Annotated in this window: 99 protein-coding genes and 1 tRNA gene (1 of these 100 running past the window's edge); 40 read left to right on the top strand and 60 right to left on the bottom strand. The window is 71.4% G+C overall.

Annotated elements, in window-relative coordinates:
• The 5 genes from ACWCXC_RS16845 to ACWCXC_RS16825 form a co-directional block, all read left to right on the top strand.
• On the top strand, positions 1 to 825 hold the 3' portion of the coding sequence (locus ACWCXC_RS16845) for a TIGR02678 family protein (RefSeq protein WP_450889461.1). 504 nt of this gene lie to the left of the window's left edge; only the last 825 of its 1,329 coding nucleotides appear in the window; the start codon falls outside the window, past its left edge; the stop codon is at positions 823 to 825.
• A complete protein-coding gene (locus ACWCXC_RS16840) occupies positions 822 to 5,084 on the top strand; it encodes a TIGR02680 family protein (RefSeq protein WP_450889459.1) in 4,263 nt (1,420 codons plus the stop codon). The genes ACWCXC_RS16845 and ACWCXC_RS16840 overlap by 4 nt, the downstream gene beginning before the upstream one ends.
• On the top strand, positions 5,081 to 6,349 hold the full coding sequence (locus ACWCXC_RS16835) for a TIGR02679 family protein (protein ID WP_450889457.1): 1,269 nt from the start codon (positions 5,081 to 5,083) through the stop codon (positions 6,347 to 6,349). The genes ACWCXC_RS16840 and ACWCXC_RS16835 overlap by 4 nt, the downstream gene beginning before the upstream one ends.
• Before the next feature lie 938 nt (positions 6,350 to 7,287).
• Positions 7,288 to 7,923, top strand: coding sequence for a YeeE/YedE family protein (locus tag ACWCXC_RS16830; RefSeq protein WP_450889455.1), 636 nt, complete (start codon positions 7,288 to 7,290; stop codon positions 7,921 to 7,923).
• Positions 7,923 to 8,339 (top strand): YeeE/YedE thiosulfate transporter family protein, encoded by a 417-nt coding sequence (locus ACWCXC_RS16825; RefSeq protein ID WP_450684039.1) that lies wholly within the window; start codon positions 7,923 to 7,925, stop codon positions 8,337 to 8,339. The genes ACWCXC_RS16830 and ACWCXC_RS16825 overlap by 1 nt, the downstream gene beginning before the upstream one ends.
• A 192-nt stretch (positions 8,340 to 8,531) precedes the next feature.
• Here the strand turns inward: ACWCXC_RS16825 and ACWCXC_RS16820 are convergent, their stop codons facing one another.
• Positions 8,532 to 9,419, bottom strand: coding sequence for a serine protein kinase RIO (locus tag ACWCXC_RS16820; RefSeq protein ID WP_450889453.1), 888 nt, complete (start codon positions 9,417 to 9,419; stop codon positions 8,532 to 8,534).
• 396 nt (positions 9,420 to 9,815) lie between these two features.
• Here ACWCXC_RS16820 and ACWCXC_RS16815 point away from each other — a divergent pair, with 396 nt between their 5' ends.
• Positions 9,816 to 10,649, top strand: coding sequence for a PIG-L family deacetylase (locus tag ACWCXC_RS16815; protein WP_450685533.1), 834 nt, complete (start codon positions 9,816 to 9,818; stop codon positions 10,647 to 10,649).
• A 194-nt stretch (positions 10,650 to 10,843) separates the two neighbouring features.
• Here the strand turns inward: ACWCXC_RS16815 and ACWCXC_RS16810 are convergent, their stop codons facing one another.
• The 6 genes from ACWCXC_RS16810 to ACWCXC_RS16785 all read right to left on the bottom strand — a co-directional run bounded on the left by ACWCXC_RS16810 (position 10,844) and on the right by ACWCXC_RS16785 (position 17,533).
• Positions 10,844 to 12,166 carry an MFS transporter gene (locus ACWCXC_RS16810; protein WP_450889451.1) on the bottom strand — a complete coding sequence of 441 codons (1,323 nt, stop codon included), beginning with the start codon at positions 12,164 to 12,166 and terminating at the stop codon, positions 10,844 to 10,846.
• Between the two features lie 84 nt (positions 12,167 to 12,250).
• Positions 12,251 to 12,781 (bottom strand): carboxymuconolactone decarboxylase family protein, encoded by a 531-nt coding sequence (locus ACWCXC_RS16805; RefSeq protein WP_450685535.1) that lies wholly within the window; start codon positions 12,779 to 12,781, stop codon positions 12,251 to 12,253.
• 126 nt (positions 12,782 to 12,907) lie between these two features.
• Positions 12,908 to 13,903, bottom strand: coding sequence for a hypothetical protein (locus tag ACWCXC_RS16800; protein ID WP_450889448.1), 996 nt, complete (start codon positions 13,901 to 13,903; stop codon positions 12,908 to 12,910).
• A 149-nt stretch (positions 13,904 to 14,052) separates the two neighbouring features.
• Positions 14,053 to 16,278, bottom strand: a complete 2,226-nt coding sequence (locus tag ACWCXC_RS16795) for an ABC transporter permease (RefSeq protein WP_450889622.1) — start codon at positions 16,276 to 16,278, stop codon at positions 14,053 to 14,055.
• An 83-nt stretch (positions 16,279 to 16,361) separates the two neighbouring features.
• Positions 16,362 to 17,036 carry an ABC transporter ATP-binding protein gene (locus tag ACWCXC_RS16790; protein ID WP_450685537.1) on the bottom strand — a complete coding sequence of 225 codons (675 nt, stop codon included), beginning with the start codon at positions 17,034 to 17,036 and terminating at the stop codon, positions 16,362 to 16,364.
• A gap of 86 nt (positions 17,037 to 17,122) precedes the next feature.
• Entirely contained in the window at positions 17,123 to 17,533 is a 411-nt protein-coding gene (locus tag ACWCXC_RS16785) for a hypothetical protein (RefSeq protein ID WP_450889446.1), read from the bottom strand.
• A gap of 334 nt (positions 17,534 to 17,867) precedes the next feature.
• Here ACWCXC_RS16785 and ACWCXC_RS16780 point away from each other — a divergent pair, with 334 nt between their 5' ends.
• Positions 17,868 to 18,899 (top strand): ROK family protein, encoded by a 1,032-nt coding sequence (locus tag ACWCXC_RS16780; RefSeq protein ID WP_450889444.1) that lies wholly within the window; start codon positions 17,868 to 17,870, stop codon positions 18,897 to 18,899.
• Positions 18,887 to 20,080 carry a mannose-6-phosphate isomerase, class I gene (gene manA / locus ACWCXC_RS16775; protein ID WP_450889442.1) on the top strand — a complete coding sequence of 398 codons (1,194 nt, stop codon included), beginning with the start codon at positions 18,887 to 18,889 and terminating at the stop codon, positions 20,078 to 20,080. The genes ACWCXC_RS16780 and manA overlap by 13 nt, the downstream gene beginning before the upstream one ends.
• A gap of 173 nt (positions 20,081 to 20,253) precedes the next feature.
• On the opposite strand, the gene ACWCXC_RS16770 is transcribed toward manA, so the two are convergent.
• Positions 20,254 to 21,285 (bottom strand): LacI family DNA-binding transcriptional regulator, encoded by a 1,032-nt coding sequence (locus tag ACWCXC_RS16770; protein ID WP_450685541.1) that lies wholly within the window; start codon positions 21,283 to 21,285, stop codon positions 20,254 to 20,256.
• Entirely contained in the window at positions 21,282 to 23,693 is a 2,412-nt protein-coding gene (locus ACWCXC_RS16765) for a glycoside hydrolase family 2 protein (RefSeq protein WP_450889440.1), read from the bottom strand. The genes ACWCXC_RS16770 and ACWCXC_RS16765 overlap by 4 nt, the downstream gene beginning before the upstream one ends.
• A gap of 282 nt (positions 23,694 to 23,975) precedes the next feature.
• On the opposite strand from ACWCXC_RS16765, the gene ACWCXC_RS16760 reads away from it, so the two are divergent.
• The 8 genes from ACWCXC_RS16760 (at position 23,976) to ACWCXC_RS16725 (ending at position 31,925) form a co-directional block, all read left to right on the top strand.
• Positions 23,976 to 25,295 carry an ABC transporter substrate-binding protein gene (locus tag ACWCXC_RS16760; RefSeq protein WP_450685543.1) on the top strand — a complete coding sequence of 440 codons (1,320 nt, stop codon included), beginning with the start codon at positions 23,976 to 23,978 and terminating at the stop codon, positions 25,293 to 25,295.
• A 92-nt stretch (positions 25,296 to 25,387) separates the two neighbouring features.
• Positions 25,388 to 26,353 (top strand): carbohydrate ABC transporter permease, encoded by a 966-nt coding sequence (locus ACWCXC_RS16755; RefSeq protein WP_450685544.1) that lies wholly within the window; start codon positions 25,388 to 25,390, stop codon positions 26,351 to 26,353.
• Positions 26,350 to 27,243 (top strand): carbohydrate ABC transporter permease, encoded by an 894-nt coding sequence (locus ACWCXC_RS16750; protein WP_450685545.1) that lies wholly within the window; start codon positions 26,350 to 26,352, stop codon positions 27,241 to 27,243. The genes ACWCXC_RS16755 and ACWCXC_RS16750 overlap by 4 nt, the downstream gene beginning before the upstream one ends.
• Positions 27,244 to 27,416: 173 nt before the next feature.
• The gene (locus tag ACWCXC_RS16745) at positions 27,417 to 27,935 is read left to right on the top strand and encodes a hypothetical protein (protein WP_450685546.1); all 519 of its coding nucleotides are present in this window, start codon (positions 27,417 to 27,419) and stop codon (positions 27,933 to 27,935) included.
• A gap of 95 nt (positions 27,936 to 28,030) precedes the next feature.
• The gene (locus ACWCXC_RS16740) at positions 28,031 to 28,876 is read left to right on the top strand and encodes a DUF4097 family beta strand repeat-containing protein (protein WP_450889437.1); all 846 of its coding nucleotides are present in this window, start codon (positions 28,031 to 28,033) and stop codon (positions 28,874 to 28,876) included.
• Positions 28,877 to 28,973: 97 nt separating this feature from the next.
• Positions 28,974 to 30,002, top strand: a complete 1,029-nt coding sequence (locus ACWCXC_RS16735; protein WP_450889435.1) for an ATP-binding cassette domain-containing protein — start codon at positions 28,974 to 28,976, stop codon at positions 30,000 to 30,002.
• Positions 29,999 to 30,790 carry an ABC transporter permease gene (locus ACWCXC_RS16730; protein ID WP_450889433.1) on the top strand — a complete coding sequence of 264 codons (792 nt, stop codon included), beginning with the start codon at positions 29,999 to 30,001 and terminating at the stop codon, positions 30,788 to 30,790. Before ACWCXC_RS16735 ends, ACWCXC_RS16730 begins: the two co-directional genes overlap by 4 nt.
• A 328-nt stretch (positions 30,791 to 31,118) precedes the next feature.
• Positions 31,119 to 31,925: an SGNH/GDSL hydrolase family protein gene (locus tag ACWCXC_RS16725; RefSeq protein ID WP_450889431.1), complete on the top strand. Its 807-nt coding sequence runs from the start codon at positions 31,119 to 31,121 to the stop codon at positions 31,923 to 31,925.
• Between the two features lie 58 nt (positions 31,926 to 31,983).
• Here the strand turns inward: ACWCXC_RS16725 and ACWCXC_RS16720 are convergent, their stop codons facing one another.
• Together ACWCXC_RS16720 and ACWCXC_RS16715 are read right to left on the bottom strand one after the other, a co-directional pair.
• Complete coding sequence (locus tag ACWCXC_RS16720) at positions 31,984 to 32,373, bottom strand: nuclear transport factor 2 family protein (protein ID WP_450683091.1); 390 nt, start codon at positions 32,371 to 32,373, stop codon at positions 31,984 to 31,986.
• 149 nt (positions 32,374 to 32,522) lie between these two features.
• Complete coding sequence (locus ACWCXC_RS16715; protein WP_450889429.1) at positions 32,523 to 33,365, bottom strand: class I SAM-dependent methyltransferase; 843 nt, start codon at positions 33,363 to 33,365, stop codon at positions 32,523 to 32,525.
• 62 nt (positions 33,366 to 33,427) lie between these two features.
• Here ACWCXC_RS16715 and ACWCXC_RS16710 point away from each other — a divergent pair, with 62 nt between their 5' ends.
• Positions 33,428 to 35,272, top strand: coding sequence for a S9 family peptidase (locus ACWCXC_RS16710; protein WP_450889427.1), 1,845 nt, complete (start codon positions 33,428 to 33,430; stop codon positions 35,270 to 35,272).
• 157 nt (positions 35,273 to 35,429) lie between these two features.
• Positions 35,430 to 36,314: an SURF1 family protein gene (locus tag ACWCXC_RS16705; RefSeq protein ID WP_450889425.1), complete on the top strand. Its 885-nt coding sequence runs from the start codon at positions 35,430 to 35,432 to the stop codon at positions 36,312 to 36,314.
• Between the two features lie 324 nt (positions 36,315 to 36,638).
• On the opposite strand, the gene ACWCXC_RS16700 is transcribed toward ACWCXC_RS16705, so the two are convergent.
• The 7 genes from ACWCXC_RS16700 to ACWCXC_RS16670 form a co-directional block, all read right to left on the bottom strand.
• The gene (locus ACWCXC_RS16700; RefSeq protein WP_450889423.1) at positions 36,639 to 37,766 is read right to left on the bottom strand and encodes a hypothetical protein; all 1,128 of its coding nucleotides are present in this window, start codon (positions 37,764 to 37,766) and stop codon (positions 36,639 to 36,641) included.
• Between the two features lie 95 nt (positions 37,767 to 37,861).
• A complete protein-coding gene (locus tag ACWCXC_RS16695; RefSeq protein WP_450683096.1) occupies positions 37,862 to 38,437 on the bottom strand; it encodes a SigE family RNA polymerase sigma factor in 576 nt (191 codons plus the stop codon).
• 358 nt (positions 38,438 to 38,795) lie between these two features.
• Positions 38,796 to 39,860, bottom strand: coding sequence for an aspartate-semialdehyde dehydrogenase (locus ACWCXC_RS16690; protein WP_450683086.1), 1,065 nt, complete (start codon positions 39,858 to 39,860; stop codon positions 38,796 to 38,798).
• Complete coding sequence (locus tag ACWCXC_RS16685) at positions 39,857 to 41,128, bottom strand: aspartate kinase (RefSeq protein ID WP_450683085.1); 1,272 nt, start codon at positions 41,126 to 41,128, stop codon at positions 39,857 to 39,859. Before ACWCXC_RS16685 ends, ACWCXC_RS16690 begins: the two co-directional genes overlap by 4 nt.
• Before the next feature lie 203 nt (positions 41,129 to 41,331).
• Positions 41,332 to 41,991, bottom strand: coding sequence for a DUF5063 domain-containing protein (locus ACWCXC_RS16680; protein WP_450683084.1), 660 nt, complete (start codon positions 41,989 to 41,991; stop codon positions 41,332 to 41,334).
• Positions 41,992 to 42,095: 104 nt separating this feature from the next.
• Positions 42,096 to 42,695, bottom strand: coding sequence for a recombination mediator RecR (gene recR, locus ACWCXC_RS16675; protein ID WP_450683083.1), 600 nt, complete (start codon positions 42,693 to 42,695; stop codon positions 42,096 to 42,098).
• 78 nt (positions 42,696 to 42,773) lie between these two features.
• On the bottom strand, positions 42,774 to 43,109 hold the full coding sequence (locus ACWCXC_RS16670) for a YbaB/EbfC family nucleoid-associated protein (RefSeq protein ID WP_148022075.1): 336 nt from the start codon (positions 43,107 to 43,109) through the stop codon (positions 42,774 to 42,776).
• Positions 43,110 to 43,489: 380 nt separating this feature from the next.
• On the opposite strand from ACWCXC_RS16670, the gene ACWCXC_RS16665 reads away from it, so the two are divergent.
• The gene (locus ACWCXC_RS16665) at positions 43,490 to 44,293 is read left to right on the top strand and encodes an SLATT domain-containing protein (protein WP_450683082.1); all 804 of its coding nucleotides are present in this window, start codon (positions 43,490 to 43,492) and stop codon (positions 44,291 to 44,293) included.
• 88 nt (positions 44,294 to 44,381) lie between these two features.
• Here ACWCXC_RS16665 and ACWCXC_RS16660 read toward each other — a convergent pair whose 3' ends face one another.
• From ACWCXC_RS16660 to ACWCXC_RS16650, 3 genes are all read right to left on the bottom strand, one after another.
• Positions 44,382 to 45,032 (bottom strand): hypothetical protein, encoded by a 651-nt coding sequence (locus ACWCXC_RS16660; protein ID WP_450683081.1) that lies wholly within the window; start codon positions 45,030 to 45,032, stop codon positions 44,382 to 44,384.
• Positions 45,033 to 45,141: 109 nt separating this feature from the next.
• The gene (locus ACWCXC_RS16655) at positions 45,142 to 45,876 is read right to left on the bottom strand and encodes a GntR family transcriptional regulator (RefSeq protein ID WP_450889418.1); all 735 of its coding nucleotides are present in this window, start codon (positions 45,874 to 45,876) and stop codon (positions 45,142 to 45,144) included.
• Positions 45,877 to 45,978: 102 nt separating this feature from the next.
• Positions 45,979 to 47,340: an aminotransferase class III-fold pyridoxal phosphate-dependent enzyme gene (locus tag ACWCXC_RS16650; protein ID WP_450683079.1), complete on the bottom strand. Its 1,362-nt coding sequence runs from the start codon at positions 47,338 to 47,340 to the stop codon at positions 45,979 to 45,981.
• Between the two features lie 226 nt (positions 47,341 to 47,566).
• Between ACWCXC_RS16650 and ACWCXC_RS16645 the strand changes: the two genes are divergently transcribed.
• From ACWCXC_RS16645 to ACWCXC_RS16635, 3 genes are all read left to right on the top strand, one after another.
• Complete coding sequence (locus tag ACWCXC_RS16645) at positions 47,567 to 48,160, top strand: type 1 glutamine amidotransferase family protein (protein ID WP_450683078.1); 594 nt, start codon at positions 47,567 to 47,569, stop codon at positions 48,158 to 48,160.
• Positions 48,157 to 48,645, top strand: a complete 489-nt coding sequence (locus tag ACWCXC_RS16640; protein WP_450683077.1) for a MarR family winged helix-turn-helix transcriptional regulator — start codon at positions 48,157 to 48,159, stop codon at positions 48,643 to 48,645. Before ACWCXC_RS16645 ends, ACWCXC_RS16640 begins: the two co-directional genes overlap by 4 nt.
• A gap of 146 nt (positions 48,646 to 48,791) precedes the next feature.
• Positions 48,792 to 50,822 carry a protein kinase domain-containing protein gene (locus tag ACWCXC_RS16635; protein ID WP_450889415.1) on the top strand — a complete coding sequence of 677 codons (2,031 nt, stop codon included), beginning with the start codon at positions 48,792 to 48,794 and terminating at the stop codon, positions 50,820 to 50,822.
• A gap of 56 nt (positions 50,823 to 50,878) precedes the next feature.
• Here the strand turns inward: ACWCXC_RS16635 and dnaN are convergent, their stop codons facing one another.
• Positions 50,879 to 52,006, bottom strand: coding sequence for a DNA polymerase III subunit beta (dnaN, locus tag ACWCXC_RS16630; protein ID WP_450889413.1), 1,128 nt, complete (start codon positions 52,004 to 52,006; stop codon positions 50,879 to 50,881).
• Between the two features lie 446 nt (positions 52,007 to 52,452).
• Here dnaN and ACWCXC_RS16625 point away from each other — a divergent pair, with 446 nt between their 5' ends.
• A complete protein-coding gene (locus ACWCXC_RS16625; protein WP_450889620.1) occupies positions 52,453 to 53,919 on the top strand; it encodes a helix-turn-helix domain-containing protein in 1,467 nt (488 codons plus the stop codon).
• A 180-nt stretch (positions 53,920 to 54,099) separates the two neighbouring features.
• On the opposite strand, the gene ACWCXC_RS16620 is transcribed toward ACWCXC_RS16625, so the two are convergent.
• Both ACWCXC_RS16620 and ACWCXC_RS16615 read right to left on the bottom strand, forming a co-directional pair.
• On the bottom strand, positions 54,100 to 54,996 hold the full coding sequence (locus tag ACWCXC_RS16620; protein WP_450683073.1) for a glycoside hydrolase family 19 protein: 897 nt from the start codon (positions 54,994 to 54,996) through the stop codon (positions 54,100 to 54,102).
• A gap of 308 nt (positions 54,997 to 55,304) precedes the next feature.
• Positions 55,305 to 56,165: a glycoside hydrolase family 19 protein gene (locus ACWCXC_RS16615; RefSeq protein WP_450889618.1), complete on the bottom strand. Its 861-nt coding sequence runs from the start codon at positions 56,163 to 56,165 to the stop codon at positions 55,305 to 55,307.
• Between the two features lie 273 nt (positions 56,166 to 56,438).
• Here ACWCXC_RS16615 and ACWCXC_RS16610 point away from each other — a divergent pair, with 273 nt between their 5' ends.
• Positions 56,439 to 58,052, top strand: coding sequence for a substrate-binding domain-containing protein (locus tag ACWCXC_RS16610; RefSeq protein WP_450889411.1), 1,614 nt, complete (start codon positions 56,439 to 56,441; stop codon positions 58,050 to 58,052).
• On the opposite strand, the gene ACWCXC_RS16605 is transcribed toward ACWCXC_RS16610, so the two are convergent.
• Positions 58,036 to 59,319 carry an adenylosuccinate synthase gene (locus ACWCXC_RS16605; RefSeq protein WP_450889409.1) on the bottom strand — a complete coding sequence of 428 codons (1,284 nt, stop codon included), beginning with the start codon at positions 59,317 to 59,319 and terminating at the stop codon, positions 58,036 to 58,038. The two genes, ACWCXC_RS16610 and ACWCXC_RS16605, sit on opposite strands and share 17 nt — an antisense overlap.
• A gap of 186 nt (positions 59,320 to 59,505) precedes the next feature.
• Between ACWCXC_RS16605 and ACWCXC_RS16600 the strand changes: the two genes are divergently transcribed.
• Entirely contained in the window at positions 59,506 to 60,360 is an 855-nt protein-coding gene (locus ACWCXC_RS16600; protein ID WP_450683070.1) for a diacylglycerol kinase, read from the top strand.
• An 86-nt stretch (positions 60,361 to 60,446) separates the two neighbouring features.
• Here ACWCXC_RS16600 and ACWCXC_RS16595 read toward each other — a convergent pair whose 3' ends face one another.
• The gene (locus ACWCXC_RS16595) at positions 60,447 to 61,022 is read right to left on the bottom strand and encodes a GbsR/MarR family transcriptional regulator (protein ID WP_450683069.1); all 576 of its coding nucleotides are present in this window, start codon (positions 61,020 to 61,022) and stop codon (positions 60,447 to 60,449) included.
• A gap of 113 nt (positions 61,023 to 61,135) precedes the next feature.
• On the opposite strand from ACWCXC_RS16595, the gene ACWCXC_RS16590 reads away from it, so the two are divergent.
• Positions 61,136 to 62,050, top strand: a complete 915-nt coding sequence (locus tag ACWCXC_RS16590) for an ABC transporter ATP-binding protein (protein WP_450889406.1) — start codon at positions 61,136 to 61,138, stop codon at positions 62,048 to 62,050.
• Complete coding sequence (locus ACWCXC_RS16585) at positions 62,047 to 63,675, top strand: ABC transporter permease (protein ID WP_450889404.1); 1,629 nt, start codon at positions 62,047 to 62,049, stop codon at positions 63,673 to 63,675. Before ACWCXC_RS16590 ends, ACWCXC_RS16585 begins: the two co-directional genes overlap by 4 nt.
• Before the next feature lie 124 nt (positions 63,676 to 63,799).
• Here the strand turns inward: ACWCXC_RS16585 and ACWCXC_RS16580 are convergent, their stop codons facing one another.
• The 15 genes from ACWCXC_RS16580 to ACWCXC_RS16510 all read right to left on the bottom strand — a co-directional run bounded on the left by ACWCXC_RS16580 (position 63,800) and on the right by ACWCXC_RS16510 (position 80,113).
• A complete protein-coding gene (locus ACWCXC_RS16580; protein ID WP_450683066.1) occupies positions 63,800 to 65,035 on the bottom strand; it encodes a cytochrome P450 in 1,236 nt (411 codons plus the stop codon).
• 56 nt (positions 65,036 to 65,091) lie between these two features.
• Complete coding sequence (locus ACWCXC_RS16575; RefSeq protein WP_450683065.1) at positions 65,092 to 65,772, bottom strand: response regulator; 681 nt, start codon at positions 65,770 to 65,772, stop codon at positions 65,092 to 65,094.
• A complete protein-coding gene (locus ACWCXC_RS16570; protein WP_450683064.1) occupies positions 65,769 to 67,094 on the bottom strand; it encodes a sensor histidine kinase in 1,326 nt (441 codons plus the stop codon). The genes ACWCXC_RS16575 and ACWCXC_RS16570 overlap by 4 nt, the downstream gene beginning before the upstream one ends.
• A gap of 107 nt (positions 67,095 to 67,201) precedes the next feature.
• A complete protein-coding gene (locus ACWCXC_RS16565; RefSeq protein ID WP_450683063.1) occupies positions 67,202 to 68,077 on the bottom strand; it encodes an alpha/beta hydrolase family protein in 876 nt (291 codons plus the stop codon).
• Positions 68,078 to 68,237: 160 nt separating this feature from the next.
• Positions 68,238 to 69,434, bottom strand: coding sequence for a kynureninase (kynU, locus tag ACWCXC_RS16560; protein ID WP_450889401.1), 1,197 nt, complete (start codon positions 69,432 to 69,434; stop codon positions 68,238 to 68,240).
• Complete coding sequence (locus ACWCXC_RS16555; protein ID WP_450683061.1) at positions 69,427 to 70,275, bottom strand: tryptophan 2,3-dioxygenase family protein; 849 nt, start codon at positions 70,273 to 70,275, stop codon at positions 69,427 to 69,429. The genes kynU and ACWCXC_RS16555 overlap by 8 nt, the downstream gene beginning before the upstream one ends.
• A 164-nt stretch (positions 70,276 to 70,439) precedes the next feature.
• Positions 70,440 to 70,853, bottom strand: a complete 414-nt coding sequence (locus ACWCXC_RS16550; protein WP_450889399.1) for a DUF3151 domain-containing protein — start codon at positions 70,851 to 70,853, stop codon at positions 70,440 to 70,442.
• Between the two features lie 157 nt (positions 70,854 to 71,010).
• Positions 71,011 to 72,537 carry an MFS transporter gene (locus tag ACWCXC_RS16545; RefSeq protein ID WP_450683060.1) on the bottom strand — a complete coding sequence of 509 codons (1,527 nt, stop codon included), beginning with the start codon at positions 72,535 to 72,537 and terminating at the stop codon, positions 71,011 to 71,013.
• Positions 72,538 to 72,767: 230 nt separating this feature from the next.
• A complete protein-coding gene (locus tag ACWCXC_RS16540) occupies positions 72,768 to 73,934 on the bottom strand; it encodes a MalY/PatB family protein (protein WP_450889396.1) in 1,167 nt (388 codons plus the stop codon).
• Positions 73,935 to 74,042: 108 nt separating this feature from the next.
• Positions 74,043 to 75,065 (bottom strand): class II fructose-bisphosphate aldolase, encoded by a 1,023-nt coding sequence (fbaA, locus tag ACWCXC_RS16535; protein WP_450683058.1) that lies wholly within the window; start codon positions 75,063 to 75,065, stop codon positions 74,043 to 74,045.
• A gap of 201 nt (positions 75,066 to 75,266) precedes the next feature.
• A complete protein-coding gene (pyrE, locus tag ACWCXC_RS16530; RefSeq protein ID WP_450683057.1) occupies positions 75,267 to 75,806 on the bottom strand; it encodes an orotate phosphoribosyltransferase in 540 nt (179 codons plus the stop codon).
• Positions 75,807 to 75,866: 60 nt separating this feature from the next.
• Entirely contained in the window at positions 75,867 to 76,664 is a 798-nt protein-coding gene (locus ACWCXC_RS16525; RefSeq protein WP_450683056.1) for an aldose epimerase family protein, read from the bottom strand.
• An 82-nt stretch (positions 76,665 to 76,746) separates the two neighbouring features.
• The gene (locus tag ACWCXC_RS16520; protein ID WP_450889393.1) at positions 76,747 to 77,817 is read right to left on the bottom strand and encodes an SRPBCC domain-containing protein; all 1,071 of its coding nucleotides are present in this window, start codon (positions 77,815 to 77,817) and stop codon (positions 76,747 to 76,749) included.
• Positions 77,818 to 77,905: 88 nt separating this feature from the next.
• Positions 77,906 to 79,504 carry a polyamine aminopropyltransferase gene (locus ACWCXC_RS16515; RefSeq protein ID WP_450889391.1) on the bottom strand — a complete coding sequence of 533 codons (1,599 nt, stop codon included), beginning with the start codon at positions 79,502 to 79,504 and terminating at the stop codon, positions 77,906 to 77,908.
• A gap of 84 nt (positions 79,505 to 79,588) precedes the next feature.
• Positions 79,589 to 80,113, bottom strand: a complete 525-nt coding sequence (locus ACWCXC_RS16510; protein ID WP_450683053.1) for a DUF2617 family protein — start codon at positions 80,111 to 80,113, stop codon at positions 79,589 to 79,591.
• Between the two features lie 829 nt (positions 80,114 to 80,942).
• Here ACWCXC_RS16510 and ACWCXC_RS16505 point away from each other — a divergent pair.
• Complete coding sequence (locus ACWCXC_RS16505) at positions 80,943 to 82,154, top strand: pyridoxal phosphate-dependent aminotransferase (protein WP_450889389.1); 1,212 nt, start codon at positions 80,943 to 80,945, stop codon at positions 82,152 to 82,154.
• A gap of 67 nt (positions 82,155 to 82,221) precedes the next feature.
• On the opposite strand, the gene ACWCXC_RS16500 is transcribed toward ACWCXC_RS16505, so the two are convergent.
• The 3 genes from ACWCXC_RS16500 to clpB form a co-directional block, all read right to left on the bottom strand.
• Entirely contained in the window at positions 82,222 to 82,788 is a 567-nt protein-coding gene (locus tag ACWCXC_RS16500) for a YbjN domain-containing protein (RefSeq protein WP_450889387.1), read from the bottom strand.
• Positions 82,789 to 82,913: 125 nt separating this feature from the next.
• Positions 82,914 to 84,179, bottom strand: coding sequence for an MFS transporter (locus ACWCXC_RS16495; protein WP_450683050.1), 1,266 nt, complete (start codon positions 84,177 to 84,179; stop codon positions 82,914 to 82,916).
• Between the two features lie 310 nt (positions 84,180 to 84,489).
• A complete protein-coding gene (gene clpB / locus ACWCXC_RS16490; RefSeq protein ID WP_450683049.1) occupies positions 84,490 to 87,084 on the bottom strand; it encodes an ATP-dependent chaperone ClpB in 2,595 nt (864 codons plus the stop codon).
• A 193-nt stretch (positions 87,085 to 87,277) separates the two neighbouring features.
• Between clpB and ACWCXC_RS16485 the strand changes: the two genes are divergently transcribed.
• A complete protein-coding gene (locus ACWCXC_RS16485) occupies positions 87,278 to 87,682 on the top strand; it encodes a pyridoxamine 5'-phosphate oxidase family protein (protein ID WP_450683048.1) in 405 nt (134 codons plus the stop codon).
• Positions 87,683 to 87,821: 139 nt separating this feature from the next.
• Here the strand turns inward: ACWCXC_RS16485 and ACWCXC_RS16480 are convergent, their stop codons facing one another.
• Both ACWCXC_RS16480 and ACWCXC_RS16475 read right to left on the bottom strand, forming a co-directional pair.
• On the bottom strand, positions 87,822 to 88,142 hold the full coding sequence (locus tag ACWCXC_RS16480) for a (2Fe-2S)-binding protein (RefSeq protein WP_383630748.1): 321 nt from the start codon (positions 88,140 to 88,142) through the stop codon (positions 87,822 to 87,824).
• Between the two features lies 1 nt (position 88,143).
• Positions 88,144 to 88,368 (bottom strand): hypothetical protein, encoded by a 225-nt coding sequence (locus ACWCXC_RS16475; protein ID WP_450683047.1) that lies wholly within the window; start codon positions 88,366 to 88,368, stop codon positions 88,144 to 88,146.
• A gap of 140 nt (positions 88,369 to 88,508) precedes the next feature.
• Here ACWCXC_RS16475 and ACWCXC_RS16470 point away from each other — a divergent pair, with 140 nt between their 5' ends.
• On the top strand, positions 88,509 to 89,492 hold the full coding sequence (locus tag ACWCXC_RS16470; protein WP_450683046.1) for a helix-turn-helix transcriptional regulator: 984 nt from the start codon (positions 88,509 to 88,511) through the stop codon (positions 89,490 to 89,492).
• A gap of 135 nt (positions 89,493 to 89,627) precedes the next feature.
• Here ACWCXC_RS16470 and ACWCXC_RS16465 read toward each other — a convergent pair whose 3' ends face one another.
• The 4 genes from ACWCXC_RS16465 to dnaK all read right to left on the bottom strand — a co-directional run bounded on the left by ACWCXC_RS16465 (position 89,628) and on the right by dnaK (position 93,872).
• Positions 89,628 to 90,074, bottom strand: coding sequence for a heat shock protein transcriptional repressor HspR (locus ACWCXC_RS16465; protein WP_383630757.1), 447 nt, complete (start codon positions 90,072 to 90,074; stop codon positions 89,628 to 89,630).
• Position 90,075: 1 nt separating this feature from the next.
• Positions 90,076 to 91,260, bottom strand: a complete 1,185-nt coding sequence (gene dnaJ / locus ACWCXC_RS16460) for a molecular chaperone DnaJ (RefSeq protein WP_450683045.1) — start codon at positions 91,258 to 91,260, stop codon at positions 90,076 to 90,078.
• Positions 91,261 to 91,383: 123 nt separating this feature from the next.
• The gene (gene grpE / locus ACWCXC_RS16455) at positions 91,384 to 92,025 is read right to left on the bottom strand and encodes a nucleotide exchange factor GrpE (protein WP_450683044.1); all 642 of its coding nucleotides are present in this window, start codon (positions 92,023 to 92,025) and stop codon (positions 91,384 to 91,386) included.
• Positions 92,022 to 93,872: a molecular chaperone DnaK gene (gene dnaK / locus ACWCXC_RS16450; RefSeq protein ID WP_450683043.1), complete on the bottom strand. Its 1,851-nt coding sequence runs from the start codon at positions 93,870 to 93,872 to the stop codon at positions 92,022 to 92,024. The genes grpE and dnaK overlap by 4 nt, the downstream gene beginning before the upstream one ends.
• A 340-nt stretch (positions 93,873 to 94,212) precedes the next feature.
• On the opposite strand from dnaK, the gene ACWCXC_RS16445 reads away from it, so the two are divergent.
• From ACWCXC_RS16445 to ACWCXC_RS16430, 4 genes are all read left to right on the top strand, one after another.
• Positions 94,213 to 94,812: a sugar transferase gene (locus ACWCXC_RS16445; protein WP_450889381.1), complete on the top strand. Its 600-nt coding sequence runs from the start codon at positions 94,213 to 94,215 to the stop codon at positions 94,810 to 94,812.
• Between the two features lie 93 nt (positions 94,813 to 94,905).
• Positions 94,906 to 97,173: a (Fe-S)-binding protein gene (locus ACWCXC_RS16440; RefSeq protein ID WP_450889379.1), complete on the top strand. Its 2,268-nt coding sequence runs from the start codon at positions 94,906 to 94,908 to the stop codon at positions 97,171 to 97,173.
• A gap of 328 nt (positions 97,174 to 97,501) precedes the next feature.
• Entirely contained in the window at positions 97,502 to 98,572 is a 1,071-nt protein-coding gene (locus ACWCXC_RS16435; protein ID WP_450889616.1) for an FG-GAP repeat domain-containing protein, read from the top strand.
• A gap of 140 nt (positions 98,573 to 98,712) precedes the next feature.
• Entirely contained in the window at positions 98,713 to 99,642 is a 930-nt protein-coding gene (locus ACWCXC_RS16430) for a Yip1 family protein (protein WP_450889377.1), read from the top strand.
• An 83-nt stretch (positions 99,643 to 99,725) separates the two neighbouring features.
• Here the strand turns inward: ACWCXC_RS16430 and ACWCXC_RS16425 are convergent, their stop codons facing one another.
• The gene (locus ACWCXC_RS16425) at positions 99,726 to 100,226 is read right to left on the bottom strand and encodes a phosphoribosyltransferase (protein ID WP_450683039.1); all 501 of its coding nucleotides are present in this window, start codon (positions 100,224 to 100,226) and stop codon (positions 99,726 to 99,728) included.
• Positions 100,227 to 100,232: 6 nt separating this feature from the next.
• Positions 100,233 to 100,808 (bottom strand): dCTP deaminase, encoded by a 576-nt coding sequence (dcd, locus tag ACWCXC_RS16420; protein WP_383630780.1) that lies wholly within the window; start codon positions 100,806 to 100,808, stop codon positions 100,233 to 100,235.
• A gap of 498 nt (positions 100,809 to 101,306) precedes the next feature.
• Between dcd and ACWCXC_RS16415 the strand changes: the two genes are divergently transcribed.
• Positions 101,307 to 101,380 (top strand) — tRNA-Gly (locus ACWCXC_RS16415).
• Between the two features lie 217 nt (positions 101,381 to 101,597).
• Here the strand turns inward: ACWCXC_RS16415 and ACWCXC_RS16410 are convergent.
• The 3 genes from ACWCXC_RS16410 to ACWCXC_RS16400 form a co-directional block, all read right to left on the bottom strand.
• Positions 101,598 to 102,806: a tyrosine-type recombinase/integrase gene (locus ACWCXC_RS16410; RefSeq protein WP_450889372.1), complete on the bottom strand. Its 1,209-nt coding sequence runs from the start codon at positions 102,804 to 102,806 to the stop codon at positions 101,598 to 101,600.
• Positions 102,806 to 103,018 carry an excisionase family DNA-binding protein gene (locus ACWCXC_RS16405; protein ID WP_450889370.1) on the bottom strand — a complete coding sequence of 71 codons (213 nt, stop codon included), beginning with the start codon at positions 103,016 to 103,018 and terminating at the stop codon, positions 102,806 to 102,808. Before ACWCXC_RS16405 ends, ACWCXC_RS16410 begins: the two co-directional genes overlap by 1 nt.
• Before the next feature lie 1,832 nt (positions 103,019 to 104,850).
• Positions 104,851 to 105,222 (bottom strand): hypothetical protein, encoded by a 372-nt coding sequence (locus tag ACWCXC_RS16400; RefSeq protein WP_450889368.1) that lies wholly within the window; start codon positions 105,220 to 105,222, stop codon positions 104,851 to 104,853.
• Between the two features lie 250 nt (positions 105,223 to 105,472).
• Here ACWCXC_RS16400 and ACWCXC_RS16395 point away from each other — a divergent pair, with 250 nt between their 5' ends.
• The 5 genes from ACWCXC_RS16395 (at position 105,473) to ACWCXC_RS16375 (ending at position 109,760) form a co-directional block, all read left to right on the top strand.
• Complete coding sequence (locus ACWCXC_RS16395; RefSeq protein ID WP_450889366.1) at positions 105,473 to 105,757, top strand: hypothetical protein; 285 nt, start codon at positions 105,473 to 105,475, stop codon at positions 105,755 to 105,757.
• Positions 105,745 to 105,969: a plasmid mobilization relaxosome protein MobC gene (mobC, locus tag ACWCXC_RS16390; RefSeq protein ID WP_450889364.1), complete on the top strand. Its 225-nt coding sequence runs from the start codon at positions 105,745 to 105,747 to the stop codon at positions 105,967 to 105,969. The genes ACWCXC_RS16395 and mobC overlap by 13 nt, the downstream gene beginning before the upstream one ends.
• Entirely contained in the window at positions 105,970 to 107,691 is a 1,722-nt protein-coding gene (locus ACWCXC_RS16385) for a relaxase/mobilization nuclease domain-containing protein (RefSeq protein WP_450889362.1), read from the top strand.
• Between the two features lie 118 nt (positions 107,692 to 107,809).
• A complete protein-coding gene (locus tag ACWCXC_RS16380) occupies positions 107,810 to 108,604 on the top strand; it encodes a hypothetical protein (protein ID WP_450889360.1) in 795 nt (264 codons plus the stop codon).
• Complete coding sequence (locus tag ACWCXC_RS16375) at positions 108,591 to 109,760, top strand: helix-turn-helix domain-containing protein (RefSeq protein WP_079159556.1); 1,170 nt, start codon at positions 108,591 to 108,593, stop codon at positions 109,758 to 109,760. Before ACWCXC_RS16380 ends, ACWCXC_RS16375 begins: the two co-directional genes overlap by 14 nt.
• A 163-nt stretch (positions 109,761 to 109,923) precedes the next feature.
• Here ACWCXC_RS16375 and ACWCXC_RS16370 read toward each other — a convergent pair whose 3' ends face one another.
• The 5 genes from ACWCXC_RS16370 to ACWCXC_RS16350 are packed head-to-tail and all read right to left on the bottom strand — an operon-like array spanning position 109,924 to position 112,943.
• On the bottom strand, positions 109,924 to 110,361 hold the full coding sequence (locus ACWCXC_RS16370) for an NUDIX hydrolase (protein WP_069171779.1): 438 nt from the start codon (positions 110,359 to 110,361) through the stop codon (positions 109,924 to 109,926).
• Positions 110,362 to 110,391: 30 nt separating this feature from the next.
• Positions 110,392 to 111,183 (bottom strand): SDR family NAD(P)-dependent oxidoreductase, encoded by a 792-nt coding sequence (locus tag ACWCXC_RS16365; protein ID WP_450889357.1) that lies wholly within the window; start codon positions 111,181 to 111,183, stop codon positions 110,392 to 110,394.
• On the bottom strand, positions 111,164 to 112,084 hold the full coding sequence (locus ACWCXC_RS16360; RefSeq protein WP_450889355.1) for a hypothetical protein: 921 nt from the start codon (positions 112,082 to 112,084) through the stop codon (positions 111,164 to 111,166). Before ACWCXC_RS16360 ends, ACWCXC_RS16365 begins: the two co-directional genes overlap by 20 nt.
• Positions 112,060 to 112,257 (bottom strand): hypothetical protein, encoded by a 198-nt coding sequence (locus tag ACWCXC_RS16355; protein WP_450889353.1) that lies wholly within the window; start codon positions 112,255 to 112,257, stop codon positions 112,060 to 112,062. Before ACWCXC_RS16355 ends, ACWCXC_RS16360 begins: the two co-directional genes overlap by 25 nt.
• 20 nt (positions 112,258 to 112,277) lie before the next feature.
• A complete protein-coding gene (locus tag ACWCXC_RS16350) occupies positions 112,278 to 112,943 on the bottom strand; it encodes a nucleotidyltransferase domain-containing protein (RefSeq protein WP_450889351.1) in 666 nt (221 codons plus the stop codon).
• Positions 112,944 to 113,045: the final 102 nt, after the last annotated feature.

The raw sequence follows: 113,045 nt of genomic DNA, 5'->3' as shown, positions 1-113,045 counted from the left end.
CAGGAGGCCGGCGGGGAGGCGCTGATCACGGTCGACCGGGAGCTCGCCCGTGTCATCGTGGCCGGTCCGCTCGCCCAGTCGCGGAACGGTGCCGACCTGGTCCGGCGCGCGGCGGACCCGGGGTTCGGAGGACCGCGCACCTACGTGCGACGGATGCTCGTCGAGACCCCTGTCCTCCACCTCGATGAACTGACCGACGCCGAACGCGACTGGCTCCGCACCCGCCAGCGCCGGGAGGCTCAGGCGTTCCTCGAACTCCTGGGCCTGGAGACGGAAATCCGGGCCGAGGGAGTGGCCCTGGTCGATCCCGAAGAGGAACTGACCGATCTCCACCTGCCGGGCACGGGGACCGTCGCCCAGGCGGCGTTGCTCCTGGTGGAAAGACTGGTGGAGCGGCTCCGTCCGGCTGAACCCGGGCATCCCGCGACCGGGGGTGTCCTCGTCGTCGGGGTCGCCGTTCCGAACGGTGTGGTGGATGAGCTGCTGGGCGAACTGGTCGCCGAGTACGGGCAGCGCAGCAACTGGCAGCGCGGCTACCTCGACGACCCCGGCGCCCTGCGTGAAGCCGTGCTGGACCTGCTGTCCCGCATGCGCCTGATCGCCCCGGCCGGCCCGCTGCGATCCGAGGGAGCGGGGCTGCCGGAGGAGTACGCCGACGAGCTGCCGGAGGGGCGCCAGGTCACCGATGTCCGGGCGGCCCGGCCCGGTGGCGGCGAGGGCTGGGTCCTGCTCGCCGCAGCGGCCCGTTACGCCACCCAGGTCTCCGTGCCGACGACGGGCGGGCGGAACCCATCCACCGAGGCTCAGCAGGAGTTGCCGCTATGACCGCCGATGCTCGTGGTCTCGTTCCCCTTCCGCGTTCAGGTCACACACAGGCGGCGCGTACGCGTTTCCGTCTGCACCGGGCAGGTATCCAGAATGTCTGGCAGTACGACGAGCAGGAGTTCGCCTTCGGCGACGGGCGACTGCTGCTGCGCGGCAAGAACGGGGCGGGCAAGTCCAAGGCCCTGGAGATGCTGCTCCCGTATCTCCTGGACGGCGATTCCCGGGCGCTCGATGCCACCGGCACCGGGCGGACGACGCTCGCCTGGCTGATGCTGGACGGCTTCGAGCAGACCAACCGCCTCGGCTATCTGTGGGTGGAGTTCCGCGGGACGGACGAGGCCGGCGACCACCGGTGTCTGACACTCGGCGCCGCGATCCGTGCTTCGAAGTCGGCGCAGAAGGCGGTGCCGACGTTCTTCGTCACTCCGCTGCGTGTCGGCGAGGACCTGCACCTCGTCGAGGCGGGCAGACCTCTTCCCGTCGACCGGCTCAAGGAGATCGTCGGCTCCGGCAATACGACGGACCGAGCGGTCGAACACCGAGCCCGCGTGGCCCGGGACCTTTTCGGGATCACGGACGCGACGCGCTACCGCAACCTCACCCAGCTCCTGCACCGGCTGCGGCGGCCCACGGTCGGGGACCGCATCGAGCACGGCGGTCTGGCCGTCCTGCTGAGTGAGACCCTGCCCGGACTCGACGAGGATGTGGTCGAGAAGGTGGCACGCAACCTCCACGACCTGGACACCGTGCGGGCCGAACTGGGGCGCCTGGAACGTACCGACACGGCCTTGCGCACCTTCCTCGCCGACTACCGTCGCTACCTCGCCGGCGTCCTGCGCTCCGCAGCCCGGGACGTGGGCCGGGAGCTGGACACTCTCGCCGAGCGCCGCCGGAACGCCGGGGACGCCGCGCAGCACACGAGCGTGCTGAAGGAGCGCGAGAAGGAATCGGAGGAGGGGCTGAGGAGACTCCGCGAGGAGGAGGAGTCCGCCCGGACGGAACTCGCCGCTCTGCACGACAGCCACGCCTACCGCAGCCTGCGCGAGCTGTCGGAGCGCCGCAGCACCGTGGAAGCCCTGCGCACCGCGGCCACGACTGCCTTCGCCGCGGTGCGCGGGGCGCACGAGGCGGAGGAGAGCGCGGCCGAACGGCTGGACGAGGGTGTCGAGGAGCTGGGAACCCGGCTCACCGAACTGGCCACGGAGCACCGGGAACTCCTGGTCCAGGCGGAGCGGGCGGCGCTTCCCGCCGCGCATCTCGGCGAGGTGGCCGCTCTGCCGCACACCGTCCGTTCCTCGTCGACACGGACGGAGCTGACCAGCCCGGACGGGGAACCGCAGACCGTACGGCACCGACCGGTGGTGCGGGTGGACCTTGCGACGACAGAGGCCGGGCTGCGGTCCTGGCAGGAGCAGCTGGCGGCCGCCGAGGCCGTCGTACGGAATCGGCAGCGGACGGTCCAGGACGTGGCCCGTCACTTCGCGCGGGCCGAGGAGGCGCGAGCCAGTGCGGAACGAGCCGACCAGGAGCGGGAACGGCTGGAGGGCGAAGCGGAAGAGTCCGCCGACCGCCTCGAAGCCAGCAGTCAAAAGGTCGCCGACGAGAGCCGGGCATACGCCGCCGAGGTGGCCGTATGGGTCCGTGAGACGCGGACCGCAGCCGGGCCCGAGTGCCCACCGCTGGATGCCGTCCTCGCGGAAACGGCGTGCGCGGAGGACTCCGACGCATCGTTCTCCTCCCGCACCCTCCCGGCCGGCGTCGACACCCACGCTCAGCAGGCAGCGCACCTGGCTCTTGAGCCGTACGCGGACGTTCTCACCCGGCATCGCGACACCCTGGCGGTCCGCGTCGGCCGGCTCGGTGAGGAGAGGGACCGCCTGACGGAAGAGCGGCGGGCGTGGGAGCGCCGCACGGACCCGGAGCCTCCGGCCCCGTACCACCGAAGCACGGTGCGAGATCCGGCCACCGGGGCACCGTTCTACCGGTTGGTGGACTTCGCCGAGCACCTGACCGCCGCTCACCGGGCACGTCTGGAGGCGGCACTGGAGGCGAGTGGCATTCTCGACGCGTGGGTCAGCAGGGGCGGCGCCCTTCTCGACCCGCTCTCCGGGGACGCCCTTCTCGACGTGGTTCCGGCCCACGGCCCGCTTCCCGTGGCGCAGACGCTCGCCTCGGCCTTGCGCCCAGTTGCGCAGCCGGAGAGCGGCATCACGGCCGAGCAGGTGGAAAACCTGCTGTCGGCCATCGTGCTCGCACCGGTGCCGAGGACGGCGGACGGCGGGACGGCGACCGCGAGTACGGTCCACTTCGACGGTAGCTGGCGGCTGGGAGCCCTCCGAGGGCGGCACGGGAAGAGCGCCGCGCAGTACGTGGGCGCAGCGGTGCGGGCCGAGACGCGGCGCCGGGCACTGGCCGACGTGGAAGACCGGCTCGGCCGGACGACACGGCAGCTGGCCGAAGTCCGTAGCGAGCTCGCCACAGCCGATTCCCGGCGACGGGCCCTCGCTCAGGCGGAACGCGGCTTCCCTCGGGCACGACGGCTCTCCGACGCCTGGAACACCCATGCTTCGGAGGAGAGGGCGGCGCGGGCGCTGTCCGCCAAGGCGGGCGAGGCGGCACGGGAGGCGGAAGAGGCCCGCGCCCTGGCCGTTTCGACGCGCTCCGAGGCAGACGCCACGGCGACCGCCCATGACCTGCCCACCGACACCGTCGCGCTGGACCGCGTACACACCGCCCTGGCCTCGCTGCTCACCGGCGCCGGCCACCTGCGCAGGGCGGTCAACGGTACGGTCGCCCGGCTCGGCGGAAGCCTGGCGGACGACCGGCGGTACGCGAAGGCCCGCGAAAAGCGGAGGGAGGCGGAAGAGGGCTACCGGCTCCACCACCGGCACCTGCTCACAGCTCAGCAGGATCTGCGGGCCAGGGAGGCAGCCGTCGGTTCGTCCGAGGAGAAGATCCTCGCCGACGAACAGGCGGCCAAGGACCGCATCGCCCATGCCATGCAGGCCATGCCGTCGCGGGAGCACGGCCACAACGAGCTGCGCGACCAGCGTGTGCGGGCGGAGGAGAACGAGGAGCGCCTGCGCAGGGAACTGGCGGGCCAGGAAACAGCGGTGATCGAGACCGGCCGCGCACTGCGCGGAGCCCTCAACCGCCCGGAAGTCGTCATCGGAGCGGGTCTGGATCGTACGTCTCTCCCCCATCAGGTACAGGACGACCCGGGCTCCAACGCGCGCGACCGCCTGCGCGCACTGCGAGCACTGGCGGAAGCGGTGGATCGGAATCTCGGCCGTCACCGGGAAGAGGTCTCCGACAGCCTTCTCCTCAAACGGCACACAGCCCTGCGTGATCAACTGGCGGGCGGTTACGATGCTCAGCTCGACGAACACGACGGCATCAAGGTGTGCCGCCTGCTCGACGACCACGGTTCGCACGACGTCGCGGTCGTGGGTGAGCGGATCGCCGTGGAGGCCGCCGAGGCGCGAGGACGGCTCACCGAACGCGAGAGCGACGTGTTCCAGCGCTTTCTGACCGGCGAACTCGGAGACCATCTCTCCACTCAGGTGATCACGGCGGCCCATCTGGTCGCCGAACTCAACGCCACGCTGAAGACCGTACGGACCTCGCACGGTCTCGGCGTGGAGCTCCTCTGGAAACTCAACGATGACGCCGAGGCCGACGTGCGGGTGGCCGTCGAACTGCTGCGCAGCCCGTCGAGCCTCCGGACGCGCGAACAGACCGAGCAACTCCGCGACGTCCTGCAACGCCGCATCGAGGACGCCCGCCGCGCCGACCCGTCCGCCGGATACACCGCCCACCTACGCACCGCGCTGGACTACCGCTCCTGGTTCACCTTCCACACCTTCGTCGTCGAGGACGCCGCCCCCGGGCGCAGAAGGAAGCTGACCGGCCGCACCGGTCTGAGCCAGGGAGAGCAGCGCGTGCTCTCCTACCTCGTGCTGTTCGCCGCCGCTGCCGCCCACTTCACCAGCCTCGCCGACTCGGCCCCGCACGCCCCCCGGCTGATCCTCCTGGACGACGCCTTCGCCAAGGTCGACGAACCCACTCATGGGCGGCTGGGCCGCATCCTGGTCGATCTGGACCTCGACTTCGTCCTCACGAGCGAACGCCTGATGGGCAATTGGCCCGAGGTGCCCTCCCTGCACATCTACGAGTGCCTGCGCGACCCTCACGTACGCGGAGTGGCCACGTTGCACTACACGTGGAACGGCCGCCACCGGCGGCTGGCGTCGGTATGAGCGTCCTTCCGCCCGCCACGCGCGACTGGCTGGCGGGTCCCGGACTCGTCCGGCTCTGGAGCGCGACACGTAAACGCCTGGAGAGCAACGGGGTGCGGCCCACCGGCTCCCTCCGGCTGGCGGTGGTGAGTTCCCGGGAGCGGAACGATCTGTCGCTCCTGCTGGGCAAGGCCGTCACCGGTACAGCGGTGACGGTGACACTCGACGTGCTCGACGAACGCCTGCGGACCTCGGCCGCGGGGCTCGGGCTCAGGCAGGTTCTGGAGGAGCTCGGCCCTCCACTCGTCAACCGGCGGGCGGCCCGGGAGGAGAGCGCGGCAGAGCGTCAGCGTGTCTGGGCCGCGCTCGCCTCGTCCCTCGACGCGTCGCCACTGGCCGGGTTGGGGTGGGTGGAGCAGTGGTCGGACGGGTTGCGCCGCACAGGCGTCCCGAAGGGTGTGGCACCGGAAACGGCCGTACGCACGCTTCAGCAGGCCGTCCAGGTGCTCGGCATGCTGCTCGACTCACACCGTAGGGACACACGGGGCCGCGGTGAGCTGGCCGCGTCGGTGACCGGCTCCGCCCATGGGCTGGACGACGGCACCTGGCTCGCCCGCCTCGTCCAGCGCGGCATCGCCCTGGCCCACGACATGGATCCTCCCGGTGACGCGGCCGGCCGACGGGCACTGTGGCGGCTGGTCGCGGTCACCCCCGACGAGGTCTCCAGCACGGTGCTGACGTACGGCCTCCGGCCTCTCGGCGAGGACTGGCGCGCGAGGGCACTGCGGGAACGGACCGATCACCATGCGGAGACCCACCTGACGTCCCGCGACCTGCGTGACGTACGACTTCACCTGCCGGCCGGCTCCGTCGTCCATATCTGTGAGAACCCACGCGTGGTGGAGGCCGCAGCGGACGCGGGCTGTTCGCGCGCCCTGGTCTGCACCTCCGGCAGCGCCGCGACGGTGGTCCTCGACCTGCTCGACGCCCTCGTCTCCAGCGGCTGCCGCTTCGCCTACCACGGCGACTTCGACTGGCCGGGCATCGCTCTGGCGAACCGGATCATGCGCCGTTACGAAGCCCGGCCGTGGCGCATGAACGCCGAGGATTACGAGCGCCTGGCCATGCGCAGCCAGGCCGAGGGAATCCCGCCGCTGCCGCTGGTGGGCGACCCCGTCAGCGCCGAGTGGGACATGGACCTCGCCCCGGCCATGGCCGCTCTCGGGCTGGCGCTCCATGAGGAGGCGACGCTTGACCTGTTGGTGAACGATCTGGGGACCTCGTAGCGGGACGCCGTTTCCGGAGCGGTTGCCCAGCGCTTGGCGCGGTGTACTGCGGGTCACTCATGCCAACGGTTTGATCACGGATCCATTCGGGATTCCCTGACGGGCGCCGTCCGAATTCACAGGGCCGCCACAGGAGCATCGCTCCAGCGCCACCTCCGCCGGTGTGTGGGCGCCCTTTATGGGGGCCGTGTCACGGATATTCGTACTATTCCGCGGCCGAGGGGGAGCGTGGGGCAGGGCGTCGCGCGGAGTTGCCCGGGATGCCGGATCAGTGGTTGCATCACGCCCGGTCGAGGCGGGAAAGCCCCTGCTCCGCACCGCGACAGGCCATGGCCGCGCCTGTGACCTCGACCATGCGAACGTGGCAGGGCAAGAGACCGAGAACGGCAACCGTCCCCAGCGGAAGGCGGTGTGCGCCGGTCAGAAGGGAGCAACGTGAGTTGCTCGCACGCCGCAGGATGCCCCCTTTTCCCTTATCTCAGGGAGAGTCTGCAAGGGTGGCGCGATTATTACTGCGACAGCGCGGATCAATGGCACGGCTGTGCGCGTTACCGGATGTCGCTCACGGGCGAACGTGTGCCGATCAGTCTGCTGCCCAATGGAGCCCAGGCGCGCCATCTGGAGAGCACGGAAGCGGATGAGGGAGCGGGCGCCGGTGTCGCCGCCGTAGCGCGGCAGCCGTATCCGAGGAGCCCGCAGGGGCAGCAGCCGGCACAGCAGACGCCTCAGGCACAGCCGGAGCCGTACGGGGGTCGGCAGTACGGAGGTCAGCCGTACCGGGACCCGTACGGGGGCCAGCCGTACGGGGACCCGTCAGACGCGGGTCAGTCGTACGGGGCCGCCGCGGAGTCGCGTCGCGGGGCGCCGCAGTCCCGCCGGGCCTCCCGGCCGAAGCGGGGCTGGTGGGCCCGGCTCACCGCGTGGATGGGAAGGCCCGCATGAGTGGCTACTGGCCCTGGTGGGCGGGAGCCGTCGGGCTCGCGCTGGTGACGGTCGCGTACACGCTCACCACGGACCGTTCGTTCGGAGTGTCGTCCGCGTGGGACCGGGTGCTGCACTGGCGCAGGGAGCGCCGACTGGAGCGGCTGGACGAGGAGTTCGCCGACGAGCAGGCGCTCACCGCGGCGCTCGCGGCGGCGACGGCCGAGCACTTCGGCGCCGGTCCGGCGGGCGCGCCCGGGGCAGTGCCGCCTCCGCCCGTGGCGGGGCCTACGGGGCGTCAGGACTCCGCCGCGCCGAACCGGACCCCCGCGCCGCTGTTCGCCCAGGCCGCCCTGCTGGTGTCGATCTTCGTCGGCGGTCTGATCGCCGCGCTGACCACGGGCCGGTTCCATGCGCGGCTCGACATGGGCCCCGGCTTCCGGGACGTGGTGACCGGGAATCCGTTCGTCATGACCGTCGTCCTCTTCGTCGGAGGCGTGCTGGTCGGCTTCGGTACGCGGCTGGCCGGCGGGTGCAGTTCGGGCCACGGGCTCAACGGCTGCGGCCGTCTTCAGCCGGTCAGCCTGGTCGCGACCGCCGTGTTCTTCGGAACCGCCGTCGCCGTCTCGTTCCTGCTGTGGAAGGTGATCTGATGCGCACGAGGGGCACGGTTCTGCTGGCCAGCGTCATCACCGGTCTGGCGTTCGGCTACACCGTCTTCAGGATCGGCTTCGGCGACTACGCCGAACTGAACCGCATGTTCACCTTCCAGGACCTGCGCATGTTCTTCTCCTTCGCGGGCGCGGTCGGCATTCTCGTGGTCGCGTTCGCGCTGATACGGCCCTCGCGCGTCCGGACCCGCGTCCACGCGGGCGTCGTGCCCGGCGCGGTGCTGTTCGGCACGGGCTGGGCGCTCTCCGGCGGTTGCCCGGCGATCCCGCTCGTCCAATTGGCCGGCGGGTACCTGCCCGCGCTGATCACCATCGCCGGGGTCATGGTCGGCATGCGGCTGTGCCGCTGGGCCAACGGACGCCACTTCCAGGTGGACAGCGGTTCCTGCGGTCTGTAGATCCTGGCCCGGCCGTCCGGTGAGGCACGCCGGGCCCACGTCCCCTGGCTTCCCACCTCGCCGTCGCCGTCGTCGTGGCCCGTCGCCGTCACCCGTCGCCGTGGTCCGGAACCCTTGGGTCCGGACCACGGCGACGGTGCGTACGCGTGCTTCTCCGGCGCAGCCGTACCCCGGTCGGGCCGGGCGTCGCGCTCAGAAGAGCATCGCCAGGAGATCCGCGAAGAGTTCGTCCTCGTCGGCCTCCAGACCGCGCTTGGTGAACCACGTGCACATGTTGTGACAGTCTCGCATGAGGAAGTCCATGCCCTGCGGATTGCCGACGATGTCGACCACCTGGGGCAGGTCGATCATCACGAGCCGGTCGCCCTGCGCCAGCACGTTGTACGGGGAGAGGTCGCCGTGGGCGAGGCCCGCGCGGGCCAGTTCACGCATGCCGTCGCGGAGCTGGTCGAAGTAGGACGCGAGCAGGGCGCGCTCGGGGCGGACCTGGGCGAGCCTCGGGGCCGCGCCGCCCTCTCCGTCGTCGATGAACTCCATCAACAGCTCGGTGCCGTCCACCTGTACGGGGTACGGAACCGGAACGCCCGCCTGCCAGAGCCGGCAGAGGGCCTCCCACTCCGCGTAGGCCCACTGCGCGGCCGCCACGCTCCTGCCGTGCGCGGTCTTCTTCGCCAGGGCACGGCTGTCACGGCTGTTCTGCGTACGGCGGCCCTCGACGTACGACGCGCTGCGGTGGAAGGAGCGGTGCTCCTCGGTCCGGTAGCGCTTGGCCGCCAGCAGGGAGTGGCGCGCGGGGTTGTCGCCGATCCGGTCCACGGCGCGTTCGAGCAGGAAGACGTCGGCTTCCTTGCCGGTCTTGAGGATGCCCAGTTCCGTGTCGATCGCGGCCTGTTCGGTCACGACCCAGTCGGGGCGGGGCTCCGGGCCGCGTGATCCGCGTTCCACGTCGAGCCAGGTCGACCAGCGCTGATCGGCGCCGAGCTGTTCCTGGACCGCGTCGAACCGGAAGACGAAGGCGTCGTCGGAGAGGGGCTGGTCAGTGGGGGTGTTGCGGAAGGTACGGGTGACGTCGGAAGACATCTGATGTGCTCCTGGAGAAAGAAGAGGGACGGGTGCGGACATGCCGCAGCACAGTGACGACCATCTGTCAGCCCTCCTCGGGTCCAGGCAGCACGGACTGCTGCACAACGCGCCCCACCTTGCGTGCCCCCTCGGATTCACGCAACCGAATTAACCGGTCCCCGCTTCGGGAACAGTGCGTCCCGTCCGCACGGTTGCACCTACGGGGGAAGGGGACGACGGGGGAAGCGGAGAGACGCGGAAGCGGCCGGACGGCGGGTGAGTGACCGACGCCGGGGCCGCTTCGCGTGCGTGGGGCGGAGAGCGCCGAGCGGCCGGCCCCGCCCCTCTGACGACGCCCCGTCCCCGGCCCGTACCACGACCGCACGACGCGCACTCCCTCAGGAGGACTGCAACATGACCGACCGTCCCTTGACTCTCATGGCCGTGCACGCCCACCCGGACGACGAGGCCACCGGAACCGGCGGGGTCCTCGCGCGGTACGCGGCCGAGGGCATCCGCACCGTTCTCGTGACCTGTACCGACGGCGGATGCGGTGACGGACCCGGAGGCACCAAGCCCGGTGATCCCGGGCACGATCCGGCGGCCGTCGCGGCGATGCGCCGCGAGGAGCTCCGGGCGAGCTGCGACGCCCTGAAGATCAGCGATCTGGAAATGCTGGACTACGCCGACTCGGGAATGATCGGCTGGCCCAGCAACGAGGCCCCGGGGTCCTTCTGGCAGACCCCCGTGGAGGAGGGTGCCGCCCGGCTGGCGGAGCTGATGCTCCGCTACCGGCCCGATGTCGTCGTCACCTACGACGAGAACGGTTTCTACGGCCACCCCGACCACATCCAGGCCCACCGGATCACCATGGCCGCGCTGGAGCTGACCGGTCTGACGCCGAAGGTCTACTGGACGACGATGCCCCGTTCGGTGATGCAGCGCTTCGGCGAGACGATGCGCGAGTTCGACGAGAACGCCCCCGAGCCGAGTCCCGAAGAGGCCGCCGCCATGGCGGAGATCGGGCTTCCCGACGACGAGATCACCACCTGGGTGGACGCCACCCCGTTCAGCGGGCAGAAGTTCGACGCGCTCGCCGCCCACGCCAGCCAGGGCGAGAACATCTTCTTCCTCAAGATGGGCAAGGAGCGGTTCGGTGAGCTGATGGGCGTGGAGACCTTCCTGCGGGTCAGGGACACCACCGGCGCCCCTGTTCCCGAGAACGATCTCTTCGCCGGGCTTCGCTGACCGCCCGCTGGCCCGATCTCCCTGGCCCCGCCGGATGGCCCGGTCTCGATGGAGGCCCGGACTCCCGGACCGCCTGCATGGCCCGGACCGCCCGGACCGCCCGCGCCTCCGGCGGGCCGGGGCTGGTTCGGGCGGCCGGGCCGGGGCCGGGGCCGGTGGCTTCGGCGAGCCGGCCCTGCCCGTTCCGGTGGCCCTTACGCAGCCCTGGTCAGCTTCGTCCGGTCTGCCCCTGGGCCCCGCACCACCACGGGCTCCGGGGCATCGGTGGCGCGAGCGCCGGCCGTCGCCGTGCCGGTCCCGTCCGGGGCGAGGGCCGTGCCGTGCTCCTCCTCGCGTCGCCACAGCAGCAGGGCGCCCCCCGCCCCCGTCGCCGCGAGGACCGCGAGGACGGACCAGGTGAGGGTGAAGCCCCCGACCGTACCGAGCCATCCCGCGATCGGGTACGTGATCAGCCAGGCCAGGTGGGACAGGGAGAACTGCGCCGCGAACACCTCGGGTATCGCGTCACGCCCGGCGGAGGCGCGCAGGACCGTGCCGGTCGGGGTGATGACCAGCGCCATGCCCACTCCGATGACGGCCCAGACGGCCGCGGTGCCCACCCAGGTGGTGAGACCGGCCGCGACTATGGTGACCGCCCCCGCCGTACCTCCCACGAGGGCGCCCGCACCGGTCAGCATGACGCTGCGGGCCGCGACGCGGTCGAGCACACGGGGCAGGACGAGGGCGGCCAGGAGCGTTCCCGTTCCGGAGGCGGCGAGCATCCGGGCGACATCCGCCTGCGAGCCGCCCAATGCGTCCCGCACGTAGTTGACGGTGCTGACGACGACGATCGAGCCGGCCGCCGCCACCGCCAGGTTGAGCGCCATGACCCCGCGCAGCCGGGGCGTGGTGACGAACGTCCTGATCCCTCCCGCCACCTTGTCCCACGTCCTGGTGTGCGCGCCCGCTCGGGCGTCCGGGATGCGCGTCGACAGGACGAGCAGGGCGGAGAGGACGAACCCCGCCGAGGTGCCGAGGAAGAGCCGGTCGAAGGACATGAACGTCAGCGCGACGGCGGCCAGCACGGGGCTGAGCAGGCTCTCCATGGTCGATGCGACCTGGGAGGCGGACAGCGCGCGCGTGTAGGCGGCCTCGTCGGTGACGATGTCCGGGATGACGGCCTGGAACGTCGGTGTGAAGGCGGCGGACGCGGCCTGAAGCAGACCGATCAGTACGTAGACCTGCCAGACCTCGGTCACCAGCGGCAGCGCGAGCGCCACCGCGCCCCGGATGAGGTCGAGGACCACGAGGAGTGCTCTTCTGGGAAGCCGGTCGATGTACGCGGCGGCCAGCGGCGCGATCACGACGTACATGACCATCTTGATGGTCAGGGCGGTACCGAGGACCATTCCGGCGCGGGGGCCGGCGAGTTCATACGCCAGCAGCCCGAGGGCAACGGTGGTCAGTCCCGTACCGAACAGGGCGATCACTTGGGCACCGAACAGGTGCCGGTAGTCGCGGACGGCGAACAATCGCATGACGGGTTCCTTCCGGATCCATGCGGCGGGCGCGGCCCCTCGGGCGGAGCCCGCGCCCCGCGTGTACAGACGGGGATGTCTTCTCTACGCACCGGCCTCGCCTCCCGAGGTGAGTCCGGCCAGGAGGTTGAAGGCGCCGGTGAGAACGTTGAGCGCGACGACTCCGACGACATCGGCTATCGCGCGGTCGCTGTATCCGTGCGCCCGCAGCGTGGTGATCTGTTCGTCGGTGACCGACGCGGGCTCGCGGTGGACCTGGAGGGCGAGGGCGATGATCGCCGCGATGGCGGGATCGTCCGACGTGCCGTGTCGGGCACGCCCGATCTCGTCCTCGCTCACGCCCAGGCCGCGTGCGGCACTGACGTGCGCGTCAAGACAGAGCCCGCAGCCCTGCCGGGTCTGGACCGCGATCGAGATCCGTTCGCTGATCCGCCGGTCGAGCTTCGCGCGTCCCATGGCGCGGCTGAGCTGGAGGTAGCCGCCCAGGACGGCCGGTGAGTGCGCCATCGTCGCGACCATGTCGCCGGTCCGGCCGTGCCGGGAGACGAGATCGGCCAGCAGTTCGCGCGAGGTGCCCACCGCCGTTTCGGGCGTGAGTCGGGTCAGACGGGGCATGTCCCTTCTCCTTCCGCGACGTGTGTGGTGAGTGGGTGGGGTGCGGCGTGTGCGGTGTGCGGTGTGCGGTGAGGGAGTGGTGAGTGGCGGCTTCGGGTGGCGGGTGGCTTCGAGTGGCGGAGGAGATCAGTGGTGGGCGTGGGTGGCCTGGTGTCCGGCGTGGTGGGCTCCGTGGTGACCCTCGTGGTGCGTGCCCTGCTGCCCGCCGTCGTGACCTCCGTGGTGACCCTCGTGGTGCTCGGCGTGCTCGGCGGTCTCGTCCTGCGTGGCCTCTGCCGGGTCTCCGCCGTCGCCGGCTGCCGCTGCGACCGTGCGTACCGTGAACTCGGCCGTCCGTACGACGCCGTCGTGCTGGAAGTCCAGGAACAGCCGGTACGTGCCCGCCGTCGGCGCCACCGCCATGAACGTGATCTCCGGGCCGGGCGCGGTGACCCCGTCGCCGGGGGCGCCCTCCGGGTGCACATGGAGGTACCCGAGGTCGCCCACCCGCAGCGCCACCAGGTGCCCGTACGCCGCCAGGTACGGCTGGAGGTCCGTCACGGGGACGCCGTCCCTGCTCACCGTGAGCGTCAGCTCGCTCGCCTCGCCGGGCAGGAGTTCCCCGTCCAGCGCGACGCCGTACTCACCGATCCGCGCGGTCCCCGTGGCCTCCGGCAGCGGGCGCGGCTCGTAGAGACCGGCCACCGACGCGTCGGCGCCCAGGGTCAGGGTGCCGGTGTGAGCCGCGGGGTGGATGTCGGTGAAGAACCGCCAGTCCCCCGGCTCCAGGTCCAGCTCGGTGCTCCAGGTGCCCTGCGCGTCCCGCACCGGGTGCACGTGCTGGAAGCCTGCCGTGTCCCGCCGCACGGCTATGAAGTGCAGCTCCTTCTCGTGCTCGGGCACGAACGCGGTCACCGGCCGGCCGTCGGGGCCCGTCACCCGGAAGGTGACCGTCCGCCGGCCTGCGGCGAACACCGTCGAGTCGAGCTCCAGGGTGTAGCCGCTCTGCGAGACCGACAGCCCACCGGGCTGCGCCCCGCCGTGACCGGCATGGCTGGCGTGACCGGTGTGACCGGCGTGTGCGCCGTGGCCCGCGTGCGACGCGTAGTGAGTGTGGCTGTCGTGTCCGATGTGGTTCGTCATGGCATCTCCCTGGCTGCGGTGCCTCCGACGTCGTCCGGTCCGGGCGACACTCAGGACCATATACCCCTGGGGGGTATATGGCGAGCGGTCGAGGACGGAATCTCGCGGAGATCGTGAACTTCCCGGACCAGCCGTGCAGCGGCGTCCGGTCAGTCGCGTCGGATGTGTCTCAACTCGACATGGCGACGGGTGAGAGGCAGCGAGGCCAGCGCTGCGGTGACCAGGACGGCAACGGTGCAGGCCACGAGGAGCGGCAGGCCCTCGCCGTCCCAGTAGACGGTGCCGCCGCCGGTGATCAGATAGCTGGACTCCGCGAGACGGCCGGCCACCAGGGCCCCGACCAGGCCGACCGCGAGCGGGAGCAGCACCTGGACGCATTGGGCCGCGCGGATCGTGCGGGGCCGGGCGCCGAGAAGGTGCAGCGCGGCGATCTTGCCTCGCCGCTCCATCGCCCGGTCTGCGGCGGACACGACGAAGGCGGCGACCCCGATGAACAGCCCGAGAATCATCCCGGCCGCAAGCAGGCTTTTGACCACGGCGATCTGCTGAAGGCCCTCCACATTGATGCCCACCGGCTCGACACTTGCCGTCGGGGCGATGGCACCGATGCCGTCGAGCACCGTACGAACGGTGCTCGGCGCGGAGTCCGACAGCAGGACGAGCTGTCCGTCCACCGGCCATGTCCCGGCGGGAAGCAGCGAGGGCGGGATGACGACGTTCGCCCCGAGGAAGACCGAAGGCTGCCACGCCCGGATGTGAACGGCGCTCCGAGGAATGGCGACCCGGAACTTCTCCGTACTCTTCCCGTCAGCCGTACGCAGAACAAAGGTGTAGGTATGCCCGGGACGGATATCCGCATCCTCGGCGAACTCCGAGTCGACGAGACGCTGGGCTCTGCCATCCGCACAGCCCCGGGGAGGCTGCGCGGTGAACCCGGCCAACTGCGCACAATCGGCGACCACGGCCGTGATCCCGGATCCGGTGGACTCGCCGTTCGCGATCCCGGAGTTCATCTCGACGACGTCCGCGCGCACACCCTCTGTCCGGCGCATACGGACGCGCTGTTCCGCGTTCGCTTGGGCGAGCGGGACGGCGTACTCCTGGGTCGAGGACACCGGCTTGCTGATGTGGGCCAGTTCCACAAGAACGCCCTGGGCGAGCGACGCGGCGTACACGAGGAGGACCAGCCCGGTGACCACGCGCAGCGAGGCACCGGGCTCGACCTCGTTGCGGCGCATGGCGAGGGTGAGGGAGAGCGATTGCGTGGAGCCGGCCAGCCGTTTCGCGAGCCAGGCGGTGACCGGGGCGAGCGCGAGAACGAGGCCGGCCCCGGTCAGCAGCACCCCGACGGGAACGAGCAACGCGTTGGCCGGCCCTCCCGAAAGGTTCCGTCCGAGGGCTCCGAGGGCGCAGTACCCGCTGATGAGCCCGAGTCCGGGCACGAGCAGCAGGAGTCCGTACTTCCGTGGAGAACGGGGCGGCGCACCCCGCCGGACCTGGAGGGGGCGCAGCGCCGCTTCGCGGGCCCGATGGCGTCCGACGAGCCAGGCGAGGACGGGGCAGACGAGAAGGCAGACGGTGAGTACGGTGCTGGACGGGCGGCCGTCGGGCGCGTACCACTGGAGCCCTGGCAGACCGACCTCGGCAAGTGCCTCGTTGGCGAGGGTGTACACACCGGTGCCGAGGAGCGCGCCGAGGGACGCGGCGGCCACCGTCTCCACGGCGTCGACGCGCATGGCTCCCTTCACGCTCAGCCCGAGCAGGCGCAGCGCCGCGAGCCGCCGCGCCCTGGACTCGGCGGAGAGCCGTGCACACACGGACAGGAACACGGCCAGCGGCAACAGGACCAAGCAGACCAGGGCGAACCGCAGGATGTCGAGCGTCGATTCGTCCACGACGTGAGTCGGTGCCCAGCGCTCACCGAAACCGGCGAACGGGCGTGCCTCATTGGGCAATTGGCTCTGCGTGCGACCGATATAGGCGTACAGCTCATCGGGGCCTGTGAGCCCTTCGGGCCGGATCGTTCCCGTGATGCGGCCGGGGAGCAGCCCGGCAAGTCCCGGCTGCTCGATGAGCGTCTCGCGCAAGTGCGGGGAGACGATCACTTCACCAGGACGGGGAAGCCGGTCGGTCCCGGGCGGGGCGGAGATGCGGCTTCCCATCGGCAGGCTGAGGAAGACCCGGGTGAACGGCTGGGAGCCGTACGGGTCCCTGCGGGTCACGAAAACGGCGTCCTCGGCGGACCGTGCGTGGTAGACACCGGTCACCGGTCTCGGCTCGCGTGCGGCGGCGCGGTTGTCGTGGGCGTCCAGGATCGCCGGAACGGTGAGCACGGCGGCGAGGCAGGCAACGCCTGCCGCACAGCCGAGGGTCATCAGCAGGAACCGGGCTCGCCCCACCCGGCCGGCGCCACGCAACAGACGCAGGCCGACGAGCAACGAGGTGACGGACGGAGAGTTCACGACATCGCCTGCCTGGCCAGGGACCCGTCGGTCATCGTGTAACGGTTGTCCGCGCGGGCGGCCACCGAGGCGTCGTGCGTCACCATGACGACGGCTGTGCCCTGAGACCGCGCAAGGTTCAGGAACTCTCCCAAAACCGCTTCGGCGTTGACGCTGTCGAGCGCCCCTGTCGGCTCGTCCGCGAAGACGACCGCGGGGCGGTGCACCAGCGCCCGCGCCACCGCGACCCGCTGGGCCTGTCCTCCGGAGATCTCCGAGGTCCGGCGCTGCCGCAGCTCCGCGAGTCCCAGCCGGCCCAGGACCTCTCCCGCCTTCTCATGGGCCGCCGCCTTGCGCTGCCCGGCCAGACGGAGCGGCAGTGCGGCGTTCTCCTCCACGGTCAGCTCAGGGAGCAGCTCCCCGTACTGGAAGACGAACCCGAACCGTTCCCTGCGCACCGCGCTCAGTTCCTCGTCGTCGAGTCTCCGCAACGGGACTCCATCGAAGGCGACTTCACCGCGTGTGGGCGGCACGACCCCGGCCAGGCAGTGGAGCAGGGACGACTTGCCCGACCCGCTGCTGCCCATGATCGCGCAGACCTCGCCGGGGGCCAGCGCGAAGTCCACGCCGCATACGGCCTTGTGAGCGCCGTAGCGCAACTCGACACCCTTCGCACGGAGGATGGCATCCATGGTGAGCGGCACCTCTTGTCTCGCCGTGACTCATCGACCTGCGGCGGCAACGGAGCCGGGCGCTCCGGGCCGGCCGCACGGCCCCACTACCTCGTGTAGTGCTTCGCGTATGAGCAGTTGTCGGGATGGAACGAGCCCCGATCGCGGCACGTTCGAATCCATGCCCTTCGGGTGTACTGCGCGGCACCGTCATAGACGATCTTGTCGAGGTGAACCGTCTTGCCCTGTTTCCCGTTGAGGCGGTTCCAGCCGTAGCCCTCGACCCTCACTTGCATGTAGACGTTGTTTCCATCGCCCTTCTCGGCATCCGACAAATTGCCCTTGAGATGGAAACCGCCGTGATTCTTGCCCTTGGGCTCCCACTTGTAGGTGCCGTCGGCGAAGACGGCGCCCGTCGTCTTCAGCGTGGGAATGGAGGGCCAGCCCCCAGCAACCGCAGCCCCCACACCCCCGAAGAACAGCGCGCCGGTAACGGCCAGAGCTGTCAGCTTTCGCATGCTTCCTCCCTGCGGAATCACCAGCCATGATTACAGAGAGTATCCGACCAATGCCTCTTCGTGCGCCCTGCCGGCGCCGCTTCGCCCGATCCGGTGACGCCGGAGATTCGAGTGACGAGTCCCCGCACCCCGGCTCCGCATCACGGACCCACGCGGGCATGGCGCGGCCAGTCGGAAACGACACACCGCCGCCCCGCCCACGCCTTCATCGCTAAACTTTTACCTTAACTAAACCGTTCACTAGACAACGTTGTCACCCACAGGTCAGAGTGGCCTCCGGGGGTGCGATTCGTGCCGGAGAACCGTGCCCCTTCACGAAAGGTGTGGTGGTGACGTGACGGTGTACGGAGCACTGGACATCGGGGGGACGAAGATCGCCGGAGCGCTCGTCGACGACACGGGCGTCCTGGTCGCGCGCGCCCAACGGCCCACACCTGCCCGGGAGTCCGCCGAGGCGCTGATGGCCGCCGTGGCCTCGGTCGTCGACGAACTCGCCCGGCACCCGATGTGGGACGCGCAGAGCTGTTTCGGCATCGCCAGCGCCGGTCCGGTCGACACTGCGGCCGGTACGGTCAGCCCGGTCAACATCCCCGCCTGGCGCCGCTTCCCGCTGGTCGAGCGGGTGGCGGCGCACCCCCGGATGCCCGCCGGAACCCGGCCCGTGCTGGTCGGCGACGCCGTGGCCATGACGGCGGCCGAGCACTGGCTCGGCGCGGCGCGCGGCGTCGACAACGCGCTGTGCATGGTGGTCTCCACGGGCGTCGGCGGCGGTCTGGTCCTGGACGGCCGGCTCCGCACCGGCCGGACCGGGAACGCCGGCCACATCGGGCACATCACCGTCGATCTGCACGGTTCGCTGTGCCCCTGCGGGGCGCCGGGCTGTGTCGAGGGCCTGGCCAGCGGGACGTCCATCGCCGCGTACGCCGGGGCCTCCGGCTGGACCCCGCCGCCGGGCAGCCCGGCGACGGCCGCCGAGGTGGCGCGGTCCGCGCGGTCCGGCGACCCCCGCGCGCTCGCGGCGTACGACCGGGCGGCCCGGGCCCTGGCGGCGGCCGTCGCGGCCACCGCCGCCCTGGTCGAACTGGACCTCGTGGTCATCGGTGGCGGGGTGGCCCAGGCCGGAGACACCCTGTTCGCACCGCTGCGGACCCACCTCGCCGACTACGCCGTACTCGACTTCACCCGCGGGCTGCCCGTCGTACCGGCGCTGCTCGCCCTGGACGCCGGGCTCATCGGCGCAGCGGCCGCCGCCGCCATGTCCCCGGACCCCAGGGGAACCATCGAGACATCGGGAATCCCCGCGACCCCCGCACCACCCTCCGGCATCTCCGCACCCGCCGGGAGGGCCGCCGCATGGACCGCCTGACCAACACCGTCCGCCGCTACGCCTGGGGCTCCACCACCGCGCTTCCCGGACTGACGGGCACGGAACCGGACGGAACGCCGCAGGCCGAGCTGTGGATGGGGGCCCATCCCACCGCGCCGTCCCTCGTCGAACGCGGCGACGGGCCACGTGCGCTGGACGCGGTCATCGAGGAGGCACCCGCCGCCGAACTGGGCGAGGCCGTGCTGCGCCGATTCGGCCCGCGACTGCCGTTCCTGCTCAAGCTGTTGGCCGCCGAGGCGCCGCTCTCGCTCCAGGTCCACCCGGACCTGGCCCAGGCCGCCGCCGGGCACGCGCGCGAGAACGCGCTCGGGATCCCGCTCGACGCCCCGCACCGCACCTACCCCGACGCCAACCACAAGCCGGAGATGATCGTCGCGCTCGGCGCCTTCGACGGTCTCTGCGGCTTCCGGACCGCCGGCGGCTGCGCCGATCTGCTCGGCGCGCTGCGGGTGGCCCGGCTCGACCACCACCGCGCGGCCCTGCGGACACTCCCCGAGGAGGCCGCACTGCGGCAGGTCTTCTCGGCGTTCCTCACCCCGCACCGCTCACTCGTCGCCGAGGTCGCCCGGGCGGTGGCCAGCGAGGCCGCCCGTCCCGGCCCGTTCCAGGAACAGTTCGCCGCGTACGACACGATCGCGCGGGCCCACCCCGGGGACGCCGGGCTGCTGCCCGCGCTGATGCTCAACCACGTCCGGCTGGCACCGGGCGAGGGCCTCTTCCTCGGCGCCGGCGTACCCCACGCCTATATAAGGGGACTCGGGGTCGAGGTCATGGCCGGCTCCGACAACGTGCTGCGCTGCGGGCTGACGTCCAAGCACGTGGACGCGGCCGAACTGCTGCGGGTGATCCGCTTCGCTCCCACCCGGGTCCGGGTGGAGCGGCCCGAGGCCGTCGCCGGGGGCGAGGAGGTGTACGCCTGTGCCGTGGACGACTTCCGGCTCTCCGTCGTACGGCCCGGCGTGCACCGGCCGGAGATCGCCCTCGGCTCGGACGCTCCTCAGATCCTCGTCTGCACCTCCGGCACCGTACGCGTCACCGGAGCCGCCGGCTCGCTCGACCTCCCGGCGGGCGCCTCGGCGTACGCCCCCGCAGGCGAACCACTGACGGTCAGCGGAAGGGGAACCGCCTACCGCGCCACGGTGGACATCGCCTTCCCCTGACCCCGCCGCACGAACCGCACCACCCGCCTGCCCTACGAACCACCCCACCACCCGGACACCGCCCCCCCCGCCCGGCACAACAAACCGAGCGCGGGGCGGGAACAGGAACAGGAACAGGAACAGGAACAGGGAAGAGGAACAGGCCCTGGAGCCGGGCCCACGATCCGGAACGTTCAGTGCGCCGCCGGCGCCTGCGCCGTCGAACCGCGCGGGGTGAGCGAGGGCGTCGGCACCTGGACGGAACCGGAATGCCGGCCCTCGATGACGGCGAACAGCGTACGAGCCACCTGGGCGCCGAAGTTGTGCACGTCGTGGCTCATCGCCGACAGCGTCGGATGCGTGATCCGGCACAGCTGGGAGTCGTCCCAGGCCAGCAGGGACACATCGTCGGGCACCACGAAACCCATCTCGGCGGCGACGCCCGCGCCCGCGACGGCCATGATGTCGTTGTCGTACACGATGGCCGTCGGACGCTCCGGCGACATCAGCAGGGAACGCGTTGCCCGCGCCCCCTCGCTCCCGTCGAAGCCGGTCGCGATCTGCCGGCCCTCCTCAAGTCCCAGCTCCCGCAGCGTGGTCGCGAAGGCATGGGCCCGGATCGCGCTGTGCCCGAGCCCGACCGGGCCGCCGACGCGGGCGATCCGCCGGTGGCCGAGCGCCGCCAGATAGCGGACGGCCTCGGCCGCGGCGGACGCGTCGTCGGTCCAGACGGCCGGGAACGTCCCGGTCAGCGAGGGGTGCCCGACGGCCACGGCCGGCAGTCCGATGGAGGCCAGCGCGGGCACCCGCGGATCGTCCTCGTGGAAGTCGACCAGGATCGCTCCCGCGATCGTCTGGCTGCGCCACCACGACCGGTACAACTCGGTCTCCTCGTCCAGATCCCGCACCAGCCGCAGCAGCAGCGAGTACGACCGGTCGGCCAGGACGCTCTCGATCCCGGAGATGAAGTCCATGTAGAACGGTTCGAGACCGAGCAGCCGGGCGGGTCGGCACAGAGCCAGGCCGATGATGTCGACCCGCTGGCTGGAGAGGCTGCGCGCCGTGAGGTTCGGCGCCCAGCCCAGCTCCTTCGCCGCGTCGAAGATCCGCTGCCGGGTGGCGTCCGAGACCCCCGGCTTCTGGTTGAACGCCAGCGAGACGGCGCCCTTGGACACCCCGGCACGGGCCGCGACGTCCTTGATCGTCACACGGGCGGGACCGTTCACCGGGCGCCCGCGCTGAAGAGGGCGGACCGCGCCCTCGCCTCGTCGACGGAGCCGCAGCCCGTCACCCGGATCCGGATCCGCTCGCCGGGCAGCAGGGTCCGCAGGCCCTGATCGGCCTCGGCGGCCGGGTCCAGCCGGTCGGCCTGGAGAAGAAGGTCTCTCAGCAGAGTGCGCGCGCTCACCACGACGTCGACTGTATCCCGCTCGCCCGCCACCGCCTCCACGGCGACGTCGAACTCCGGCGCCGGATACGCGAACTCCTTGTCGGTGACCGGGAAATGGAGTGCGCGCAACCCGTCGGCGTCGGCGACGAGGAACTCCTTGGCGAACGCGCCGCCGGGCACCAGCGCCTCGGGAACGGGGATCCGCACCACCGCTCGCGCCCCCACCGTCACCTCCCGCACCTCCCGGCGCAGCGTCGTCCCGTCGGCCTCCACCCGCCGCAGCTCCACCGAGGTCCGCCACTCGGCGCCCGACTGGTTGACGACGGCGAGCACCGGGCCGCCCTCGCCCCCGTCGCCCGTGGGCAGCAGGGTCAGCAGCCGGTCCGCGTACACCCGGCGCAGCTCGTGGTAGAGCGGCTTGAGCCGGCCGTCGCCGTCGATAGCGGCCCAGGAGCTGACCGGCCAGCAGTCGTTCAGCTGCCAGACGACGGTTCCGGCGCAGACCGGCCAGTGGGAGCGCCAGTGCTCGATGCCGGCCGCAACGGCGCGCGCCTGCACGACCTGGGTGAGGTAGTGCCAGCGGTCGAAGTCGTTCTCGGGGAGGGTGAAGTGGCGGGCGACGCCCCGGTTCAGCTTGCCGTTGCCGTCCTCGGCCTTCTGGTGGTGGAGCATGCCGGGCGAGTCCGGGGCCAGCTCCTCGCCGGGCAGGGCGCGGTGGAGGGTGGCGAGGGCAGGGGGCGCCTGCCAGCCGAACTCCGCGACGAAGCGCGGCACGGTGGCGCGGTACTCGGCGTAGTCCTGCCGGTTCCAGACCTCCCAGGAGTGGTGGGTGCCGTGCGCCGGGTCGTTGGGGTGGTGGTCCCAGGATCCGGACCAGGGGCTTCCGGCCGCGTAGGGGCGGGTGGGGTCGAGTTCGGCGACCAGCCGGGGCAGCAGCCCGAGGTAGTAGCCCTCGCCCCAGGAGTCACCGGCCAGTTCGGGCTCCCACTTCCAGTCGCGGAAGCCCCACAGGTTCTCGTTGTTGCCGTTCCACAGGACGAGGCTGGGGTGCGGCATCAGTCGGACAACGTTGTCGCGGGCCTCGGCCTCGACCTCTCCGCGCAGCGGCTGCTCCTCGGGATAGGCGGAGCAGGCGAAGAGGAAGTCCTGCCAGACCATCAGGCCGAGTTCGTCGCAGGCGGTGTAGAACGCCTCGTCCTCGTAGATGCCGCCGCCCCAGACCCTGACCAGGTCGACATGGGCGTCGGCGGCCTGCCGGAGCCGGGTGCGGTAGCGCTCGGGGGTGATCCGGGACGGGAAGGCGTCGTCGGGGATCCAGTTGACCCCGCGCGCGAAGATCCGTACGCCGTTGACGACGAGGGTGAATCCGGTGCCGTGCTCGTCGGCGGAGCGGTCGAGTTCGACCGTACGGAATCCGATCCTCCGCTCCCAGGTGTCGAGTACGCCGTCGGCGTCGCGCAGTTCGACCACGAGGTCGTAGAGGTGCTGTTCGCCGTAGCCGCGCGGCCACCAGAGTCGGGGGGCGTCGACGTCCAGCCGTACGACGGCCTCGTCCCCCTCGACCCGGGTCTCGGCGCGGACGCCCGCGACGGCGGCGGTGGCGGTCAGCGCGCGGGCGCGGCCCTTCTCGGTGCGCTCGATCGCGATCCGTATCTCGGCCCGTCCGGTGCCGTCCTCGACGGTGATCAGCGGGCGCACCGAGGCGAGGCGCGCGGTGGACCAGTGCTCCAGGCGGACCGGCCGCCAGATGCCGGCGGTGACCAGCGTCGGCCCCCAGTCCCAGCCGAAGTTGCAGGCCATCTTCCGGATGTACTGGGAGGGTTCGGGATAGACGTTGGGCCGGTCGCCGGTCAGCGCGCGGACGGCTTCGGCCTCGTCGTACGCGGAGGCGAAGGCGACCTCCAGCAGGCCGGTCGCGCCGGTGACGTCGAACCGGTACGCGCGGTGCATGTTGCGGGTGCTGCCCAGGGTCCGGCCGTCGAGGGTGAGCGTCGCGGCCGTGTCGAGCCCGTCGAAGACGAGGTCCGTCCGCTCGTGGCCGCTGTCGTGCGCCAAGGGCCGTTCGTACGTCCAGGAGCGCCGCCCCACCCAGGCCACCTCGGTCTCGTTGAGACCGAGGTAGGGGTCCGGGACGAGCCCGGCGGCGTACAGATCGGTGTGCACACAGCCGGGAACGACGGCGGGGAGCGGGGTCGCGTCATGGCGCAGGGTCCAGCCGTCGTTGAGCGGGGTGACGTCCTTCATGGGGTGCGGCTCCAATCGCCTGACACAGGCCGGTGACTCAGCCCGGTAGATGTACGACGCCGTTAACCTAGCCCGCCCATCACCCTCTGTCTATAAACCGGTCTAGGCGTCACATCGTCACTTTCAGCTCTCCCAGCATGGGACAGAACAGCCAATAAGGGATCGTCGGTAACGATTGAGCATCACGATCGAAACTGGAGCTTTACCGGTTCACCAACCGGCTGCCATAGTGCCGCTATCCCACCGCAGACCTTGAGCCGCCATCTTGAAGGAGTTGGGCACATGGGGAAGACCAGGACCCTGACCGGTGCGTTGCTGGCCGTCGCGACGCTGACCGTGACGGGGTGCGGCGGCGGGGGCACGCCGTCCTCGGAGACCGCCTCGGCGCCCACCGACGCGAAGGAGGTGAGCGGCGGCATCACGGTCCTCACCCAGCGCACCGACCTCGTCAAGAGCGGCGCGATGGACGCCTACGCGGCAGAGTTCCGGAAGATCTATCCCAAGGTCCAGGTGAAGTTCGAGGGCCTCACGGACTACGAGGGCGAGGCCCGGATCCGGATGAACACCAAGCACTACGGCGACGTCCTCATGATCCCCGGCGCGGTGGCCAAGAACGACTACCCGCGGTTCTTCGCCCCGCTGGGCTCCGCCGAGGAACTGGGCGCGAAGTACCGCTTCAGCGACAAGACGGAGGTCGGTGGCAAGGTCTACGGCGTCGCCCAGTTCGGCACCGCCAACGGCTTCGTCTACAACAAGGCCGTGTGGAAGCGGGCCGGCATCACCGAGTGGCCGAAGACGCCCCAGGAGTTCCTCGCGGACCTCGGCGCGATCAAGTCGAAGACGAAGGCCGTCCCCTACTACACCAACTTCGGCGACGGCTGGCCGCTGGTGCAGTGGACCAGCAACCTCGGCTCGGTGACCTGCGACAAGGACGCGAGCAACAAGCTGGCCGGAGCCGTCTCGCCGTGGAAGGCCGGCAGCGAGCTGAACGTCTCGGACACGCTGCTCCACGACATCGTCAAGGGCGGCCTCTCCGAGAAGGACCCCAACACCACCAACTGGGAGGAGTCCAAGACCCTCGTCGCCAAGGGAAAGATCGGCGCGATGATGCTCGGCTCCTGGTCGATCACGCAGATGCGGCAGGCCGCGGAGGCGGCGGGCGGCAGCAAGGACGACATCGGCTTCATGCCCTTCCCCGCGCAGAAGGACGGAAAGTTCTGCGCCACGCTGGTCTCCGACTACCAGCAGGCGGTGAACATCAACTCCGAGCACAAGGAGGCCGCCCGCGCGTGGATCGACTGGTTCACCGAGAAGTCCGGCTACTCCGCCAAGGAGGGGGCCGTCCCCACCGTGAAGTCCGCTCCCATGCCCGACACCCTCCAGGACCTCGTTGACAACGATGTCACCTTCACGGAGCGGTCGGAAAGGGACACCGCGAAGGTCAACGACATCGACAAGGCGTCCGAGATCGGTCTCAACACCCCTGACTACCGCCAGAAGTTGATCGACATCGCCCGGGGCGCGGAGCACGGCACCCTCAAGGACTTCTTCGCCGACCTCGACAAGAGGTGGGACGAGGCGGCGAGGACCGCCGGTTCCTGACAGCCGGCGGAGGAAGGCCCCGGCCGTGCGGCAGCGGCGGCCGGGGCCGTCGAGCCCGACGGGCGCAAGCGGATGAGAGAAGGCCCTGACACATGACCCGAACCATCGATACGGCCCCGGCGACACCGCCGCGCGCCGCGGCCCGCCGGGCCGGGGGCAGCCGCCGGCGACCGCCGCGGCAGGCACCACGAGGACGGCTGCTGCGCCGGCTGACCCCGTGGACGTTCCTCGCCGTACCGCTCGTACTGCTGATCACCTTCACGTACGTGCCCGTCGGCAACATGCTCTACTACAGCTTCACCGACTGGGACGGCATCAGTCCCGAGCGCGATTTCACGGGCATGGACAACTACGTCCAGATCTTCACCCGGCCCGAGCTCTTCCGGGTCTTCTTCGTCAGCTTCTACTACCTCGCCGCGTCGGTGGTGCAGATCGCGATCGCCCTCTACTTCGCTACGGTGCTCAGCTTCGATCTCAGGTTCCGCAACCTGTTCAAGGGGATTCTCTTCTTCCCCTACCTGGTCAACGGCGTGGCCATCGGTTTCATCTTCCTGTACTTCTTCAAGGACGGCGGCACGCTGGACTCGGTGCTGTCCTGGGTCGGCGCCGGCTCCGACCACGCCTGGCTGGGCGACCCCGCCTCGGCGAACACGTCCCTGTCCGGCGTCTCGATCTGGCGCTACACCGGGCTGAACTTCGTGCTCTTCCTCGGTGCCATCCAGTCCATTCCGGGCGAGCTCTACGAGGCCGCGCAGCTCGACGGGGCCTCGCGGTGGCAGCAGTTCCGGCACATCATCGCGCCGGGCATCAGGCCCGTGCTGAGCCTGAGCATCATCCTGGCGATCTCCGGGTCCCTCTCGGTCTTCGAGATCCCGTGGATCATGACCGGCGGTTCGACGGGGACGACGACGTTCGTCATCCAGACCGTCAAGCTCGCGTTCCAGTTCAACAAGACCGGGCTGGCCTCGGCCGCCGCGGTGGTGCTGTTGCTGATCATTCTGCTGATCACCTGGATCCAGCGCCGTCTCGTGCCCGATGAGAAGGTGGATCTCGTATGACCACGGCCCGCACGTCCGCCGCAGCCGTCCGTACGCGGGGCGGGAGGTCCACCGCGGCCGTCCGCACCCGCGGCCTGATCGCCAGGACCGCCGTCTATCTCTCCCTGGTGCTGGCCTCACTGGTCGTCCTCGTCCCGCTCGGCGTGGTCTTCCTGACCTCGCTCAAGACTTCGGACGAGATGGCCGACGGCGGACCGCTGTCCCTGCCCTCGGACTGGCTCAACTTCTCCAACTACGCGACCGCGTTCACCGACGGCAAGATGGTCACCGCCTTCGGGAACACCGCGTTCATCCTGCTGTTCTCGATCACCGGCACGGTGGTCATCGGCTCGATGACGGCGTATGCGATCGACCGCTTCCACTTCCCGGCCAAAAAGCTGGTCATGGGCCTGTTCCTGGTCGCCACCCTTGTCCCGGGGGTCACCACGCAGGTGGCGACGTTCCAAGTGGTCAACAGCTTCGGCCTGTTCGACAGCCGATGGGCGCCGATCCTGCTGTACATGGGGACCGACATCGTGTCCATCTACATCTTCCTGCAGTTCATCCGGGGCATCCCGGTCTCGCTGGACGAGGCGGCCCGGCTGGACGGGGCCAACTCCTTCACGGTCTACCGGAAGGTGATCTTCCCGCTGCTCAAGCCGGCCATCGCCACCGTGGTCATCATCAAGGGGATCACCGTCTACAACGACTTCTACATCCCCTTCCTCTACATGCCCTCGGAGGACCTGGGCACGGTGTCCACCGCGCTCTTCCGGTTCAAGGGGCCGTTCGGCGCCCATTGGGAGAACATCTCGGCCGGGGCGATCCTCGTCATCCTGCCCACTCTGGTGATCTTCCTGTTCCTCCAGCGCTACATCTACAACGGCTTCGCCCAGGGAGCGACCAAGTAGAAACCTGATGTGGCACCACTGGCGCCACCCCGCGCGCCTTTCATGAAAGCCCAGCTCAGGGCCCGAATCGCCTAGCGAATCGGGCCCTGCGTCATGCGAGGACGCCACGCGGTGACACCACTGGCGCCACCCAATCGCTTGCCACGGTGCCACAATGGTGCCATGATGGCGTCATGGACCTCACCCCGTATGTCGACACCATCCGCCGCGAACTCGCGGTGGCCGCCGAGGCCGGCGGCGAGGACGCCCGCGAGCTGGCGGACCGGCTCACCGCCCCGCTGGAGTCGGCGACCCGGCTGACGATGCTCAACGTGCTCTCCGCCGCGATGGACGAGATCACCCGGGAACTGGCCCCCGGCTCGGTCGACGTACGACTGCGCGGCCTGGACCCCGACTTCGTGGTGACGCTGCCGCCCACCGCCACCACCCTGGCCGAACCCGTCGAGCAGGCCGTCCCCGCCGAGCCGCCCGCCGGAGCGGGCGACGGCGAGGAGGGCGCCACCGCACGCGTCAACCTGCGTCTGCCGGCCCCGCTCAAGGCCCGGGCCGAACAGGCCGCCGGCCGGGAGGGTCTGTCGGTCAACGCCTGGCTGGTACGGGCTGTCTCGGCCGCGGTCGACGGCGGCGCCCCGCCGCGCACGGCGGAGAGGTCCCGGAACGTCGGACAGAACTTCACGGGCTGGGTGCGCTGACCGCGCCCCGCCCACCGCACCGCACCCGAACCACTTCATCCACACGGCGCCCCACCTGCGAGGACGCCCGAGAGACCCATGAGGACGGGACAGCCATGCCTTCTTTCGACACCCCCGGGCCCATCACCGCCACCGTGCACGTGGACGCCGGATCCATCCAGTTCATCGCGAGCGACCGCACCGACACCGTCGTGGAGGCGCGGCCCCGCGACCCGAAGAAGGACCAGGACGTACGGGCCGCCGGCCAGACCGAGGTGGCGTACGCGAACAACGCCCTGACCATCCGGACGCCGAAGCAGCGCTACCTCGTCGGACGGACCGGCACGGTCGACGTGACGGTCGAACTGCCCGCCGGCTCCCACGTGGAGATGACCGGCGCCTGGGCCCAGCTCCTCGGCGAGGGCAGGCTCGGCGAGGTGCGGGGGAAGACCTCGTCCGGTGATGTCCGGCTGGACGCCACCGGCCCGCTGAAGCTCACCGCCGCACACGGCTCGATCACCGTCGACCGGGTCGACGGCGCCGCCGAGATCACCACCAGCTCGGGGAGCATGCGCGTCGGCCTGCTCGACGGCCCCGCCGTCCTCAAGAACTCGCACGGCAGCACCACCGTGGGCGTGGCCACCGGGGAACTGCGGGTGAGCGGCGCCAACGGGGACATCGACATCGCCCGCGCCGAGAACTCGGTCACCGCCACCACCGCGCACGGAACCCTGCGCGTCGGCGAAGTGGTCCGGGGCACCGTCCAGTTGGAGACCAACCACGGCGCCATCGACATCGGCATCCGCGCGGGCACCGCCGCCTGGCTCGACGCTGACTCCGGCCGGGGCCAGGTACGCAACACGCTCACGGCGTCGGACGCGCCGGAGTCGACGGAGGAGACCGTCAAGATCCGCGCCCGCACCCGCTGGGGCAACATCGACGTCCGCCGCTCCCAGGGCTGAGCCCCGCCCCCACGGTCGCTCCCCGCTCTTCCCTTCCCTTCTCCCCCCTCTCCCCTCTCCCCTCTCCCCTCTCCCAGTCTTCGCGTCGGAGGACGCCATGCCGAGTTCTGTCATGCCCATGTCTAGCCGCGCCACCGCCGAGGAGTGCCCGTACGCCGTCTCCGCCGTCGGTCTGCGCAAGTCCTACGGGGACAAGACCGTCCTCGACGGCATCGATCTACGCATCCCGGCCGGTTCCGTGTTCGCGCTGCTGGGGCCGAACGGTGCGGGCAAGACGACGGCCGTGAAGATCCTCTCCACGCTGGTGCGGCCGGACGCCGGCTCCGGGCCGGTCCGGATCGGCGGCCACGATCTGGCCACCGACGCCCAATCCGCCCGCGCCACCATCGGCGTCACCGGCCAGTTCTCCGCCGTCGACGGACTGATCACCGGCGAGGAGAACATGCTCCTGATGGCCGACCTCCACCACCTGCCCAAGAACGAAGGCCGCCGCGTCACCACCGAACTCCTCAACCGCTTCGACCTCACCGACGCCGCGAAGAAACCCGCCTCCACCTACTCAGGCGGCATGAAACGACGCCTCGACATCGCCATGACCCTCGTCGGCGACCCCCGCATCATCTTCCTCGACGAACCCACCACCGGCCTCGACCCCCGCTCCCGCCACACCATGTGGGGCATCATCCGCGACCTCGTCACCACCGGCGTCACCGTCTTCCTCACCACCCAGTACCTCGAAGAAGCCGACCAGCTCGCCGACCGCATCGCCGTCCTCAACAACGGCACCATCGCCGCCCACGGCACCCCCGACGAACTCAAACGCCTCGTCCCCGGCGGACACGTCAAACTCCGCTTCACCGACCCCACCGCCTACCGCACCGCCACCACCCAACTCCCCGACGCCACCCCCCACGACGACACCCTCGCCCTCACCCTCCCCAGCGACGGCAGCCAACGCACCCTGCGCACCATCCTCGACCGCCTCGACACCGCCGGCATCGACGCCGACGAACTCACCGTCCACACCCCCGACCTCGACGACGTCTTCTTCGCCCTCACCACCCACAACAACACCGCACCCACCCCGACCAGCACTTCCACCGCCGCCAAGGAGACCGTCCGATGAGCACCCTCACCCTCGCCGCCCGCGACTCGACCACCATGCTCCGACGCAACCTCCTCCACGCCCGCCGCTACCCCTCCCTCACCCTCAACCTCCTCCTCACCCCGATCATGCTGCTCCTCCTCTTCGTCTACATCTTCGGAGACACCATGAGCGCCGGGATCGGCGGCGGCGGAGCGGACCGCGCGCAGTACATCGCCTATCTGGTGCCCGGGGTGCTGCTCATGACGATCGGCTCCACCACCGTCGGCACCGCGGTCTCGGTCTCCAACGACATGACCGAGGGGATCATCGCCCGCTTCCGGACCATGGCCATCCACCGCGGGTCGGTCCTCATCGGCCATGTCGTCGGCAGCGTGCTCCAGTGCGTCGCGAGCGTGGTCCTCGTGGGTGCGGTCGGCGTCGCCATCGGCTTCCGTTCCACGGACGCGACCGTGCTGGAGTGGCTTGCCGCCTTCGGCCTCCTGGTCCTCTTCGCCACCGCGTTCACCTGGATCGCCGTGGGCATGGGCCTCATCAGCCCCAACGCGGAGGCCGCCAGCAACAACGCGCTGCCGATGATCCTGCTGCCGCTGATCTCCAGCGCCTTCGTCCCGCTGGACTCCATGCCCGGCTGGTTCCGGCCGATCGCCGAATACCAGCCCTTCACCCCCGCCATCGAGACCCTGCGCGGACTGCTCCTCGGCACCGAGATCGGCAACAACGGCTGGATCGCCCTCGGCTGGTGCGTCGCCCTGGCCGTACTCGGTTATCTCTGGGCCACCGCGAAGTTCGACAGCGAAGCGGCGTAACCGCCTCCGTCCGCCGAAGGGCGGCGCCCTCGACACCGGTCGGGGCCGCCGCCCTTCGGCATGCCACCGCCCCTCCCGCGCACCGCGTGGACCCCGCGAGGCGCCCGCGAGGCGACCTGCGAAGTGTTCGACTCCATGGCCGTATCTCCTTTGTTTCACAGGGTGTTCAAGGGTTGTCTACGCGCGGAGCTACGAGCACCGAACGATCATTCGGGCAATTCCGGCAGCTTCGCGTCTGCCTATTACCGACTGGTACCCGAAGCTGCTACAACAGGTGGCGCTCACTCAACCCCCCACCCACCCCCCACACTTCGGAGGGCTGACAGCTATGTCAGTACGGAGATTCTGGGCGTCCGCATCCACTCTGCTCCTCGCCGCCGCTGCTGCCCTGGGCATGGCCCAGCCGGCCTCGGCCTCCTCCTCGGCCGCCGCCAGCGGGTACGTCGCCCTGGGCGACTCGTACTCGTCCGGCGTCGGCGCCGGAAACTATCTGTCCGACAGCGGCGACTGCCGCCGCAGCACCAACGCCTACCCCTACCTCTGGGCGCAGGCGAACTCCCCTTCCTCGTTCGCCTTCGTCGCCTGTTCCGGTGCGACCACCAGCACGGTGGCCGGCGGCCAGCTCGGCGCGCTCAGCTCGTCCACCGCACTGGTGAGTGTCACGGCGGGCGGCAACGACGTCGGGTTCGCCGACGTCATGCAGGACTGCGTGCTGTCCGGCGAGGCCACCTGCATCGCGAGCGTGAACGCGGCCGTGGGCAAGATCAACACCATCTTGCCCGCCCGGCTGGGCTCGCTCTACTCGTCCATCCACGCCAAGGCGCCCTCGGCGCGGGTCGTGGTGCTGGGCTACCCGCGCTTCTACAAGATCGGAGGCAGCTGCCTCCTCGGTCTCTCGGACAAGTCGCGCACGGCCATCAACAACGCCTCCGACGTACTGAACGGCGTCATCGCCAAGCAGGCGGCCAACGCCGGCTTCGCCTTCTCGGCTGTCGCCGACGAGTTCACCGGGCACGAGCTGTGCTCCGGTGACCCGTGGCTGCACAGCGTCTCGATCCCGGTCTACAACTCGTACCACCCCAAGGCCATCGGCCAGTCGAACGGCTACCTCCCCGCCTTCCGCTCGGCCGCATAGCCCGCTGGGGCCCCGGGCCGCCGTCGCCGCACCCACGGCGACGGCGGCCTCCCGCGTGTCAGTACCGCTCCACGAGATGCGCGCGCCCGGCGGGCGGCTCGTACGGCTCCGGCCAGAAGTCGGTGACGGCGCTGATCCGGCCCTCGGCGTCGAAGGTGAAGAAGTGCACGGCGTGCGCCTCCTCGCCGTCGACCACGAATCTCGTACGCGCGGCGGCCTGCCGCTCCTCCGCGTCGGCCACGACGCGCACGACGCTCGCCCGCCAGTCCCCGGGATACTCCCGGTTGAACTCCATGTACCGCGCCTTGCCGCGTATGCGCTCACGGGTCTGCGGCAGCTCGTACACCACGTCCTCGGCGAGCGTCGCCGCGAAGACGTCCCAGTCGCGTCGGTCGGCCGCGGTCCAGTAACGCTCGACCGTGGCACGCAGATCAGCATTCGTGGTCATGGTTCCGAGTGTGGACCCCGCCACTGACAATCGGCTCCGGCCGCCGGTTCCCGCCCCGGGGACCGGCCGGGTGTGCTGCCGGGCTACCGGGCTACCGCACTGACTGCCGGGCCGACCACCGGCCGGAGCGGGCCGGGCGGCGGGCCGGACTACTGGCCGGAGCGGGCCGGACGGGACGCCTTGAGCGAGTACATGAGCGGAATCCTCGGACGCTCCTCCGGGAAGCGGTAGAACCCGTCCGGATAGCGCTCCAGGACCGGGAAGCGGGCGAAGAGCGAGGCGTCGTGCTCGTGCAGGAACTCGATCCGCAGCCCCGCCGCGGCCAGCGCGGAGACCACGCTGCCCACCGGGTGCTGCCACTCGACGCTGCGGTTGTGGACGGTCGTCGCGTCGAAGTCCGCGTACGTGCCCGGCGTCTCGTCCACCCACGCCTCGCGGCTGAAGTAGTCGTGCACGACCCGCGACCCCGTCGCGTCGTCGAGGCAGTCCGTCATCGGGTGGAACTCCGCCAGGTACAGGAACCCGCCGGGGGCGACGAGCGAGGCGGCCGTCTCGGCCCAGCGCTCGATGTCGGGAAGCCAGTTCAGCGCGCCGACGCCCGTGTAGACGATGTCGTACGCGGAGTCCGGCACCGCCTCGGCCGCGTCGTACACATCGGCGGCGACGAAAGCCGCCCGCTCCGGGCCGAGACCCAGGTCGCCCGCGAGCGCGCGGGCGGTCTCGACGGCCGGTTCGGAGAAGTCCAGACCGACGACCTGCGCGGCGCCGTGCCGGGCCCAGGACAGCGTGTCCACGCCGATGTGGCACTGCAGGTGCAGCAGCGTGCGGCCGGTGACGTCCCCGACCTCGGCCCGTTCGAACGGCCGCAGGGCGTCCTTGCCCGACCGGAAGGCGGCGAGGTCGTAGAAGTCGCTGCCCGCGTGGATGGGCACGCGCTCGTCCCACAGGGCCCGGTTGGCCTCGCGCCAGTCGGCGGGTATCGGTCCATGCATGTCCGCGAGGTTATCCACAGGCTGAGGACGAGGCGAACGGATTGTCGGCCGTCCGGCGCAGAATGGGGGACATGACTGAGAGCAATGGTGCGACGACCGAATCCGTCCCGGAGTGGGAGCGGCGCTTCCGCGCGCCCCGGGTGTCGCTGCCCGACTGGGCGCAGGACGCGCCGGACCGCGCCCTGTTCGTGTCCAACGCGACGGGGACGTACGAGCTGTACACATGGGATCGCTCGACGGGCGAGCAGCGCCGGATCACCGACCGGCCGAACGGGACGACGGACGGCGTGCTGACCCCGGACGGCGAGGCGGTGTGGTGGTTCAGCGACACCGACGGAGACGAGTTCGGGGTGTGGATGCGCCGCCCGTTCGGCGCGGGCTGCGAGGACGACGTGGACGAGCCCGCGGCGCCCGGTCTCGACCCGTCCTACCCGGCGGGGCTGGCGATCGGCCGGGACGGGACGGCGGTGATCGGCCGCTCGACGGACGAGGACGGGTCGACGGTCCATGTCGTGCGCCCCGGGCAGGCTCCCGTGGAGATCTACCGGCACCGCGAGTCGGCCGGGGTCGGTGACCTCTCGTACGACGGGACGCTCATCGCGCTGGAGCACACCGAGCACGGCGACGCGATGCACTCCGCGCTGCGCGTGGTGCGCCCCGACGGCTCGACGGTCGCGGAGCTGGACGACACCGAGGGCGGCACGAAGGAGCTGGGTCTCAGCGTGCTCGGCTTCGCGCCCGTCGCCGGGGACACCCGGCTGCTGGTCGGGCACCAGCGGCGGGGCCGGTGGGAGCCGATGATCTGGGACCCGGTGGCCGGCACGGAGACGGACCTGTCCATCGAACTGCCCGGCGACGTGGGCGCCGAGTGGTACGCGGACGGCTCGGCGCTTCTCGTCGAGCACGACTTCGAGGCCCGCAGCGAGCTGTGGCGGTACGCCCCGGCCGCCGCCGGGGGGACCCTGGCCCGGGTGGAGACGCCCGCCGGTTCGGTCTCGGGCGCCACGGCCCGGCCGGACGGCACCGTGGAATACCTGTGGTCGTCGGCCGCCGAGCCGCCCGTCGTCCGTTCCACGACCGGTGCGGTGGTGCTCGACCCGCCGGGGGCGAAGGCCCCCGCCTCGGTGCCGGTCGAGGACGCGTGGGTGGACGGACCGGGAGGCCGCGTCCACGCCCTGGTGCAGCGCCCGGCCACCGGCGAGGGCCCTTTCCCGACGGTCTTCGAGATCCACGGCGGCCCGACCTGGCACGACAGCGACGCCTTCGCGGCCGGGCCCGCCGCCTGGGTGGACCACGGATACGCGGTCGTGCGGGTCAACTACCGGGGCTCGACGGGGTACGGACGGGCCTGGACGGACGCCCTCAAGCACCGGGTGGGCCTGATCGAGCTGGAGGACATCGCGGCGGTGCGCGCGTGGGCGGTGGAGTCCGGCCTCGCGGACCCGGCGAAGCTGGTCCTGGCCGGCGGGTCCTGGGGCGGCTATCTGACCCTGCTCGGTCTCGGCACCCAGCCCGACGCCTGGGCCGTGGGGCTTGCGGCGGTCCCGGTGGCGGACTACGTCACGGCGTACCACGACGAGATGGAAGCGCTGAAGGCCATGGACCGCACGCTGCTGGGCGGGACACCGGAGGAGGTGCCGGAGCGGTTCGAGGCCTCGTCACCCCTCACCTACGTCGACGCGGTGCGGGCCCCGGTCTACATCTCGGCGGGCGTCAACGATCCGCGCTGCCCCATCCAGCAGGTGGAGAACTACGTGGACCGGTTGAAGAGCCGCGACGCCGTGCACGAGGTCTACCGCTACGACGCGGGGCACGGCTCGCTCGTCGTCGAGGAACGGATCAAGCAGGTGCGCCTGGAACTGGACTTCGCCCGGCGCCATCTGGCAGGCCCGAACGAGGGGGCGTGACGGCCGGGCCCCTCGCCGGGAGACCCGGGGGACATGACGCAGGCGGCCCCGGCAGCGGGAGGAAGGAGGCGTGTCCCGGGTTCAGGGGCCGGATGAACGGGCGACGCGGGGGTGCCCCCGCGCCGGGACGCCGGGGCGGGGACCGTACCGTGGAGGGGTGTACCGGTTCCTGCTGACCCCGCGCTGGTGGGGGATCAACGTCTTCGTCGTGCTGGCCATCCCGTTCTGCGTGTTCATGGGCACCTGGCAGCTCGGCCGCTTCGAGGACCGCGTGCAGACGCACGAGGCCGCCGAGAAGCGGCCCGACCCGGGCACCCGGGCCGCCGCGCCGCTCGACGAGCTGCTGCCCGTCGACACCGAGACCTCCGGCCGTCCGGCCACCGCGAGCGGGCGGTACGCCGACCAGTTCGTGGTCCCCGGCCGGAAGCTCGACGACCGCGACGGCTTCTACGTCCTGGACATGCTCCGCACCGACAGCGGCAAGGCGCTGCCGGTGGTGCGCGGCTGGCTGCCGGGCAAGCCCGGCACCACGCCGGTTCCGGCCGCGCCGACCGGCCGCGTCACGGTCACCGGCGACCTCCAGGCATCGGAGAACGCGGGCAGTACCGGGGTCGACGCCTCGGGCGGGCTGCCCGAGGGCCAGGTGGGCATCATCGGCGCCGCGTCGCTGGTCAACCTCGTGCCGTACGACGTCTACGACGCCTGGGTGACGCTCCAGGACACCGGGGCCGCCGGGGGCGCGTCCGGGACCGCCGCCGACACCCCCTCGAAGGCGGGCGGGGGGCTGCGCCCCGTACCGGCCGCGGCACCGCAGGGCACCGGGCTCGACCTCAAGGCGTTCCAGAACCTCGGCTACACGGGCGAGTGGTTCGTCTTCGCCGCGTTCGTGCTCTTCATGTGGTTCCGGCTGGTGCGGCGGGAGGCCGAGGCCGCCCGGGACGTGGCCCTGGGCCTGATTCCCGACGCGGACGGAGGGCCGGACGCGGAGCCGGACGCCGCGTCGCCCGCCGCAGCGTCGGCGTCGGTCACCGCCGAGCGCTGACGAGCCTGGGCTGGGTCTGCCGGTCCTGCCCGGCCCGCCGGGACGGCGTGCCCGGTCCCGTTGCTGGTCCCGGCCCGCCGGGACGGTGGTCCTGGTCCCGGCCCGCCGGGACGGTGTGCCTGGCCCCGGCCCCGATCCGCCGGCGCCGCCTGCCCGGATGACGCGGACCGGCTGTCCCGCCTGCCCGGATCACGCGGACCCCGCTGTCCCGCCAGCCCGGATCGCGCGGGCCCTGCTGTCCCGCCAGCCCGGATCACGCGGACCCAGCTATCCCGCCCGCCCAAATCACGCGGGACCCGCTGTCCCGCCGACCGGTGCCGCCGTCTACGCGCCGGGTTCGAGGACGCCCGTCCGGTAGATCGTTCCGGCGCAGGCGTTGGGGATCTTCGCCTCGGCGACCGGTGCTCCCGGCTCCGGGGTGTGCTGCACGGAGACGCTGCCCGGGGCCGTACCGGCGCCGTCCTCGCCGCCCAGTTGGGTGTCCGCGCCCGATTCGCCGTCACCGCTGCCGGTGCCCGCCGTGACCGAACCGGCCGCGACCCCGGTACTGCCGGCGGCGCCGTCCGTGGGCGTCGGGGACGGGGATCCTCCGGCGGTGGGACAGGTCTCCTGGGGGATCCAGGCGAACTTCACCTCGTAGACCATGGTCGGCTTCAGCAGGATCGTGGACTCCTCCTCCGCCGGATCGGGCAGTCCGGAGGCGGGGTCTCCCTGGGTGTGCCGGACCACGACGATCTTGGCCGGGTCGGCGGCGCCCGCGGCCTGGAAGCCCACGGTCCCGCCGCCGCTGACCGAGCACTCCTTGCCGGAGACGTTGGCGATGCGGAAGCTTCCGTAGACCGTGCCGTCGGCCCCGGCCGCGCCGGTCGTCGCGGAGGCGACGCCGAGCTGGTCGGGGGAACAGGCCGGCAGGACGGCCTGGGCGCTGGCAACCGGGCCGTCCGCCGCACCGCCGTTCACCTCGCTGCCCGCGCCCGGTCCGCTGGTGTCGGTCGGGCTCGCCGTGCCGTCCGGGAGTCCTTGCCCGCTGGTCTGCTCGCCGTCGCCGCCGGCCCCTCCCCCGTTGCCGGTCTGCGCGCCGGTGTCCTCTCCGTTGCCGCCCTGCGCCTGCTCGCCGTGGCCGGCGATGGCGGGGTTGGCGGCGTTGGAGCCCTCGGAGTTGGCGACGTGGACGAAGGCGGGGACCGCCGTGCCGATGAGCAGGGCGGCGGCTGCCGCCCCGACCAGGGCCTGGCGGCGGCGGGCGCGCCGGGCGGGCACCGCGCGGTGCAGCCGGTCCAGCGTGCCCTCGTCCGGTTCGAGGCCCTGCACGGCGCCGCGCAGCATCCGGCGCAGCGCCTCCTCGTCGAGGGAGTCCCCCCCGAACGGGGCGCCGGGCGCGCCGAACGCCAGGGTGTCCGGCTCTCCCCCGTCCCGGTCGGCGTGCGGGGTGTTCTCCGGCCCGTGGTTCACAGTTCCGTTTCCCGTCGGGTCTGTCCGGTGTCCGCGCAGCGGGCCGCGGCGGAACCGGCCGCCGCCCGCACGTCCCTGCTCGTCGTGGCGGCGATTCATGTCTGCGCCTCCATGACGACGCGCAGCGCCGCGATGCCGCGCGATCCGTACGCCTTCACCGAGCCCAGGGAGATTCCCAGCGTCTCGGCGACCTGCGCCTCGGTCATGTCCGCGAAGTAGCGCAGCACCAGCACCTCGCGCTGGCGCCGTTGCAGTCCGCGCATCGCCTTGATCAGCGCGTCCCGCTCCAGCTGGTCGTACGCGCCCTCCTCGGCGCTCGCCATGTCCGGCATGGGCTTGGAGAGCAGCTTCAGCCCGAGGATGCGGCGGCGCAGGGCGGATCGGGAGAGATTGACGACGGTCTGGCGCAGATAGGCGAGGGTCTTCTCGGGCTCCCGCACCCGGTTGCGCGCCGAGTGCACGCGTATGAACGCCTCCTGCACGACGTCCTCGCAGGACGCCGTGTCGTCCAGCAGCAGGGCGGCGAGCCCGAGCAGCGAACGGTAGTGGGCGCGGTAGGTCTCGGTGAGATGGTCGACGGTGGTCCCGGCTGCCACGCTCTCTTCAGCGCCCTCGCGCTGCGACGGCAGTGCTGTCGTCCGTGCGGCCGGCATGGGCGCGATCACCGGCATGCCGCCGGACGCGCGGGGCCGTCCCAGCGGTCGCACCGCGGCGCCGCGCAGGGGGCCCACCACTGTGATATCGAGAACCTCTGCCACGCCAGTTGGACACGTTTCCCCCCGTCAGGGTTGTACGCATACGGCACCGCGTTTGACACCCTGCGACATGCCTTCATACGAACCCGTTCTTCCGCAAATACCCCGAACATGCGCCCCGCCGCGCAAGAGTGACCGCTTAGACGCCTGTCGCCCGACCCGTGGTTGCAACAGACCGAAAGGTCATCGTCGGCCACCGCAATGCCCCAGCTCAAGAGGTTCAGACCAGCAACTTGCTCACAGGGTGTTCACAGAGCGTACAAAACAGGTTCGATCAGGACCGGGGAAATTCGGCGGCGACCGCTTCGGCGATCTGGGCGACGTTGAGCGCCGCTCCCTTGCGGAGGTTGTCGCCGCAGACGAACAGCTCCAGGGCCCGGGGATCGTCCTTCGAGCGGCGGACCCGGCCGACCCACGTCGGGTCCGTGCCGACCACGTCGGAGGGGGTGGGGAAGTCCCCCGCGGCCGGGGAGTCGTACAGCACGACGCCGGGCGCGGTGGCCAGGATCTCGTGAGCCCGGTCGACCTCGACCTCGTTCTCGAAGCGGGCGTGCACCGACATCGAGTGCGTGGCGATCACGGGGACGTACACACAGGTCGCCGAGACGCGCAGCTCCGGCAGGCCCAGGATCTTGCGGCACTCGTCGCGGATCGCCACTTCCTCCGAGGACCAGCCGTCCCCGGCGTCCGCTCCGGCCCACGGGACGACGTTGAGGGCGACGGGGGCGGCGAAGGGGCCGCCGTCGCCCTCGCCCACGACCCGGCGGACGTCGCCGGGCTTGGTGCCGAGTTCGGTGCCGGCCACCATCGAGAGCTGTTCGCGCAGCGCGGCGACGCCGTCGCGCCCGGCCCCGCTCACGGCCTGGTACGAGGAGACGACCAGCTCGCGCAGCCCGAACTCGGCGTGCAGCGCGCCGACCGCGACGATCAGCGACAGCGTGGTGCCGTTGGGGTTGGCGACGATGCCGCGCGGCCGCATCCGTACGGCATGGGGGTTGATCTCGGGGACGACAAGCGGGACGTCGTCCGCGATGCGGAAGGCGGCGGAGTCGTCGATCACGACGGCGCCCTTGGACGTGGCGACGGGGGCCCAGCGCGCGGACACCTCGTCGGGCACCAGGAACAGCGCCACGTCGATGCCGTCGAAGACGTCCTCGGTGAGTTCGAGGACCTCGGACTCCTCGCCGCGGACGACCAGCTTGCGGCCGGCCGAACGCGGCGAGGCGACGAGTCTCACCTCGCCCCAGACATCCGCGTGCTGCGAGAGGATCTGGAGCATGACGCCACCGATCGCCCCGGTCGCACCGACGACCGCGAGCGAAGGGCGGCGTGCGGTCATCGGCCGGTGCCCCCGTACACGACGGCCTCGTCCGAGTCGCTGTCGAGCCCGAAGGCGGTGTGCACGGCGCGCACGGCCTCGTTGACGTCGTCGGCGCGGGTGACGACCGAGATGCGGATCTCGGACGTCGAGATCAGCTCGATGTTCACACCGACGTCGGACAGCGCCTCGAAGAAGCCCGCGGTGACCCCCGGGTTGGTCTTCATACCGGCGCCGACCAGGGAGATCTTCGCGATCTGGTCGTCGTAGCGCAGCGACTCGAAGCCGATGCCCGTCCGGTTGCGCTCCAGGGCGTCGATGGCCTTGCGGCCCTCCGACTTGGGCAGCGTGAACGTGATGTCGGTCAGTCCGGTCGCCGCGGCGGACACGTTCTGCACGACCATGTCCATGTTGATCTCGGCGTCCGCGATGGCGCGGAAGATCGCCGCCGCCTCGCCCGGCTTGTCGGGCACGCCGACGACCGTGACCTTGGCCTCGGAGACGTCATGGGCGACTCCGGAGATGATCGCGTGCTCCACCTTCTGGTCCCCTTGCGGCTCGTTGCTGACCCAGGTCCCGCGCAGCCCCGAGAAGGACGAACGGACGTGGATCGGGATGTTGTAACGGCGTGCGTACTCGACGCACCGGTGCAGCAGCACCTTGGAACCGGACGCGGCCAGCTCCAGCATGTCCTCGAAGGAGATCCAGTCGATCTTCTTCGCCTTCTTCACGACCCGGGGGTCCGCGGTGAAGACGCCGTCGACGTCGGTGTAGATCTCACAGACCTCGGCGTCCAGCGCGGCGGCCAGCGCGACGGCGGTGGTGTCCGACCCGCCGCGGCCGAGGGTGGTGATGTTCTTGCCCTCCTGGCTGACGCCCTGGAACCCGGCGACGATGGCGATGTTGCCCTCGTCGATCGAGGTCCGGATACGGCCCGGCGTGACATCGATGATGCGCGCTTTGTTGTGGACCGAGTCGGTGATGACACCCGCCTGGCTGCCCGTGAACGACTGGGCCTCGTGGCCCAGGTTCTTGATCGCCATGGCCAGCAGGGCCATGGAGATCCGCTCTCCGGCGGTCAGCAGCATGTCGAACTCACGCCCGGCAGGCATCGGGGATACCTGCTCGGCGAGATCGATCAGCTCGTCCGTCGTGTCGCCCATCGCCGACACCACGACAACCACCTGGTTGCCGTTCTTCTTGGCGTCGACTACTCGCTTGGCGACCCGCTTGATGCCCTCGGCATCGGCTACGGAGGAGCCTCCGTACTTCTGCACGACAAGGCCCACGTGCGCTCCTCGCTCAATCCATTGATCGCGGTCGGCTCAGTCTAACGAGCAGCCCGGAAACGCCCTCCTGATACCACATGCTGAGATGTCCCGCTCAGAACGTGATCACCGGCGTGTCGCCCCGGACTGCTCGTACGAGCCTGCTGCCCGCCCACCGCCGGACCACTCCCCGGTGTGGCCCAGCCCACAGGAAGAGCTCCGGATCACTGCACCGGCCGCAGCCCCAGCGGACCCGCGATCTCCTCCGCCATGACGCGGCCGGCCTCCTCGGCCAGGGTGTCGTCGCCGGCGTCCTGGTCGGTGTCGAGGCCGTCGAGTTCCTGGAGGGGCTGGTTGAGACGGATGTGGGCGATGAGGGACTGGAGGGCGCGCAGGGCGGCGGAGGCGGTGGAGCCCCAGTTGGAGAAGTAGGAGAACTGCCACCACCAGAGGGCCTCGGTGACGCGGTCCTCCTCGTAGTGGGCCAGGCCGTGGCGCAGGTCGGTGACCAGGTCGGCCAGGTCGTCGGAGATCCGGGCGGCCACCGGGGCCTTGCGGGGCTCGTACGGGTCGAAGACCTCGGAGTAGACGTCGATCGGCTCCAGCAGGACGGCGAAGCGCTCGCGCAGGCCGTCCGCGTCCGGCTCGGCGCCCAGATCGGGCTCGTAGCGCTCGTCGGGAAGGATGTCCTCGTACGCCCCCAGCCGGCCGCCGGCCAGCAGGAGCTGCGAGATCTGGAGGAGCAGGACCGGGACGGCCTCCTCGGGCTCCTCGACCTTGGACACCTCCGTGACCGCGACGATGAACGTCTTGATCTGGTCGGCGATCTGGACCGCGAAGTCGTCAGGGTCCTGGGTGACGGTGTTCAGCGTGGCGTCAGACATCGAGGAGACCTCCCGTGGGCACGGTCGCGGACGGTGGGGAGCAGTTAACGACGGCGACCGTAAAACCGCGGTGAGGCCACCGGGCGACGGTGCGGCGACGGGGGTCAGACATCGAGCAGACGCCTCCCCTCGAAGGCGCGGCCGAGGGTGACCTCGTCCGCGTACTCCAGATCGCCGCCGACCGGAAGACCGCTGGCCAGCCGGGTGACGCGCAGCCCCATCGGCTTGACCATCCGCGCCAGGTACGTCGCGGTGGCCTCGCCCTCCAGATTGGGGTCCGTCGCCAGGATCAGTTCGGTGATGGAGCCGTCCGCGAGACGGGCCAGCAGCTCGCGGATGCGCAGATCGTCCGGGCCGACGCCCTCGATCGGGCTGATCGCCCCGCCCAGGACGTGGTAGCGCCCCCGGAACTCACGGGTCCGCTCGATCGCCACGACATCCTTGGGCTCCTCGACCACACAGATGACCGTGCGGTCGCGGCGCGGATCGCGGCAGACGGCGCACTCCTCCTGCTGGGCCACGTTGCCGCAGACCGCGCAGAAGCGGACCTTGTCCTTGACCTCCAGCAGCGCCTGGGCCAGCCGGCGCACATCGGTCGGCTCGGCCTGCAGGACGTGGAAGGCGATCCGCTGCGCGCTCTTGGGACCGACGCCGGGCAGCCTGCCCAGCTCGTCGATGAGGTCCTGAACCACGCCTTCGTACAACGGATCGCCTTTCGTGCCGGCTCGGCCGGGTCGTGGTACGTACCGTAGGGGGTACGCACGGTCTTGGGTACGGCTCGGTCAGAAGGGGAGACCGGGCATGCCGCCCAGGCCCTGGGTCAGCGGGCCCAGCTTCTGCTGCTGGAGCTGCTGGGCGTTCTCGTTCGCCGCCTGGACCGCCGCGACGACCAGGTCGGCCAGCGTCTCGGTGTCCTCCGGATCGACCGCCTTCGGGTCGATCACCAGGCCGCGCAGCTCACCGGAGCCGTTGACCGTCGCCTTCACCAGGCCGCCGCCCGCCTGGCCGTCCACCTCGGTCCTGGCCAGCTCCTCCTGAGCCTGGGCGAGGTCCTGCTGCATCTTCTGGGCCTGCTGCAGCAGCTGCTGCATATTGGGCTGACCGCCACCGGGAATCACGGGTCACTCCAGGCATTTCGACGACAAATGTTTCGGTACGCCGAGCCTACGTGGTCCCCGCGCGGCGCGCCCCACCCACTGGCGAGCAACTCTTTCGAGTGAGTTCGGGTGGGCGGTGGCGGGACTCCTATACCTGACCAGAGGCCCGGTGCACCCGGGAATACCGCGATTTCGACCCCATGGCCCACCATTCGGCGGTAGGAAGGGCATGCGTCCCGGTACGCGCATCCGCATCCTCCGTCACGCAAGGTTACGTGCGGGGGACTGCCCGTGGCGCCGGGACCGGTGAGCAGCGAGTGCGCAGAAAGCAGAGACCCGCCCGTCGTCGAGTACGCCGCCGAGAACACGCGTCGTGATCCAGCATGCAGAGGAGTACCCCGGTGAGTCAGCCGGAGATGCAGCCCGAAGGGCCGCCCCGCAACGAATCCGGTGTGCCGGGTCCTGCCGCGCCCTCCGCGACGGGCTCCGGCGAACGCGGCCGGAAAGCGGCGCGGCCGCGCGGGGGGGACCTCACCGCGACGGCGTTTCCGGCCGGTGACTGGGACGATCCCGCGCAGCGGCTCGACGAGCTGTACCGCTGGATCGAGGCCGACGCGCTGCGCACCGCTGACTGGTATCTGGGCGACCGGCTGTGGAAGCGGCGGGGGGCCAGGGCGCTTCGGCTGGGCACCGCGGCGGGGGCGGTCGCCGGTGCCGCGCTGCCGCTGCTGGATCTGACCGGGGCGCTGCACGGGGCGGCCGGCTGGGGGTATCTGTCGCTGCTGCTGGGCGCCGCGTGCATGGCGTGCGACCGCTACTTCGGGCTGACCTCGGGCTGGATGAGGAGTCTCGCCACCGCCCAGGCCGTGCAGCGCCGACTCCAGGTGCTGCACTTCGACTGGGCGTCGGAGTGCGTGCGCGAGGTGCTGGGGCCGGCCGAGGGGACGGCGAGCGAGGCGACCGAGCGGTGCCTCGGGGTGCTGCGGCGGTTCTCGGAGGACGTGACGGAGCTGGTGCGGTCGGAGACCGCGGACTGGATGGTGGAGTTCCGGGCGGGTCCGGCGCCGATGGGGATGCAGGCGCTGGTGTCCGGGGGGCCGGGCGGCGGCCGGGCGGAGCCGGGGGCGCAGCCGGGCCGCTTCCCGTTGCAGTCGATGGGCCGGCCGAACATGCCCCGGCAGCGGCCGCCGGAGTCCCCGAGGTGAGAGGCGCCCTCGCCCGATGCCTCGTCCCGGAAACGGCCTCCGCGTCGGCGCGGGGCCGCCCGGTGCGGGACGCGGGCGGCCCCCGGCCTCAGCTGAAGATGATCATCGAGCCCTGGGCCAGGCTGCGGGTGACCGCCGCGTGGAGGCCGAGCCAGACATGGCGTTCACGGGCGAACGGATGGTCGTCGTAGGGGAACGGCACCGCGGGCTCCTCCAGCGAGGTGGGCGCGGCGGGCGGCAGCGGCGCGGCCGGCGGGTTGCCCGGGTCGATGCCGATCGCCGGGGCGACGAACTCCAGCTCGCGCAGCAGCCCGTACGAGGAGCCGAGCGGCCCGCCGCCCTCCAGCAGGGCGTCGGTGGTCAGCGGTGCGGTGAAGTCCAGGGGGACGTACGCCCCCGCGTGGTCGTAGTGCCACACCAGGTGGGACTGCTGCGCGGTGGGCTCGAACATCTCCAGCAGCTGTTCGTAGTCCCCGCCCAGTTCGTCGACGGGGGTCACGGCCAGGCCGCTGAGCGCGAGGAGATAGGCGCGGCGCAGGAAGTGCAGGGCGTCGTAGTCGAAGCCGGCGACCGGGGCGACGTCACCGGTCAGTCCGGGCATGTAGGCGTAGACGGGGACGGGCGGCAGCCCCGCGTCCCCCAGCGCCTTGTCGTAGACGGCTATCTCTTCGGCGAACGGGTTGTCGGGGCTGTGGCACAGCACGTCGACGAGGGGGACCAGCCACAGGTCACAGGCCACGAAGTCTCGCTCTCATACGGGGATGCGCGGGGTGGCGCGCTGGTCGGGACAGCGTAATGCGGCCGGGACGTCGCGGACAGGGCTCCTCCGGCCGCCCCGGGGACGGGCCTCAGGGGGTGTCCGTGACCCCCCGGTACGGGCCGGGGGGCGGCGGGTCACCGGCCGCGAGGCGGTCGGCCCAGGTCAGCGCGTGGTTGTTGTAGTCGTCGACGGCGGCGCGCAGGGCGGCCCGGTCGCGCAGCGAGATCGCGGCGACGAGGTCGGGGTGCCCGCGCCAGAGCCAGTCCCGCACGTCCGCGTCACCGCGCAGGTACGGCACGGCGAAGACCCAGGCCTGGACGCGCAGCCGGTGGAGGAAGCCGGTGATGTACGGGTTGCCGACGAGGGCGCCGAGTTCGCGCCAGAAGCGCAGGTCGTAGCCGATGAGGATGTCCAGATCGCCGCCGCGCGCGGCGCGGGCGGCCTCCTCGGCCCGGCGGCGCACGGAGACGAGGGCCTCGCGGTGGGCGGCCTGCCGGGCGGAGGGGGCGGGCGGCCCCTCGAAGACGTCGCGGATGACCCCGTCCATGACCAGGGTGCGGGCCTCCACCATGGCCCGGTAGTCCGCGACGCTGAACTGGTGGACGCGGAATCCCCGGTGCTGGTCGGATTCGAGGAGCCCCTGCGCGGAGAGGTCGAACAGCGCCTCGCGGACGGGCGTCGCGGAGACCCCGTACTGCTCGGCGATCATCTTGACGGTGAACTCCCGGCCGGGCTGCAGACGCCCCGCGAGCACCTCGTCACGCAGCGCGTCCGCGATCTGCTGTCGCAGCGTACTGCGGGTGACAGCTCCGCGCGCGGGCATGGCGCCCCTCCCCTGATCGGCCTCGGGTCACCTTAGACGAGGCCGTGGGGAGGGGCGCGGAAGCGGCGGGGCGGGCGGGGGCGGGTCACCGCCCGCCGGCGGTCACACCGTGTGCCGGTCGGCCACGGTCAGCGCGGCGTCGAGCGCGGCCAGGCCCTCCTTGGCCTCCTGCTCGGAGATGGTGCAGGCGGGCACGGCGTGGGTGCGGTTCATGTTGATGAAGGGCCAGAGCCCGTTCTTCTTGGCCTCGGCGCCGAAGGCGGCCATCGGCGCGTTGGCCTCGCCGGTCGCGTTGTACGGGACGAGCGGCTCGCGCGTCTCCTTGTTGCGGACCAGATCCAGTGCCCAGAAGGCACCGAGGCCGCGGACCTCGCCGACGGAGGGGTGGATCTCGGCGAGTTCGCGCAGGCCGGGGCCGAGGACGGTCTCGCCGATGCGGGCGGCGTTCTCGACGACCTTCTCGTCCTCCATCACCTTGATGGTGGCGACGGCGGCGGCGCAGGCCAGCGGGTGACCGGAGTAGGTGAGTCCGCCCGGGTAGGGGCGGGTATCGAAGGTGGCGGCGATCTCGGCGGAGATGGCGACGCCGCCGAGCGGCACATAGCCGGAGTTGACGCCCTTGGCGAAGGTCATCAGGTCGGGCACGACGTCGAAGTGGTCGGCGGCGAACCACCTGCCGGTCCGGCCGAATCCGGCCATGACCTCGTCCAGGACGAAGACGATCCCGTACCGGTCGCAGATCTCCCGGACGCCGGCCAGATAGCCGGGCGGCGGCGTCATGATGCCGGCCGTGCCCGGGATGGTCTCCAGGATGATCGCGGCGATCGTCGAGGGGCCCTCGAACGCAAGGGTGTCCTCCAGGTGCTGGAGCGCGCGGGCGCACTCCTCGGCCTCGGTCTGCGCGTAGAACGGGGACCGGTAGAGGAACGGGGCCCAGAACCGGACGACCCCGGCGGAACCGTTGTCCGAGGGCCAGCGGCGCGGGTCGCCGGTCAGGTTGATCGCGGTGGAGGTGGCGCCGTGGTACGAGCGGTAGGCGGAGAGCACCTTCGTGCGGCCGGTGTGCAGCCGGGCCATCCGGACGGCGTTCTCGACGGCCTCGGCGCCGCCGTTGGTGAAGAAGATCTTGTCGAGGTCACCGGGGGTGCGCTCGGCGATGAGGCGGGCGGCCTCGGAGCGCGGCTCGATGGCGAACGCGGGCGCGAAGGTCGTCATCTTCGCCGCCTGCTCCTGGATCGCGGCGACGACGACGGGGTGCTGGTAGCCGATGTTGGTGTAGACGAGACCGCTGGTGAAGTCGAGGTAGCGGTTGCCGTCGTAGTCCCAGAAGTACGCCCCCTCGGCGCCGGCGACGGCGAGCGGGTCGATCAGGCCCTGGGCGGACCAGGAGTGGAACACGTGCGCGCGGTCGGTGGCCTTGACGGCCGCGCCGGCGGCGGAGTCGACAGGGGGATGAGGGGTCATGCCCCGAGCGTAGGCGGCGCCCCGCACCGGCCGGTATGGCCACCTTGTATGGCGTGGGCCGCCTGGTTCGGCAGGGTGTCGCGTCATCGCGTCCCCGCGTCACGGCACCGCGCCGCGTGCCGTGAGGACGTCCGGCGGACAGCCCCGCCCCGGCTCCGGAATTAGTTGACAGGACGCTGTCGTATTGACAGCATGTTGTCATAAGCGTTCGTCCGAGGAGGCCGTCATGACCCGCGGAACCGTTCATCTGGCCGTGTACGACACCTTCGCCGACTGGGAGACCGGGTACGCCACCGCCCATCTCGCCCGCAACGGCTTCACCGTCCGCTCGGTCGGCCCCACCACCGGGCCGGTCACCAGCATGGGCGGGTTGGTCGTCCTACCCGATCTGGCGCTCGACGCGCTGCGCCCCGGGGACAGCGCGCTGCTGATCCTGCCGGGGGCCGATCTCTGGGACACGGGTGACGCGCTCGCCCCCTTCGCCCGCGCCGCGCGCGGCTTCCTGGACGCGGAGGTGCCCGTCGCCGCGATCTGCGGGGCCACGGCGGGGCTGGCCCGCGAGGGACTGCTCGACGCACGGCCGCACACGAGCGCGGCCGACGTCTATCTGGCGGCCACGGGATACGCCGGCGGCGCCCACTACACCGAGGCCGACGCGCTCACCGACGGCGGCCTGATCACCGCGGGCCCGACCGAACCGGTCGCGTTCGCCCGGGAGATCCTCGCGCTGCTCGGGGTGTACGACGAGAAGCGGCTCGACGCCTGGTACCGGCTCTTCCACGACTCGGACCCGAGCGCCTACCCGGTGCTCCAGGGATGAGCCACGAGGACCGGGACCGGCTGAGCGCCACCGCTCTGACCGTCTTCCGGCTGAACGGCCAGTTCCTGTCCGTGGCCGAGGAGTTGGCCCGGCCGGCCGGGTTGACCGCCACCTGGTGGCAGGTGCTCGGCGCGGTGCTCCCCGAACCGCTGCCGGTCGCCGGGATCGCCCGCGCGATGGGCATCACCCGGCAGAGCGTGCAGCGCGTGGCCGATCTGCTGGTGGACAAGGGCCTCGCGGAGTACGTCCCCAACCCGGCCCACCGCCGCGCGAAACTGCTCCGCCCCACCGGGGAGGGGAGGGCGGCGGTGTCCCGGATCCGTCCGGGGCACGGGGCGTTCGCGGAGCGGCTGGCGCGCGAGCTGGGCGAGGAGGAGTTCGACCGGACGGTCCGGGTCCTCCAGCGGCTGTCCCGCGCCCTGGACGCCGTGGGCCCGCCGGACCCGCCCGGGGTGCCGGACGGACCCGGTACGCCGGGGGCGTGAGCGGGGCGCACACCGCGCCGCGCATGGGCCTCTCCCCGTGAACTCCGGGTGGCCGGACCGGTCCCGGGCGGACGCGGCGGGCCGCGAGTGCGCCGCTATTCTCGACCCCGTCCGGCGTGTCGTCGTACGGGGGGAGACCACACACCATGGAGAAGCTCGGGTCCGCCGATCCTCAACGCATCGGCGGTTACCGGCTGCTGGGGAGACTCGGCGCGGGCGGCATGGGGCAGGTCTACCTCGCCCGTTCGGACCGGGGCCGGGTCGTGGCGCTGAAGCTGGTGCGCGAGGAACTGGCCGAGAAGCAGGAGTTCCGCGAGCGGTTCCGCCAGGAGGTGGGGGCGGCCCGCCGGGTCGGGTCGGCCTGGACGGCTCCCGTTCTGGACGCGGACACCGAGGCCGCCGTCCCGTGGGTGGCCACCGGATACATCGCCGGCCCCTCCCTCCAGACCACCGTCTCGGGGCGCACGCTCCTGTCGGCCGGCCCCGCCCCCGGGGCGTACGGCCCGCTGCCCGACCGCTCCGTGCACATCCTGGGCACCGGCCTCGCACACGCGCTCCGGGCCATCCACGCGGCCGGGCTCATCCACCGGGACCTCAAACCGTCCAACATCCTGCTGACGATCGACGGCCCACGCGTCATCGACTTCGGGATAGCCCGGGCGCTGGACACCGTCACGGACGGCGGCCTCACCCGGACCGGCGCCCTGGTCGGCTCCCCCGGCTTCATGGCCCCGGAGCAGGTGCGGGGCGAGCGGGTGACCACCGCGTGCGACGTGTTCTGCCTGGGATCGGTGCTGGCCTACGCGTCCACCGGGCGGCTCCCGTTCGGCACGGCGGCCACCGGGGTGCCCGCCCAGCTCTTCCGGATCGCCCAGGAGGAGCCCGACCTCACCGGCGTCCCGGTGGACCTCGTGGAACTCGTCCGCGACTGCCTCCACAAGGACCCTCCGGCCCGCCCGACGACCGACGAGATCCTGGAGCGGCTGGACGGGGGCGACGGCGCCGAGCCCTGGCTGCCCGCCGCGCTCATCGCCCAACTGGGCCGCCAGGCCGTGGGTCTGCTGGACACGGAGGACCCGCAGGACACGGACCCCGAGTCCGGCCCGTCGACCGCCGTCCTCCGCGTCACGGCCCCCGCCGACCCGCCACCGCCTCCGGTCCCGGACACCCCGCACCCCTCCCCGGACCCCTCGGCCTCCGTCGCCCCGCAGGACACCGCACCGACCACGCCCGTCCCCCCGGCCGCCCGCGCCGGGGCCGCCTACCCGCCATCGCCCTACGCCGGAGCGGCTGCCCCGGGCACACCGCTACCGGGCGGCACACCGCCGGGCAGCACTCCACCAGGGAACACGGCCCCGGGCACACCCGCCTTCGGTGATCCGCACGCGGCACCGGCCACGCCGGCGTACGGCTATCCGCAACGGGCCCCCGGCACGCCCGCGTACGGCTATCCGCACCAGTCCCCCGCCCAGCCCGGTTACGGTCCGCAGCCGGCGCAGCAGCACCAGGGCTACGCGTACGCCTATCCGCAGCAGCCGGGCTTCGGCACCGCGCCTCCCCACGGCCCGGGCGACGGCCGCCCGGAGAGGGGCGAGCGCCGGAGCACCGGATCGACGGTGGCCCTGATCGTGATCGCGGTGCTGGTCGCGGTGGGGGCGGGGGGTTCGGTGTACGCGCTGATGAACGACAGGGGCGCGAAGCCCGAGGCGTCCCCCAGCCGCTCGGCCGGCCCCGCCCCCACAGACGAGACCGCCGGATCCCCTTCCCCCTCCCCGGGTGACGACGGCGACGACGCCAAGGGCGGGGCCCCGGACGCGGGCGACGTCCCGGACGGCTACCTCGGCACCTGGACGGCGGGGCTGGACAACGCCTCCGGCCACTCCACCCGCACCCTGGTCATCGGTCAGGGCGCGGTCGGCGAGACCGTCCTCACCCTGACCGCCGAAGGGCCGCTGGACACCGGCGGCACCTACCACTGCGTGTTCAGCGCCGGTCTGGCGGCGCGGCCCTCCGCGGGCTCGCCGGTCAGCATCGGCCCGTCCACGGTGACGGAGGGCGAGCCGATGACCTCCTGCACGCCGGGCGGCGCCACCACGCTCACGCTCCTCCCCGACGGGAGCCTGAGCCGGGTGAACACGGACACCGGCGACCGGCTCACGTACACGAAGTCGGGCTGACCCGGTCCCGGACCGGGCAGGCCGGCGCGGACCGCTCGGCGGACCGTCGCCTCCCGCTACACCAGCGCCTTCAGGGACATCAACAGATGGCGGTGGGCCGGCTCCCGCGTCGGGTGCAGCGCCTCCTCCCGGTCCGCGTGGCCGGAGACCAGGGCGCGCTGGCCGGGGCCCATCATCCGGAACCGGACGACCGGATCGTCGAAGGAGGACAGGGCGTCCATCAGATACGAGGGCTTGAAGGCGATGGTCAGGGCGTCCGGGCTTCTGAGGACGGCCGGCAGCCGCTGCGAGGCCACGTCGTCCTCGTATCCCGCCCGCAGCAGCACCGACCCCTCCTCGAAGGCGAGTTGGAGGGGGCTGTCGCCCTCGGCCACGACGGCGACCCGCCTCACGGCCTCGACCAGCGGCTCCCGCTCGGTCACCGCCTCGACCGGGTCGGCGAGGGCGAACAGCTTGTCGTGGCGCGGGAGTCTGCCGTCCACGAGGCGGACCGTGGTGCGCATCCCGTCCCGCTCGAAACCGGCCGAGCCCGTGTCGAGGGCCAGGCTGACCGGGCCCGCGCCGTCGAAGGAACGGGCGATCTCGGAGAGCCGGCGCGCGGAGACGACGACATCGGCCGACGCCTCCCCGGACGCGGGCTTCCACCCCAGCGTGCGCACCGCGAAGCGGTAGCGGTCCGTGGCCGCGAGCGTCATCCGGTCGCCGTCGAGCCCGAGCCGTATCCCGGTGAGGACGGGCAGCGCCTCGTCCCGGCCGGCTGCCACCGCAACATCGGCGACCGCCGCCGCGAACTCCCGTCCGTCCACCGCCCCCAGCACCTCCGGCAGCGGGGGCAGCGTGGGGCGGTCGTCGAGCGGCAGCACCGACAGGCCGAAGCGCGCTCCGCTGCCCGTGACCGTGAACCGCGAGTCCTCGGTGCCGCACTCCACCGCGCCTTCGGGCAGCACCCGGCACACGTCCAGGAGCCGCCGCCCCAGGACCAGGACCCGGCCGGGCCGGAGCGTCTCGGCGGCGATCTCGATGCGGGCGGACGCCTCGTAGTCCAGTCCGGAGACGGCGAGCCGGCCGTCCGCCGCCTCCAGCAGCAGTCCGCCCAGGACGGGCACCGGGGACCTGGTGGGCAGCACCCGGGCCGCCCAGGCCACGGCGTCCGCCAACGCGCCGCGCTCGATACGGAATTCCATGGTGACGCCCTCTCCTCGGCCGCGCGCCGGCCCGCTCGCGGTCGCGCGGGACGGGCCGGTCCTGACCCTTCCGACGGTAGAGGGCACCACTGACAACGCCGGCGCGCCAAAGGCCCGCCGGCGTCACCGGCACCGCGGGGCGTCCCCGCGAACGGACACCGCCGCCGGGACAGGACACCGGCGGCAGTGGATGAAGGGCGGTTGCGGCCGACCGCAGCGGCCACCCCCGTGAGCCGATGCCGCCGTCCCCGTTCCTCTCCCCCGAAAGGCCCGCAACCGCGTTCGGACTCTAAGTCGCGGGGGCAGACGAACGGAAGATTCGGTTCGCACGGTGAGGCCGGCCAGAGGTATCAGTCCGCACAACGGAACCGGTACTCTGCACTCCGGTTTCTGGCGGGAACGGGGGAAGCGTGCAGACGCGCAGGCGGGCGGAGGACGTCATTCGGATGCACGGCCTGGCCAGATCGGGCGGCACCCGGGAACTGCTGCGCTGGCTCTCGGGGCGGGCGGACGGCTGGGCCGGGCTGCTCGACGGCGACGGCACCGTCCTGCACGGCGTCGCCCGCGTCCCGGACGCCGCGACCGCCCGGGCACCCGCCCTGGCCTCCGAGGGGGCCCGGGAACTGACCGGACTCGGCGCCCGGTCGTTCTCCTTCGACCGCGAGGCGCACACCGCGCTGCTGTTCTCGCTGGACGCGCCGCCCGGCGTCGCGCCGCCGGTCCTCGCCGTGATCGCCCGCCGCCCCACCGCCGCCGGGCTCGCCACCCTGCTCGCGGACGCCGCCCTCCCGCTGGCGATGTGCTGGTCGGCCGAGGCCGTCGAGCGCAAGCGCCGGCGCGTGGACCTCGCGGAGTCGCGGGGCCGGGAGGCCGTGCTGCATCTGCTCATGACCGGGCAGTTGTCGATCGCCCACCAGGTGGCGGGTGCCCTGAAGCCCGGACTGCCGGACCCGGTCCGGGTCTGCGTCGTCGAATGCCCGGGGAGCAGCCGCGACGAGGTGGCGCGGATCTGCGCGGACCTGTCCGGTGGGCGGTCCTGGATCGTGCGGTGCCCGGTGTACGCGCGCCATCTCATCCTCATCACCCCGGTGGGCCCCGGACCGGAGCGGGACCGCCTCGGCCAGGAGGTCGCCTCGGCCGTGGCCGACTGCCACGTCGGGATCAGCGAGGACGCCCCGCTGGCCGACACCCCGACCGCGTACCGGCAGGCGTTCCACGCCCTCGCCGTCGCCCGCGGACTGCCCGGCCGCAACGCCCGCTTCGGCACCGCCCCGGCACCGGCCCTGGTGACCGGCGCCAAGGGAGCGGCCTGGGCCGACGCCGTACTCGCCCCGCTGCTCACGCATCTGCCCCGGCGCGCCCAGGACCCGGGCGCCCAGGAACTCGCGGCGACGCTCACCTCGTGGCTCGCGTTCTCCTCGCACGCCACGGACCATCTGAAGATCCACCGCAACACCCTGGCCGCCCGGCTGCGGCTGATCGGCGAACTGCTGGGCCACGACCTCCAGCGGCTGGCCGACCAGGCGGCCCTGGACCTCGCCCTGAGCATCCGCGCCACGCCCAGCCTGCCCCGCCAACGGGTCCCCGGGGCCGGGGTGGAGCCGGCGCCCTCCCTCGACGAGGTGCTGGGGCAGCCCGCCGTCCGCTCCTGGGCCGTGCAGCAGGTGCGCCCGCTGGGCGGTGCGGAACCGGGCGGGGGCGGTTCGGACCCGTACACGACCCTGCGCACCTGGCTGGACCGCGAGGCGCAGCTCGGACCGGCGGCCGAGGCGCTGGGGATCTCCGTGCCGGGGGTGCGCAAGCGGCTGACCCGGCTGGAGAGCGTGCTCCAGCGCTCGCTGCTGCGGACGCCGAGTGCCCGGTACGACCTGTGGCTGGCCTTCCGGGCCCTGGACGCCGCGGAGCACGGCTGAGCGCGTCCGCGTACGGCGTGAGGGGCGCGCCCGCCCGGTGGGGGGCGGGGGGCCCCCCGGCCGAGGGGGGGGCGCCCGGTGAGCACCACCGGGTGGCAACCCGCGGGGGGGCCCCGGGGCGGGGGAACCACGGGGGGCGGGGGAGACGGCGCGCCCCTCGTCATCGGGGTGTCCGCCGGTTCAGCAGCTCAGGTTCGAACCGGGCGTGGTGCCCAGGATCTGGGTGAACGACTGGTAGCGGTCGATCCGGCTCTGGACCTGGGCGGGGTTGCCGCCGTTGCACTCCAGGGAGCCGTTGATGGAGCGGATGGTCTCGCCGAAGCCGGCGCCGTTCACCATGGCGTTGTGGGCCGTCATGGTGCCGGGACCGTTCTGGGTGTTCCAGTACCAGAGGCCGGTCTTCCAGGCCACGGCCGCGTCCTGCTCGACGAGGTAGGGGTTGGCGAGCAGGTTGATGCCGAGCGCGTCGCCGGCCGCCTTGTAGTTGAAGTTCCAGCTGAGCTGGATCGGTCCGCGGCCGTAGTACGCGGCCTGGCCCGCCGGACAGCCGTAGGACTGGCTGGTGTCGCAGTAGTGCGGGTAGTTGGCCGTGTTCTGCTCGACCACGTACACCAGCCCGCCGGTCTCGTGGCTGACGTTGGCGAGGAAGGCCGCGGCCTCCTGCTTCTTCACCGTGTCGCTGCCGGTGTTGGCGAAGCCCGGGTAGGCACCGAGGGCCGCCGTGAGTCCGCTGTACGTATAGAAGGAGCTGCGGTTCGGGAACATCTGGTTGAACTGCGCCTCGCTGACGACGAAGCCGTTGGAGGAGCCGGGGCCGCCAGGGTCCGTGCCGCCGCCGCTGCCGCAGCTGCCCTTGTCGGCCCAGACGTCGGCGTTGCCGGGTGTCTCGTTCTGGGTCCACCACTTGGCGGTCCAGTTGTGCCCGTTGTACGAGGCGGAGCCACCGCCGGTGTAGACGGCGGAGGAGCTCCAGGGGGACGCGCACTCGGCCGCGGAGGCGGTGGTGGCGGGAAGGATGACGACCGTCGCGACGACCGCGCCGAGCGCGGCGATCAGGCCCATGACACGTTTGATCATGTGAGCACTCCTTCGGCGCGGCGCACCGCTCTCGTCGGCGCGCCGCCATGGGGGGATGCCGCCACTCAAGCGGGAATGGTCTGAACCTGTCAAGGTCTAGACCATCGTCGAAAATTCTTACGACAGCGGTCTCGACGCCTCCCGTTCACCACCGTCCACGTGCGCATCACGCTCCCCAACAGCGCTTATTCCGGAGCCAGTCCATCCGGTTCGGCCGGCCGCACGGAGAAGGGCCCGGAGAAAATTCCTCCGGGCCCGTCCAGCATGCGGAACGCCGTCCCACGGCGCCCGCGTTTGCCGTCGCCCCGTCAGCAGGTCAGCCCGGAACCGGGGTTCACCCCGAGGACACCGGTGATCCGCTCGTACGTGGCGACGCGCGCCTTCACCGAGGCGGGATTGCCGCCGTTGCACTCCAGGGCGCCGTTGAGCGAGCGGATCGTCTCACCGAAGCCCGCGCCGCCGACCATGGCCTCGTGCGAGGTCATGGTGCCGGGGCCGTTCTGGGTGTTCCAGTACCAAAGAGCGGTCTGCCAGGCGACCGAGGGATCGCGCTCCACCATCCACGGATCGTTCAGCAGGTCCAGCCCCAGCGCGTCGCCGGCCGCCTTGTAGTTGAAGTTCCAGCTGAACATGATCGGCCCGCGCCCGTAGTACGCCTTCTGGCCGGCCGGGCAGCCGAAGGGCCGGCTGTAGTCGCACTTGATCCAGTAGTTCGCCTCGTTGATCTCCTTCACGTACCGCAGACCGACCGACTCGAAGTCGGCGTGCGTCAGGAACGCCGCCGCCTCCCGGGCCCTGGTCGTCTCCGTCCCCGTGTTCGCGAACCGGGGATAGGCGTGCAGGGCGTCGATCAGCCCCTGGTACGTGTAGAAGGGGGCACGGTCCGGGAAGATCGCGTCGAACTCGTCCTCGCTGATGACGAAGTCCGAGACGCCGCCCGTACAGGCGCCCTCGTCCTTCCAGACCGAGGTGGCGCCCGGGTTCTCGTTCTGCGTCCACCACGCGGCCGTCCAGTTGCGGCCGTGGTGCGACACGGTCCCGCCCGCGCCGTACGCGGTGGACGAGCTCCACAGGGGCGCGCAGGACACCTCGGCCGCGGGGGCGGGCGCGGCCTGGGCCGCACCGGGGAGGAAGGCCGCCGTCGCGACGACGGCGCTCAGTACGGTCAGAACGCTCTTGATGCGGTTCAGCGCTGCTCACTCCTTCGGCAGGGCACCCGAACAGGCTCCGGCATGCCGTCGGGCACCCGGACACCCAACCGTGATTGGTCTGGACCTGTCAAGGTCTGGACCAAGTGCCGTACGCGGCCCACCGTCCCGGCCCCGCCGAACAACGGGCGAACAACGGGCGACGGGTCCCCGTACGGTCCTCCGGACGCACCCCGGGCGCCCTACGGTGACGCGCACGCGCACAGCTGTCCGGCAGCCGAGGGGGAACGGGCCGTGGAGTGGTTGACCGCCGAGAACGTCGTGGCCGTCCTCACCGCCGTGCTGGGCGTCCTCGCCTCGATCGGCGTCCTCTGGTACGAGCGCCGCGTCCCGCGCCGCAAACGCGTCGGCTACCGCGTGCAGATGGACACCCCGATCGGCGGCGGCGTGGAACAGGGCCGGGCCAACGTCCGGCTCGGGCTCTTCGACGAGACCCCGGACATGGCCGACGCCACGCTGGTCCTGCTCCGCATAGAGAACGACGGTTCGCAGTCGATCGCCCGCGGCGACTACACCGGGCCCGACGAGCAGTCGCACGGGCTGGTCGTCGAGTTCACCGGCCGCCGGGTGCGCGGGATCGCCGTCACGCACTCCCCGGGCGCCGACCATCTGATGGACCACTTCACCCCGTCCGCCGGGCTGCGGGAGAGCGGTTCGCTGATCCGGCTGCCGCGCGTCCCGCTCAACCGGGGCGAGCACTTCAAGCTCCTGGTTCTGCTGACGGGTGCGCGGGTCGGCAGCCCCGTCCGCATCACCGGCGGCATCCGGGACGGCGAGGTGCGGCCCAACTCGGCCGCCCGCCCGGACGAGAAACCGCCGCTGTTCGGACGCGCCGCCCGGTTCATCACCGTGGCGCTCACCGTCTGCGTCATGACCCTGTCCACGATCATCCTCGTCCGCGACGACACCCCGCCCCCGATCGGCTGCGCGCGCGGCGAACTGACCGTGACCGGCTCCACCGCCTTCGAACCGGTCCTGCGCGAACTGGCGCGGAAGTACGGCGCGGCCTGCGAGGGCGCCACCGTCACCGTGGACGCGCACGGCAGCACCGCCGGGATACGGGAGCTGGCCGAACGCGGCGCACGGGCCGGCCGCTCGGGTTCGCCCGCCCTGGTGGCGCTCTCCGACGGCCCGAAGCCCAGCGGCTTCCCGCAGCTGCGCGAGAGCCGCGTCGCCGTCTCCCTCTTCCGCGTGGTCGTCAACGACAAGGTCCCGCTGAAGAACCTGGGCCTGGACACCGTCCGCGCGCTCTACCGGGGCGACATCCGCAACTGGAGCGCGCTCGGCGGCCCCGACCTGCCGGTGCTCCTGGTCAGCCGGGACGCCAACTCCGGCACCCGCGAGGTCTTCCAGCGCCGCGTCCTCGGCCGCAACGAGCCCGCCCAGTCCTCCCGCGACTGCACCACGAAGGACGACCGGCAGGCCCCCGTGATCCGCTGCGAACTGGACTCCACCGACCAGGTCCTCGCCGAGGTCGGACGGCTCGACGGCGCGATCGGCTACAGCGAACTGCGGGCCGGGACCACGCTCTCCGGGGCCCATATGGTGGCCCTCGACGGCGCGGTCCCCTCCGTGGACACGCTCGCGACCAGCCGCTACCCGTACCGGGAGATCGAGTACGCGTACACCTACGGCCACCCGCCCGCCGACTCCCTGGCCTCCGGCTTCCTCGCCTACCTCAGCCGGGGCAGCGGCCAGGACGTCATCCGCACCCACGGCCATCTCCCGTGCGCGACGCCCGAGGGGATGCGGATCTGCGCGTCGCGCCGGGTCCGGACGCGCCGGAGGGCCGGAGCGCGCCGCGCTCCGGCCCTCCGGCCCGCCCTTCCGCCTACAGGAAGGAGTTGATCTCGATCGTCTCGGTGCGGCCGGGGCCGACGCCGATCGCGGAGATCGGGGCGCCGGACATCTCCTCCAGCGCCTTCACGTACGCCTGGGCGTTCTTCGGCAGGTCACCGAAGGTCTTGGCCTTGGTGATGTCCTCCGACCAGCCCGGCAGCATCTCGTAGACCGGCTTCGCGTGGTGGAAGTCGGTCTGGCTGTACGGCAGCTCCTCGACGCGCCTGCCGTCGATCTCGTACGCCACGCACACCGGGATCTGCTCCCAGCCGGTCAGCACGTCCAGCTTGGTGAGGAAGAAGTCGGTGAGGCCGTTGACCCGGGTCGCGTACCGCGCGATGACCGCGTCGAACCAGCCGCAGCGACGGTCGCGGCCGGTGGTGACACCGCGCTCCCCGCCGATCCGGCGCAGCGCCTCGCCGTCCTCGTCCAGCAGCTCCGTCGGGAACGGACCCGCGCCGACCCGCGTCGTGTAGGCCTTGAGGATGCCGATGACGCGGCTGATCTTCGTCGGGCCCACGCCGGCCCCGGTGCAGGCGCCGCCCGCGGTCGGGTTCGACGAGGTGACGAAGGGGTACGTGCCGTGGTCGACGTCGAGCAGCGTGCCCTGGCCGCCCTCGAAGAGGACGACCTTGCCCTCGTCGATGGCGTTGTTCAGGATCAGCGTCGTGTCGGCGACGTAGGGCTTGATCTGCTCCGCGTACTGGAGCATGTCCTCGACGACCTTGCCGGGCTCGATCGCGCGTCGGTTGAAGACCTTGGCCAGAAGCTGGTTCTTCTGTTCCAGGGCCGCCTCGACCTTCTGCTCCAGGATCGACTCGTCGTAGAGGTCCTGGACGCGGATGCCGACCCGGTTGATCTTGTCCGCGTACGTCGGGCCGATGCCGCGCCCGGTCGTACCGATCTTGCGCTTGCCGAGGAACCGTTCCGTCACCTTGTCGACGGTGACGTTGTACGGAGTGATCAAATGAGCATTGCCGCTGATCAGCAGCTTGGACGTGTCCACGCCACGCTCGTTCAGCCCACTCAGCTCGGAGAGCAGGACCGCCGGGTCGACGACGACACCGTTACCGATGACCGGGGTGCACCCCGGCGAAAGGATTCCGGAGGGGAGGAGATGCAGTGCGTACTTCTGGTCACCGACGACAACGGTGTGTCCGGCGTTGTTGCCCCCTTGGTAGCGCACCACATAGTCCACGGACCCACCGAGGAGGTCGGTGGCCTTTCCCTTGCCCTCGTCACCCCACTGAGCACCGAGCAGCACAAGTGCGGGCACAGGCGTACACCCCTTCCGGGCGGGGCATGTCCAAGGTCAGGGGGCGTACGTAAACGCCGTACATGCCGTACGACGCTGTACGACACGGCCTGAACCGTCGAACCGGGTGCCCCGGAATAGACGAAGCCCCTGGCGCAATAGCGCAAGGGGCTCTTGCACCAAGATGCTACCCGAGGAAGGACCGAGGTGTCGGCTGCCCAGCCCCCCGGCAACGGTGCGCCCCATCTGCTGGTGGTGATCGACCCGGACGCCCGCCGGACCGACGGCGAGTCCGTGCGGATCGCGAAAGACGTGCTGAACGCCGGTGCGCACGCCAAGATCTGCCTTCCGGACGGTCCGGCGGAGTTCGACCGGGCGCTGTCCCGGCGGGGCTCCCGCAGGCCCGTGGTGATCGGTGACGACCGGGCCCTGCGCCGCGCCGTCGCCTTGCTCCATCGGGAGCGAGAACCGGCCATGAGCGCCCTCTCGCTGGTCCCGGTCGGCACGGCCGCCCGGCTGGAGCTGGCGCACGCGCTGGGCGTGCCCGCCGGCGCGGTGGCGGCGGCGCGCACGGCGCTCGACGGGGTGGTGCGCCGACTGGACCTGCTGGTCGACGACAGCGACGGCGTGGTCCTGGGCGCACTGCGCATCCCGGCGCCGGGCGACGCTCCCGGGGCCCGACACGACCGTTCGGGTGTCACGGCCGTCTGGAACACCTGCCGCTCCCTGGTCCGCACGCTCGTCCGCCCCGCCCCGGCCGCCCCCGCCGCCGGGCCCGGCACCCACCGGCTGCGCGTCGAGGCGGACGGGGTGGTGCTGACGGACCTGGGCCGCCCCGTGGAGTCGGTGACGGTCACCTCCGGCACGGACGGGGGCGTCGCCGAGGTGACCATCCATCCGCCGGACGGCGGCCCCCTCACCACGGAGGCCAAGGCCGTCACGGTCTCGGGCGCGGACTTCCGCTACCGGGCGGACATACAGGTCGGGGGTCCGGTGCGGACCCGGACGTGGACGGTGCGGGCGGGCGCCTGGGGACTGATGCTGCCGGTGTCGGGCGGCTGACCGGGGGTGTCCGGGGCCGGGCGACTGGCCGGGGGTGTCCCGGGCCGGGCCGCTGTCGGCGGAGACCGGCCGGGGGTTCCCGTCCCCTAACCGGCGGTTTCGGGGGCGTCCCCGCGCGGCGTCGCCGCCTCCGGCAGGCCGAGGGTCTTGCGGTGCTCCTCCCACCGGCCCATCAGGGCTCCCAGCTCGTTCTGGAGGAACTCGAAGAAGGCCGCCGTCTCCGCGATGCGGGCGCCCGCGGGGGTGTCCTCGCCCAGCGTGCGGGCACCCTCGCGCAGGGTCTGCTCCCAGCGGGTCAGCACCCGGTCCCGGCTGGCGAAGGTCGTGTACCAGATCTCGTTGTGCAGCCGGTAGCGGTCGCGGCGCGAACCGGGCTCGCGCTCCCGGCCGACCATGCTGACCTGCGTGAGGTAGCTGATCGCGCCGGACACGGCGGCCGGGCTGATCCGCAGGGCCAGGGCCAGCTCCGCCGACGTCATCGACGCGTCGTCGTCGGCGAGCAGCGCGGCGAAGACACGGGACGCCATCCGCTGCATCCCCGCCTCGGTCATCTCGGACGCGAACCGCTCCACGAACCGCGAGACGGCCTCCGCGTCCCGCTCCCCGCCGCCCCGGACGGCGTCCGGCGCCTCGCGTACGTCCTCTGCGGATTCGCTGCTCATCGGTTCCTCGTCCTCTCCGCGGCCCAGGCCCCTGTCCTGGCCCGGGTCACTCCTTCGAGTTTATACGCTTCCTTAACTTCACAACTTTGTGAATGTAGCGTACGTTCAGAAGCATGACGAAGGCGATCACCGTGGCCGGGCTGCACAAGTCGTTCGGCCGGACGCATGCGCTGGACGGGCTCGACCTGACCGTCGAGTCCGGTGAGGTGCACGGCTTCCTCGGACCGAACGGATCGGGGAAGTCCACCACCATCAGAGTCCTGCTGGGCCTGCTGCGCGCCGACTCCGGCGCGGCCCGGCTGCTCGGCCGCGATCCCTGGCGCGACGCGGTGGAGCTGCACCGCAGGGTGGCCTACGTGCCGGGGGACGTCACGCTGTGGCGGAATCTCTCGGGCGGCGAGGTGATCGATCTCTACGGCCGGCTGCGCGGCGGGCTCGACCCGGCCCGGCGCGCGGACCTCGTCGAGCGCTTCGAGCTCGATCCGACGAAGAAGGGCCGGACGTACTCGAAGGGGAACCGGCAGAAGGTGGCCCTGGTCGCTGCCTTCGCCTCCGATGTGGACCTGCTGATCCTGGACGAGCCGACCAGCGGCCTCGATCCGCTGATGGAGGAGGTCTTCCAGAGCTGTGTGGCCGAGGAGCGCGACCGGGGACGGACCGTGCTGCTCTCCAGCCACATCCTCAGCGAGGTCGAATCGCTCTGCGACCGGGTCTCCATCATCCGCCGGGGCCGGACGGTGGAGACCGGCACCCTGGCCGGACTGCGCCATCTGACGCGGACGAACATCACGGCCGAGCTGGCCGAGGAGCCGGACGGACTGTCCCGGCTGCCGGGGGTGCACGATCTCGACGTCCGGGGCCGGCGGGTCTCCCTCCAGGTCGACACCGAACAGCTGGACGCCGTGCTCAAGTCGCTCTCCGCCGCCGGGGTCCGCTCCCTGACCAGCACACCGCCCACACTGGAGGAGCTGTTCCTGCGGCACTACACGGCGGAGGCCGGACAGGACGCGGAGGTGGGCGCGCGATGACCGCCGTGACCATGGCCGCCGCCACCGGCGAGCGGCGCCGTCCCGGGGCGGGCCGGCTCGCCGGGACCGGGACGCTGCTCCGGCTCGCCCTGCGGCGCGACCGGATCGTTCTGCCCGTCTGGGTGCTCGTGCTCGGCGGCTCCTTCTCCTCCGTCGGGCGGTCGATCTCCGCGCTGTACGGGACGCCCGCCGAGCGCGCCGAGCTGGCCGCGTCGATGAACGGCAACAGCTCCGTGCGCGCGCTGTACGGGCCGGTGTTCGGCGACTCCGTGGGCGGGCTGGTCAGCTGGCGCATGCTCGCCTTCGGCGCCGCGCTGGCCGGGGTGATGAGCCTGGTCGTCGTCGTGCGCCACACCCGCGAGGAGGAGGAGACGGGCCGTCAGGAGATGCTCTCCTCCGCCATGGTGGGCCGGCGCGCCCCGCTCACCGCCGCCCTGCTCGCCGCCCTGATCGCCAACGGGGCGCTGGCCCTGGTGATCGTCGCCGGGATGGCCGGCTCGGGTGCGGGCGGTGCCGGGGCGGTGGCCCTCGCCTCGGCCGTCGCCGGGGTCGGGATGCTGTTCGCCTGCACCGCGGCGATCGCCGCGCAGTTCACCGAGAGCGCCCGGCTGGCGAAGGGGCTGACGGCGGCGGTCGTGGGCGCCGCGTTCGTCCTGAAGGCGGCGGGCGACTCCGCGACGGACGACGGCTCGTCTGTCCTCACCCGGCTCTCCCCCCTCGGCTGGGCGGAGAACGTCCGGCCGTACGCGGACGAGCGGTGGTGGGTGCTCCTCGTGATCGCCGGGGCGGTCGCCGTCCAGGGGACCGTGGCGTACGCGCTGGCCGGGCGCCGCGATGTCGGCATGAGCTTCCTGCCGTCCCGCCCGGGACCGGCCCGGGGCCGGCTCGTCTCCGCCTCCGGTCTCGCCCTGCGCCTCCAGCGCGGCGCGCTCGGGGGATGGACGCTGTCGTTCGCCGTCGTCGGATGCGTCTTCGGCGGGCTGACCGGCGGGGTCGGTGATCTCGTCGGGGACAACGAGAAGACCCGGGAGATCTTCGAGCGCATGGGCGGCCAGTCCGGCCTCACCGACGCGTTCCTCGCCTCGATGGTCTCCGTCCTGGGCACGGTGGCCGCGCTCTATGTCGTCTCCTCCGTGCTGCGGCTCTCCGCCGAGGAGACCGCGGGGCGCGCGGAGCCGGTGCTCGCCGGGGCGGTGAGCCGCGTCGGCTGGGCCGGGGGCCATCTCCTCATCGCCTTCGGCGGAGCCGCCCTGATCATGGCGGCCGGCGGCCTCGGACTGGCGGCGGGCTACGGCCACGAGATACCGGCGGTGCTCGGCGCCGCCCTGGTGCAACTGCCCGCCGTCTGGCTGCTCGGCGGTGTGACGGTCCTGCTGTACGGGGCGCTGCCCCGGCTGGCCGCCGCCGGTTGGGGGCTGGTGGGGATATGCCTGGCGCTGGGCTGGATCGGCCCCGCGCTGGACCTGCCGCAGACGGTGATGGACCTGTCTCCGTACACGCATCTGCCGAAGCTGCCGGGGGCGGCGGGCATGGCCTGGGGTCCTGTGGTGCTCCTGACCGTGATCGCGGCGGCCCTGGTGGCGTCCGGGCTGGCGGCACTGCGCCGGCGCGACCTGCTGACCTGAGAGGCGCGGGGCCCGCGCCGCCGGACACCGGTCCGGCGGCGGAGGTCCGGCGGCGCGGGCTCGGCGGTGGGGCCCGGCAGTGGGGCGCGGCTGGCCGGGTCGGAGCGCGACCCGGCCCGCAGGGTCAGAGCGCGACCCGGAGTTCCTTCAGACCGCGGATGACGTAACCCGGGTTCCACTCCGGTTCGGCCACCAGCCGCATGCCGGGGGCGCGGCGCAGGAGTTCACCGAAGGAGGCGGCCAGTTCCACCCGGGCGAGCGGGGCGCCGAGGCAGAAGTGGATGCCGGCGCCGAAGGTGATGTGGGGGTTCTCCTGGCGGGCGAGGTCCAGGGTGTCCGGGTCGGTGAAGCGGGCCGGGTCGCGGTTGGCCGAGCCGAAGAGCAGGGCCACCTCGGAGCCCCGGGGGATCACCGTGCCGTCGATCTCGATGTCGTCGAGGACCCAGCGTTCGAACATCTGCAAGGGGGTGTCGTACCGCATCAGCTCCTCCACCGCGGTGGGCAGCAGCCCGTGGTCCGCCCGGAGCGCGGCCAGCTGCTCGGGATGGCCGAGGAGGGTCCGCCAGCCGTTCACGGTGGTGTTGACGGTCGCCTCGTGGCCGGCGTTCAGCAGCAGCACACAGGTGGAGACCATCTCCTGTTCGGTCAGCCGCTCGCCCTCGTCGTGGGCGGCGATGAGGGCGGAGATCAGGTCGTCCCCCGGATTGCCGCGCCGTTGCGCGATCAGTTCGCGCAGATACGCGGAGAAGTCGAGCGAGGCGCGCACGGCGGCGCGGGCGGTCTCCTCGGACGGGTTGAGCTCGAACATGCCGCAGATCGCCGCCGACCAGGGGCGCAGCGGGGCGCGGTCGGACTCCGGGATGCCCAGCATCTCGGCGATGACGGCGACGGGCAGCGGTTCCGCGACGGCGGTGAGCAGATCGCCGCCGCCCTCGGCGACGAAGTCGTCGACGAGCCCGGCGGCCAGCCGGCGGACCGTGGGGACCAGCCGCTCGACGGTGCGCGGGGTGAACGCCTTGGAGACCAGGCGCCGGATGCGGGTGTGGTCCGGCGGCTCCAGGTCCAGCAGCCCGTTGCCGTTGAGCGTGTCGAAGGGCTCGTGCTCGGGCGGCGGGGGCGTCCGGCCGAACTCCTCGTGGGTGAAGCGGTGCAGATAGGTGCGGCCCAGCCGGCGGTCCCGCAGCAGCGCCGACACGTCCGCGTAGTGCGGGACGAGCCACTGCCCGGTCGGCTCGAACCAGTGCACCCGGCCGGTGGCGCGCAGCTCGGCGTAGGCGGGGTACGGGTCGGCGACGAACGCCGCCGACCAGGGATCGAACGGGGCGGCGGGGCCGGAGGAGGGGTGCGTGGGCTGGTCCATGCAGCGACGCTAACCGGCCACTCTCCCCCGGGCCAGCCCGGCCCCGGCACCTCGCCTCAGGACGGGGTGACCAGCCGGGCCTCGTAGGCGAAGACGGCCGCCTGGGTGCGGTCGCGCAGGCCCAGTTTCACCAGGATCCTGCTCACATGGGTCTTGATCGTCGACTCCGCGACCACCAGGTGCGAGGCGATCTCCGCGTTCGACAGGCCCTGCGCGATCAGGACGAGGACCTCCGTCTCGCGTTCGGTGAGATCACCGATCTGGGCGAGGGCCGGGGGGCGCGGGGCGGCCGCGGCGAGCTTGGAGAACTCGGTGATCAGCCGGCGGGTGACGGTCGGGGCGAGCAGCGCCTCGCCGGAGGCCACCACCCGGACGCCGTCCGCGAGCTGGCGGGCGGAGGCGTCCTTGAGGAGGAAGCCGGAAGCCCCGGCGCGCAGCGCCTGGTAGACGTACTCGTCGAGGTCGAAGGTGGTGAGGACCAGCACCTTGGCGTCCGCGTCGGCGGCGACGATCTCGCGGGTCGCCTCGATGCCGTTGAGTTCCGGCATCCGGATGTCCATCAGCACCACGTCGGGGCGGAGCGCGGCGACCTGGGCGACGGCCTGCCGCCCGTTGACGGCCTCGCCCACGACCTCGATGCCGGGCATCGCGTTGAGCAGGACCGAGAAGCCCTCGCGGACCATCATCTGGTCGTCGACGATCAGCACCCGGATCGGCGTCCCGGCGGCGGCGGTCATGCCGTCCCCCCGGAAGTGCCGGGGCGGCCGTCGGCTGGGGCGTCGGACGGGGCCGCCTGCACGGGGATGAACGCCGTGACCTCGTAACCGCCCTCCGCCGTCGTCTCGGCCGTCATCTCGCCGTTCAGCATCGCGACCCGCTCCCGCATCCCCGTGATCCCGTGCCCGGCGCCGGGCGAGGGCTTGACCGGGCCGGTCGGCGGCCCGTTGACGACGCGGAGTCCGAGCCCGCCGAGCACATAGCCGATCTCGACCTTCGCGGTGGCCCCGGGGGCGTGGCGCAGGCTGTTGCTGAGGGCCTCCTGGATGATCCGGTACGCCGACAGCTCGACGCCCTGCGGGAGTTCGCGCACCGCTCCGGTGACGGTCTTCTCGGCCGGCAGCCCGGCCTCCGCGACATTGGCGAGGAGCGCGTCGAGTTCGGCGAGGGTGGGCTGCGGGGCGTCCGGCACCTCGTAGTCCTCCGCACGGACGACACCGAGCACCCGGCGCAGTTCGGTGAGCGCGGCCACGGCGTTCTCGCGGATGGTGAGGAAGGCCTGCTCCAGCTCGGGCGGCGGGTTCTCCACCCGGTAGGGGGCGGCCTCGGCCTGGATGGCGACGACGGACATGTGGTGGGCGACGACGTCGTGCAGTTCGCGGGCGATGGTGGTGCGCTCCTCCAGCAGCGTGCGCCGGTCGCGTTCGACGGCGGTGACGGTGCGCTGCACGGTCACCTCGCGCTCGGCCTCCCGCCGCACCTGCACCAGGCTCACCACCAGCAGCGAGAACGCCGAGGCCACGGCCATCGCCGTGGCGGGCGGTCCGGAGTGCCAGCCGACGGCGTTCTCCAGGAGCACCCCGAACCCGAAGGTGAGGCCCCACATCCAGGCCGCGGCCCGGGGCCGGGTCCGGGCGGCGACGACTGTCACCACCACCAGGTGCGCGAAGAAGGTGCTCGCCACCCACGGCCCGTCCGACGCCGAGGTCGCCATGGACAGCGGCATGAGCACCATCGACATCCAGAACGCGCCGACCGGCCGCACCAGCGTCATCGCGACGCAGACGGCGGGCAGCAGCCCCGACACGAGGATGCCCGCGTCCCCGTTGCTGGAGAACCCCAGGAAGAAGGAGATCAGGGCGGCCGTCAGGACCACCGCGTGCGGGGTCCACGCGACCCGGGCGCGGAACCGGTCCGGAAGCCTGCGGGTCAGGGCCCCGTCGGTCCGCATCGCCGTCAGCGGCCGGTAGGCGAACGCGTCGTGGATCAGGTCCTGCCGCAGGCCGCCTATCGCCCCTGCGGCCACACGGAGCTCCGGGCTCCTGGTCTTGGTCTCGGTCACGCCACCACCGTAGGCGGGCACCGTGCCCCCGGTCGTCAGCAGCGGTGCGGATCCCGGGCCGTCCGTCGCAAGTACTACGCGGCGCCCCCGGGCCTCCGTACCGGGTCCTACCAGGCCAGTTGAGCGATCTCCTCGGCGACGACCGCACAGGCGTCGGCCGCCGGATCGATGAGCGGGAAGTGCCCGACGTCCGGCAGCAGCGTCAGCCCCACGGTCTCGCCCCGGCGCGCGGCCTCGTCGACGAACGCCTCGGCCACGGCCTGCGGAACGGTCAGGTCCGTGGTGCCCTGGACGACCACGGTCGCGATGCCGGTGGGCAGCAGCCGCGCCGGATCGGCGTACGCGGACCGCTCCGCGTAGTCCTCCGCCCGGCCCAGGAACTGCCCGATCGCGCCGGAGCACACGTCCAGCTCCACGGCCGAGGCGAAGTCCGCGATCGGGGACAGCGCGACGACCCCGCGCAGCGCGGGCGGGCGCGGCAGCCGCCACGGCGCGCCCTCGGGCAGCACATGCCGGGCGGCGGCCCACAGGGCGAGCTGCCCGCCCGCGGAGTGCCCGGTGACGACGGTCCGCCGGGCGTCCGCCGCGGGCAGTTCCCGGGCCAGCAGGGCGGGCAGCGCGTCCATCGCCGCCGCGACGTCGTCGAAGGTCTCCGGCCAGCGCCCGGCGACCGGACCGGAACCCCGCTGCTGCGGCAGCTCGCTGCCGCGCCGGTACTCCACACTGGCGACCGCGAAGCCGCGCCGGGCCAGGAAGTCCGCGAACGGCGACACATGGGCCCGGTCGTACGGCGCCCGCCACGCCCCGCCGTGCAGCACGACCACGACGGGCGCGCCGGTGCGGCCGTCGCGCGGGGCGTAGAAGTCGATCACCTGGTCGGGGTGGCTTCCGTAGGCGGCGGAGGCGTCGGGCGCGACGGCCGGATGGGAGAAGGCCGACTCGGTCTCGACGGCGTCCCGATCGCGCGCGGCAGAATCCGACATGCTGCTCCAACCGTCCCTGATCCATAGTCAACTGGCCTGACCTGCGGGGACGGTACCAGTACGACGCCGGTGCGCGCCCGGCGGGAACCCTCGGGCTCCCGAGGGCCCGAACACCCGTCCGGTGACCGGGGCGAGCCGGTCACCGGACGGAGCCGGAAGCCTACGCCGAGGGAGCGGTCAGGACGTCCGCGAGCACGCGCGCCGCGCGTTCCGCGTCCGCGAACCCCACGTACAGCGGGGTGAATCCGAACCGCAGCACATCGGGGCGCCGCAGGTCCCCGACGACCCCGCGTGCGATGAGGGCGCGCATGACGGGTTCGGCGTCCTCGCACCGCAGCGCGATCTGGCTGCCGCGCTCGGCGTGCGCGGCCGGGGTGACGGAGGTGACCCGGCCCCGGGGCGCGTACGCCTCGACGCACTCCAGGAAGAAGTCCGTCAGCGCCAGCGACTTGGCGCGCACGGCCTCCACGGATACCCCGTCCCAGACGTCCAGGGAGGACTCCAGGGCCAGCATGGACAGGATGTCGGGCGTTCCGGTCCGGCCGCGTACGGCACCGTCGGCGGGGGTGTAGCCGGGCGTCATGGCGAACGGGTCGGCGTGCGAGGTCCACCCGGGCAGCGGCGAGTCGAAGGCGTCCTGATGACGGGCGGCGACGTACAGGTACGCGGGCGAACCGGGGCCGCCGTTCAGGTACTTGTAGGTGCAGCCGACGGCCAGGTCCACCCCGTGCGCGTCCAGGCCGACCGGGAGCGCGCCCGCGCTGTGGCACAGGTCCCAGACGGAGACCGCGCCCGCCGCCCGCACGGCGGCGGTCAGACCGGGCAGATCGTGGAGCCGGCCGGTGCGGTAGTCGACGTGGTTGAGCAGCACGGCGGCCGTCCGGGGCCCCAGGGCGTCCGGCACGTCGGCCGGGGCGACCGGGGTGATCCGGTGGCCGGTCATCCGGGCGGCGGACGCGGCGATGTAGCCGTCGGTGGGGAAGGTGGCGGCGTCGACCAGGATCTCGTCACGGCCCTCCGGCGCCAGCCGGCAGGCGGCGACGACGGCCTTGAAGACGTTCACGCTGGTGGAGTCGCCCACGACGATCTGCCCGGCCGCCGCGCCGACGATCGGGGCGATGCGGTCGCCGATCCGCTCCGGCGCGGTCCACCAGCCGCTCTCGTCCCACGACCTGATGCGCAGCTCGCCCCATTCACGGGTGAGGACGTCCTGCATCCTCGCCGGGACGTGGCGGGGCAGCGCGCCCAGCGAGTTGCCGTCCAGGTAGACGGTGTCGTCGAGGGTGAACAGCGCGCGCAGCGGGGCGAGCGCGTCGGCGGTGTCGAGCGCCCGTGCGCGCTCCTGGAGGTCAGACATGGCTGCGGGCCGTCCAGAGTTCGGGGAACACGTTCTTCGTGGCGCGCTTCTCCAGCCAGGCCACCCCCGCGGAGCCGCCCGTACCGGTCTTGGAACCCATGGCGCGGCGGGTGGCGACGAGATGGTCGTTGCGCCAGCGCCACACGAGTTCGCCGACGTCCGTCAGCGCCTCGCCGAGGCGGATCAGTTCGCCGTGCTGGTCGGGGTCGGCGTAGATCTCCGCCCAGACGGCCTCGACCTCGGGCGAGGGCTCGTACTTCAGGGTGAGATCGCGTTCGAGCACCGCCGGCGGGATCGCGTACCCGCGCCGGGCCAGCAGGGCCAGCGTCTCGTCGTACAGCCCCGGTTCCCCGAGCGCCTTCTCCAGCTCGGCGTGGACGCGGGGCGCGCCCCGGTGCGGCACGAGCATGGACGCGGACTTGTCGCCGAGCAGGAACTCCATCCGCCGGTACATCGCGGACTGGAAACCGGAACCCTCGCCGAGGGCGGACCGGTAGGAGTTGAACTGGGCGGGGGTGAGCTGGGCGAGCGGCGTCCAGGAGGCGTTCAGCGCCTCCAGTTCCCGCACGGACCGCTTCAGCGCGTCCCGCGCCACCGCCAGCCGGTCCTGGCGCAGGGCGTGCGCCGCGGTCTCCCACTCATGGACGATGACGGTGAACCACAACTCCATGACCTGGGTGGTGACCAGGAAGACCATCTCGCCGGGATCGTCCGAGCGCAGGTGCTGGAGGTGGGTGAGAACATCCGCCTGGACATAGTCCTCGTACGGAGTCGTTCCCGCGAAGTCCAGGTGCGGGGTCGCCGCACCGGTGGCTTCGGGGTCGGGGTGGATCGTCGACATCGCTGTCTCCTCGACACGAGCTTCCGGGTAGCGGTCCGCCCCTTCCGATGAGGAAGTGGAGCCCCGGTCCCCTGTTCGCATCCTAACCACGGCCCGCGCGAACCCGCAGGCCCCGCGGACGGCGGCGTCCGCGGGGCCCACAGGGGTGTCGTCCGGCCGAGGGGCTATCCCAGGGTCTCGGCGGCGGTCGGCGAGGAGTCGCGCAGGAACGTCGAGCAGCGCTCGTACTCGTCCTGCTCACCGATCGCCTGCGCGGCGCGCGCGAGGGCGTGCAGGGCGCGCAGGAAGCCGCGGTTCGGCTCGTGCTCGAACGGGACGGGGCCGTGGCCCTTCCAGCCGGACCGGCGCAGCGCGTCCAGGCCGCGGTGGTAGCCGGTGCGGGCGTACGCGTAGGACTCGACGACCCGGCCGCCCTCGAAGGCCTCGTCGGCGAGCTGCGCCCAGGCCAGTGAGGAGGTCGGGTACTTCGCGGCGACATCGGCGGGCGCGGTGCCGGCGGCGAGCAGGTCGCGCGGTTCCGGGTCGTCGGGCAGGTGGGTCGGGGGCGGTCCCCCGAGCAGGTTCTCGTGGATCGACATGGGCTCCAGTGTGCCTGCCCCGGGCGCCGCGAGGGGAATCCGGTGACACCGGACCGGGACGGCCGGGCGGATCGGGTCCCGCCGGTCGCGTCCCGCCGAGCCGGGACCGCTGAGCCGGGACCGCTGAGCCGGTCCCGCGGTTCGCCCGCGCCTGGGCTCAGCCCGTGCCGCCGTCCGGGCGGGCGGTCTCCGGGGCGGGTTCCAGCGGCGGGCCGGAGACACCGCAGTGCACGGTGCACTCGGGGCGGGCGGCGTCACGTGCGGTGGCGGCGGGGGTGCGGACGGTCGCCCAGGCGATCAGCGCGCCGACGACCAGCAGCCCGGCGCACATCGGCATGGCCCGGCGGAAGGTCGAGGCGAACTCCCCGGCGTCCCGGTATGCCTCCGGCCCCATCCCGGCGAGCAGCGGCAGCGCGGCCACGGCGATCAGTCCGGCGGCGCGGGCGGCGGCGTTGTTGATGCCGCTGGCGAGACCGGCGCGGGCGGTGTCCACGGAGGCCAGGACGGTCGCGGTGAGCGGGGCCACCACGGTCACCAGCCCGACGCCGAGGACGGCGACGGCGGGCAGGACGTCGGTGAGATAGCCGGTGACGGAGTCCGAGCCCGGCCCCACGCGCAGCATCAGCAGCATGCCGGCGGCGGCGATCAGCGGCCCCGCGGTCAGCGGGATGCGCGGGCCGATGCGCTGGCCCAGTTCGCCCGAGGCGGCCGAGAACAGCAGCATCAGCAGGGTGGTGGGCAGCAGCGCGGTGCCCGCGCCGAGCGCCGAGTACCCGGCGACGACCTGGAGCTGGATCGCGGAGAGGAAGAAGTAGCCGCCGAGCGCCGCGTACACGCAGAGGGTGACGACGTTGACGGCGGTGAACTGGCGGGAGGCGAAGATCGACGGCGGGAGCATCGGGTCGGGGCGCCGTCGCTCCACCCCGACGAAGACGGCTCCGAGCAGCACCCCGCCCACCGCCGCACCGATCACCGCCGGGGAGGCGCCCCGCCCCGGCGCCTCGATCAGCGCATAGGTGACCAGGGCCAGGGCGAGCGCCCCGAGGGCCGCCCCGAGCACGTCGAAGCGCCCGTGCGCGTACGGATCGCGTGACTCCGGTACGTGGCGCAGCGCGACGGGCACACAGAGCGCGGCGAGCGGCAGATTGAGCAGGAACACCCACCGCCAGCCCGGCCCGTCGACCAGCCAGCCGCCGACGAACGGCCCCACGGCGGCCCCGATCCCGCCGAATCCGGACCAGAGCCCGACCGCGCGGGCCCGGTCGTCCGGGTGGAAGCTCGCCTGGATCAGGGCCAGCGAGCCGGGGGTGAGCAGCGCGCCGCCCACCCCCTGGAGGGCGCGGGCGACGATGAGCACGGCGGCGTTGGGCGCGAGTCCGCAGATCAGCGAGGCGACGGCGAACCAGACGACGCCCAGGACGAAGATCCGCCGCCGCCCGTAGCGGTCACCGAGCGAGCCGCCGAGCAGGATCAGCCCGGCGAGCGTGAGCATGTAGGCGTTGACGGTCCACTGGAGCGCGGCCAGATCGGTGCCCAGGTCCTCGCCGATGCGGGGCAGGGCGACGTTGATGACGGTGGAGTCGAGCATCGCCATGCTGGAGCCGAGCACCGTGGTCAGCACCACCCAGCGCCCGGCGGCGGAGGCGACCCGGAGACCGGGTCCGTCCACCTCGCTGTTCGCCATGGCCCCAGCATCGCCGCCGCGCACACGGCGGACCAGCGGGGTGGGCCGGACGCCCTACCCGGACGCCCCGGACCGCCCGGTTCCGGCGTCGTACGCGGCGCACCCCACCCGCCGGACCCACCGTCCTACGCGGCGCACCCCACCCGCCGGACCCACCGTCCTACGCGGCGCACCCCACCCGCCGGACCCACCGTCCTACGCGGCGCACCCCGCCCGCCGGACCCGCCGTCCTACGCGGCGGACCGCACCGCCTCGATCCCCCGGATCAGCGCCTCGACCCCGGCCAGCGCCTTGCTCCGGGGGCAGCCCACGTTGAGCCGGACGAAGCCCTCGGCCCCGTACACCCCGCCGGGCATGACGGCGACCCGCTCCCGTTCGATGAGCACGCGTTGCAGCGCCTCGTCGTCCGTGACGCCCGCGGCCCGTACGTCGATCCAGGCGAGATAGCCGGCCTGCGGCGGCTCCCAGCCCAGTCCGGGGAAGGCCGTGTTCAGCCGTTCGGCGACGAGGGCCAGGTTTCCGGCGACGTACGCGCGCAGGGCGTCCAGCCAGGGCGCGCCCTCGCGGTAGGCGGCGATGTGCGCGGTCAGCGAGAGGACCGCGGGGGAGGCGAGCCCTTCCGCCGTCTCCATCCGGCGCAGATACTCCGTGCGGTCCTCGGTCCGGCCGATGAAGCCGTACGAACCGGTCAGCGCCGGGAAGTTGAAGGACTTGGAGCCCGAGGTGACGATCGCCCAGCGCCCCTCGCCCGCGACCCGCGCCCACGGCACGTGCGGGCGTCCGTCGTGGACGAAGTCGGCGTGGATCTCGTCGCTGATCACGGCGACCCCGTGGCGGGCGGCGAGCGCGGCCATCTCCGCCAGCTCCGCCTCCGTCCAGACCCGGCCCGAGGGGTTGTGCGGGGAACAGACCACCAGGACCTTGCTGTCCTCTCGGGCCAGCTCCTGCTCCAGCGCGGCGGTGTCCCCGAGCGCCACACCGCGCAGCTCCCGGCCCAGCCCGGTGATCGCCTTGCGGAACCCGTCGTACGTGGGGGTGTGGAGGACGACGCCGTCGCCCTCGGAGGTCCACATCTGGAGCAGCTGGGAGACCTGGCTGAGCACGGAGGGCCCGTAGACGAGGGCTCCGGTGTCGATCGTGGTGCCGTACCGGGTGGCGTACCAGTGGGATATCGCGGAGCGGACGTCGTCCTGCCGCCAGTCGGTGTAGCCGAGGACGCCGTGGCCGAGCCGGGCGCGGAGGGCGGTCAGCACCTCGGGGGCGGTCTCGAAGTCCATGTCCGAAATGGTGAACGGCAGCAGCCCGTCCACCCCGAACCGGTCCGCGACCCCGTCCCACTGGACGCACCAGGTGCCTCGGCGGTCGATGACGGTGTCGAAGTCGTAGGACGTGCTCACAGCTGTTCCCTCGGGTCGTGCGGATGGTGTCCGGACATGCCGTGGGCCCGGACACCCCGAGGGGGTGTCCGGGCCCACGCCACACATCCGTACGGAACTACTACGGAACTACTTCAGCTTGGTGCCGGTGGACCGCAGGTTGGCGCACGCCTCCGTGACGCGCTTGGCCATGCCGCCCTCGGCGGACTTGCCCCAGCTGCGCGGGTCGTAGACCTTCTTGTTGCCGACCTCGCCGTCGACCTTCAGCACGCCGTCGTAGTTGCGGAACACGTGGTCCACGATCGGGCGGGTGAAGGCGTACTGGGTGTCGGTGTCGAGGTTCATCTTCACGACGCCGTTCTCCAGCGCGGTGGCGATCTCCTCGGCGGTGGAGCCGGAGCCGCCGTGGAAGACGAAGTCGAACGGGGAGGACGTGCCGTACTTCGCGCCGACGCCCTCCTGGAGGTCCTTGAGGAGCTCCGGACGCAGGACGACGTTGCCCGGCTTGTAGACGCCGTGGACGTTGCCGAAGGACGCGGCCAGCAGGTAGCGGCCCTTCTCGCCCAGGCCCAGCGCCTCGGCGGTGCGCAGCGCGTCGTCGACGGTCGTGTACAGCTCGTCGTTGATCTCGTGGCTGACGCCGTCCTCCTCGCCACCGGTCGGGGTGATCTCGACCTCAAGGATGATCTTGGCGGCGGCGGCCTTGGCCAGCAGCTCCTGGCCGATGGCCAGGTTGTCGGCCAGCGTCTCCGCCGAGCCGTCCCACATGTGGGACTGGAACAGCGGGTTCAGACCCTTGGCGACGCGCTCGGCGGAGATGTCGAGCAGCGGGCGGACATAGCCGTCCAGCTTGTCCTTGGGGCAGTGGTCCGTGTGCAGGGCGACGGTGACGTCGTACTTGGCGGCGACGATGTGCGCGAACTCGGCCAGGGCGACGGCGCCGGTGACCATGTCCTTGTTGTACTGGCCGCCCAGGAACTCCGCGCCGCCGGTCGAGATCTGCACGATGCCGTCGCTCTCGGCCTCCGCGAAGCCGCGCAGCGCAGCGTGCAGGGTCTGGGTCGACGTCACGTTGATGGCCGGGTAGGCGAACTTGCCTGCCTTCGCCCGGTCGAGCATCTCGGCGTAGACCTCGGGGGTTGCGATGGGCATCTGTCCGCTCCTTGGGATGTGCGGGTGTGCGTTGCTGGTTCCCTGACCTGGGGGCGACGTCATCGTCGCCCCCATCCTCCCAGACTCTGGCCCGGGCTCCACCCGGTGTCCTCCCCCAGCGCTCGGCGGCAGGCGTTGAAGGGGTACGACGAAGGCGGTCGGTTTCACGTGAAACCGACCGCCTTCGCGAAGAACCGCAGGTCAGGACAGGTCGAGGTCCGGGACCGAGTAGACGTGGACATAGGGCAGCCCGGCCTCGGCGATGGCCGGGGCGGCCCCCCGCTCCACGATCACGGCGACGGCGACGACCTCGCCGCCGGCCTCGCGCACGGCCTCGACGGCCGTCAGCGGCGAACCGCCGGTGGTCGAGGTGTCCTCGACGACCAGGCAGCGGCGGCCCTTGACGTCCGCGCCCTCGATCCGGCGCTGCATGCCGTGGGCCTTCTGCGCCTTGCGGACCACGAACGCGTCCAGCGCCCGGCCGCGCGCGGCGGAGGCGTGGAGCATCGAGGTGGCGACCGGGTCGGCGCCCAGCGTCAGCCCGCCCACGCAGTCGTAGTCCAGATCGGCGGTGGCGTCGAGCATGACCTGACCGACCATCGGAGCGGCCGTGCCGTCCAGCGTGATGCGGCGCAGATCGATGTACCAGTCCGCTTCCAGCCCGGAGGAGAGCGTCACCTTGCCGTGCACCACGGCCTTGTCCTTGATCTGCTGGAGCAGCTCAGCGCGTACGTCAGTCATGGCTACGAGGATAAGGCGCCGTGGACGCGGGGCCGTGCCGGGCGCGGTCCGCCCCGGTGCTCAGAGCGTGCGCCAGCTCCAGGTGGTCGCGATCTCCAGCGGCTCGATGGGGGTGACGTAGCGCGGGTCGGTGTTCAGCCCGTTCGGCGGGCCCGACTGCGGTTCCACGCAGACCGCCTCGTCCTGCTCGTCGTAGACCACGACCCACTCGCTCCGGCTCTTCACCGTGAGCTCCAGCCGCTCCGGCCAGGTGAGGGTCACCTCGACGCCGTCGGGCATCCCGAAGCAGTCGTCCCAGGGGCCGGCCTGCGGCGGGATCCGGCGGCCGGTCGGCAGATGGTTCTCGCCGCGCTCCTCCTGCCAGGCGGCGTCGAAGGCGATCCGGACGTCCCCGCCCTCGCCGAGGCTGCGCCGGAACCAGGGGTGCCAGCCGGCCTGGGCCGGGAAGGAGTCGCCGTACGTCTCGATGCCGAACGCCGCCGTCAGCGAGGACTCGGTCAGCTCGAAGGTCTGGGTGACCCTCCCCGGGTACGGCCACGGGTCGGTCAGGTCGTAGTAGAAGGCGGCTTCGGTGGCGCTCGCGTGCGCGGTGCGCCAGGCGGTGTCCCGGCCGGTGCCGTGGATGGCGTGCGGCGGGGCGGTCAGCGGGAGCCGGTGCAGCACACCGCCGTTGCGGAACTCGCCGTTCTCGGTCCGTCCGCACCAGGGCACCATCGGGAAGCAGCCGTAGCGCTCCCCCTGCCGCAGCAGTTCGGTCCCACCGATCCGCAGACTGCCGATCCGGCAGCCGTTGTCGGGATTCACGGTCAACTCTGCGTCGCCGGCGGCCAGCCGGACACTCTTCTCGCTGCTGCTCACCCGACGACAGTACTGGCGCGGCCCGGACCCGATCCACACGCCGGCCGCCGGGGGTGTCCCGCCGGCCGGGCCGGAACCACCGCTACTTCCGGCGCCGCAACGCCCGGCCGACCACCACCGCCGAGGCGAGCGCCAGCGCTGCCGCCGGGGCCACCCAGCGCAGCGTGGCGCCCGCACCGGTCGCGTCCGGTGACGGCACCGGGGCGTACCGGCCGCGCGGCGGTGCGTGGTCGACCTCCTCGGCGCTGCGCCCGATCATCGTGCGCCGGGCGTGGGCGGCCTCGGCAGGCGGGCCGTCCGGAACGGAGAACTCGATCCCGGCCACCGGGTCCAGCGAGGACGGCGGCACCGGGGCGTCGAACACGGACCCCCGCTCCTCGTCCGCCTCCTCGGCGGCCTCCTCGATGGCCTGCTCCACGGCCTCCCCAACGGCCTGCTCCTCCTCGGCGGAGACGGCGGGAGGCTTCTCGTCCTCCTCGGCCGAGACGACGGAAGGCTTCTCATCGGCGCCGGACGGCTTCTCGGCAGACGCCCCGGAGGACTCCTCGTCAGGCACGCCCGGCTTCCCGGCGGACCCCCCGGAGGGCTCCTCATCGTGCGCGGACGGCTTCTCGGCGGCCGGAACCGCCGTACCCGGGGCGGAGCCACCCGGAGAGTTCTCGGTCCCCTCCCCGGCCCCTTCCGCGCCGTCCTCCCCGTGCGCCGCCAGGGTCTCCGTCACCAGTTGCCGCGCGAAGCGGTCCAGCAGGCGGTGGGCGGCCGACAGGGCGGCGTCCGGGTCCAGATCCAGGATGCGGCCCTCGCCGGTCACCGTGCCCGCGAAGGCGAGCACCGTGCCGTCGTCGCGGCCGGTCAGGCGGAGGGTCAAGGACAGCAGGGCGGAACCGCCGCCGCGCGCCTCGGTGCCCTCGCCCTCGACGGAGAGGGCGTACGCCGCGCCGTCCGCCGCCTCCGGCGACGGGGTCAGCCGCAGCGCGCCCCGGTACGTGATGGTGTGGCCCCCGGCCCTGACCTTGAGCCGACCGGTCAGCGGGCCCGCGGACGCGTCGGCGTCCCGCTGGAGCCCCGGCACGCAGCGCGCGACCCGGGCGGGATCGTCCAGCGCCCGCCGCAGGGCCGGGACCGGAACCGGTACGAACACCTCATGCTCCATGCCACCCGAGGCTACTCGGACCCGCCCGCCGCGTCAGCGCTTCCGGAGGCGAGGCCACCCCCTCCGCCACCGGCCCGGCACACCCCGCTCACCGCTCCTCCCAGTACCGGGGGTGCACCAGGGTCGAGGCCGCCTGGCCCCCCAGCCGCCCGGCCTCCGCCCGCCGTCCCGCGTCCCGCAGCAGGGGCGCGGTCAGCGAGCGCAGGTGCGGGGCCCCGGGTTCCAGCCCGAGGCGCGGCGCCGCGCCTCGGGCCGCCAGCACGAACCCCCAGCCGTGGATCCCGCCGCCCCGGCGGCTCGACCGGTCGGGGCCGGACGGGGATCCCGCGTACCGCCCGCTCACCCGATAGGGGCGGGTCCGCAGCCCCGCCGCCCGGACCGATGCCTCCACCGTCCAGAAGGTGTGCGGCCGGCTCACCGGGGGCCCGCCGTGCACCACCAGCCGGCCACCGGGTGCCAGTGCGGCGGCGACCAGCCCGTAGAACTCGGCGGAGTACAGCTTCGTGCTCGCCGAGATGCCCGGGTCCGGAAGGTCGGCGATCACCACGTCGTAGCGGTCCCGCACCGCGCGCAGCCAGGTGAACGCGTCGCCGGTCACGGCGGTCAGCCGGGGGTCGCGGAAGGCGTGCGCGTTCAGCGCGGACAGCGCGCGGTCCGTCCGGGCCAACCGGGTGACGCCGGGGTCCAGCTCGACCAGCGTCACCCGGCGCACGTCCGGGTAGCGCAGCACCTCGCGGGCGGCCAGACCGTCCCCGCCGCCCAGGATGAGGACCCGGGCGTGCGGACCGTTCATCGCGGGGTGCACCAGCGCCTCGTGGTAGCGGTACTCGTCCCGGGAACTGACCCGCAGCCGCCCGTCCAGGTACAGGTCGAGGGAGTCCCGGCCCGTGCCCGTGAGGACCACCTCCTGGACGTCGGTCTGCACGGCGACCCGCACCCCGCCCCCGTAGACCGCCCGCCGCGCCGCCCGTTCGAAGTCGTCGCAGAGCAGGGCCGCCGTGGCGAGCGCGGCGATGACGGTGACGTTGGCGACGACCAGCAGCCAGCGGGAGCGCGTGCAGAGGTCGCGGCGGAACACCCACAGGACCAGCGCCCCGCCCGCCGCCGCGTTCACCGCGCCCGTGAGCAGGGCTCCGGTGAGCTGCCCGAACATCGGGAGCAGCAGGAACGGGAAGGCCAGTCCGCCGACCAGCGCACCCACGTAGTCGGCCGCGAAGAGATCGGCCACGGCCCCGCCCGCGTCCTGCCGGTCCACCCGCTGGATCAGCGTCATCAGCAGGGGGATCTCCGCGCCGATCAGGATGCCGATGGCCAGCGAGAATCCGACCAGCGCGATCCTCGACTCCCCGAACCAGGCGAACGAGGCGTAGAGGACCAGGGCGGAGAAGCCCCCGATCAGGGCGAGCGCGGCCTCGATCAGCCCGAAACCGACCGCCGCGCGGTTGCGTAAACGTTTCGCGAAGAGCGAGCCGATGCCCATGGCGAAGACCATCACGGACAGCACGACGGACGCCTGGGTGACGGAGTCGCCGATCAGATAGGAGGCGAGCGCCACCAGTTCCAGCTCGTACACCAGCCCGCAGGCGGCGCAGACGAAGACGGCGGCCAGCACGAGGTACCGGCCGGTCCTCGGTCGCACGGGAAGCCGCGCCGCGCCCCCTCGCAGCGACACCTGCTGGTCGATCATGCCGCGAACGCTACGTCACGGACCCGTCGCCGCTTGTCACCCACAAGGGTGTAATCGGAGCACATGCACCGGAGTTGGGCCCGGTCACAGCGCCGCCGCTGCCGGCATCCGCACGCCCACCCGGGTCCGGGTGACCACGAGGCGCCCCTCCTGCGGGTACGCGTGCCAGGTGCGCCAGCGCACCTGGCCCTCGGTCCGCTGGGCGAGCATCGCCGTGAAGGCGTGCGGGCTGCCGGGAAACGTCCCCGCCAGTCCGTGAGGGTGGTCGGCGACGAGCGCCAGGAGTTCCTGCGCGCGCCCGGCGAACGAGCCCGGGGTGAGCGTCTCGACGCGGGCGGCGAACTCGTAGTCCCACTCCCCCAGCCGCTTGGAGACACCGAGGGGAAGCGGGGTGCTGCTGCCCGGGATGCAGGCGACGGTCTCGGAACAGTCGCCGTGCTCCTCCTTGAGGAGCACCTGGTGGGAGGCGCCGAGCAGGCGCAGCTGCAACTGCGCGCCGCCGAGGGCGAGATCGAGCACGGCCAGCGCCGGGAGCGGTTCGCGCCCCAGCGCCCAGGCCAGATCGGCGGCGCGGGTGTCGGAATAGGCCGTATGGAGGGTCGTGAGCATGGGTCGGCTCCGCAAAACACGCATGGGACACGCGGACAGGGGACGCCCCGACGTGGTGCACGTGGGAGGTGGGAAGCGCCCGATCAGGTCCAACTGGGGTCCGAGGGCTGAATGTTCTCTCCCACGAGGGAATCACGGACTACGCCGCACTCGCAGCGTTTTTACCCAACTTGACGTGGTTTCCATCCCCCCGGGGGCCCTCCGGTTCTGATGTTCACCGCGCACGCGCCGGACGGCCAACAAAAAGGTGTCCGAAGGGACTTAGGGGATTTCGGTGAATCCCCCGGGTCCCTCCGGACACCCTTCCGCCGGACCGGACCGGACGCGTGCGCCCGGCCCGCGCGGACCAGCTGCCCCGTGTCAGCTGCCTCCGCCGCATCCACCCCCGCCCCCGCACGACGAACCGCCGCCGCACGAGGAGCCTCCGCCGCACCCGTGGCCGCCGGAGTGACCGCCCGAATGACCGCCGGAGTGACCGCCCGAGTGGCCGCCTCCGCCGTCGGACGAGCCGCCGTCCCCGCCACCGGCCCACCAGCTGCCCCCGGCCGCGCTCCCGCCGCCCGCACCGCGCCGGCCCCGGGACGCACCGCGCGCACCGCTCAGCGGATTCCCCCTGCTTCCGGCCTTCGCCGTCCTCACGACGAGGAGCCCGACCGCGACGATCACGATCACCCCGACGAGCGTCACCACCATGGACCTCACGTCCTTCCGTCCCGCGCGGCGGAGCCCCCGCTCCCTGCCGATTCACGCGTGCCAGGGGGATGCCCCCGCCCGCGCCGGGCCAAAGCCGACTTGAGCAACTCCAGAGCTTCCGCGCAGGATGACGTCCATGACACAGCGCCGACCGCTGCTCAACCGCCGCCTCGCCGAGTTCGGCACGACGATCTTCGCGGAGATGTCCGCGCTCGCCGCCCGCACCGGAGCCATCAACCTCGGCCAGGGCTTCCCCGACACCGACGGCCCCGAGGAGATCCGCGAGGCCGCGGTCCGCGCCCTGCGGGACGGCCGCGGCAACCAGTACCCGCCGGGCCCCGGCGTCCCCGAACTGCGCACCGCGATCGCCGACCACCAGCTGCGCCACTACGGCCTGGCGTACGACCCCGACAGCGAGGTCCTGGTCACGGCGGGCGCCACGGAGGCCATCGCGGCCGCCATGCTCGCCCTGCTGGAGCCCGGCGACGAGGTCGTCGCGCTGGAGCCGTACTACGACTCGTACGCCGCCTCCGTCGCCCTGGCCGGGGCCACCCGCGTCCCCGTGACCCTGCGCCCCGACCCCGCCACCCGCACCTACCGGCTGGACCTCGACGAACTGCGCGCCGCCGTCACCCCCCGCACCCGGCTCCTGCTCCTCAACACCCCGCACAACCCCACCGGCACCGTGCTCGGCCGCGAGGAACTCGCCGCGATCGCCGAGCTGGCGTGCGAACGCGACCTCCTCGTGGTCAGCGACGAGGTCTACGAGCACCTGGTCTTCGAGGGCGAGCACATCCCGATCGCCTCGTTCCCCGGCATGCGCGAGCGCACGGTCACCATCTCCTCGGCCGGCAAGACCTATGCGTTCACCGGCTGGAAGGTCGGCTGGATCACCGCGGGCGCGGAGCTGGTGGCGGCGGTCCGCTCGGCGAAGCAGTTCCTCACCTATGTGTCGGCGGGCCCCTTCCAGTACGCGGTCGCCGAGGCGCTGCGCCTGCCCGACACGTACCTCGACGGGCTGCGCGCCGATCTGCGGGCCAAGCGCGATCTGCTGAGCGGCGGACTGGCCGAGGCCGGATTCGAGGTCTACCGCCCCGCCGGGACCTATTTCGTCACCACCGGCATCGGCCCGCTCGACCCCACCGGAGACGGCGTCGCGTTCTGCCGCGCGCTCCCCGCGCGCTGCGGTGTGGTGGCCGTCCCGAACGCCGTCTTCTACGACCACCGCGACCAGGGCGCGCCCTTCATCCGCTTCGCGTTCTGCAAGCGCACCGAGGTCCTGGAGGACGCCGTCGCCCGGCTGAGGACGCTGGGGGCGGCTCCCCCGCCCGTCGCGGCCCGGACATGACGGAGCCCGGCGCGGGACGGTCCGCGGGGACCGCTCCCGGGCCGGGCCCGGTGTCGTGTGCGCCGGCTCAGGCGGAGGGCGGCGTGGCGTCGCCCTCGGCGCCGTCCGACTTCTCCTCGGCCGGGGTCAGGCCCAGGCGCTCCAGCAGCCACTTGTCGAACTCGATGGAGGCGCGCACCCAGCTGACCGTCGAGGAGACGAAGTGCTCCAGCGAGACGCCGGTGCCGATGAGCATCTGCGCCTCACCGATCAGCCGGATCGAGGTGCCGGTCTCCTCGGAGCCCTCCTCGGGCTCGTGGGTGTGGGTGTAGACCTTGGGCCACAGGGTGCGGCGGTTCCAGTCGTCGATCGCGTCGAGGAGGACCGGACGCTGGTCCGCGTCGTGCGGGCGGTCGTAGAACGTACGGACCGAGAAGACCTGCTGCTCGCCCTCGCCGCGGAACATGAAGTACGTGCGGAACTCTTCCCACGGCGCGGCGAGGTCGCCCTCGTCGTCGACGACGTACTTCAGCTCCATCTGCTCCAGGAGCTGCTTGACGAGGTCCTGGTCGGGGACGACGGGGCCCTCCGGTCCTGCCGCCTGCGGTTCGGGCTGGCCCCCGAAGTTGGGGATCGAGGACGGGTCGATAGACATCGCTGGGTACTCCTGTGGATCGCGCGTGGTTTCCTGCCGACGACCCTAGCCGCGTTTGGCCGCCGGAGCGTAGACCGCCCGGGGCCGGGGTCGTGTGCGGGCCGGGCCGGATCACCGGGGTGGCGCTACGCCTTCCGGGGAATCATCTCCGCCTCCGCCCCCCGGGCCCGTGCCCAGGCGGTGGCGGCGAGGACGGCGCAGGCCACGCCGAGGAGCCCGGAGGCCCCGATGGTGGTCGCCGAGGAGCCGGTCAGCTCGGTCACCGCACCGCCGGCCGCGACGCCGACGCCCTGCATGGCGGTCACCCCGGACCGGGCGAGACCCAGCGCCTGGCCGCGCCGGTCGGGCGGGGTCAGCAGGACGAAGGTGGCCCCGGCGGTGATCTGGTACGCCGAGCAGACCCCGGCGACCAGCAGCAGGAACATCGCCGCTTCCGCACTGGGGTGGAGCAGATAGACGACCAGCGGCAGATTCGCGGCGACGGCCAGCGGGCCTAGCAGCCGGCGCCGGGTCTCGTCCCCGACCCCGGACCGTCCCAGCAGGGCCGCGCCCAGCACCATGCCCGCCGGATGCGCGGCGAGCAGCAGCCCCACCGCGTAGGTCCCGCCACCGGCCTCGTCGGCGAACGGGGCGGCCAGCCCCTCCGGCAGGACGACGAACCCCGCGAGCCAGCCCAGGGCCAGCAGCGAGCGGAGCCTGCGGTCCGACCAGATCAGCGCGGCGGCGCCGCCGACCTGGGCGCCGAGCTTCGCCGTACGCGCCTCGGCGCTCGTCACCGGGCGGGCCTTCACACCGAACCGGACGAGGGCCGCCGAGACCAGGAAGGTCGCCGCGTTCACCGCCAGCGAGCGGTTGCTGCCCAGCCACGCGACCAGCAGCCCGCCCCCGGCGAACCCGACCAGCTGGCCCGCCTGATGGGTGATCTGCATGACCCGCTGGCCGCGCTCGTACCGCTCGACGCCCAGCACGGTGGGCAGGAGCGCGCCCTGGGCCGCGCCGAAGGGTGCCTCGGCCAGTTGCGCCAGCACCAGCAGTCCGGCGAGCAGCGGCAGCGGCATCCCGGGCAGAGCCATCAGCCCGACCAGCACCATCCGGGTCAGATCGCAGCTGACCATGACCGTGCGCCGGGGGAACCGGTCCGCGAGACCGGAGAGCAGCACTCCGGAGAGCAGCGCCGGCAAGGTGGTCAGGGCATAGGTCGCCGCGGTCCATCCCGGCGAGTCCGTGCGTTCGAAGACAAGCAACGAAAGCGCCACACGGGCCAGCTGGTCGCCCAGGATCGACTGAGCGTAAGCAGCCCAAAGGGTACGGAATTCGCCAAGGTGAAAGAGATTGTCAGATCTGGACTTCTTGGGTCCGTCGGTTATCTCATCGCCTGTCCGCTCGTTCATGCGGGCACGCTACCGGCCGCCCAATTCGACCTCTATTCCCAGCCGCGGGCAGGTCGCCGCAGGTGGGGCGCGGTGTCCTGTTTATGCGCGGACCCCTGGCCGGACGGTACGGCTCCGCACCTCGAACTCCCTTGCCAGAGGGGGTTCGAGGTGCTCACCGGAGCCCTGGGAAGGGCGTTCGCGCACAGGGGGCGGGGCAGCACGTTTGGCGCGATACCGATGCCGGGAAATGGATCGCTCCGGACGGAGGACGTCCCGTCCATTCCTCGGGAATCACCGTATTCCCGGCGTCCGCGTTCCGGCGGCCGTCTCAGACCGCGCGGCCGACGAGCAGTCCGTCACCGGCCCGGTCGACGCGCACCGTGTCGCCGTCCTGGACCTCACCGGCCAGGATCTCCTTCGCGAGCCGGTCCCCGATCGCCGTCTGGATGAGGCGGCGCAGCGGCCGGGCGCCGTAGGCCGGGTCGTTGCCCTCCTCGGCCAGCCAGGCCAGGGCCTCGGGGGTGACGTCGAGGGTGAGCCGCCGGTCGGCCAGCCGCTTGGCGAGCCGGTCGATCTGGAGCCCCGCGATATGCGCGAGTTCGTCGCCGGACAGCGCGGAGAAGACCACCAGATCGTCCAGCCGGTTGAGGAACTCCGGCTTGAAGGCGCCCCGGACCACGTCCAGGACCTGGCGCTTCTTCTCCTCGGGCTTGGTCAGCGGATCGGTCAGGTACTGGCTGCCGAGGTTCGACGTCAGGACCAGGATGGTGTTCCGGAAGTCCACCGTCCGGCCCTGTCCGTCGGTGAGCCGGCCGTCGTCCAGGACCTGGAGCAGGATGTCGAAGACCTCGGGGTGGGCCTTCTCGACCTCGTCCAGCAGCACGACGGTGTACGGGCGGCGGCGGACGGCCTCGGTGAGCTGGCCGCCCTCCTCGTAGCCGACGTATCCGGGCGGGGCGCCGACCAGGCGGGCGACGCTGTGCTTCTCGCCGTACTCGCTCATGTCGATGCGGACCATGGCCCGTTCGTCGTCGAAGAGGAAGTCCGCGAGCGCCTTGGCCAGTTCGGTCTTGCCGACGCCGGTCGGGCCGAGGAAGAGGAACGATCCGGTGGGCCGGTCGGGGTCCGCGATCCCGGCCCGGGTGCGGCGCACCGCGTCCGAGACGGCCCGCACGGCCTCGGTCTGCCCGATGAGGCGCTTGCCCAGCTCCGCCTCCATGCGCAGCAGCTTCTGCGTCTCGCCCTCCAGCAGGCGGCCGGCCGGGATGCCGGTCCAGGCGCCCACCACGTCCGCGATGTCGTCGGGTCCGACCTCCTCCTTGACCAGGGTCTCCTTGGGTTCGCGGGCGGCCTCCTGCTCGGCCTCGTCGGCCTCGGCGAGTTCGCGTTCCAGGCCGGGGATCTCCCCGTACAGGAGCTTGGACGCGGTGTCGAAGTCGCCGTCGCGCTGGGCGCGTTCGGCCTGGCCGCGCAGGTCGTCCAGGCGCTCCTTCAGCTCACCGACCCGATTGAGGCCCTGCTTCTCCTTCTCCCAGCGGGCGTTGAGCCCGCGCAGCTCCTCCTCCTTGTCCGCGAGGTCGCGGCGCAGCTTCTCCAGACGCTGCTTGGAGGCGGGGTCCGTCTCGTTCCTGAGGGCCAGCTCCTCCATGTGCAACCGGTCGACGGAGCGCTGGAGTTCGTCGATCTCGACGGGCGAGGAGTCGATCTCCATGCGCAGCCGGGACGCCGCCTCGTCCACCAGGTCGATGGCCTTGTCGGGAAGGAAGCGGGAGGTGATGTAGCGGTCGGAGAGCGTCGCGGCGGCGACCAGCGAGGCGTCCGCGATCTGCACCTTGTGGTGGGCCTCGTAGCGGCCCTTGAGCCCGCGCAGGATCGCGATGGTGTCCTCGACCGTCGGCTCGGCCACCAGCACCTGCTGGAAGCGGCGCTCCAGGGCCGGGTCCTTCTCGATCCGCTCGCGGTACTCGTCGAGCGTGGTGGCGCCGACCATCCGCAGTTCGCCGCGGGCCAGCATCGGCTTGAGCATGTTGCCCGCGTCCATCGCGGAGTCGCCGCCGGCGCCCGCGCCCACGACGGTGTGCAGCTCGTCGATGAAGGTGATGATCTGGCCGTCGCTCTCCTTGATCTCGGAAAGGACGGTCTTCAGGCGCTCCTCGAACTCGCCGCGGTACTTCGCACCCGCGACCATCGCGCCCAGGTCCAGCGAGACGAGCCGCTTGTCCTTCAGGGACTCCGGGACGTCCCCCTTCACGATGCGCTGGGCGAGCCCCTCGACGACGGCGGTCTTGCCGACGCCGGGCTCACCGATGAGCACCGGGTTGTTCTTGGTCCGGCGCGAGAGCACCTGGACGACGCGGCGGATCTCCTGGTCGCGCCCGATGACCGGGTCGAGCTTGCCCTCGCGCGCGGCGGCGGTGAAGTCCGTACCGAATTTCTCCAGGGCCTTGTACTGGCCCTCCGGGTCCGGAGTGGTCACCCGGCGCCCTCCCCTGCTCTTCTCGAACGCGTCCAGCAGCTTCTTCGCACTGGCACCCTGCCGGTCGAGGATCTCACCGGCCCGGCCGCCCTTCGCGGCGATGCCGATCAGCAGGTGCTCGGTCGAGAGAAAGTCGTCGCCCAGCTCCTTGGCCCGTTCGGCGGCGTCGGAGATGACGGCCAGCAGCTCGCGGCCCGGCTGCGGCGGCGCGACGGTCGAACCGGTCACGCTGGGCTGGGCGGCCAGCAGTCGCTCGGTCTCCGCGCGGACGGCGGCCTGGTCCGCGTCGACGGCGGCCAGCAGATCGACCAGGTTCTCGTTGTCCTCCCCCGCGAGCAGCGCCAGCAGCAGATGCCCGGGGGTCAGGTCCGGGTGCCCGTCCTTCACGGCCCTGCTGGTGGCCGCGTTGATCGCGTCCCGGCTCCTGTTGGTCAGCTCGGCGTCCACGTGCGCTGTCTCCTTCCTGCGGCGGCGGTCCTGGCTCACTACGTATGACTGACACGGTCAACGTGCACAAAGTTGAGTCTATTCCACTCAAGGCAGTTTCGTGGACTCCGCACCGCACCGTCCGCTCCGAGTGAACCGGCACCCCGGACCGCCCGCCACCGCACCGCTTCCGGCCACTGCCTACGCTGGCCCCATGGCAGTCGACGTACGCAATCCCGGCCCGGACTACCTGGCCTTCTGGCGCGAGTCCCACTACGCGGCCCTCACCACGCCCCGCCCCGACGGCACCCCGCACGTCGTGCCGGTCTGCGTGACGTACGACCCCGAGGCGGGCCTCGCCCGGGTCATCACCAACAGGAACAGCCGCAAGGCCGCGCACATCCTGGCCGCCGGCCCGGACGGGGCCCGGGTCGCGGCCTGCCAGGTGAGCGGGCGCCGCTGGGCGACCCTGGAAGGCGTCGCCCGGATCCGTACCGAGGAGGACAGGGTCGCCGAGGCCGTGCGCCGGCACACCGAGCGCTACGCGCGCACCCCCTCGCCCAACCCCGACCGCGTCGTCATCGAGATCACCCTCGACCGGGCGCTCGGCCGGGCCTGACCGCGCCGCCGTCCGAAGCCGTCGGAAGCCGTCCGCGTCCGTCCGTACCCGGACAGCACAACGGCGCCACCGTGTTCAGGTCACGGAGGCGCCGTTGTGTGGGGGAGTGACTGAGCGACGTGGAACGACGGGGGATCGCTCAGGCACTGCGGGGGGTGGCGGAAATGGTTTCGGGTTCGAACAGCTGGTGGTCACGCCGGTCGAGGTTCACAAAGATCATGTCGTACCGAATGGCACAGCGCACGGGCTGCGGCGCGCCGCGCGGCTTGCGGAGGCAGCGGTAGGCGCGCACCTCGCCGTCGTCCTCACGGGCGACGACGACCGGGTCGCCGAACAGAGTGACCATCAACGAATCACCACGGTGGGGGAGAGCCGTGACGAGGTCGATGAAGTGCCACCCTGAGCGGTAGGCCGTTGCCATCTCGCGCCGGAAGGTCCGGTCGTCCGGCGGGGTGGTCATGTCAGGCGCTCACAAGGGACGTCGGCGCGGACCAGCTGATCTCACCGAGCTTGTCGGCGGCCTGGATGTTCCAGCTGATCTCACCGGGCGCCTTCACAGCCTGGACGTTCCAGCTGATCTCGCCGGGCCCGGCCGCCGCCCTCGCGCTCCAGCTGATCTCGCCAGTGGCCAGAACTCCGACGCTCAGGGCCGCGACGAACGAGACGGCAAGCGCCGAGCGAAGCATTCGCTTTTCCATAGTCGGCTTCGTCCTCACTTGTGGATTCTTCTCCCCCGCACCAAAGACGATGTCCCACCTGGGCACACGAACACCACAGGGTCGATGCATCATGTTCCTGCATGTTCAGGAACCTGGGGGGTGTTGATATGGCTACAAATGACGCAAGAGCGACACATCGCCATGGGATCACCGAACTGTGCGCCGAAGGCGGACGCCTCTACGCCAGCGCGCTGCGCTCGGGCCGGATCTCGCGGGCCGAGGTGGATCCAGCCCCCTGCCTCATGGACTTCGCCCTTCTGCACCCGGATCCGGACGACCCCGACTGGCTCCGGCCCGTCCCCCCCTCGGCCGCGCTCGCACAACGGCTCAACCCGATCGAGCGCGAGATCCAGGAACGGCGGCGCCTCTCCCTCGAACTGGCCGATTCCTTCCAGCCGTTCATGGACATCAGCGCCCAGGATCCTCCCATCACCCATGCCATCACGGTCCTGGAGGGAAACCACCGGATCAACGCCGCCCTGGACCTCGCCACCGCCGAGTGCCGCACGGAGGTGCTCACCGTGCAGCCGGGCGGCGACCGAGGCGAGGACCGCCTCCGCGAAGGTCTGGAACGCGGCTTGCTGGTCGTCAACCGAGGCGTCAGCATGCGCACCCTGTACCAGCACACGGTCCGCCACAGCCACGGCACGCTCGCCTACGCGGAACGCATGGCCGAGGGCAAGGTGGAGATCCGCACCCTCGAAGAACTCATCGCGCGTCTGATCGTGTTCGACAGGACCGTCGCGTTCATTCCCGCGAGCAACGACGACCAGGTCGCGCTGGAACTGCGCCACCCCGGCCTGGTCGACTATCTGATCAAGGTCTTCGAGCAACTCTGGAACCGCGCCTCGCCCCTGCTGGAAGAACTGCCCTACGACCCGGCCCCCCAAGGGATCAGCGGCGTGCAGCGCTCCATCGCGCAACTCCTGGTCGAAGGGCACGTCGACGATTCGATAGCCCGCCGGCTCGGCATGAACGTCCGTACCTGCCGCGCCCACGTGGCCAAGCTCTCCGCCGTTCTCGGCAGCAACAGCCGGGCCCAGCTGGGCTATCTGATCGCCCAGTCGGGCATCCTCGACCAGGAGACCTGACCCCGCCCCGCCCCACCGCACGAAGAAACCCGCCACCCCGGCGAACGGGATGACGGGCCTCTCCAAGGCGCTGTGCGGGCCGTACGGGCCCCGGCGGACCCAGCACGGCCCCCAGGGCCCCGCAGCCCCCGGAGGTCAGTCCTTCGGCCGCTTGGGGCGCCAGACGACCAGCGCGCTGGTCTGCTGGACGTCCTGGTACGGCACGAGATCGCGCCGGTAGGAGGCGTGGACCTGGGCCTCGCGCTGCTGCATCGCCGCCGCCGCTCCGTCCACGGCCGCCGAGAGTTCGGCGACGCGCTGCTGGAGCGCGGCGACCTGGTTCTCCAGCTCGATGATGCGCTTGATGCCGGCGAGGTTGATCCCCTCGTCCTGCGACAGCTGCTGCACGGTGCGCAGCAGCTCGATGTCACGGGCCGAGTAGCGCCGGCCGCGTCCGGCCGTGCGGTCGGGCGAGACCAGACCGAGCCGGTCGTACTGGCGCAGCGTCTGCGGATGCAGGCCCGAGAGCTGGGCCGCGATCGAGATCACGTACACCGGGGAATCGTCGGTGAGTTCGTACGGATTGCGTCGTCGGCCGTCCACCTCAAGCTCCCTTCGCTGCCTGGAACAGCTCCGCCCGCGGGTCCTGGTCCGCGGTCGCCTTCCGATAGGCCTCCAGGGCGTCCCGGGCCTCGTCGCCCAGATCCGTCGGGACCGCCACCTCGACGGTGACCAGCAAATCGCCCCGGGTGCCGTCCTTGCGCACGGCGCCCTTGCCCCGGGCGCGCATGGTGCGTCCGTTGGGCGTGCCGGCCGGAAGCTTCAGGGTGACGGGCGGCCCGCCGAGCGTGGGCACCTTGACCTCGCCGCCGAGCGCCGCCTCGGTGAAGGAGACCGGCACGGTCACCGTGAGGTTGTCGCCCTTGCGGCCGAAGACCGGGTGGGCGTCGACGTGGACGACGACGTAGAGGTCGCCGGCCGGTCCGCCGCGCTCGCCCGGCGCGCCCTTGCCGCGCAGCCGGATCCGCTGGCCGTCGAGGACGCCCGCGGGGATGCGCACCTGCATGGTGCGGGACGACTTGGCCCGGCCGCTGCCCTTGCAGACGTCGCAGGGGTCCTGGGCGATGAGGCCCCGGCCCTTGCAGTCCACACAGGGGTCGGTGAGCGAGAAGCCGCCGCCGCTGCCGCGCGAGACCTGGCCGGTGCCGACACAGGTCGGGCAGACCCTCGGGGTGCCGTTCTTGTCGCCGGTGCCGGAGCATGCCTTGCAGGGGGCCTGGCTGGACATCCGCAGCGGGACCGTGGCCCCGTCGACCGCCTCGGTGAAGCTGAGCGTCACCTCGGACTCGATGTCCTGGCCGCGGCGCGGCTGCACGCGGGTGCCGGCACCGCCGCCGCCCCGGTTGAACAGGCCGCCGAAGACATCGCCCAGACCGCCGCCGCCGAAACCGCCGGCACCGCCCTGGCCGCCCTGCGCGCCCCCGAAGAGGTCGCCCAGGTCGAAGTTGAAGTTGCCCTGCGCGCCGCCGGGTCCGGCGCGGAAGCCGCCGTTGCCGAAGAGGGCGCGCGCCTCGTCGTACTCCTTGCGCTTCTTGCTGTCGCCGAGGACGTCGTTCGCCTCGGAGATCTCCTTGAAGCGCTCCTCCGCCTTGTCGTCGCCCTTGTTGGCGTCCGGATGGAACTCACGGGCGAGCTTCCGGTACGCCTTCTTGATCTCGGCGTCGGTGGCGTCCTTCGGGACGCCGAGAACCTTGTAGTAGTCCTTCTCGACGAAGTCCTTCGTACTCATCGACGTCCCTCCTTCCGGACGATCGGCCGGGGGCCTCCCGTACGGGCCCCGCCGGTGTGCGGCAGGGTCCGGGCGAGAGGCCCCGTGACCGGGCGGTGCGCGGCCTGGTGGTCGGACAGGATGTCAGACCTCCTCGCCGCCACCGCTCTCCTCGTCGTCGGTCTTCTCTTCCTTGGCGGCCGGGGTCGCCCCCGGCTGCGGCTCGGCCACGGCCACCCGCGCGGGGCGGATGGTGCGCTCGCCGATCCGGTACCCCGGCTGCAGGATCGCCACGCAGGTCGTCTCGGTGACGTCCGGCGCGTAGCTGTGCATCAGGGCCTCGTGGATCGTCGGATCGAAGGGCTCGCCCTCCTTGCCGAACTGCTGGAGTCCCAGCTTGGCGACGACCGTCTCCAGGGATTCGGCCACCGACTTGAACCCGCCCACCAGCTCGCCGTGGTCACGGGCCCGGCCGACGTCGTCGAGCACGGGCAGGAGCTCGGACAGGAGCGCCGCGACGGCGATCTCCTTGACCGTGACCCGGTCCCGCTCGACCCGGCGGCGGTAGTTCTGGTACTCGGCCTGGAGCCGCTGGAGGTCGCCGGTGCGCTCGTTGAGCGCGCTGCGTGCCTGGTCCAGCTGAGCCGTCAGGCCTGCGGTCTGGTCAGCGTCCCCGGCCGGGGCCGCCTTCTCCGAGGAGGAGGCGGCCTTCGGCTCGGCGTCGTCGGGGGTGGCGCCGGAGGGGACGTCGGGCTCCTCCTCGAAGCCCGGAGTCTCCTCGGTCACGCCGCACCGCCCTTGGTGTCCTTCTCGTCGTCGACGATCTCGGCGTCGACCACGTCGTCCTGGCCGTCGGCCTGCGCACCCGGCTGCGGGTCGCCCTGCGGGCCGCCCTCGGCCTGGGCGTTGGCGTACATCGCCTGGCCCAGCTTCTGGGAGACGGCCGCGACCTTCTCGGTGGCCGTGCGGATCTCGGCGGTGTCCTCGCCCTTGAGCTTCTCCTTCAGCTCGGTGAGCGCGGTCTCCACCTCCGTCTTCACGTCACCGGGGACCTTGTCCTCGTTGTCCTTGAGGAACTTCTCGGTCTGGTAGACGAGCTGCTCGCCCTGGTTGCGCGATTCGGCGGCCTCGCGGCGGGCGTGGTCCTCCTCCGCGTACTTCTCGGCCTCCTCGCGCATCCGGTTGACCTCGTCCTTCGGCAGCGAGGAGCCGCCGGTGACGGTCATCTTCTGCTCCTTGCCGGTGCCGAGGTCCTTCGCGGCCACGTGCATGATGCCGTTGGCGTCGATGTCGAAGGCGACCTCGATCTGCGGGACACCGCGCGGGGCCGGCGGCAGACCGGTCAGCTCGAACATCCCGAGCTTCTTGTTGTACGCCGCGATCTCGCGCTCGCCCTGGTAGACCTGGATCTGCACGGACGGCTGGTTGTCCTCGGCCGTCGTGAAGATCTCGGAGCGCTTGGTCGGGATCGTGGTGTTGCGCTCGATGAGCTTGGTCATGATCCCTCCCTTGGTCTCGATACCGAGGGACAGCGGGGTGACGTCGAGAAGCAGGACGTCCTTGACCTCGCCCTTGAGGACACCGGCCTGGAGCGAGGCGCCGATGGCGACGACCTCGTCCGGGTTCACACCCTTGTTGGCCTCCTGGCCGCCGGTCAGCTCCTTGACCAGCTCGGCGACGGCCGGCATGCGGGTGGAGCCACCGACGAGAACGACGTGGTCGATCTCGGAGAGCTGGATGCCCGCGTCCTTGATGACGTTGTGGAACGGGGTCTTGCAGCGGTCCAGGAGGTCCGCGGTGAGCTGCTGGAACTGCGAGCGCGTGAGCTTCTCGTCCAGGTGCAGCGGGCCCTCGGCCGAGGCCGTGATGTACGGCAGGTTGATCGTGGTCTCCGTCGAGGAGGACAGCTCGATCTTGGCCTTCTCCGCGGCCTCGCGCAGACGCTGGAGGGCCATCTTGTCCTTGGACAGGTCCACGCCGTGGCCGTTGGCGAACTGCTTCACCAGGTAGTCGACGACGCGCTGGTCCCAGTCGTCACCACCGAGGTGGTTGTCACCGTTGGTGGCCTTCACCTCGACGACGCCGTCGCCGATCTCCAGGAGGGACACGTCGAAGGTGCCGCCACCGAGGTCGAAGACGAGGATCGTCTGGTCGTCCTTGTCGAGCCCGTACGCCAGGGCGGCGGCCGTCGGCTCGTTGACGATGCGCAGGACGTTCAGGCCCGCGATCTCGCCGGCCTCCTTGGTCGCCTGGCGCTCGGAGTCGTTGAAGTACGCCGGAACGGTGATGACCGCGTCGGTGACCTTCTCGCCCAGGTACGCCTCGGCGTCGCGCTTCAGCTTCTGCAGGATGAAGGCGCTCATCTGCTGCGGGTTGAAGCTCTTGCCGTCGAGGTCGATCTTCCAGTCCGTGCCCATGTGGCGCTTGACGGAGCGGATGGTCCTGTCGACGTTCGTCACAGCCTGGCGCTTGGCGACCTCGCCGACCAGCACCTCGCCGTTCTTCGCGAAGGCGACGACGGACGGCGTGGTCCTGGCGCCCTCTGCGTTGGTGATGACGGTGGGCTCGCCGCCTTCCAGAACGCTGACGACGGAGTTAGTCGTGCCCAGGTCGATGCCGACCGCACGTGCCATGTCAATTCCTCCAACTGACTACTTGAGTGGATCTGGCTCAAGGATGCATGACACCCGCCCCAGAGTCAACAGACCTGAGTCGAGCCGACTCAACTAACATGCATGCACCCTGCGCGAACAGGGAAAACGCCCCACCGAAAAGGGCCGGACACCCTTCGCATACGGGTCGTACGCACCCGCTCCACCCCTCCGGCGCGCGACACCCCCGCACCCCCGGGGGCCACACGCCCCTCCCCATCATCGTCGCGTGGGATCGTTCTGTCACAAAATGCCGAGAGCCGCGCAAAACCGGCACCCGATCCGCCGACACCGGGCGGCCCGACCCAGGCAGGTGCGAACGATGCAGACGCGTACACCGAGGGACACGCGGGGGCGCACACCGCGTCTCCCCACCGCGAAGCGCGCCCTGGACCTGACCCTCGGCACGGCCCTCCTGCTCCTGGCCGCCCCGCTGATCGCCGCGGCCGCCCTGGCCCTCGCCGCGCGCGGCGGCCCCGGCCCGGTCTGGACGTCCGCACCCCGGATCGGCGCCGGCGGCCGCCCCTTCGCCCTGCGGTCGCTGCGCACCCGGCGGCTGCGGCTGCACGTCCTGTCCCGGCTGCCCCACGTCGTGAGGGGCGAGCTGTCCCTGGTCGGCCCGGCACCGCTCACGCCGGCCGAGGTGCGGGGGCGGCGGACCGATGCGCGAGACTGGCGGCTGGAACTGCGGCCCGGCCTGACCGGTCTGGCCCAGGTCCACCACCGCTCACCCATGCCGTGGGACGCGGCGGACCTCCTCGACCAGCACTACGCCGAACACCACCGGCTGCGGCTGGACCTGGCGATCCTGGCCCGCGCCGCGGGCGGGCCCCTGCGCGAGGCGGCCGCCCGGCTGCGGCACGGCAAGGCACGCCTGAGCGACACAGATCACCGCCTGCCCGGCTACAGGACGGCGGAATAAGTGGATAGTGTCAGCACAGACTGATTAAGTTACTGCTTAGTAATCAGCGATCATCGCTGAATCCCACCCGAGCAGGCCCGAGGAGCCCCCACCATGCAACTCGCCGCGATCATCGTGTCGCTGGTGCTGACCGTCGTCGGCGTCGCGCTCCTCGCCCGAGCCGTCGCGCAGATCTACCGGTTCGTCCGCCTCGGACAGCCGGTGCCGGCGGGCAGTCGCACCGACGACCCCAAGCAGCGCACGATCACCCTGGTCAAGGAGTTCCTCGGCCACACCCGGATGAACCGGTGGGGCATCGTGGGCTTCGCGCACTGGTTCGTCGCCATCGGCTTCCTGACCCTGCCGCCGACGCTGCTCCAGGCCTACGGACAGCTCTTCAAGGCCGACTGGGTGCTGCCGGTCATCGGCGAGTGGCTGCCCTTCGAGCTGTACATCGAGTTCATCGGCCTGATGACGACGGTGGGCATCCTCGTCCTCATCGCCATCCGGCTGCTGAACCTGCCCTCCCGCCCCGGCCGCAAGTCCCGGTTCGCGGGCTCGAAGGCGTGGCAGGCGTACTTCGTCGAGTACGTCATCCTCATCATCGGCCTCGCGATCCTCACCCTGCGCGGCCTCGAGGGCGCGATCCACCACGTCGACGGCTACGAGGCCGCGTACTTCGTCTCGTACCCGCTGGTCCTCGCCTTCAAGGGACTGGCCCTCGGCACCCTGCAGAACCTCATCTACTTCGTCGCCATGATCAAGATCGGCACCTCGCTGATCTGGATGATCACGGTCTCGCTCAACACCAACATGGGTGTCGCCTGGCACCGCTTCCTCGGCTTCCCGAACATCTGGTTCAAGCGGAACGCCGACGGCGCGGTCGCCCTGGGCGCCCTCCAGCCGATGACGACCGGCGGCCAGGAGATCGACTGGGAGGACCCGGCCGAGGACGCCGTCTTCGGTGTCTCCCAGGTCGAGCAGTTCTCCTGGAAGGGCATCCTCGACTTCTCCACCTGCACCGAGTGCGGCCGCTGCCAGTCGCAGTGCCCCGCCTGGAACACCGGCAAGCCGCTCTCCCCCAAGCTCCTGATCATGTCGCTGCGCGACCACGCGCACGCCAAGGCCCCGTACCTCCTGGCCGGCGGCGGCAAGGACATGGAGGGCGAGGAGAAGGCGACCGAGGAGCAGCTGAAGGACGTCCCCGCGTCCGCCCTCGCCGAGGCCGAGCGCCCGCTGATCGGCACCGCCGAGGAGAACGGCGTCATCGACCCGGACGTCCTGTGGTCCTGCACCACCTGCGGTGCGTGCGTGGAGCAGTGCCCGGTCGACATCGAGCACATCGACCACATCGTCGACATGCGCCGCTACCAGGTCATGATCGAGTCCGCGTTCCCGTCCGAGGCGGGCACGATGCTCAAGAACCTGGAGAAGAAGGGCAACCCCTGGGGTCTCGCCAAGAAGCAGCGCGTCGAGTGGACCAAGGAGGTCGACTTCGAGGTCCCGATCGTCGGCAAGGACGTCGAGGACCTCACCGAGGTCGACTACCTCTACTGGGTCGGCTGCGCCGGCGCCCTGGAGGACCGCGCCAAGAAGACCACCAAGGCCTTCGCGGAGCTGCTGCACATCGCGGGCGTCAAGTTCGCGATCATGGGCGGCGACGAGAAGTGCACGGGTGACTCGGCCCGCCGCCTGGGCAACGAGCCGCTGTTCCAGCAGCTCGGCCAGGAGAACGTGGCGATGCTGAACATGGCGTTCGGCGAGGACGACGAGGACGACTCGACGAAGAAGGCCAAGTCCGCGAAGAAGATCGTCGCGACCTGCCCGCACTGCTTCAACACCATCGCCAACGAGTACCCGCAGCTCGGCGGCGAGTTCGAGGTCATCCACCACACGCAGCTGCTCCAGCACCTCGTCGACGAGGGCAAGCTGACCCCGGTGACCCCGGTCGAGGGCCTGATCACGTACCACGACCCCTGCTACCTGGGCCGCCACAACAAGGTCTACACGCCCCCGCGCGAGATCATCGCCAAGGTCCCGGGCCTGCGGAACGAGGAGATGCACCGCCACAAGGAGCGCGGCTTCTGCTGCGGTGCCGGTGGCGCCCGGATGTGGATGGAGGAGCGGATCGGCAAGCGCATCAACAACGAGCGCGTCGACGAGGCCCTCACCCTCAACCCGGACATCGTCTCCACCGCCTGCCCGTTCTGCCTGGTCATGCTGACCGACTCGGTCAACGGCAAGAAGAACGACGGCAAGGCCAAGGAGTCGATCCAGGTCGTCGACGTCGCCCAGCTGCTGCTGGAGTCCGTGAAGACCCCGGCCGATCCGGCGGGCGAGCCGGAGACGGCCGACGCGCCGGAGCCGGAACCGGCGAAGTAGCCGGATACCGCACCATCACGGTGCGCGAAGCGGCCGGACCTGCCTCGGGGGCAGGACCGGCCGCTTCTGCTTTCCCGCCGCCGTGACGCATCATGTGGGGCGGCCGGCGACGGCACCGGCCGACGGACGTACGAGGTATTCCTCCGGGGATACGCAGCGGAGGGATCCCGTGCGGATACGCAACGCGGAAGCGGACGCGCCGATAGGACGGGGGGCGCTTCCCGGCCACGGAACGCCCCCCGGGCGAACGCCTGGGGGTGCGGGACGCCGGGCGACCACGGGTCCGCTCCCCCGCGCGCGGGCCGCCGGGGCCCTCGCTCTCGGCCTCCTGCTCCTGCTCACCGCCTGCGGGGGCCCGTCCGACGCCCCGGACAAGAACGGCGACACCCCGCCCACCGCGCTCTCCGGCCTGGCCGGCGCGGCCCGCCACCCCGTCCCGCAGGGCACCGGCAGCCGCGTCCCGTACGACTTCAACGGCGACGGACACCGGGACCTCGTCCTGAACGACCTGGTGAAGCCCGCGTCCGACAGCCACGGCGACGACGCCGGGATCGGCATCGTCTACGGCTCCGAGGACGGCGGCCTCGACCCGTCGACCCGCGCGCTGCTCGCCGCCCGCACCCACGCGGCCAGGTTCGGCGACACCCTTCCCTCGGCGTTCGACGCCGAGACCGCCTGCGACCTGGACGGGGACGGCTTCACGGACCTCGTCGTGGGCACCGACCCCCCGTACGACGGCGTCGGCAGACCGCCGGTCCCGCTCCAGATCCTGTTCGGCTCGCCCGGCGGCCTCACCGGCCGCGCGGTGACCCTGCGCATCCCGGACCGGGCCCGGTTCGGCAACGAGTGGCCGGACCACCCGGTCTGCGGCGACTTCGACGGCGACGGGAAGCCGGATCTGGCCGTGACGGCGAGCGAGGGGCGGTTCAGCTTCCTGCGGGGGCCGTTCACCCGCGACGGCCGCCCGCACGCGGCCGGGGGCACCGTTCCGGGCGCGGGCGCCTACCTGTTCGCGCCGGAGCCCCGGGCGGACCTGGACGGGGACGGGTACGACGACCTGGTGTACGCCGCCCGCCCCCACACCCCGCACACCGCGGGCCGGGCGGAGCTGCTGCGCGGCACCCCGGACGGCCCGACCCGCCCCGGCGGCGCGTACCGCTTCCCGGCGCCGCCCGCGCCGCTCCCCACGGCACCGCTGCGGACCGGGGCCGGCAAGGCCCCGGCCCATGCGGAAACGACTCTGCTGGAGCGGTACGGCGACTTCGACGGCGACCGGAAGCCGGACCTCGTGGTCCGCACCCACCGGGGCGAGACGGCGGACCTGATCGCGCTGTACCCGGCGGCGACGCCGGGGCGCCCGCTGATCACCTTCACCAGCGCGCTGTTCACGGCGGACTGAACACCGTGCCGCCCCGGCCCGTCCGGGGTGGGGACAACCCCCCGGGGTTCCCTTAGGGGATGTCACAGCTGGGCGTCAAAGGCGGTCCAGTTCCCCCGCCCCATCCACCCGACCCGCACGGACCAGGTACGTTCGATGACGTGGCTGGATTCAGGATCGGACGCGGCCGGGACAACCGCACCCCGCAGCAAGGGCATCAGCAACCGCGGCAGCAGCCGTACGGCGGCCAGGGACCGGCGCCGTACGGTCAGCAGCCATGGCCGCAGGCGGGAGGCAACGGGGCCCCGCCCCACGGCGGCTACCAGGGCGGACACCAGGGTGCTTACGGCAACGGTTACCAGGGCGGTGCCGACGAGCCGGAGTACTTCGGCGACCCCTACCCCCAGCAGCACGGCCAGGCCCCGTATCCGCAGCAGCGCGACCCGTACGCCAACAACCCGGGCCACACCCAGGCCTTCAGCATCAACGAGGACCCCTACGGCGACGGCCAGACCTACCGCGCCGGGCAGGCCCCGGCCCAGCCGGCCGGCCCTCGACTGCACTGGAAGCAGCTGCTGACGGGCATCGTGACCCGCCCCGGCCCCACGTTCTGGCAGATGCGCGACTACGCGGTCTGGGGCCCGGCGCTGATCGTCACGTTCCTCTACGGCCTGCTGGCGCTGTTCGGCTTCGACGAGGCCCGCGACGACACGATCCACGCGCCGCTCAACACGGCCATCCCGTACGTCCTGATCACCGGCGCCGCCTTCGTGATCGGCGGTCTGATCCTCGGCGCGGTCACCCACACCCTGGCCCGCCAGCTCGGCGGCGACGGCGCCTGGCAGCCGACGGTGGGCCTGTCGATGCTCATCATGTCGATCACGGACGTGCCGCGGCTGGTCTTCGCGATGTTCCTGGGCGGCGAGAACTCCCTGGTCCAGCTGCTCGGCTGGATCACCTGGCTGGCGGCGGCGGCGCTGCTCACCTCGATGGTGAGCAAGTCGCACGATCTGCCGTGGCCCAAGGCGCTGGCGGCCTCGGCCATCCAGCTCCTGGCCCTGGTCTCGATCCTCAAGCTGGGCACGCTCTGACGCTCGCGTCCCCGCACGCCCCCGCACGCCCCCCGGACACACAGAATCCCCGGCCTCGTTCCGAGACCGGGGATTCCTCGTCCTCAGGCGTCGAGCACCTGTCCCCCGCGCCGCACCACGGGCTTCTGGACGCTCCACGGGAAGTTGATCCAGCGGTCCGTCCGCTTCCACACGTATTCGCATTTCACGAGCGAATGCGATTTCTCGTAGATGACCGCGGAACGCACCTCGGCGACATGGTCGACACAGAAATCGCGGACGAGCTTCAGGGTCTTCCCGGTGTCGGCCACATCATCGGTGATGAGGACCTTCTTGTCCGAGAAATCGATCGCGTTGGGAACGGGCGCCAGCATGACGGGCATGTCCAGCGTGGTGCCGACCCCGGTGTAGAACTCGACGTTCACCAGATGAATGTTCTTGCAGTCCAGCGCGTACGCCAGCCCGCCCGCGACGAACACCCCGCCGCGCGCGATGCTGAGCACCAGGTCCGGCTCGAACCCGTCGTCCGCCACGGTCTGCGCCAGCTCCCGCACCGCGTGCCCGAAGCCCTCGTAGGTCAGGTTCTCCCGCGTCTCATCGGCCATCGGGCATCACACCTGCGTCCGGTGGAAGTTCAGATACGACCGCGACGCGGTGGGACCGCGCTGCCCCTGGTAGCGCGACCCGTACCGCTCGGAGCCGTACGGGAACTCCGACGGAGAACTCAGCCGGAACATGCACAGCTGCCCGATCTTCATCCCCGGCCAAAGCTTTATCGGCAGCGTCGCCAGATTCGACAGCTCCAGGGTCACGTGCCCCGAGAACCCCGGGTCGATGAACCCGGCCGTCGAATGCGTCACCAGCCCCAGCCGACCCAGCGAGCTCTTGCCCTCCAGCCGCGAGGCCAGATCGTCGGGCAGCGAGATGACCTCGTACGTCGAGGCCAGCACGAACTCGCCCGGGTGCAGGATGAACGCCTCGTCCCCGTCCGGCTCGACCGTACGCGTGAGATCGGCCTGCTCGACGGCGGGATCGATATGCGGATAACGGTGGTTCTCGAACACCCGGAAATAGCGGTCGAGCCTCACGTCGATGCTCGACGGCTGCACCATCGACGCATCGAACGGATCAATACGTACGCGTCCGGCGTCGATCTCGGCCCGGATGTCCTTGTCTGAGAGAAGCACCCACCGAGGATACGCAGAACGCGCGGAACCGCCCTCATCGGGCCGCCCGCGCGCCTGTCCCCGCCTGTCCCTGCCGCTTCCTCTACCGCTCGCGGCCGCTCGCTACCTCTTCTCGAACACCACGGGCACGGCATGCCGCAACCGCGCGCACCGAGGACAACGGATGAGCCTCCCCGGCCCGATCCGCCCCGACCCGAGCTGCTGCATCGGGAACGAGGAGGTAGCGAAAACGTGCCCTTCGGCACAGCGGACGACGGTGCGCTCCATGGAGTCCATCAAGTCCCTTCCCCATCAAGCCGTGGACGAGAAAGCCACATTAGGGGATGAACAGGACCCCACCCCACCCGGCACTCCGACCCCCACGCTACGCCCCCAACTCCCGCCCCCCACACCCCCGTCGACCCCACCCCCACGCCACACATCCGGGCTGCCGCCTCGGGGGGCCTTCGATGAGGTAGAGTGTCGAACGATGCGTCGCTGGTCATCCAGCCGCGTGACGCGGGTGTAGTTTAATGGTAGAACATGAGCTTCCCAAGCTCAGAGCGCGAGTTCGATTCTCGTCACCCGCTCCATGACGAAGGCCCAGGTCAGCGACCTGGGCCTTGTTTGTTGTCTAGACCATTTTTAGGGCTCGTGCCATTCGCGTGCCATAACGACCCTTCCCATCTGCATCAATAGTGGATCCGTCACCCCTGAGGGCGAGCGCTCCACTACCGGGTCCCGCATCGCGAGATCCCTTCCAAGTGCCCTGCGTCACACGCACAGTGCGGACTGTCTGCTCCTGCGCGATCAACGCCGCGCAGCCCGTGGGGCGGACGGTCCGGGCGGACGTGGCACCAGCGGGTGAACGGTCGCCCCACCACGCCCCGGGGCTGCAGCCGACTGTTGGCGGCGCACGTCGAGATCGATGTTGGCGGCGAGCCTGCGCTGATGCTCCTTGGTGGAGTGCTGATAGATCAGTTGCGCGCGCTCGGATGACTGGCCGGCTCGGACCATGAGGTCCTTGAGCTTGGCACCGGTGTCGGCCGCCAGCGTGTTGCCCGTGTGCCGTAGGTCGTAGAAGCGGAAGCCTTCGGGCAGCCCCACCTTGTCCCGGGCCCTGCGCCACTTGCGGCCGAACGTGGTGCCGCGCAGTACCGCCCCCCTCTCGCCGACGAAGACGAGCCCGTCCGGACCCGGCTGGGCGAACCACTCCAGGTGCCGACGGACGTCCTCGTGGAGGAATGACGGCAGCACGATCTCTCGTCGGCCCGCCCGGGACTTGGGAGCGCCGATCACACGGCGCCCTGTATTGAGCTCCGGTGCGGCACGGCGAACCCAGAGCGCGCCGGAGTCGAGGTCCACGTCCCGCCGCCGGAGCTCGGCGAGTTCCTCGGGCCGCATCGAGGCGAAGGCACCGAGCAGAACCATGAGGCGCCAGCGCAGACCGACCACATCTGCCGCGGCGAAGACCTGCTCGACCGTCGCCACCGGCCGCTCGTCCGCGTCCTCTCGACCCGCTCCGCGGATGCGGCAGGGGTTCTTGCGCAGCATGTCGTCCTCGACGGCGGTCTCCATCACGGCTTTGAGGAGCCGGTACGACTTGGCCACAGTGGTGGCACCGGTGGCGGACAACCGCTCCGCCCGCCAGGCTCTGACCCGAGCGGGGCCGATCATGTTGACGTTCATCTCGCCGAACGTCGGCTCCAGGTGGAGCCGGAACAGCCGGCGGTACAACTCAGTCGTGGTCGGGGCGAGGCCACGTTCCGCGATCCAGCGTGTGGCGTAGTCGGCGAACGAGACCTCCCCGGCGGTCGGGTCGAGCCAGTCGCCCCGCATCTGGTCCGCTTGGACCTGGACGAGGAACGCCTCTGCATCGCGCCTGGTCTCGAAGGTTTCCGGAGCTGGCCGCAGGGTGTCATCGGCCGTGCTGGGGTAGCGGGCCTGATAGCGCCCCGAGGGCAGTTGTCGTATCGCGCCGAATGTGCGGCGCGGAGCCTTCTGACGCGGACGGGGCATCAGGCCGCAGCCCTGAATCCGGAGCGGCGAGTACGGACCGGCTCGACCGTGCGCGCCTCTATGTAGGCGTCCAGCGCGGTGTCGGAGATGCGGACGTGCTTGCCGACCTTGACGTATCGGATACGGCGCTGGGAAACGAGGCGACGGATGAATCGCTCACCGACACCGAGATGTTCGGCTGCCTCGGCCACGCCGAGAAGGCGGTCAGCCATTCGAGACCGCCTCCTCCCACGTGCCGGCGGGCCATGGGGTGGTGATCACTGCGGGTCGGGGCAAGGATGTTCCTTCTACGAGGCGGCGGGTCAACAACCGATGCACCCATGCGGGAGCACGCCCAATGAGGCAGACGTACGGGCATCGCGACCGCTGCGAGCTATCGCGCTGCCCCCGCTGGGACTATTTCGGCATCCCGTAAGTGATACCTCTGCATCGCCGGTTTGGTTAACCGGCGATGTGCGTCTATGTTGCCTCGACTCCCAGCAGATTTCGGGAGTATCGGAGTTGGGGATCCGGCCCAAATTTTGCTGACCTGAAGCCAAAGGCGACTCGGTCACGGGCGCCATCGGCATGAACTTCTTGGTGAACGGCCGATTCGGGTCTATCGTTTTTGGACCGCGTTCCGCCGGCGTTCGCCGTCGGCTGCTCGCTTTGTGCGAAGTAACCCTGGACTTGCGCGAGGTGATGTGGCTTCCTTCTTGGTCCAGTCGCTGAAATGAAGGCCGCCCGGATCGGCCTTCGGTGCGCCAGCTCCGTCCGACGGCAGCACCGCCGTCGCGGCGATTCGCGGCCACCGCCACCACCCCCTGCTTCGAGGAGCCGCCGAACCATGAGCCACGATGCCCGCGCCTAGGTATGGGACCACAGCCTCAGCAAAGGCACTGCCCGCATGGTCCTCACCTTGATCGCCGATCGTTGCATCGACCACACCTGCACGGCCTACGCCTCCGTCCCAGCCCTGATGCGACGCGCGAACGCGTCGCGCAGCGCCGTTCGGGACGCGCTGGACAAACTGGTCGCCAGCGGCGAGATAGTCCGCCTCGACGGACGCAAAGGGCCTCGCGGGGAAACGTATTTCCGCCTCCCCGAAGCCGCCCGTTTCATGACCGAGGACGTTCGAAATCCGACCGATCAGGAGGGCCAGATTCTAACCCCCGAGGTACCGGAATCCGATACCTCCAGCAGCAATGCGGACGGTCCGGAATCCGCCCCCGGGGTACAGAATCCAACCCCGGGGGGTGCCGGATTCCGATACCTCGGGGGAGCAGAATCCGACCCCCAGAACAGAAGTGAACCAATAGGAACCAGTAGGTACAGCAGCAGTGCACCCATCCCCGCCTCTCAATGGCAGATCGACGCGGGCAGCGACTCCTGGCTGCGGAGCGAGGGGCACCTCACCCGCCTTGGCGAGGAGGGCGTACGAGTGGCGGACGACAAGTGGCGGGCCTTCCGGGCCGGCGCGTCTCCACGCTCGGGTGCCGCGTGGGGTGCCGACTGGCGAGCGTGGATCACTCGCGAGCGGAGCCCCGCCCCAGTAGCGCCCCACTCAGCCGCCAGCCCCAGTGGCGGGTCAGCGAGCCCCAAAATGACCCGGTCGGAGGTGCACCTGGCAGCTCTGCTGGCAGCCCTCGATGAACCGGTCCCGACGGTGTAGCGCCCTCGCCTGCCCGGCCGGTCCGCGAGGTGCGGGGACAGTGGGGACCGGTCCCCGCACAGCTCGGTTCGCTGGGGACGGTCCCCCTGACGGGCAGTCGGGGACCGGTCCCCGACTCAGGTGGGGACCGGTCCCCACCAAGTTCACCCCTGTCCCCTGCCTCTTCGGGGACCGGTCCCCGAAGAGGACGGAGTTGTCCGGGGACCGGTCCCCGAAGAGGCAGGGAAACCGCAGGTCAGTGCGGACCGTCTACGCCATACGGTCGGCCCCCGAGCTCACGCCTCAGGGCTCAGAGCTGCGGGACCAGGCCAGCGGGGACCGGCAGCCGACGCAGTCGGTCCCCGCCGCGTGTGCAACGAGCCGTGCCCAGGTCCCTCGGACCGGCATCGCGCTTCATGCCGGTAGCTGCCAACGGGTGCTGGCGAAGCGTGTGACGGCGGAGTCGAGGAGACGGCCGAACTCTGCCGGGGTGCTGATCCGGGGACCTTCGGTGAGGACCTCGTTATCGGTCAGCGCATCGAGGTCTGCCCAGCCTCCGCGATACAGGACAAGGTGCAGCTCGGCCCATCCATCACTGCCCTGGATGCGCAGACCGATCGAATCCGGATCGCTTACACGGGTCCGGTCGGTCTCCAGCGGCTGCGGCCAAGGCGCAAGGCCCTCCCGCCAGGTGATCGGACAAGGAGCGAGCCCCGCCGCACTCCAGGCAGAGAGACGCGCGGTGATCTCGGCGGAGGCCGAATCGAGGTCAACGACGTGGTCCATGCAGCGATCCTCCCCGTTCGCCCCTCACCCATGAAGGCCCTGGCCGAGTCCGGCCAGCCCAACCGTCCAGGGCCGACGACCAGTCAACGTTCGACGCCCAACTCCCACTTCGGAAAGAGACCTATGCACGGCGCGCAGCACGAACCCCAGCAGACCGAGACAGCAGATGAATCGCCCCCAAGCACCAGGCGGAGCAAGGTATGGCGTTGGACCGTCCAAGGGCCGGTCCAACACAGTGCCCGCCCCAGGGGTGGCGGGGATACCTGGGAGCGAGGGCGCTCCCAGGACGAACGACGGTGTGGTGCGGGCCGCTGAAGAGGCTGCGCTCCACCGGGTCGCCAGCCGTCGTGCGCGCCAGGACGTCCAGCGCACCGAGCGCGTCGATGTCCGCTACAGCGTGGAGGAGAAGAGTGAGATCAAGGCCGAGGCTCAGCGGCTCGGGCTGGCCGGCGCCCACTTCGTCGGGGCCCTGGTCATGGCCCACCTCCACGGCGGCTACGCGTTGCCCGACGGCGCACTGCGGTGGACGACTTGATCGACGAGCTTGCCGCGCTGCGTACGCAGGTCGCGCGAATCGGTACGAACGTCAATCAGATCGCCCACCGCCTCAACGCAGGAGGCGATCCACACCCTGGGGACAAGCCGGTGCTGACGGAGGCCGCGCGGGTTCTGGTCCTGGTCCGCCAGGCAGCCACAACGATCGACACCGCCGCCGACGCGGCCGCCACACAGCACCGGGCAGTCTGATTGATCGCGAACATCGTCAAGCCCGGCCACAAGACCCCCGGCGTCCTGAACTACCTCTACGGACCCGGCCGTGCCAACGAGCACACCGATCCTCACCTCGTCGCCTCGTGGGACGGCTTCGCCCCCGACCCCGGCCGCGACCCGGAGGCCACCCTCGCCCAACTCAGCACAGCCCTCGATCTGCGAGTGAAGCAGGCCGGTGACAAGGCGCCGAAGGAGCATGTGTGGCACTGCTCGGTCCGGACCGCACCCGAGGACCGAAGCCTGTCGGACGAGGAGTGGGCCGCCGTCGCCCGCCGCTTGCTCAACGCCACCGGCATCGCTCCGGACGGCGACCCCGACGCCTGCCGGTGGGTCGCCGTCCGCCACGCCGCAGACCACATCCACATCGTCGCCACCAAGGTCCGGGGCAATCTACGCCAACCACGGAACTGGAACGACTTCCTGCGCGCCGACAAGGAACTCGTCGCCATCGAGGAGGAATACGGGCTCCGCCAGGTGCCGCGCGGAGACCGCACCGCCGCCAAACGCCCCACCCGCGCTGAGCAGGAGAAGGCCCGCCGCACGGGCAACGCCCGCACCTCCCGCGAGCACCTGCGCACCATAGTCCGCACCGCAGTCTCGGCGGCCACGACCACAGCGGAGTTCTTCCGGATCATCGAGGGGACCGGCGCCCTCGTCGACGTCCAGTACTTCCCGTCCGGCGACGTCCGCGGCTACAAGATTGCCCTCAACGACGACACCAACGCCCAGGGCGAGCCGGTGTGGTTCTCCGGTTCCACCCTCGCCCCCGACCTCTCCTATCCCAGGATCGCCGAACGCCTGACGGCCACCGAGGCAATACCGGCGGTGCGGACTGGCGCCTCGGCCTGGCGGCGGTTCGCCCTCGCCGTCGACCAGACGCCCGACCACCTCGCCCACGACGAGGACGAGGCAGGACAGGCCCACATCACCGTCCTCGCCGAAGCCCTCGACGCACTTCCCCTGGTAGCCCCTGTCGGGCTCCGGCCGCAGCTCGTCCAGGCCGCCACCGCCTTCGAGCGCGCCTCCCGATCCCGTATTCGCTCCCAGCATCAGCAGACCCAGGCCACCCGCTGCGCGGTGAAGGCGGTGCTGCGCGAGCCCGCCCCGCAGGACGGAGCCCTCCTCACGATCGTCCTCGACGCCCTCCTGCTCGCGGTCATCACCGCCCAGCACTGGCACCGCACCCGGCAACACCATCAACAGGCCGAAGCCGCCCGCCAGACCGTCACGCACCTTCGCCCCGCCTACCGGGCCACTGCCACCGAGCCCCTGACCACACTTCGGCAGCGCGGGACACGGCTGACTGAGACTCTGCGCCGCCGACAGGAGAACACCCTGCGCCGGGCCCTTCCCGAGCTGGCCGAACAGATTCTCGCGGAGCCCGGCTGGCCGGCTCTCGCCGCCACCCTCGCGCGGGCTGAAGCCGTGGGCCACAAGCCCACCGCTCTCCTCACCCAAGCCACCGCCCGACGGGAAACTGACACCGCCACCAGCCTCAGCGAAGTCCTCACCTGGCGCCTCCACCGCCTCGCCGACCTGACCGCCGGCACCACCGGCAGTGCCCCGGCACCTCCGTCGGCCGCCTACCGCCCGACCAAGACAGGCGGCTCCCTGCGCAGGGAGCACCGACCAGGACCAATGGCCAATGGCCCAGGAACTCCCCCACGCGCCACGGCCTCCTGGGGGCCGCGCTGGTGACGAATGGGCAACAGGCACGCCGAGCACCAAAGCAGTTGTGCAAAATCTCCGACATCAACTAAAGTCAGGGCCGCACTGGAATGCTTCAATGCGTAGTCCGACCCGAGGAGTCGTCCGCATGAGTATGCCTTCGTCGTCGTGGACGACCGACGTGTTCGGCGAGCACGCAGCAGATGCCCGCCGTCGCGTCGGGCAGGGCCTTCGCAACATGCAGGCCAACGCACAGGCCGCACAGGAACAAGCCGCCTCCCGCACCACCCGCGTCTACGGCACCAGCCGGTACGAGAACCAGTACGAGCGGCTTCAGGACGAACTCAAGAAGGTCCCTGGCGCCCGTGCGGTCAAGCCGTTCGGCTTCTCGTACGAGCTGATGCTCATCGGCAACGGGCTGCTCTACCCGTTCCGGTACTCCAAGACCAAGTCAGACGTACGTAGCGCACGCATCCCCAGCCAGTCCCGGCTGGTGCAGGAGCTCTTCACGTTCGCGCCGACGCCGAAGCACATCCAGGACCCGTTCGACCTCGACTTCGGGCCGGCCATCCCGATCGCCGAGCCGCGCGGCGCTCTGGCGACAGTCCCGGAGGGCACCCAGCTGGTTCTGGTTCCCTTCGCCTGCAACGCCTCCGAGCTCTTGGAGGTGTACTGGGGCATCGCGGCGCTCGGGATGAACCGGCAACTGGAGTGGGCCACCGATCCCGAGCCGCTCCACCTGCCTCAGGAGGTCACCTCGTACACGCTGCGCCCGATCAGCATTCCGAGCCAGGTCACGGCACACACCGGCTTCGCCGAAGGAATCGAACCCACCCTTACGCTGTCCTCTCGTGCCGCCTCGGACCAGGCCCTGCACGTACCCGTGCAGACCGAGGCAGAACCCATTGAGGACCAGAGCAGCGAAGACGATGCGACCCATTAAGCATGACCTCATTCCCGGTACGGAAGAACGAGGCGCAACGCCGCGCGCCGTCTACGATGCCTTCGATCCCACCCGGGTGACGCAAGCTCGTCGTCTGGCGGAGATGACGAAGAAGGACGTGGCGGCCGGGCTCGGGGTGACGCCTGCAGCCGTGGGGCAGTACGAGACAGGGGTGTCGAAGCCACGACCTGACTTGATCCCCCGGCTCGCAGAGGTCCTCGGGGTTCCGGTGACGTTCTTCCTGCTGGGGAGGCCGGCTAATCGGCTCGACGCTTCCATGGCACATTTCCGCAGCCTGCGCAGCACACCGAAGTCCCAGCGGGAACGTGCGCTCGCGTTCGCCGAGCAGGTCTGGGAGCTTACGTACGCGCTGGAACAGCGGGTTCAGTTGCCTCTCGTCGATCTGCCCGGCTTCGCCGGTGGGGAGGTCCATCCCGGCGAAGAGCTGTCCACCGATCCTGTATCCGCTGCCCGCGAGCTTCGCAGGCGCTGGGGTCTCGGCGACGGCCCTGTCACGCATCTGGTGAGGCGGATGGAGTCTCACGGGATCGTGGTGGTCATGCCGCCTGCCAGCGATCCCTCCGCCGCGAGCGTGGACGCCTTTTCCACCCGCGCAGCACGGCCACTCGTCGTTCTGACCGCCGCCCGGGCCGACGACATCTACCGGCACCGGTTCACGGCCGCCCATGAGCTGGGCCACCTTGTGCTTCACGCCGATGCCACCGGTGACAGCCGTCAGGAGAAGCAGGCTGATGCCTTCGCCGCCGAGTTCCTGACCCCCCAGGACAGCATCCTGCCGTTCCTGCCGCGGCGAATGGATCTTGCACGCCTGGCCGAGCTCAGGGGAGTCTGGGGAGTCTCCCTCCACTCGCTCGTCTACCGATGCCGCGAGCTGGGGCTGATCTCCGACGCGACTGCCAGCCGGACGTATCAGCGTCTACGCGCTCTCGACGGCCAGCCGGGCTTCACCGCCGAATCCGTCTCGAACTTCCCCGGTGAACGGCCTTCGCTGCTTCGGCAAGCCTTCGAGCTGGCTGCCAGGGAAGCGGGCCTATCGGTTTCCCGACTGGCTCATGAGCTGGCGTGGACAAGCGAGAGGGTGCAGAACCTGCTGGACGTTCAGGAACAGAAGCCGGTGCTCCGGCTGGTCCAGTAGCAGCGCCACTCGACCCGAGAAGACGCGGGCGCGGCTCGTTTTCCGTTACTACGTACAGGGCGTGCGGCATCGAGCCGACGTTAAGCCAGTAGCGCGTACGGACGCCATCAGGGCCGGGTCATCTCAGAGTCGGCCCTGATGGCGTGCTGACGCACTCGAAGGCTCAGAGCGATGCCTCGACTCCGAGGCTTCCGGCCCTGATGGCTCCCCGTAGGACGTGGGCGATCTCCTCGGGCTTTAGGTCGATGCCGTCGAGCCCCTCCATGGTCAGCGGAATCTCCTCCAGCGCGTATTCACCGCGGCCTTCGGCGCTGAACTCGGGACCGGTGCGGTCGTCGAAGGACCAAGTCGCGATACGGGCGAAGTAGAAGAGCTGCCGCTCATCATCGGACTCCATCGTGTGGAGGAGGCGGATGATGTCGGCCTTCCCCGCGATCTCCTCGTGGATCTCCCGGTGGAGAGCCGCCTCCCGGGACTCGTCGCTGGGTTCGACGCCGCCGCCGGGCAGGACCCAGTATTCGGGAATGCCGGGCCGGGTACGGCGGATGACCAGCATCGTGTCGTCTGCAGTGACGAGGACGGCGCGGACTCGTTCCATCATTTCGGTTTGTCTCCTTGCTTGTTGGTGGTCTCAGTGCAGCAGCCAGCCGCTGTCGACGTGGACGGACTGCCCCGTGATGAACGAGGCGGAGGGGCCCACGAGAAACGCCACCAGGGCCGCGACATCCTCGGGCCGACCACGGCGCGGGACACACTGGCGCTTGATCTGGTCCTCCGGCCGCGCGCGGTGCTGGGCGGGGAGGGTGTTCTCGGCCTCGACCTGGATGGCCCCAGGCATGACGGTGTTGACGCAGATCCCGTACGGACCCAGTTCGCGGGCGAGGGAGCGGGTCAGTCCCAGCAGCCCTGCCTTCGCAGTGCTGTACGCGACGAGGTTCGTCCGGCCGGCGCGGGCGTTGACACTGCCGATGTTCACGATCCGGCCCCAGCGGCGTTCGATCATGTCGGGGGTGAGCACGTGGCAGGTGCGGTAGTGAGCGGTGAGGTTCACGTCGAGGGAGTAGTTCCAAGCGGTCTCGTCGGTGTCCTGCCAGGCAACGCGGGGGTAAGAACCGGCGTTGTTCACCAGGATGTCGACGGGGCCGATCTCGGCACGGACGAGGCCGGCCATGGTCTGGACGGAGTCTGGATCGGTCAGGTCGGCGTTCACCGCGATCCCGGGGCTGCCCGCGCGCTCGAAGGCGGCGAGGAGGGCGTGGGCGTCGGGGTCCTGGCCGAGGTGGTTGACCGCCACGGTTGCTCCGGCGGCCGCGAGCACCCGTCCGATCTCGGCGCCGATGCCGGTGGCCCCGCCGGTGACGAGGGCGGTGCGCCCCTGGAGCGGCCGGGTCTGGAGAGGAGTCTCAAGCAGGGGCAGGGACATTGCTGCTCCGTTCGCCGGGGTGGGGGTGAGGGGCCGGTGTGGTGGTGAAGAAGGTGTCGAGCGTCGTGTGCGGGTCCTGGCTCTCGGCGAGTTTGATCAGGACGAGCAAGAGGTCGTGTCCGGTCAACCGAGAGGGCGGGATGACCCCGAGGATGCGCAGAGCGAGGAAGGCGCGGATCTCCTCCAGACTGCTGCTGTTCTCCCTGCGAAGGCCGTCCAGGGCACGGGTGATGGCAGCAGCGCGGCCGGAGCCGGTGTTCCAGGAGTACCGGACATCAATGTGGCGACTGCTCCGGTGCAGTTCCAGGTGCTCGATGCGCGGGCGGGTCAGGGGCGGCAGGGCGAGACGGAGGGTGCGGGCGTACACGTCGGGCTGGTAGTGGGGGACGAGCCAGCCGCCCAGGGCCATCAGGTACCAGAGCAGGTTGGCGGCCTCGCCCGCGACGGTGTTGCGCCCGGCGAACTCGAAGTCGAGCCAGCACAGCGGGTCGGCGATGTTCGGTTCCGTAGGGTCGCCCTGCGTCAGACCCGCGAGCCTGCGGCGGTCGGGAGCCAGGGCATGGCGGAGGGTGTCGATGGTGTCGGCGACCTTCAACGTCAGCGGTCTGCCGTTGGCAGTGAGGGTGAAGTCTGCCAGCTCCCGGAGGGTGAGGGTCGTATCGGTTTGGGGCAGGGCGAGCGGCAGGCCACGTCGCAGGTACCAGCGATCCAGTCGGCTACCGGGGCGGATGCGGTCGAGGTAGAGGTCCGGAACGCACTCGGCCAGCGGCACGCTCTTCCCGGTCTCCTCAGCCGCTGCTTGCAGGTCGGCGCAGACCCCGTCCACAAGGCGGTCCAGGCGGAGCTGGGCGGCCGGATCGCGGTCGGCGAGGGCGATCACGTCGCCCTCGCCAGTTCGCACCGGCCGGTGGCGAAGACGTCCTCGTAGACGAGGAGTTGCCTGTCCGGTAACGCGATCTGCCCGTGAAGGGCCGGAACTGCGATGCGGGAGGCGAGCCGCACACATCCCCTCGCCTCGTATTCGGCCCGCTCGCGGGTCGCCACCGGCTTGTGGAAGACACCCATTGTTGCCATGGACCGTCGGACGTTCGCGCTCACCGCGTCTCCCCAGGGAGGGTGTCCAGCCAAGCCTGGAGAACGAGGAGTGCGAGCGCTTCGGCAGCGAGCGGCTCGGTGCGTGCGGTGGTGACCAAGCTCGTGTCCTGCCGTGCGGCGTCGAGGAGGACGGTGAGGGCGTCGCTGTCGGAGGGGCACTCGATTCCCTTGAATCGGAGCTGGATCTTCGCGAGCAACGCGGTGACCTTGTAGAGGGCGCGGAGGTCGGGGCTGCCCTTGAGGAATTGGCGGCGGATCTCGACGGCGGCCTGGATACCGTCGCGGAGGCTTGCAGCGACGTCGGTGGCCGCGTCCGGAGCGGGCAGAGTCAGGCCGGGGGTGGACCACAAGGGAACCAGCGACCCGCTGCCGATGAGAGCGAGGACGTGAAGCAGTCGGGAGGTGATGGCGCCGGCCCGGCACTCGGCACGGGTCAGTACGGTCATGCCCAGCTTGACCCCGCCGAGTTCGGTCTCCAGATCCGCGAGGATCTGGCGCATCTCGTCGAGGGAGGAGGTGTCGGCCACGACAAGCACGTCGAGGTCGCTCCAGCCATGCTGATATTTGCCCCGGGCACCGCTGCCGGTGACGGCCAGCAGATCGATCAACGGGCGGAGGCCGGTCGTGCGGTCAAGGAACTCGGCCAGGTAGGACTCCAGGTGCACGGGGAGTCCTAGGCGGTGTCCGTAAAGTCGGTGGGTCGTTACTCCAGTTGTGGTGCGTCGACATGAACTGACGGATGAGTCGTGGGCGCTGATCGCCCCGCT

The sequence above is a fragment of the Streptomyces sp. NPDC001515 genome (genome assembly GCF_053597115.1).
This window is presented reverse-complemented; position numbering and strand designations above follow the sequence as displayed.

What these genes read in the sequence shown, in the direction of transcription:
- ACWCXC_RS16555 (WP_450683061.1), bottom strand. Translation starts at nt 70,275, where the DNA reads ATGTCGACGATCCACCCCGACCCCGAAGCCACCGGTGCGGCGACCCCG.
- manA (WP_450889442.1), top strand. Translation starts at nt 18,887, where the DNA reads ATGGACCGCCTGACCAACACCGTCCGCCGCTACGCCTGGGGCTCCACC.
- ACWCXC_RS16715 (WP_450889429.1), bottom strand. Translation starts at nt 33,365, where the DNA reads ATGCATGGACCGATACCCGCCGACTGGCGCGAGGCCAACCGGGCCCTG.
- dnaN (WP_450889413.1), bottom strand. Translation starts at nt 52,006, where the DNA reads ATGGAATTCCGTATCGAGCGCGGCGCGTTGGCGGACGCCGTGGCCTGG.
- ACWCXC_RS16400 (WP_450889368.1), bottom strand. Translation starts at nt 105,222, where the DNA reads ATGGACCACGTCGTTGACCTCGATTCGGCCTCCGCCGAGATCACCGCG.
- ACWCXC_RS16695 (WP_450683096.1), bottom strand. Translation starts at nt 38,437, where the DNA reads ATGCCGGTGATCGCGCCCATGCCGGCCGCACGGACGACAGCACTGCCG.
- ACWCXC_RS16840 (WP_450889459.1), top strand. Translation starts at nt 822, where the DNA reads ATGACCGCCGATGCTCGTGGTCTCGTTCCCCTTCCGCGTTCAGGTCAC.
- ACWCXC_RS16800 (WP_450889448.1), bottom strand. Translation starts at nt 13,903, where the DNA reads ATGACGAACCACATCGGACACGACAGCCACACTCACTACGCGTCGCAC.
- ACWCXC_RS16545 (WP_450683060.1), bottom strand. Translation starts at nt 72,537, where the DNA reads ATGGCGAACAGCGAGGTGGACGGACCCGGTCTCCGGGTCGCCTCCGCC.
- ACWCXC_RS16720 (WP_450683091.1), bottom strand. Translation starts at nt 32,373, where the DNA reads ATGACCACGAATGCTGATCTGCGTGCCACGGTCGAGCGTTACTGGACC.
- ACWCXC_RS16410 (WP_450889372.1), bottom strand. Translation starts at nt 102,806, where the DNA reads ATGCCCCGTCCGCGTCAGAAGGCTCCGCGCCGCACATTCGGCGCGATA.
- dnaK (WP_450683043.1), bottom strand. Translation starts at nt 93,872, where the DNA reads ATGGCACGTGCGGTCGGCATCGACCTGGGCACGACTAACTCCGTCGTC.
- ACWCXC_RS16745 (WP_450685546.1), top strand. Translation starts at nt 27,417, where the DNA reads ATGGACCTCACCCCGTATGTCGACACCATCCGCCGCGAACTCGCGGTG.
- ACWCXC_RS16445 (WP_450889381.1), top strand. Translation starts at nt 94,213, where the DNA reads ATGCAGACGCGTACACCGAGGGACACGCGGGGGCGCACACCGCGTCTC.
- ACWCXC_RS16735 (WP_450889435.1), top strand. Translation starts at nt 28,974, where the DNA reads ATGCCGAGTTCTGTCATGCCCATGTCTAGCCGCGCCACCGCCGAGGAG.
- ACWCXC_RS16580 (WP_450683066.1), bottom strand. Translation starts at nt 65,035, where the DNA reads ATGGACCAGCCCACGCACCCCTCCTCCGGCCCCGCCGCCCCGTTCGAT.
- ACWCXC_RS16590 (WP_450889406.1), top strand. Translation starts at nt 61,136, where the DNA reads ATGACGAAGGCGATCACCGTGGCCGGGCTGCACAAGTCGTTCGGCCGG.
- ACWCXC_RS16765 (WP_450889440.1), bottom strand. Translation starts at nt 23,693, where the DNA reads ATGAAGGACGTCACCCCGCTCAACGACGGCTGGACCCTGCGCCATGAC.
- ACWCXC_RS16815 (WP_450685533.1), top strand. Translation starts at nt 9,816, where the DNA reads ATGACCGACCGTCCCTTGACTCTCATGGCCGTGCACGCCCACCCGGAC.
- kynU (WP_450889401.1), bottom strand. Translation starts at nt 69,434, where the DNA reads ATGTCTGACCTCCAGGAGCGCGCACGGGCGCTCGACACCGCCGACGCG.
- dnaJ (WP_450683045.1), bottom strand. Translation starts at nt 91,260, where the DNA reads ATGAGTACGAAGGACTTCGTCGAGAAGGACTACTACAAGGTTCTCGGC.
- ACWCXC_RS16595 (WP_450683069.1), bottom strand. Translation starts at nt 61,022, where the DNA reads ATGAGCAGCGAATCCGCAGAGGACGTACGCGAGGCGCCGGACGCCGTC.
- ACWCXC_RS16755 (WP_450685544.1), top strand. Translation starts at nt 25,388, where the DNA reads ATGACCCGAACCATCGATACGGCCCCGGCGACACCGCCGCGCGCCGCG.
- ACWCXC_RS16370 (WP_069171779.1), bottom strand. Translation starts at nt 110,361, where the DNA reads ATGATGGAACGAGTCCGCGCCGTCCTCGTCACTGCAGACGACACGATG.
- ACWCXC_RS16725 (WP_450889431.1), top strand. Translation starts at nt 31,119, where the DNA reads ATGTCAGTACGGAGATTCTGGGCGTCCGCATCCACTCTGCTCCTCGCC.
- ACWCXC_RS16355 (WP_450889353.1), bottom strand. Translation starts at nt 112,257, where the DNA reads ATGGCAACAATGGGTGTCTTCCACAAGCCGGTGGCGACCCGCGAGCGG.
- ACWCXC_RS16405 (WP_450889370.1), bottom strand. Translation starts at nt 103,018, where the DNA reads ATGGCTGACCGCCTTCTCGGCGTGGCCGAGGCAGCCGAACATCTCGGT.
- ACWCXC_RS16690 (WP_450683086.1), bottom strand. Translation starts at nt 39,860, where the DNA reads ATGACCGCACGCCGCCCTTCGCTCGCGGTCGTCGGTGCGACCGGGGCG.
- ACWCXC_RS16520 (WP_450889393.1), bottom strand. Translation starts at nt 77,817, where the DNA reads ATGGAGCATGAGGTGTTCGTACCGGTTCCGGTCCCGGCCCTGCGGCGG.
- ACWCXC_RS16795 (WP_450889622.1), bottom strand. Translation starts at nt 16,278, where the DNA reads ATGACCCTCGGCTGTGCGGCAGGCGTTGCCTGCCTCGCCGCCGTGCTC.
- ACWCXC_RS16550 (WP_450889399.1), bottom strand. Translation starts at nt 70,853, where the DNA reads ATGTCGATCCACGAGAACCTGCTCGGGGGACCGCCCCCGACCCACCTG.
- ACWCXC_RS16640 (WP_450683077.1), top strand. Translation starts at nt 48,157, where the DNA reads ATGAGCCACGAGGACCGGGACCGGCTGAGCGCCACCGCTCTGACCGTC.
- fbaA (WP_450683058.1), bottom strand. Translation starts at nt 75,065, where the DNA reads ATGCCCATCGCAACCCCCGAGGTCTACGCCGAGATGCTCGACCGGGCG.
- ACWCXC_RS16515 (WP_450889391.1), bottom strand. Translation starts at nt 79,504, where the DNA reads ATGATCGACCAGCAGGTGTCGCTGCGAGGGGGCGCGGCGCGGCTTCCC.
- ACWCXC_RS16620 (WP_450683073.1), bottom strand. Translation starts at nt 54,996, where the DNA reads ATGATCAAACGTGTCATGGGCCTGATCGCCGCGCTCGGCGCGGTCGTC.
- ACWCXC_RS16810 (WP_450889451.1), bottom strand. Translation starts at nt 12,166, where the DNA reads ATGCGATTGTTCGCCGTCCGCGACTACCGGCACCTGTTCGGTGCCCAA.
- ACWCXC_RS16625 (WP_450889620.1), top strand. Translation starts at nt 52,453, where the DNA reads ATGCACGGCCTGGCCAGATCGGGCGGCACCCGGGAACTGCTGCGCTGG.
- ACWCXC_RS16635 (WP_450889415.1), top strand. Translation starts at nt 48,792, where the DNA reads ATGGAGAAGCTCGGGTCCGCCGATCCTCAACGCATCGGCGGTTACCGG.
- ACWCXC_RS16485 (WP_450683048.1), top strand. Translation starts at nt 87,278, where the DNA reads ATGGCAGTCGACGTACGCAATCCCGGCCCGGACTACCTGGCCTTCTGG.
- ACWCXC_RS16680 (WP_450683084.1), bottom strand. Translation starts at nt 41,991, where the DNA reads ATGTCTGACGCCACGCTGAACACCGTCACCCAGGACCCTGACGACTTC.
- ACWCXC_RS16730 (WP_450889433.1), top strand. Translation starts at nt 29,999, where the DNA reads ATGAGCACCCTCACCCTCGCCGCCCGCGACTCGACCACCATGCTCCGA.
- ACWCXC_RS16655 (WP_450889418.1), bottom strand. Translation starts at nt 45,876, where the DNA reads ATGCCCGCGCGCGGAGCTGTCACCCGCAGTACGCTGCGACAGCAGATC.
- ACWCXC_RS16495 (WP_450683050.1), bottom strand. Translation starts at nt 84,179, where the DNA reads ATGAACGAGCGGACAGGCGATGAGATAACCGACGGACCCAAGAAGTCC.
- ACWCXC_RS16585 (WP_450889404.1), top strand. Translation starts at nt 62,047, where the DNA reads ATGACCGCCGTGACCATGGCCGCCGCCACCGGCGAGCGGCGCCGTCCC.
- ACWCXC_RS16500 (WP_450889387.1), bottom strand. Translation starts at nt 82,788, where the DNA reads ATGTCTATCGACCCGTCCTCGATCCCCAACTTCGGGGGCCAGCCCGAA.
- ACWCXC_RS16750 (WP_450685545.1), top strand. Translation starts at nt 26,350, where the DNA reads ATGACCACGGCCCGCACGTCCGCCGCAGCCGTCCGTACGCGGGGCGGG.
- ACWCXC_RS16785 (WP_450889446.1), bottom strand. Translation starts at nt 17,533, where the DNA reads ATGCGAAAGCTGACAGCTCTGGCCGTTACCGGCGCGCTGTTCTTCGGG.
- ACWCXC_RS16825 (WP_450684039.1), top strand. Translation starts at nt 7,923, where the DNA reads ATGCGCACGAGGGGCACGGTTCTGCTGGCCAGCGTCATCACCGGTCTG.
- pyrE (WP_450683057.1), bottom strand. Translation starts at nt 75,806, where the DNA reads ATGACTGACGTACGCGCTGAGCTGCTCCAGCAGATCAAGGACAAGGCC.
- ACWCXC_RS16575 (WP_450683065.1), bottom strand. Translation starts at nt 65,772, where the DNA reads ATGACCGCCGCCGCCGGGACGCCGATCCGGGTGCTGATCGTCGACGAC.
- ACWCXC_RS16805 (WP_450685535.1), bottom strand. Translation starts at nt 12,781, where the DNA reads ATGCCCCGTCTGACCCGACTCACGCCCGAAACGGCGGTGGGCACCTCG.
- ACWCXC_RS16760 (WP_450685543.1), top strand. Translation starts at nt 23,976, where the DNA reads ATGGGGAAGACCAGGACCCTGACCGGTGCGTTGCTGGCCGTCGCGACG.
- ACWCXC_RS16565 (WP_450683063.1), bottom strand. Translation starts at nt 68,077, where the DNA reads ATGTCGGATTCTGCCGCGCGCGATCGGGACGCCGTCGAGACCGAGTCG.
- ACWCXC_RS16710 (WP_450889427.1), top strand. Translation starts at nt 33,428, where the DNA reads ATGGGGGACATGACTGAGAGCAATGGTGCGACGACCGAATCCGTCCCG.
- ACWCXC_RS16440 (WP_450889379.1), top strand. Translation starts at nt 94,906, where the DNA reads ATGCAACTCGCCGCGATCATCGTGTCGCTGGTGCTGACCGTCGTCGGC.
- ACWCXC_RS16510 (WP_450683053.1), bottom strand. Translation starts at nt 80,113, where the DNA reads ATGCTCACGACCCTCCATACGGCCTATTCCGACACCCGCGCCGCCGAT.
- ACWCXC_RS16650 (WP_450683079.1), bottom strand. Translation starts at nt 47,340, where the DNA reads ATGACCCCTCATCCCCCTGTCGACTCCGCCGCCGGCGCGGCCGTCAAG.
- ACWCXC_RS16425 (WP_450683039.1), bottom strand. Translation starts at nt 100,226, where the DNA reads ATGGCCGATGAGACGCGGGAGAACCTGACCTACGAGGGCTTCGGGCAC.
- ACWCXC_RS16375 (WP_079159556.1), top strand. Translation starts at nt 108,591, where the DNA reads ATGCGACCCATTAAGCATGACCTCATTCCCGGTACGGAAGAACGAGGC.
- ACWCXC_RS16480 (WP_383630748.1), bottom strand. Translation starts at nt 88,142, where the DNA reads ATGACCACCCCGCCGGACGACCGGACCTTCCGGCGCGAGATGGCAACG.
- ACWCXC_RS16365 (WP_450889357.1), bottom strand. Translation starts at nt 111,183, where the DNA reads ATGTCCCTGCCCCTGCTTGAGACTCCTCTCCAGACCCGGCCGCTCCAG.
- ACWCXC_RS16830 (WP_450889455.1), top strand. Translation starts at nt 7,288, where the DNA reads ATGAGTGGCTACTGGCCCTGGTGGGCGGGAGCCGTCGGGCTCGCGCTG.
- ACWCXC_RS16475 (WP_450683047.1), bottom strand. Translation starts at nt 88,368, where the DNA reads ATGCTTCGCTCGGCGCTTGCCGTCTCGTTCGTCGCGGCCCTGAGCGTC.
- ACWCXC_RS16740 (WP_450889437.1), top strand. Translation starts at nt 28,031, where the DNA reads ATGCCTTCTTTCGACACCCCCGGGCCCATCACCGCCACCGTGCACGTG.
- ACWCXC_RS16380 (WP_450889360.1), top strand. Translation starts at nt 107,810, where the DNA reads ATGAGTATGCCTTCGTCGTCGTGGACGACCGACGTGTTCGGCGAGCAC.
- ACWCXC_RS16790 (WP_450685537.1), bottom strand. Translation starts at nt 17,036, where the DNA reads ATGGATGCCATCCTCCGTGCGAAGGGTGTCGAGTTGCGCTACGGCGCT.
- ACWCXC_RS16505 (WP_450889389.1), top strand. Translation starts at nt 80,943, where the DNA reads ATGACACAGCGCCGACCGCTGCTCAACCGCCGCCTCGCCGAGTTCGGC.
- ACWCXC_RS16820 (WP_450889453.1), bottom strand. Translation starts at nt 9,419, where the DNA reads ATGTCTTCCGACGTCACCCGTACCTTCCGCAACACCCCCACTGACCAG.
- ACWCXC_RS16645 (WP_450683078.1), top strand. Translation starts at nt 47,567, where the DNA reads ATGACCCGCGGAACCGTTCATCTGGCCGTGTACGACACCTTCGCCGAC.
- ACWCXC_RS16835 (WP_450889457.1), top strand. Translation starts at nt 5,081, where the DNA reads ATGAGCGTCCTTCCGCCCGCCACGCGCGACTGGCTGGCGGGTCCCGGA.
- ACWCXC_RS16470 (WP_450683046.1), top strand. Translation starts at nt 88,509, where the DNA reads ATGGCTACAAATGACGCAAGAGCGACACATCGCCATGGGATCACCGAA.